Source organism: Acetobacter sp. DsW_059 (genome assembly GCF_002153695.1).
GTDB classification, from domain to species: Bacteria; Pseudomonadota; Alphaproteobacteria; order Acetobacterales; family Acetobacteraceae; genus Acetobacter; species Acetobacter thailandicus.
In genome coordinates this window covers 1-80,985 of record NZ_JOPI01000011.1, presented here as the reverse complement: position 1 = coordinate 80,985, position 80,985 = coordinate 1, and the positions used below count along the sequence as shown (strand labels likewise).

Annotated in this window: 53 protein-coding genes; 28 read left to right on the top strand and 25 right to left on the bottom strand. The window is 47.4% G+C overall.

Annotation, left to right across the window (positions count from 1 at the left end; genetic code table 11):
* Positions 1-283: 283 nt before the first annotated feature.
* Positions 284-2,551, bottom strand: a complete 2,268-nt coding sequence (locus HK25_RS02940; RefSeq protein ID WP_143295955.1) for a Hint domain-containing protein — start codon at positions 2,549-2,551, stop codon at positions 284-286.
* A gap of 625 nt (positions 2,552-3,176) precedes the next feature.
* On the opposite strand from HK25_RS02940, the gene HK25_RS02935 reads away from it, so the two are divergent.
* On the top strand, positions 3,177-4,850 hold the full coding sequence (locus HK25_RS02935; protein WP_086635254.1) for a porin: 1,674 nt from the start codon (positions 3,177-3,179) through the stop codon (positions 4,848-4,850).
* 302 nt (positions 4,851-5,152) lie between these two features.
* Here HK25_RS02935 and HK25_RS02930 read toward each other — a convergent pair whose 3' ends face one another.
* Both HK25_RS02930 and HK25_RS02925 read right to left on the bottom strand, forming a co-directional pair.
* Positions 5,153-7,573: a TonB-dependent receptor gene (locus tag HK25_RS02930; RefSeq protein ID WP_143295954.1), complete on the bottom strand. Its 2,421-nt coding sequence runs from the start codon at positions 7,571-7,573 to the stop codon at positions 5,153-5,155.
* Positions 7,574-7,651: 78 nt separating this feature from the next.
* Positions 7,652-8,512, bottom strand: coding sequence for a MurR/RpiR family transcriptional regulator (locus tag HK25_RS02925; protein WP_158092912.1), 861 nt, complete (start codon positions 8,510-8,512; stop codon positions 7,652-7,654).
* A 140-nt stretch (positions 8,513-8,652) separates the two neighbouring features.
* Here HK25_RS02925 and HK25_RS02920 point away from each other — a divergent pair, with 140 nt between their 5' ends.
* From HK25_RS02920 to HK25_RS02880, 9 genes are all read left to right on the top strand, one after another.
* On the top strand, positions 8,653-9,855 hold the full coding sequence (locus HK25_RS02920) for a diaminopropionate ammonia-lyase (protein WP_086635243.1): 1,203 nt from the start codon (positions 8,653-8,655) through the stop codon (positions 9,853-9,855).
* Entirely contained in the window at positions 9,848-11,068 is a 1,221-nt protein-coding gene (locus tag HK25_RS02915) for a Zn-dependent hydrolase (RefSeq protein ID WP_086635242.1), read from the top strand. Before HK25_RS02920 ends, HK25_RS02915 begins: the two co-directional genes overlap by 8 nt.
* Before the next feature lie 30 nt (positions 11,069-11,098).
* Positions 11,099-12,016, top strand: a complete 918-nt coding sequence (locus HK25_RS02910; RefSeq protein ID WP_086635241.1) for an N-carbamoyl-D-amino-acid hydrolase — start codon at positions 11,099-11,101, stop codon at positions 12,014-12,016.
* 35 nt (positions 12,017-12,051) lie between these two features.
* Positions 12,052-13,374 carry an MFS transporter gene (locus tag HK25_RS02905; protein ID WP_086635240.1) on the top strand — a complete coding sequence of 441 codons (1,323 nt, stop codon included), beginning with the start codon at positions 12,052-12,054 and terminating at the stop codon, positions 13,372-13,374.
* Between the two features lie 287 nt (positions 13,375-13,661).
* Entirely contained in the window at positions 13,662-14,798 is a 1,137-nt protein-coding gene (locus HK25_RS02900) for a TolC family protein (RefSeq protein ID WP_233127630.1), read from the top strand.
* Positions 14,795-15,982 (top strand): efflux RND transporter periplasmic adaptor subunit, encoded by a 1,188-nt coding sequence (locus tag HK25_RS02895; protein ID WP_233127627.1) that lies wholly within the window; start codon positions 14,795-14,797, stop codon positions 15,980-15,982. Before HK25_RS02900 ends, HK25_RS02895 begins: the two co-directional genes overlap by 4 nt.
* A 7-nt stretch (positions 15,983-15,989) precedes the next feature.
* On the top strand, positions 15,990-19,067 hold the full coding sequence (locus tag HK25_RS02890) for an efflux RND transporter permease subunit (protein ID WP_086635238.1): 3,078 nt from the start codon (positions 15,990-15,992) through the stop codon (positions 19,065-19,067).
* Complete coding sequence (locus tag HK25_RS02885) at positions 19,064-19,729, top strand: response regulator transcription factor (protein WP_086635237.1); 666 nt, start codon at positions 19,064-19,066, stop codon at positions 19,727-19,729. The genes HK25_RS02890 and HK25_RS02885 overlap by 4 nt, the downstream gene beginning before the upstream one ends.
* A complete protein-coding gene (locus tag HK25_RS02880; protein WP_086635236.1) occupies positions 19,726-21,066 on the top strand; it encodes a HAMP domain-containing sensor histidine kinase in 1,341 nt (446 codons plus the stop codon). The genes HK25_RS02885 and HK25_RS02880 overlap by 4 nt, the downstream gene beginning before the upstream one ends.
* Before the next feature lie 21 nt (positions 21,067-21,087).
* Here HK25_RS02880 and HK25_RS02875 read toward each other — a convergent pair whose 3' ends face one another.
* From HK25_RS02875 to hisC, 4 genes are read right to left on the bottom strand one after another with little or no spacing between them, the layout of a single operon-like run.
* Positions 21,088-22,050, bottom strand: a complete 963-nt coding sequence (locus tag HK25_RS02875) for an isopenicillin N synthase family oxygenase (RefSeq protein WP_086635235.1) — start codon at positions 22,048-22,050, stop codon at positions 21,088-21,090.
* A gap of 29 nt (positions 22,051-22,079) precedes the next feature.
* Positions 22,080-22,670: a HutD family protein gene (locus HK25_RS02870; RefSeq protein WP_086635234.1), complete on the bottom strand. Its 591-nt coding sequence runs from the start codon at positions 22,668-22,670 to the stop codon at positions 22,080-22,082.
* Complete coding sequence (locus tag HK25_RS02865) at positions 22,670-24,055, bottom strand: FAD-binding oxidoreductase (protein ID WP_086635233.1); 1,386 nt, start codon at positions 24,053-24,055, stop codon at positions 22,670-22,672. The genes HK25_RS02870 and HK25_RS02865 overlap by 1 nt, the downstream gene beginning before the upstream one ends.
* 40 nt (positions 24,056-24,095) lie before the next feature.
* A complete protein-coding gene (gene hisC / locus HK25_RS02860; RefSeq protein WP_086635232.1) occupies positions 24,096-25,229 on the bottom strand; it encodes a histidinol-phosphate transaminase in 1,134 nt (377 codons plus the stop codon).
* A gap of 309 nt (positions 25,230-25,538) precedes the next feature.
* On the opposite strand from hisC, the gene HK25_RS02855 reads away from it, so the two are divergent.
* The 6 genes from HK25_RS02855 (at position 25,539) to HK25_RS02830 (ending at position 33,051) form a co-directional block, all read left to right on the top strand.
* The gene (locus HK25_RS02855) at positions 25,539-26,357 is read left to right on the top strand and encodes a phytanoyl-CoA dioxygenase family protein (protein WP_086554863.1); all 819 of its coding nucleotides are present in this window, start codon (positions 25,539-25,541) and stop codon (positions 26,355-26,357) included.
* Positions 26,358-26,379: 22 nt separating this feature from the next.
* On the top strand, positions 26,380-27,273 hold the full coding sequence (locus tag HK25_RS02850; protein ID WP_086635231.1) for an ABC transporter substrate-binding protein: 894 nt from the start codon (positions 26,380-26,382) through the stop codon (positions 27,271-27,273).
* A 4-nt stretch (positions 27,274-27,277) separates the two neighbouring features.
* Positions 27,278-27,991, top strand: a complete 714-nt coding sequence (locus tag HK25_RS02845) for an amino acid ABC transporter permease (RefSeq protein WP_086635230.1) — start codon at positions 27,278-27,280, stop codon at positions 27,989-27,991.
* Complete coding sequence (locus HK25_RS02840; RefSeq protein WP_198945937.1) at positions 27,988-28,767, top strand: amino acid ABC transporter ATP-binding protein; 780 nt, start codon at positions 27,988-27,990, stop codon at positions 28,765-28,767. The genes HK25_RS02845 and HK25_RS02840 overlap by 4 nt, the downstream gene beginning before the upstream one ends.
* 27 nt (positions 28,768-28,794) lie before the next feature.
* A complete protein-coding gene (locus HK25_RS02835) occupies positions 28,795-30,261 on the top strand; it encodes a cytosine permease (protein ID WP_233127626.1) in 1,467 nt (488 codons plus the stop codon).
* 327 nt (positions 30,262-30,588) lie between these two features.
* On the top strand, positions 30,589-33,051 hold the full coding sequence (locus tag HK25_RS02830) for a TonB-dependent receptor domain-containing protein (RefSeq protein WP_086635229.1): 2,463 nt from the start codon (positions 30,589-30,591) through the stop codon (positions 33,049-33,051).
* A gap of 67 nt (positions 33,052-33,118) precedes the next feature.
* Here HK25_RS02830 and HK25_RS02825 read toward each other — a convergent pair whose 3' ends face one another.
* From HK25_RS02825 to HK25_RS02805, 5 genes are all read right to left on the bottom strand, one after another.
* Positions 33,119-34,267 (bottom strand): alpha-hydroxy acid oxidase, encoded by a 1,149-nt coding sequence (locus HK25_RS02825; protein ID WP_233127624.1) that lies wholly within the window; start codon positions 34,265-34,267, stop codon positions 33,119-33,121.
* Positions 34,268-34,325: 58 nt separating this feature from the next.
* Complete coding sequence (gene hutH / locus HK25_RS02820) at positions 34,326-35,879, bottom strand: histidine ammonia-lyase (protein ID WP_086635250.1); 1,554 nt, start codon at positions 35,877-35,879, stop codon at positions 34,326-34,328.
* Between the two features lie 4 nt (positions 35,880-35,883).
* Complete coding sequence (gene hutU, locus HK25_RS02815; RefSeq protein ID WP_086635227.1) at positions 35,884-37,581, bottom strand: urocanate hydratase; 1,698 nt, start codon at positions 37,579-37,581, stop codon at positions 35,884-35,886.
* A 98-nt stretch (positions 37,582-37,679) separates the two neighbouring features.
* Entirely contained in the window at positions 37,680-38,474 is a 795-nt protein-coding gene (gene hutG / locus HK25_RS02810) for an N-formylglutamate deformylase (RefSeq protein ID WP_086635226.1), read from the bottom strand.
* Positions 38,475-38,513: 39 nt separating this feature from the next.
* Positions 38,514-39,881, bottom strand: a complete 1,368-nt coding sequence (locus HK25_RS02805; RefSeq protein ID WP_086635225.1) for a formimidoylglutamate deiminase — start codon at positions 39,879-39,881, stop codon at positions 38,514-38,516.
* A 150-nt stretch (positions 39,882-40,031) separates the two neighbouring features.
* On the opposite strand from HK25_RS02805, the gene hutI reads away from it, so the two are divergent.
* The 5 genes from hutI (at position 40,032) to HK25_RS02780 (ending at position 46,929) form a co-directional block, all read left to right on the top strand.
* Positions 40,032-41,264: an imidazolonepropionase gene (gene hutI / locus HK25_RS02800; protein WP_086635224.1), complete on the top strand. Its 1,233-nt coding sequence runs from the start codon at positions 40,032-40,034 to the stop codon at positions 41,262-41,264.
* A 76-nt stretch (positions 41,265-41,340) separates the two neighbouring features.
* The gene (gene hutC / locus HK25_RS02795) at positions 41,341-42,087 is read left to right on the top strand and encodes a histidine utilization repressor (protein ID WP_086554871.1); all 747 of its coding nucleotides are present in this window, start codon (positions 41,341-41,343) and stop codon (positions 42,085-42,087) included.
* A 297-nt stretch (positions 42,088-42,384) separates the two neighbouring features.
* A complete protein-coding gene (locus tag HK25_RS02790) occupies positions 42,385-43,614 on the top strand; it encodes an SMP-30/gluconolactonase/LRE family protein (RefSeq protein WP_086635223.1) in 1,230 nt (409 codons plus the stop codon).
* Between the two features lie 442 nt (positions 43,615-44,056).
* A complete protein-coding gene (locus HK25_RS02785; protein WP_086635222.1) occupies positions 44,057-45,562 on the top strand; it encodes an aldehyde dehydrogenase family protein in 1,506 nt (501 codons plus the stop codon).
* 83 nt (positions 45,563-45,645) lie between these two features.
* A complete protein-coding gene (locus HK25_RS02780) occupies positions 45,646-46,929 on the top strand; it encodes an NAD(P)/FAD-dependent oxidoreductase (RefSeq protein WP_086554874.1) in 1,284 nt (427 codons plus the stop codon).
* Between the two features lie 21 nt (positions 46,930-46,950).
* Here HK25_RS02780 and HK25_RS02775 read toward each other — a convergent pair whose 3' ends face one another.
* The gene (locus HK25_RS02775; RefSeq protein ID WP_233127623.1) at positions 46,951-47,577 is read right to left on the bottom strand and encodes a TetR/AcrR family transcriptional regulator; all 627 of its coding nucleotides are present in this window, start codon (positions 47,575-47,577) and stop codon (positions 46,951-46,953) included.
* 744 nt (positions 47,578-48,321) lie between these two features.
* On the opposite strand from HK25_RS02775, the gene HK25_RS02770 reads away from it, so the two are divergent.
* Positions 48,322-51,009: a Hint domain-containing protein gene (locus HK25_RS02770; protein ID WP_086635221.1), complete on the top strand. Its 2,688-nt coding sequence runs from the start codon at positions 48,322-48,324 to the stop codon at positions 51,007-51,009.
* Between the two features lie 156 nt (positions 51,010-51,165).
* On the opposite strand, the gene HK25_RS02765 is transcribed toward HK25_RS02770, so the two are convergent.
* Genes HK25_RS02765 through HK25_RS02740 form a run of 6 tightly spaced genes read right to left on the bottom strand, consistent with a single transcriptional unit; the run spans position 51,166 to position 62,418 of the window.
* On the bottom strand, positions 51,166-52,131 hold the full coding sequence (locus HK25_RS02765; protein ID WP_086635220.1) for an ABC transporter substrate-binding protein: 966 nt from the start codon (positions 52,129-52,131) through the stop codon (positions 51,166-51,168).
* The gene (locus HK25_RS02760) at positions 52,128-52,709 is read right to left on the bottom strand and encodes an ANTAR domain-containing response regulator (RefSeq protein ID WP_086635219.1); all 582 of its coding nucleotides are present in this window, start codon (positions 52,707-52,709) and stop codon (positions 52,128-52,130) included. Before HK25_RS02760 ends, HK25_RS02765 begins: the two co-directional genes overlap by 4 nt.
* 18 nt (positions 52,710-52,727) lie before the next feature.
* Complete coding sequence (locus HK25_RS02755; RefSeq protein WP_086635218.1) at positions 52,728-56,666, bottom strand: bifunctional nitrate reductase/sulfite reductase flavoprotein subunit alpha; 3,939 nt, start codon at positions 56,664-56,666, stop codon at positions 52,728-52,730.
* 6 nt (positions 56,667-56,672) lie between these two features.
* Positions 56,673-59,576 carry a nitrite reductase large subunit NirB gene (gene nirB, locus HK25_RS02750; RefSeq protein WP_086635217.1) on the bottom strand — a complete coding sequence of 968 codons (2,904 nt, stop codon included), beginning with the start codon at positions 59,574-59,576 and terminating at the stop codon, positions 56,673-56,675.
* Between the two features lie 17 nt (positions 59,577-59,593).
* A complete protein-coding gene (locus tag HK25_RS02745) occupies positions 59,594-61,234 on the bottom strand; it encodes an alginate export family protein (RefSeq protein WP_198945936.1) in 1,641 nt (546 codons plus the stop codon).
* Positions 61,234-62,418 (bottom strand): NarK/NasA family nitrate transporter, encoded by a 1,185-nt coding sequence (locus HK25_RS02740; RefSeq protein ID WP_086635216.1) that lies wholly within the window; start codon positions 62,416-62,418, stop codon positions 61,234-61,236. Before HK25_RS02740 ends, HK25_RS02745 begins: the two co-directional genes overlap by 1 nt.
* A gap of 645 nt (positions 62,419-63,063) precedes the next feature.
* On the opposite strand from HK25_RS02740, the gene HK25_RS02735 reads away from it, so the two are divergent.
* The 3 genes from HK25_RS02735 to HK25_RS02725 are packed head-to-tail and all read left to right on the top strand — an operon-like array spanning position 63,064 to position 67,850.
* The gene (locus HK25_RS02735; RefSeq protein ID WP_086635215.1) at positions 63,064-65,685 is read left to right on the top strand and encodes a plasma-membrane proton-efflux P-type ATPase; all 2,622 of its coding nucleotides are present in this window, start codon (positions 63,064-63,066) and stop codon (positions 65,683-65,685) included.
* 26 nt (positions 65,686-65,711) lie between these two features.
* Complete coding sequence (locus HK25_RS02730; RefSeq protein WP_086635214.1) at positions 65,712-66,548, top strand: polyphosphate kinase 2 family protein; 837 nt, start codon at positions 65,712-65,714, stop codon at positions 66,546-66,548.
* A gap of 60 nt (positions 66,549-66,608) precedes the next feature.
* Positions 66,609-67,850, top strand: a complete 1,242-nt coding sequence (locus HK25_RS02725) for an SLC13 family permease (RefSeq protein ID WP_086554673.1) — start codon at positions 66,609-66,611, stop codon at positions 67,848-67,850.
* A gap of 280 nt (positions 67,851-68,130) precedes the next feature.
* Here the strand turns inward: HK25_RS02725 and HK25_RS13230 are convergent, their stop codons facing one another.
* Entirely contained in the window at positions 68,131-68,343 is a 213-nt protein-coding gene (locus HK25_RS13230) for a hypothetical protein (protein WP_173560040.1), read from the bottom strand.
* On the opposite strand from HK25_RS13230, the gene HK25_RS02720 reads away from it, so the two are divergent.
* Positions 68,243-69,877: an alkaline phosphatase family protein gene (locus tag HK25_RS02720; protein ID WP_086635248.1), complete on the top strand. Its 1,635-nt coding sequence runs from the start codon at positions 68,243-68,245 to the stop codon at positions 69,875-69,877. The genes HK25_RS13230 and HK25_RS02720 overlap by 101 nt on opposite strands.
* Before the next feature lie 117 nt (positions 69,878-69,994).
* On the opposite strand, the gene HK25_RS02715 is transcribed toward HK25_RS02720, so the two are convergent.
* Together HK25_RS02715 and HK25_RS02710 are read right to left on the bottom strand one after the other, a co-directional pair.
* The gene (locus HK25_RS02715) at positions 69,995-71,377 is read right to left on the bottom strand and encodes a cytochrome-c peroxidase (protein WP_233127619.1); all 1,383 of its coding nucleotides are present in this window, start codon (positions 71,375-71,377) and stop codon (positions 69,995-69,997) included.
* Positions 71,378-71,521: 144 nt separating this feature from the next.
* Complete coding sequence (locus tag HK25_RS02710) at positions 71,522-73,873, bottom strand: TonB-dependent receptor (protein WP_233127618.1); 2,352 nt, start codon at positions 73,871-73,873, stop codon at positions 71,522-71,524.
* Between the two features lie 229 nt (positions 73,874-74,102).
* On the opposite strand from HK25_RS02710, the gene mntR reads away from it, so the two are divergent.
* Positions 74,103-74,591 (top strand): manganese-binding transcriptional regulator MntR, encoded by a 489-nt coding sequence (gene mntR / locus HK25_RS02705; RefSeq protein WP_086635246.1) that lies wholly within the window; start codon positions 74,103-74,105, stop codon positions 74,589-74,591.
* An 84-nt stretch (positions 74,592-74,675) separates the two neighbouring features.
* Here the strand turns inward: mntR and HK25_RS02700 are convergent, their stop codons facing one another.
* The gene (locus tag HK25_RS02700; protein WP_086635213.1) at positions 74,676-76,841 is read right to left on the bottom strand and encodes a Hint domain-containing protein; all 2,166 of its coding nucleotides are present in this window, start codon (positions 76,839-76,841) and stop codon (positions 74,676-74,678) included.
* A 458-nt stretch (positions 76,842-77,299) separates the two neighbouring features.
* Between HK25_RS02700 and rfaD the strand changes: the two genes are divergently transcribed.
* Positions 77,300-78,304: an ADP-glyceromanno-heptose 6-epimerase gene (gene rfaD / locus HK25_RS02690; protein ID WP_086635211.1), complete on the top strand. Its 1,005-nt coding sequence runs from the start codon at positions 77,300-77,302 to the stop codon at positions 78,302-78,304.
* A gap of 192 nt (positions 78,305-78,496) precedes the next feature.
* On the opposite strand, the gene HK25_RS02685 is transcribed toward rfaD, so the two are convergent.
* Both HK25_RS02685 and kch read right to left on the bottom strand, forming a co-directional pair.
* Complete coding sequence (locus tag HK25_RS02685) at positions 78,497-79,489, bottom strand: glycosyltransferase family 2 protein (protein WP_086635210.1); 993 nt, start codon at positions 79,487-79,489, stop codon at positions 78,497-78,499.
* Between the two features lie 29 nt (positions 79,490-79,518).
* Positions 79,519-80,691 carry a voltage-gated potassium channel protein gene (gene kch, locus HK25_RS02680; protein ID WP_086554649.1) on the bottom strand — a complete coding sequence of 391 codons (1,173 nt, stop codon included), beginning with the start codon at positions 80,689-80,691 and terminating at the stop codon, positions 79,519-79,521.
* Positions 80,692-80,985 lie beyond the last annotated feature (294 nt).

Below are 80,985 nucleotides of genomic sequence, written 5' to 3'. Positions count from 1 at the left end.
ACGTTCCTCGCAGCCGTGCAGTTTGCCTCAGTCATCATCCTCCTTAACTGACGACACGCCGTAGGCGGGCCATTTTTATTATGCTTCTCAGAATTTAAAAATGATCAAATTTTCTGCATATGAAATAAGGGATAAATTTCTCTATCCCTTAACCTGACCTCAGCAACAACACACTAAAGCAAATAAAAAATATTACATATGCCGCGCCACAGCTGTATAACTCGTCTGCATTATCATAGATAATTAACGGATAACATGCCCTGGTACTAATGCCTTCTCCTGATCAGCATGAAAGAGACAAACACTCAGATCTGTCACCTGACAGGAGATAAGGACCGCCCGCGTGAATCCGTATAGCCATAAGCGTGATAGCAAGCCCCGGGCGTGGTGGCAGAGGCAACAACGCATTGCCAGACGTCCAGCGCACATTGCCATCTTCAACATTACTCCAGCCTGTCAGAGCAGTTTCTTTCAGGTGAGAGGTGAGTGTTGTCGTTTTCTCTCCCTCAATAAATATGACCTCGCCGATCAGAACGCCAAGCGTTCTGCGGTCATCAATGAAAGGACCAGCAACATCACACGGACGGCTGGCGTTTGAGACAATCCGGACCTCTTTAATATCAGAAGGAATCATAAACATGACATAACCATTATGCTCCCGAACCTGATATATTGCGCGCCCCGCGTCCGTAACCAGATGAAGATTACGTTCGTATGTCAGATACCCGACCTTCTTTGTCTGCAACGGAGAAGCATTTCTGATGGCACGTGCCTCAATCAAACGAAAAATCGGCTCGACTTCGTCACGTGAAACCGCTAACGGAGCCGCAGCGTCAGTTTCCCAGGCCAGATTATGAGAACCCCGGATAGAGACCACACTCTCCTGCCGGTTAAAAAAGTAACGGTTTCCGGTATCCAGGTAGCTTTCAGTCAGCACCCCATCAGCCATAATAACTGAATGATCCGCAGTTTCGATATGATAATAGTCATAGGATGTAATCGACATATCGTAGAAAACTGAACGATTATTCACCAGCATACGGGCAGGAATAAATCTGCCATTAAAAAACAGACAGTGCTCGGCTGTGATGAGCATATCTTTAAACGGTACGTTATCAGAAATTGCATTTTTGAGAATACGAACAGGATAACCTGCCTGATCGGGCAGAAGATGACGACGAATATTACACTGTGAGCGACCAGCCCAGGTCACATGACGTATTGTTTCAACACCGTCAACATAAGTAATAATTTCATCACCAATACGAAGATCTTCAACCTCTGCAAGACCATCCGGAGTTTTAATTAAACTACCGGCCAGAAAACAGGAATCACTGCCGTCAGATACTCCACCCACGACATAATAATTTGCACCGGCAACAATGGTAGATGAAATAGCTTGTCCACCTGATAAAATATTTAACGTATTACCAGACCCAACATAAGCGCTGACAAGTGTGCCACCGCCACTTACAGTGAAAGTATCAACTCCTCCATCACCTGATATTCCTGCGATAATAGAATCATGAACGGAAGTTCCCCCTGAGGATACGACACCACGGTCAGAGACAAGAATATTATCAGAAGAAAGCCCGCCACTACTAACAAAGGTATAACCATTGACGTTGATGGATTTTTCAAAAGTGCCACCGGATTGTATATAAACCCTGGGAACACTACCTGAAAGATAAGCTCCGGAAGCAACTGCTCCACTATCTACAGTTAAATTGCCGCCTGATATAATAATAGGACCGGTATATTTAATTGCTCCTGCCAGCGGAGTAGCATTACTTCCACCCCCTGTAGCTGATTCATAATATGTAGAACCATCAGCATCTTTTATAGCAACCCAGTTGCCACCCCTTACCACACTGGCACTATCTGGTGCTGCATATGTACTTGCTCCGGATCCTGTACCAATAGTCGTGAGAGGCGAAATCGCACTCAGAGTGCCTCCACTCTGAACATCGACCGGAGAATTTATAACTGAACCCTTCTGTGCTCTTAGTATTCCTCCCGAATCAACAAGTGTATTTCCGGCAATATATCCTCCCTGACTGACCAGAAGGATCATATTTGTCCCCGAAATTGTAGCTCCATCGACAGATCCGCCACTATTTACCCTGAAAGTATCTCCCCCTCCATCACCTGATAATCCTGAAATAATGAGATCATTAACTGAAGTTCCTCCGGAAGATACGACACCATTATCAGAGACAAGAATATTATCAGAAGAAAGACCACCATTACTTATATAAGTATAACCATTAACATTAGTGGAATTTTCTAAAATTCCTCCGGATAATATATAGATACTCTTGATTCCAGAAACATAAACTCCGGAAGCAACTGCTCCGCTATCAATCGTCAGATTGCCAGCAGATATAATAATAGGACCGGTATATTTACTTGCTCCTGCTATCGGAGTGGCATTACTTCCTGTTCCGTTTGCTGATTCATAATATGTAGAACCATCAGCATCTTTTATAGCAACCCAGTTACCGCCATTTACAATGCTGGCACCAGCCGGAGGAGAGTATTGTATTGCCATCGAATATATCCGCTTATATGTTTTTTAAAAACAAACAATATGATGCTGAATAAATATATTTATTTTTTATTAATATTATTCAATATTTGACGAGCGATGATCATATAAGCGAAACAGGTGATTCAAAAAATATCCTGATTTTTCATTAAAATAATGTAATTATGTTGTCACCTCTCATTCTGAAGCCATAACAAATGCGTGATTTTTCCCGACATCCTCTAAAGATTTTGCATTATACAAACAGCATTTTTCGACGTTTTTTGGATAGATAGCTCTTCTGCAGGCATAGCTATTTCCCACCAGAACTAAGTGGAAAAAACATCTTTCACTGACTTTATTCCGGTTTTCAACCATTTTTTGTTTCGGAAAAAACTTATATAACCAACTGATAAATAAAAATAATTATTAAAAAATCATAAAACCCCGATGAGGCAGAACCATATCAATATTCTCCATAAGTCTCAAAGCTTCACTTCTTCGCAGTCCCGCGAATACGTCCTCACACTCCACTTCCCTCAGATAAATTCTGCCCCGGCAACACACCAGAATATCATCGGGTGCAGGGATTGACGGAAAGAACAGCAACCTTTCAGAGATGATAAACGACGTGAGGGAGCAGACTTTTATGGCCTTGAAAAAACGGGCACTTCTTTTACCTGTTATTGCAACATCGGTTGCCTGTACGCCATTTATAACTGCACCCTGTGCTCTGGCCGATGACTACAGCGATCTGCTGGATATCCTTCAGCTTAAAGGTAGTCTGACTAAGCACGAACATGACACGCTTCTGGCTAAACATCTCAGCCGTACAGCCTCTGCTTCACATGCTGCTCCTGCACGTGCTGTGCAACGGCCTGTGCGTATTGCCAGTGCTACAACCGCCGAACGGCACTCCGTGCATACCGCACGCACTGTAAACTCAGGCTACGAAGCTGGAATTCGCTTTGACCCGGGCACGCCCGATGAAGCATCTGAGCGGGCAGAAATGGCCGCCAGCAGAGCAGAAACCAGCGCCCGCTCTGCGCAGGAGGCTATGCTCTCAACGAAAGATGCTCTGAACAGCAACAGTATTGTCCGTGTTGATAAATATGTTCCGGGAAAAGGTCTGACCTTCAAGGCTGGTCCAATCGATATTAATTTTTCCGGATTTGTAAACGGATTTTACACATATAACAGCCCGGCAGGGGGCAAACCGGTTGCTGGCGGGGTATCAACCGGCTCCAGTGGTTTTGATTCCTCTTCAGTGCGCAACGGCCTGCTCCCGGCAGGCTTTATCCTCAAACTCAGCACTACACAGTCTGGCATTGATATGTCTGCTGTTCTCGGTATGTATCCGGGTGTGGACAATGCTAAAAACGGGGCATTCAACGCCAATACAGGCGGCAGCCCGGTCGGTCTGGGCACTGCAGGCATTGATATGCGTCAGGTTTACGTGACCGTCGGAACAAAAGAGATCGGAACGTTTAAGTTCGGGCGCGATCTTGCTCTTTTCGGCAGTGACGCCATTCTGAACGATGCCACTCTGCTCAGCGTTGGCTCCACAGGCAGCAATTCCGCACCGGGCAACACATCCCTGGGGCGCATTGGCGTGGGCTACGTCTATGCAGACTGGATCCCGCAAATTTCTTATACCTCGCCAAAATATCATGGTCTGCAGGGATCACTCGGTGTCTTCCAGCCACTGGATGAATTCAATTATGCCGGAGATGATGCCTCTGGTCGCGCCCTCTCCGCCTCGTCTACTCAGCATTCCTCACCGATGGTACAGGGTAAAGGCACATATGATTTCACCATTGGCGGGGTCCAGACAAGAATCTGGGCCAGCTTCCTGCTTCAGCGCCAGCAGGCGCTCACCAGCCCGGACCTGGAGGCAGGCAGTCACCGCAGCGCTATGGTTGAAGCCGGAGAAATTGGCACCAAAATCACGTATAAAGGTTTTCAGGGTGTCGCTTACTACTATCGTGGCAGCGGACTGGGCACCACGGCCCTGTTCTTTGATGGCATCGCTGATAATGGCCGCAAGCGTGCCTCAGAGGGCTATTATGTACAGGCGATGTATAACTTTACCAAAAAATTTAAGCTCGTAGGCAGTTATGGCGTAAGTAACCTCTATCAGGCACCGGGTGAAAACAGCCCGCTTCTTGTCCGTCGCAATCAGTCTGAAGTTGGCGCTGCCTTCTATAGTCTGACTGACTGGCTGAACCTTGTGGCAGAATATACCCATACAGAGTCAGCAGCGCATGGCCCGAACAAAGAAAGTGACAACTCCGCATCCGGTGGTGTCATCCTGCTATTCTGAGAAAATTTATTCTATTGCGTTGCGTCAAGGCTTACGCAGCGCATCTCTTCCCTGCTCTTACGCTTCATCGCAAAATGATAAGTGTTTACTAAAAGCCAGATTTGCACATAAAAAACTGAATTAAAACCGGCATTACCAAATCACTTTATATAATAAGACACAGTGATAAACAGTTACCTTCCGCTCTGCTTCAGAAACAGAACGGAAGTAATGAACCACAACAAAAATTATCCAGCTGTTACTTTATAGTTATCTAATAAAATTTTGATCCGGATAGCTTCAGTTTTTTCACGTTCAAACTGTTAAAAATCAAAACCAAATCTGCCCCCCACAAAACGCGGATCCCCCGAAACAGCCGTAAGAGAAGTAGTCGCAATTGTGGAAACAACGGTAAGGTAGCGCCTTCCTGTCAGATTCGAAGCATAGGCTGTAACAAACCAGCGATTATTCAGTGGCCTGAACGTAACACTTGCCCCAAGCAGGAAATAGGAAGGAACAACATACAGGCCTGAACCACGAGGCTGCAGACTGTTTTGCTGAGTACGGTAGCTATAATTTACCTCAAAGTTCAGCTTATAATGCCGCCATAAAGGTAATGTATCGTACGATGCAGAACCGCTCAGAGTCAGTTTGGGCATTCCCATATCAGACCCGTTAAAGCTGGTAACATAAGAGGCATAACGTCCGGTTGAAGCATAGTGTGCCGCAACAGCCTGCTGGTCTACCTGCTGATAATCAGTATAAGTGCCACGCAGATACCCTATATTCTGAGAGAACGATAACCCCCGGATCGGATGTGCTGCAATATTGATTTCTGTCCCCCATGTTTTTGAATGAGGGACGTTCACATACATGCTGTACATCCCTGGAATACCCTCCTGCGTTGCCGCAGTTGGCACACCAGGAATAACAATACTGCCAAGCATCTGCTTGTCATGATACTGGTTATAAAACAATGTGCCATTAATACGAAGTTTGTGGTCAAAAAATTCAGTTTTTGCACCGGCTTCGTATGTCATAACCCATTCAGGCTTAAAAGGTTCAACCTGCACTTCAGAAACTGTCGTATTAGTAGCAAAGCCACCGGGTTTAACACCACGGGCCACAGACGCATAAACCAGAATATTACGGTTAAACTGATACGAAAGGCTCACCTTACCTGAAAACTGATTCGTTAAAGAACCATGCCTGGCATAAGAACGTGATGTTGTGCAGTTAACATACCCGCCACACTGTTTCAGCTGAGCAGCAGTGTTCTGAAAATAGTACTGATTAATAGTATCCCCGACAAGCTGACGGTCATCTGACTGGTGCTCCAGTGAGAACTGAAGATTAAGTTTTTTTGTAATGTCATAAGCCAGCGTTGCAAACTGACTAAAGTTCTGCTGTGGCTGATTATGCGATGTTTCTCTGAAATAACCGGTATAATCTGTCATATCAAACCAGTTAGCACCAAATGAACGTACACGGTTATAATACAGGCCAGCCAGCCAGTGAAAACGTCCTTTCAGCAGCGGCTTACCTTCAAGAATAACCTGTTGTGCAAATACGTTAGTATTACCTGCAAAATACGTATCACCTGACCTGTATTCGAGGGCATCACGGTCTACATATTCATGGCGCTGTTGCTGGCTAAAAGACGATAAAGTTTTAAGGTGTGCAAAACCGAAATCTCTGTTTCCTTTAAGAGCAATATTCCATGTTACATTATTAAATGATGGGATACTCTTTGGAGAAATTCCTACCAGGTTTGCAAATTTAGGATTCAGGCTCCATGACGTTGCATAAATATTACTGTCGCGCCCGGCATGAGCCGGGTTACTGAGATCCTCCAGCAGTGTCGAAGCCGTAGCATCCGACCGGTCCATGCTCCATGAACCAATCAGATCAATATTTGTTTTTGCATCAGGCTGCCATGCCAGACGACCGCGCAAAGCACCGACATTCGCGTTGCCTATTTTTTGCCCTGTATCACGGTTAAAACGAAATGCCCCGCCCTGTAATGTCTGCCCGGCAATGCGGTACTGCAGGTTAGATGTTATAGGACCTGAGATATAAGCCGTTGTTTTACTACGATAATACGACGCCAGATCCTCATTTACACCATAGTGAAATGTTTTTGTCGGTGCATTACTCTCAATTCTGACCTCCCCTCCCGTATCAGCCAGACCATGAGTAAAGCCAACCGGCCCTGCCTGAACCGCAACACTGCTGACATCAAACATCATGCCAGAACTCATAGAAGCAACAGGATACGCAACACCGTCAAAATATGTCATGACAGATGGCATATTATTTTGCGTATAATCCTGCATCCCGATACCGCGCAGATAAAAAGAAGGCGCACTTGAGCCCCCTTCTGACTGAATTGTCAGGTTAGGAACAAGCTGCTGCAAATCGAGAACATTGGTAACATGACGCTCCTGAAGCGTCTGTGCACTCAAAAACGTAGTCGACCCGGGCTCATGCTGCTCCCTGTTAAACTCAAATGTACGGGTATGAGCATGAACACTTACCTCCTCCTGCCCCGAAGCCCTGATTGTCCGTGGCCTGGCAGGTGCTGATGCTATACGCACAGAAGAACCTGACCTCGTACCGGGCCTTCCTGCTCCGGGGTAGTGATGAGCGTGACTGCTATGATGAGACAACGTGGCAGAAAGTGCCGCACTGCTGACCGATGGAGAAAAAACAGCAATTGCCGTCATAATATTTCGAAACGACAAGATCGGGGTGACCTTTCATAGTAACGGACCAGGCGGTTATCCGTGCGATGTTATGAGGGCCACGAAACGCTCCTTCAGTTACAGAAGGCTGCCAGTTCCGTAGATTTCATTTCGTATGCTTTCAACCTCCGAAAATCTTTTCTCGACATGAGAGCTGTAAGATTTCTGGAGCAAAGATAACAAATAGTTAAGGACGCACATCGGTGTGGCATAACTGTCAAAAACACCGGGGCTTTCAGTAATGCAGCGTAGCGTAACAACACGCTCTTCCTGCCATGAGGAAGCCGAGGGGTCTGTCAGCATGACAATTTTTCCACCATTTTTATGAAAATGGCTGATTATTTTACTGAGTGTGACCGTTCGACGACGAAGACCAACAACTAAAAGAACATCATCTGGTTGCTGATCAGTCAGATCAGTTGCCACATCTTCCCCAGGCGCTGGAATAAGACGTATATTCTGACGAAGTATAGCAAGCTGATTACGCAAATATAACGCAATAGCGTATGAGTTTCTAAAACCAATAATATAAACTTTTCCGGAATTTTTTATAATATCAGAAGATTTTTTAAGCATCTCTTCGGATATTTCCGTATAGGTCAGTGTCAGATTTTTCTTTTCCTGCTCTATATATGCCAGAAAGTCGGAGCTATGACCCTCTTTTCTGTTTTTTTCCCTGTAAACATCAAGCGGTGATCCTTTTACTGCACTATCACGTGCTTCGGTTCGTGCCTCCTGATAACTGACATAACCAAGCCGCCTGAAAAAGCGTGCGGCGGTTGAAGGGGAAACACCTGCCATCTCAGACAACTCTCCCCCGGTAAAGCCAGATATATTACCCTCCAGTTCAACAATCACTGCTGCCAGACGACGTTCGCCGGCACTCAGTTCATGCTGAACGCGGATAATGCGGTTTTCCAGGTCTGTTTGTTTTGTCATGCGATTCACTCCGACTCCCTTATGAAACACAAATGCCGTTTCGATTTCAATATGAAAAATATATTTCATATTTTTATTGACGCGGCTTTCTCCTTTGGTATCAGATAAAGCCAGTTAACGGTCATTGGGAATGCTGTAGCATGATTGCAGATTATTATATTTCTTCCCCCGGCAGGGCAGACCACACAGATATTGCGCCCCTGTTTCCGGCAGGGACTCAGGCTGTGGCCGAGAGCCTGAACATTATATCTGCGTGGCCAGGCTATAAATTTACCTCATTGCTTAACCTCAGCGGTGCAGCAAAACACATTGGCGTAGCTGAAGTTTATTACAAACAGGAAGCAGAACGATTCGGCCTGAACAGCTTTAAAGCTCTGGGGGGCGCTTATGCCGTATGCCGTGTGCTCATGCAGGCTATTGCCAGCAAAACAGGGACTTTCCCCCCGGTCAGTGACATTCTGGAAGGAAAATATAAAAATATTACAGAGCAGATCGTTGTTTGCTGTGCCACAGATGGCAACCATGGCCGATCTGTTGCCTGGGGGGCACAAAAACTTGGCTGCCGCAGCGTTATTTATATTCATGAAACAGTTTCTGAAAACCGGGGCAAAGCTATTGCGGCCTTCGGCGCTGAAGTTATTCGTACAAAAGGTAATTATGATGACGCCGTACGTTATGCCGGGCAACAGGCAGAACAAAACGGCTGGACGGTTGTTTCTGATACCTCATATGAGGGATACACCGAAATTCCCGGCTGGATTATGCAGGGTTATGGCGTCATAGCAGCAGAAACCATTGAACAGCTTAACGGCATACGTCCCACTCATGTGTTTTTGCAGGCCGGTGTAGGCGGTTTTGCCGCAGCCATACTCAGCTATCTGGCTGACTATTACGGGGCAGAGGCACCGCATGTCATTATCACAGAACCCTCAGAAGCAGCCTGTATTCTTAAAAGTGCAAGGGCCGGGCACTACGAAAGCGTAACCGGAGAGCTGGACACAATTATGGCTGGTCTCGCCTGTGGTGAGCCCTCTGGCATTGCGCTACCAGAACTTCTCGCCGGTTCATCTGCCTTTGTTGCTATTACAGATGAAAGCGTAAAAGAAGCCATGCGCGGCCTTGTCCGCGGCTATAACGGTGATGCTCTGGTAACAGCCGGTGAAAGTGGCGTTGCAGGCTTTGCCACTCTTCTTACCATTATGGCGGAACAGAGCGAGGCGGCTGAAAAACTGCGACAGGCGCTGACTCTGGGCCCGGATTCACGCGTTTTACTGATCGGCACCGAAGGCGATACCGACCCTGACTTATACCGTCATATTATCTCCGGTGCAGATCATGGATAAAAAAATACAGATAAACCATAGAAGATTCCTGTTAGACATCAGCTCATTCGGGCAGATTGGCGCACTGCCGGGCGGTGGTGTTGCACGTCTGGCCCTGACAGACAGCGACAGGCTCGGCCGCGACGAGCTGGTAAGCCGGATGAAAGCTCTTGGTCTGAGTGTAAGCATTGATAACGTTGGTAATATCTTCGGCACGCGCGCCGGGCGTTTATCCTCAACAGTAATGACCGGGTCACACATTGATACAGTTCTGACGGGTGGGCTGTATGATGGCACTTACGGCGTGCTTGCCGGCCTTGAGGTTATTGCCGCATTAAACGATGCCTGTATAAAAACAGAACACAGCATAACTGTTGCCTCTTTTACTAATGAAGAAGGGGCTCGTTTTCAGCCAGACATGCTGGGCAGCCTCGTGTTCGCGGGAGGAATGTCTGTAGAAACCGCCCGGGCAACAGCAGATAAATCCGGTATAACACTGGGTGATGAACTTGATCGGACAGGCTATACCGGTGCGGGTCGTGGCCCTGACCATATTATCAGTTACTATGAGCTCCATATTGAGCAGGGCCCTGTTCTCGAAAATGAGAATACTGATATCGGGGTTGTAACCGGGGTTCAGGGTATTTCATGGAGCCGCCTCACCTTCCGTGGTCGTTCATCACATGCGGGCACCACCCCCATGCACAGCCGGGCCGATTCAGGCCTCGCGGCTATGTCTCTTATTACCCGTCTGCACACTGCCTTAAAGGATATACCCGAACAACTTATCACCTGCGGGTCTTTTCAGGTACTGCCTGACCTTATCAATGTTGTTCCTCACATCACTACTCTGACTATTGACCTCAGAAACCCCGATGAACAAGCCCTTAAAACTGCTGAAAAAATACTTACAGAGCTGATCAGCGACACTGAAAAAGCTTTTAATATTTCAGTTGAAAAGGAAACTCTGGCACGCTTTGATCCCGTTTCGTTTAACGGAAAACTCATTAGCCAGATTGAAAAAATTGCCCACAATAACGGCTTTACAGCAAGGCGCCTGTGTTCAGGTGCAGGGCATGATGCACAAATGATAGCCCGCATCGCCCCTGCAGCCATGATCTTCGTACCAAGTGTAAACGGCTTAAGCCACAACATAGCAGAGCTGACATACCCCGACGACCTGTGCCGTGGCACACAGGTTTTAGCTGAAGCCATTCTTTCCGATGCGTTATAATATTGTCGCGATAAGGAGCCATAAATAATTATGAGCAGAGAAATTGTTATTGCTGCTGCCCAGATGGGGCCAAACCAGCGCGCAGACAGCCGCCGGAAAATAGTACAGCGTATGATCGCACTTATGGAGAAAGCTGCCCGATGTGGTGCTCAGCTGGTTGTCTATCCGGAACTGGCTCTGACTACATTTTTCCCACGCTGGTATATCAAAGATACTTCAGAAATAGATTCTTTTTTTGAAACAGAAATGCCCGGAGCCGATACGGCCCCTCTATTCACCCGTGCACGTGAACTTGGCATAGCTTTCTCTTTTGGTTTTGCCGAAAAAACAGAACAGGCTGGTGGAATTCATCACTTCAACACATCAGTACTGGTTGATAAAAATAGTAACATCATTCTGCGTTACAGAAAAATTCATATTCCAGGTCATAGTCAGTATGAAAGCTGGAGACCTTTCCAGCATCTGGAGAAATTCTATTTCAAACCAGGTACAGAGCCCTTTTCTACGGCAAGACTTTTTGACGCGGAGTTCTCGCTGGCCATCTGTAATGACCGCCGCTGGCCGGAAACCTACCGTGAAATGGCGCTGCGTGGTGCAGAAATTGCTCTTATTGGCTATAATACACCTATGCATTATGCCCCTATGCCTTCACATGACCACCTTCAGTCTTTTCATAACCATTTATGTATGCAGGCTGGTGCATACCAAAATGGTCTGTGGGTTATCGGAGTTGCCAAAGCGGGCCTGGAAGAAGGCTGCCAGCTTCTTGGGCAAACCTGTATTATTGCTCCTACAGGAGAAATTGCAGCTCAGGCCAGCTCAACTGATGACGAAGTCATTCTGGCACTATGCGATATTGATCGTGTCAAAGAAATTCGTGAAAATGTTTTTAATTTCAAACATCACAGAAGACCAGAAATGTATCCTCTTCTTTCCCGGACAAGCTGAACTGTTAAAAACACCCTGTATGGAGCTTCAGGACCGTGAATACCTCACCCTCTTTTGAGCGTTCCACACCGCAGACACTTTTATCTGAACATGAAGCTACAGGGCTGTATCGCCGGGTGGGGTTACGCGTGCTGCTGCTTATGGCTCTGACATATCTGATGGACAGCCTGGACAGGCTGAATATTGGCTATGCACAACACCAGATTTCAGAGCGAATTCACCTCTCTTTGCAGGATTATGGATTTATCGCCGGCATTTTTTTTGCAGGGTATGTGTTATTTGAAATCCCCGCCATATGGTTAATGGAACGTACAGGGGCGAGAAGAACCTTTGCCCGTATTACGTTTTTATGGGGGCTGACCTCAGCCAGTATGTGTTTTGTACATACTGCTTTTGAGTTTTCCGTTTTACGGTTTCTCCTGGGTGTATTTGAAGCTGGCTTTGCACCAGCCTGCCTGTTTTACTTTTCTTTATGGTACCCTGAAAAACGTATGGCCAGAGTTGTCTCCCTTGAGCAGAGTATGGGGCCGTTCGCAGGTATTATTGCCGGCCCTCTCTCAGGTTTTATTCTGGACAAAATGGACTACGCCGGCGGCATTGATGGCTGGAGATGGATGTTCTTCCTTGAAGGCCTTCCTTCCATTGCCCTGGCTGTAATTATTTACATGACACTGCCAGAAAGCCCACAGGAGGCAAAGTGGCTCACCAATAATGAAAAACAATACCTCACCCGGCATGCATCAGGTAACCATTATATCAGTCATAATGGCTTTAAGGATGTTCTGACTGACCGTCGTGTCTGGTTCCTCGGCCTATCTTTTTTATCTGTCATTTCAGGCATATACACAATCGGCTTCTGGCTACCTCATATTATCAGGCAAACAGGTGTTTCTGCTAACCTCACTATCGGCCTTCTTTCGGCTATCCCTTATATTTTTGCAGTACCGTTTATGTTGTTCTGGTCTGCCAGAGCAGATAAATGCAGGCGGAGAATACCCTGTGTTTTATACCCGTTAACCCTCTCCTCTCTTACTTTTCTGGCCTTCGGGTTTGCGGGCAGTACCAACACGATCTTTGCTATCAGTCTGATTACTCTTTCAACTATTACACTTTATGCTGCCTATACTGTTTTTCTCGCTATTCCCTCCGATATTCTAAAAGGAAAAGGCGCTGCCACAGGCTATGCCATCATCAATATGATGGGGCTTATGGGTGGTTTTCTCAGCCCTTATCTTATCTCACTGACAGAACATCTGACCGGGAGCATCTATTATGGTCTTATGCAGACAGGCGCTCTGATGTGCCTTGGGGCCCTGCTTCTTTATGCAGGCAACATAGAGAATACAAAAAACACCTGAAGAGCCCGACATACGGTATGATCACACGGCCCTGACAGACAGCCTCATCGATATCCCTATATCTGACACTCGTTCAGGAAACTGTCAGCTTTCACTGATATAACCACCGAAAGGTTACATAATTCAGCGAAAATTGATCACGGTTTAAACTCATGCCTGGTTGTTATCGGAAAGCAGCGAAAAAAAGGACGGGACAGTTACCTCGTGTTATACTCACCCTTCTCCTGCTTCCTGTCATATTTTCAGTGGCCCGGGCACAGGAGATAACATTTCCCCAGGCTGTTCAGATGGCCTGGCAAAGTGATCCCGATCATAATGAATTAAATACTAATTATCATTCTGCTACAGCGCGTGCTCATGCTGCAGGTTCGTGGTTTTCTGGCGGACCAACCATATCAGGTCAGTATTTTGACGATCATGCTATAGGCAGCAATGAAGGATATACCACCTATCAGGGTGGCATATCTGTGCCCTTATGGCTGCCAGGCCAGGGTACGGCTACAGTTAAAACTGCAAATGCAGAAGCTTTAACTGTAAAAGAACGGCTAAAAGTCGCACGTATGGCTGTCGCTATTAAAGTACTCGATAGTACTGCTGCTGTAATCAGCGCAAAACGACACTTCGCTATTGCCAGAACATTACAGTCTTCTCTTGAAAAGCTTCAGCTCTCAGTCAGCCGTGGTGTGCAGGCAGGCGAAATGACCAGCTCAGACCAGCAGGCCGTCATAGCTGAAGTTGCCAATGCCCAAAGCGAATGCTCTCTGGCCACCGAGCAGGTCGAAAATGCGACATCAGCTCTGGAGATTATACTCGGGCGCCCTGGTGTTCCAGACCTTCTTTCTTACGATGAAATATCAGTCGCTCATGCGCGGGCACTCCCCCTGAGCCTTCTGGAAAAAATGGACCCCCGGGTAAAAACAGCTGAACAAAATGTAAGAACCGCCAATGCCGGCATGCGCCTGGCACGTGCCTCGTTTATGCCTAACCCCGAAGTCGGCATAGGTGCTATTCACGAAAAACAATACGGCAGCCCATGGGATAACCGGGTAGGTGTAACTCTCTCCATCCCCTTACCCAGCACAGTCAGAAATATACCGATCGAAACTGAAGCCAGGAATAAAGTCGCCACTGCAATTAATCAGGAAGAGCAGATACACCGTCGCGTCAGACAGGAGCTGACACAGGTTTTCTCACATCTGAGGTCAACCGAAAACACATTTAAAAATACATTACTGGCTTCTGAGAACATGAATAAACGGGCTAATGACATGACCCGTGCCTGGCAGGCTGGCGAAGTTTCCCTCATTGAGCTCTTACGGGCAAAGACTGCCGCATACTCCGCACTACAAATGCGCAACCAGGCGGAAGTTTCCTGGCATGCCGCAATCATCAGAGCCATAATTGCAGCCGGAGAATTTGAATGAAAGCTCAGCACAGGCACATGAACCGGATGAAGCGCTTTCTTCTGTTGCTTATTGCTCTGAATACAGGCCTCTGTTCAGCATATGCAGCGGCTTCAGATACCGTAATTACCATGAGTGCCGCGGCACAGCGCAACGCAGACCTGGTCATTTCTGCTGTAAAAACCGGTACTCTGAACAATACGCTTGAAGCCATGGGCACCGTCACGGCAGAAGCAGGTCGTGTTGTGCGCATTCATCCTGCCGGCTCAGGCAAAGTACTCGACGTTCTGGTTGTTCCGGGTCAGCATGTAAAGAAAGGAGAGGTTCTGCTAACATATCAGGACCATTCTCTGCATTTACTCCATCTTGAAATCATCAAGGCTCAAGCTGCCCTGACAACAGCTCAGGCAGCGTATCAGAATGCCGCTGCTGCCTATAGCAGAGGTAAAAAGCTTGAAGGCGCTACGGTCACTGTGGGGGAAACAACACGACGTTTTGCCACGCTTAAAGCCGCAAAAGACGACGTAACAGCCAGACAGGCTGATGTAGAAGCTCTCAATCATCAGCTTGAAGAAGACTATAATTCAGTCACAGAGACGAACAAACCAAAAGAACCGGAAATTTCGCAGATTATTTCACCCGCTGCGGCAGAAGTACAGTCCGTTGCTGTCGGAGCGGCTGATGATATTTCTCCTGCAACAATGCTGGTCACTCTGGCCGACATGTCCTCAGTCTGGATCGTCTCAGACATCCTCCCGCATGATGCCGCAAGAGTGTCTGAAAATGGCATACAAACAACCGAGCTGCCATCAGAAACAGGAACAACTTTCCTGCCTTCAAAAATAACCTCAGCAGGTGACATAGCAGACCCGGCCACAGGTCTTGTCAGGGTTATCAGTCGTATACCAAACCCTGACGGACATCTGCGCCCGGGCATGTTTCTCAACACATATTTACCGCTCAGAAAAACAACAACCGGGGTCATTGTGCCCGAAAATGCTGTGCAGGATATTAACGGGGCCAGCGTCGTCTTTATACCAGCCGGTGCTGATCATTTCAGCCCGCGGGCGGTTCAGGTCGGCGCATCAGGTAACGGTCAGAAAGTCATTGTCTCCGGCCTTTCTGACGGAGAGAAAATAGTCACTCACGGCGCGTTTGCTCTTAAAGCAGTCATGCTGATGTCTGATACAGGCGACGGAGAGTAATAGCTTCATGATGGCTTTTTTATCCGCTCTCTACGGACGACGCTGGCTTGTGGCTACCTTTTTACTGCTGATTTTTATCGCAGGCTGCCTCATGGTGCGTGACCTGCCGGTCGAGGCTGTGCCGGATATCTCCCCTCAGCAGGTTCTTGTCACAGTTGTTGCGCCAGGTCTCGCCACCGAAGAAATTGAACAGCTTATTACCTTTCCGGTTGAGGCCAGCATGGCCGGTATTCCTGACATCACAGATCTTCGTTCGGTTTCCCGCTCTGGCGTATCAGTCGTCTATGTACAGTTTGCAGATAATACAGACATCAACCTCGACCGCACCCGTGTGGAAGAGCGTATTCAGCAGGCAAAAGAGCTTATCTCCGTTCCTGGCATCAGCATTAATATCGGTCCGCTGACAACTGGCCTTGGCGAGATTATGCAGTTGCAGATTAAGGGCGAAGGATATTCGCTTATGGACCTGAACCGCCTGATGACATGGACTGTTGCCCCTCAGCTTAAACTGGTGCCGGGCGTTGTCGATGTGAATATAAGCGGTGGCGCAGAACAGACTTTTCAGGTCACACTTAACCAGGCCCGCCTGCTGGCACTTGGCGTGTCCGCCGGAGATGTTTTTCGTGCAGTGGATGGCAATAATGCTGCCTCTGGCGGAGGCTGGATTGAACATGGAGCAGAACAGCAGATTATTGCAGGACGCGGCCTGATCAGCTCTCTTGATGATTTTGCGTCAGTTCCGGTCCGGACAAATGCTGATGGTTCAGCTATTTTTCTGCGTGATATCGGGCAGGTTTCTATGGGACCAAGAACACGCCTTGGCGCTATGACACGTGATGGCCAGGGAGAGATTGTTACCGGTGTGGTGATGATGCAAAAGGGAGCAGGCTCAAACGCAACGCTTGCTGCTATTCATGCTGCCTTACCTGCTATTCGTCAGTCTCTCCCTCATGGTGTGACGCTCGAACCTTATTATGTGCGCTCTGCTCTGACTTCTGACACCATCAGCACCGTGAAAGAAAATCTTATAACCGGTGCTCTTCTGGTTGTGGGTGTCCTGATTGCTGTGACGGGTGAATGGCGTGCTTCGCTGGTTATTGCCTCCGTTATTCCGTTTGCGCTCGTCTGTGCCATGACAGGCATGCGCTGGTTTGGCATTTCTGCTAACCTTTTAAGTCTGGGTGCCATTGATTTTGGTATGATCGTGGACAGCTCTCTGGTTGTTGTTGAAAATCTGATGACACACCGCGCGCGTGATCAGAAAAACGGTCAGAAAACACCATTATCTGCCATGGCGCTATCCTCTGCGGCAGAGGTGCTGAGACCTGTCAGTTTTGGTATTTTAATTATCATTATTGTTTACCTGCCCATCCTGACGTTACAGGGGATCGAGGGTAAAATGTTTCGTCCTATGGCACAGACGGTCATTCTCGCTCTCCTGGCATCATTATTTTACTGCATCGTTGGGATACCCGTTATTGCCGCGATGACCATGAAAGCTGAAGGCGCACATCGTGACACACTCCTGGTCAGCCAGATGCGTCGCATTTACCTGCCTCTCCTCAACTGGTGTGAAAATCGCTCCGGGCTACTCTTTTCTCTTACGGCAGTCATTTTCTCCTGCTCAGTCTGGGTTGCCCTTCACCTTGGTGGCGAGTTTATTCCCTCTCTCGACGAGGGCATGCTCACTGTTTCAGCAACACGTCTGCCGAGTATTTCATTGCCTGAAGTACTGAAAGAAGTCAGTATCGAAGAACGTATTCTGCGCCGTTTTCCCGAGGTGACCAGTGTCGTGAGCTCTACAGGCACATCAGCTATCCCGACTGACCCCATGGGTCTTAATGAAACAGATAGCTTTATTTTTCTGAAACCTCCTTCGCAGTGGACAACAGCACACACGCAGGAGGGACTGGTCACAGCGATGAATAAAGCACTCAACAATGAACTGCCCGGCATGGAACTTTCATGGAGTCAGCCTGTGCAAATGCGTATGGATGACCTCCTCTCAGGTGTGCGTACCCAGATTGCTGTTTCAATATACGGAGATAACCTCGATACACTGGCTCATCTCGGCGACAGGACTGTCAGCATTTTAAAAGCTATTCCGGGAGCAGCTGACGTTGCTGCACAGGGAGAAGGCACTGTGCCTTTTATTCATATAGACATTGATCGCCGTCAGGCAGCCCGCCTTAATGTCTCTCAGCCGGAAATACTCAATGTGGTGGAGGCCATTGGCGGCCATATCGGACGGCCTGTTACAATTAATAACGCTCTGATCAGCACACAGGTACGATATGACCCTGCCCAGGCAGGAACGCGTGAACAGATCGGTCACCTGAGAGTGCGCCGCTCTGATGGAAAAGGGGCTGTTTTTCTGTCTGAGGTTGCCAAAATTACTGTGCAGAATGGTCCGCCTCGTATCAGCAGAGACGGAATACGCCGTCGTTTAATTGTACAGGCTAATGTACGCGGCCGCGACCTGAGTTCTTTTGTAAAAGAGGCACAAAAAGAAATCGGACAGAAGATAAAATTACCGGCAGGCTATCGTATTACCTGGGCAGGTCAGTTTCAGAACTTACGTTCAGCCATGGCACGACTGGAAATTGTTGTTCCCATAGCTCTTATTCTCATTTTCGTGCTCCTGACTGTCGCTCTTAATTCTGCCCGGCTTGCTGGCCTTGTTTTTATTAACCTTCCCGTTGCGGCAACTGGTGGAATTTTTGCTCTGGCCATGCGCGGACTACCGTTTAGTGTATCAGCAGGCATTGGTTTTATCGCCTTATCAGGTGTTGCTGTGCTCAATGGCGTTGTGCTTATGACTGCCATCAATACGCTGCGTCGTTCTGGTTATGCTGCTGCTCAGGCCGCATTTGAAGCCGCTAAAGACCGTTTTCGTCCGGTTATGGCAACAGCACTGGTCGCCAGCCTTGGGTTTATTCCTATGGCCATTTCAACAAGTGCCGGGGCAGAGGTCGAACGGCCATTAGCCACTGTTGTCATTGGCGGGCTGATCTCCTCAACTCTGCTGACACTGCTTGTGCTACCCTCCTTATATGCCCGGACGATGAAAAGCCGTGAACGATGAAAATTCTGATTATTGAAGATGAAAAAGCTCTCGGCTCTGCTGTCAGAGATCGCGTGCGCCAGGCAGGACATACCGTAGACTGGTTTACGAACCTGAGTGATGCCCGGGCTGCACTAAAAGTCTCTTCATATGATTTTTTATTGCTTGATCTGGGGTTACCCGATGGGAACGGACTTGAACTGGTGCGCGAAATACGCCGGCAACGATCTTTACTGGCCATTCTGATTACGACAGCGAGAGACCAGATCAGTGATCGTATTTCAGGCCTTTCAGAAGGTGCTGACGATTATATTGTCAAACCTTATGACCTTGATGAACTGGTCGCCCGTATTGATGCTGTCTCAAGACGTTATACTGCTTTACCGGATAATATTGTAACCTGTGGTAATATCATCATCGATTTATCACGACGCCAGCTTATACAAAACAAAAATACAATAGACCTCTCAGCGCGCGAATGGGCTGTTATTGAACTCCTGGCACGCAGACCTGGTGCACTGTGCAGCCGCGAACAGATTGAAGATGCTCTTTACAGCCTGAGCGATGATGTTGAGAGCAACGCGATTGAAGTTTTCATCAGCAGAATACGAAAAAAAACCAGTCCTGATCTTATTACAACCGTACGCGGCAGAGGATACAGGCTGGCAGGAATCAGCTTATGAAACAATGGAGCCTGGCATCACGCATTGTATCCGGGACACTCATGGTCGTGCTGGGCGCCCTGGTTGTTCTGAGTATTCTTATTGCAGCTTTCACCCGTTTTGAAGTGACGGAGCGCCTTGACAACTCTTTGCAGGAAGTTGCCGAACGCCTTGAGTTTGTTGTCGGTAAACTTGATGAAAGCGGAAAAAATACTTCCATACCAGGCGGACGCATTGCCTATCTGTCAGGTGTCAACAGACGCACACTGGCATATCAGATTGCCGGAACAGACGGACATCTGGAAGTCAGGTCACAAAATGCACCACCAAAGCTATTTATACCTGATCTCAAAACTGGTTTTTACAATGCTCCCTCATTTCGGGTCTATGTTGTGCCCTCAGCCTCAGGGCACCATTATATTCTCGTAGGAGAGCCTGACTTTCACAGAAACGAAGCTGTAAGACGGGCTGTTCTTATTTCAATTTTACCAATGATTATCTTTTTTCCGGCAATATGGATTTTGGTACGGTGGCACGTGCGACATGCAATGCGCCCTCTGACATGCTTACAGCAGGAAATAAGAAGTCGCGGAGGCTCTAATCTGGAACCGGTGCCGCCGCTTGATTTACCAGAAGAACTTGTGACTATTCATACAGCTGTTAATCTTTTACTCGAACGCCTTAAAATGGCTCTGTCCACCGAAAGAGCTTTCGCTGCCAATGCAGCTCATGAGCTAAGGAATCCTGTCGCAGCGTTGCTGGCACAGGTTCAGCTGCTAAAAGCAAAGCTCGCTGCATCAGACCATGAAGAACAAGCCAGAACAATTATGCAGCAGACCCGGCGTATCGGAAGAACAATGGAGAAACTGCTTCAGCTTTCAAGGGCAACATCAGGTATTGCTCTGAGTGGGGAGAGTTTTGATCTGATTCCAGTTATTCAGTTTTTAGCAGAAGAGCTTGAGCGTGAGAATCACTGTATTATAAAAATTTCAGGTGTTAACAGCTTACTCCTTACAGGAGATATGGATATTGCTGGCATTTTGTTTCGTAACCTTCTTGAAAATGCTGTTCTTCATGGATCATCCGGACAAGCTGTCAAAGTAAAAATTACTGAGGACCAGTGTGTTATGATTACCAATGACTGTGTTTCACTCTCTCCTGAGAATCTGAAAGATCTGGAAAAACCATTTATCAGAGGTCAGACAAATGCAGACGGGAGCGGCCTGGGACTTGCCATTGCACGGCAAATAACTGAGCAGCTTGGAGCTGAGATGAGTGTCACCTCACCGATCCCTGAGCAAACAAGAGGTGTTATGGTTAGTATAAAATTTCAGTCATCTAAAAAAAATAAAAAATGATAAAAGTTTTTACATACCTCATCATTTCTTAGATTTGTTTTTTTGTTGAGAATCTCGGATACGCCCCATAATATACGCACCGGCTGTCACAGGCTCATAGCAGGATGCCTGCCCCTCAGGCAAACCAAGATCCCGGGGATTAATAACCGCATCAAAGTCAGGATCATAAAAAGTCGCAATAGAAAAGCGTTCTTTACCTGATTTATTTAAAACACGGTGCATATTAGAACGGTAACGATTATTAGACCACCGGCATAATAAATCACCAATGTTAATCACAAGAGTGCCGGGTACAGGTGCTGCAGGAACCCATTCATTCTGAAGATTCTGCACCTCGAGGCCGCCAGTATCATCCTGCCATAATAAGGTAATACAACCATAATCTGTATGAGGGGCAACACCGTAGGTAATGCTTGTTGTGTCAGCGGGCATTTGAGCCGGCGGGTACCATATGGTCTGTGTTCTCTGCAACGGATAATGATATTTTTTTTCAAAAAAATTACTGTCAAGATTGAGAGAGTTTGCAACAGCCTTTAGCAGTAACTGCCCACACTGAGCCGCAGCCTGATAATAATTTAAAAAAGCCTGCCTGAATGCCGGCCGTCCTTCAGGCCATACATTAGGCCCCTGTAAATCGTTCTGCGGCGGGCTTTCCATTCCATCCGGCGGAAATTCAGGACCGATCTGAAAAAATTCTTTATAGTCAGGACGTTCGGCACCATACATAATTGTACGGTTAAGCGCATTAAACCCACGCACTGCCTGTTTTGGGCGATACTGATCTTTTTCTGAAAGAGGAAGATGAAAAAAATCAAGAGATTCCCGGCGCAAATTTTCAATATATGCATCAGGAATACCATGATTTTTTACATAACAGAAACCAGAGGTAATAAAAGCATGATGAATTTGCTTCCCCGCAAGAGCAATGTCACCTGCACGAGCAGGAGCAAGATCAATAACGGGTATAAAACTATTTTCAGTCATTACGTTATTCCCTCCTCTTTGTGAAAAAATTATAAAATTATCCTGAATAAGCTACTTTCTTTCTCTTCTGGTATCAGGATATTTTCAGAATCATCTGATACAACACAGCTCCAGACTTCACCCGGAAGAAGTCTCATATCTGATGAATCATTACGTGACAAAACCCATCGCCCGCCGGATGGAAAAATAAATACTCTCTGCGTTCCTTTCTTTTTTCCTGAAAAAGAAAATTGTTTGTCAAAGAAAGAAAAATCTATTTTTTTTACATTATTTTTCTCATCTTTAATCATCAGGTTTAAAGCCTGGACACCTCCGGCTGAGCATGCAGACAAAACATCTTCATCTCCGGAAAATTCAATTGGACTATTCTTATTTTTTATCAGATGACACCATGATTTATCTTTTGCAGACAAAGCAACCTCACCCTGGCTCAGTATAGCAAAATAACGCCACCAGCCCCGGAAACGGGAAAAAGGTGCATCATTCAAAATATCAGCCACACTCAAACGCCACTGCAATCCGGCACCAGAGGTTGTCTCCTCTGCAATAAGGCGCGTGACACCCTGACCATTACGCCAGGGCTGCGCTCTGATTTCAGATAAACACTGGCGCTGCCACATCAGCCGACAACTTCAGGAAGCATTTTACCTGGGTTTAAAATATTATTGGGGTCAAAAGATTTTTTCATCATACGCATAACATCCAGGGCAACTGAACCATGCTCGCGTTCCATAAATTCCTTTTTACCGAAGCCGATCCCGTGCTCGCCGCTACATGCCCCGCCAAGAGAAAGCGCACGTCCGACAATTTTACGATCAAGCTCAAGCGCACGCTCCAATCCGTCAGGCTCAGGCGGCACAAGAATAACCGTATGGAAATTACCATCACCCACATGCCCGACAATAGGGGCGAGCAGGCCTGACTCCTCAATATCGCGCTTACTGCCAGTAATCAGCTCAGTCAAAGCCGAGACCGGCACAACGGCATCAGTCGCCAGCCCCCGATGATTAGGGCGGTAAGCAAGACAGGCCCAGAAAGCATTATGCCGGGCTTTCCATAATTCATTACGATTTTCGGGGTTATTACTCCACAAAAAGCCTTTACCATTATGGTCATCGACAACACTCTCCATTGTCTCAACCTGCTCTTTCACAGCAGCAGGCGCACCATGGAACTCGAAAAACATCGTCGGGAGGACATCATATCCCTCCATTTTAGAGTAACGAATGCATGCATCCATCTGCACTTCATCCATTAATTCCATACGACCAACAGGCAGGCCGAGCTGCATGGTTGTTACAGCAACATTGACAGCATCTTCCAGTTTTTCAAACTGGCACACGGCTGTCGCTACAGCCTCTGGCTGACCATGTAAGCGCAGCTGCACCTCAGTAATAATGCCTAATGTCCCCTCCGAACCTACAAAAAGACGTGTCAAATCATATCCGGTGGCAGATTTACGCACCCTGCCACCTGTACGCATCACACGACCATCTGCCAGAACAACGGTCAGACCAAGGGTATTTTCACGCATTGTGCCATAACGCACAGCTGCTGTGCCTGAGGCACGGGTGGCACACATCCCCCCCAGCGTAGATTCTCCACCCGGATCAACCGGAAAAAACAACCCGCTGTCACGCAGATAAGCATTAAGAGCATGACGCGTAACCCCTGCCTCAACACGGCAGTCCATATCCTCAGCATTCACTTCAAGGATACGGGTCATACGGGAAAGATCGAGACTAATACCCGTCTCTGAAGGGGTAACATGCCCTTCAAGTGAAGTGCCCCCGCCAAAAGCCACAACCGGCACAGAATGCTCGTTGCAGGCTTTAAGAACAGCTGAGACTTCTTCAGTACTTTCGGCAAAAATAACCGCACCAGGCAGACATCCCTCCTGCCAGCCCTCGCCATGAGCATGATGCTCACGCACAGCTTCTCCGCGAGAAATACGATCACCGAAAATTTCAGCTAATTCTGTCAGAACATGTTCAAGGGCAGACATAATAAACTTTCCACAACAAAGCGATGGCGAATCTGCTGTCTTACAAACTCAGATCAGCGAGAGCGTGAAGAACTGTATCATTTTCCTCGGGCAGGCCAATACTGATACGCACCCAGTTTTCAAAACCAGGCTCTTTCCACGGCTTAATAATAATGCCTCGTTCAAGTAACGCATCTGCAAGCTGAGCTGCACCCTGCGTCGTGCGGACAAATACAAAATTGGTCCAGGCAGGAGCAACAAAAAAACCAAGCTCTCTGAGGGCCTTCACCATGCGTTCTCTTTCGGCAATCCCTTTTCGGATACAGTCTTTCATATATGCGACATCTGCAAGCGCCGCACTGGCCGCAATCTGGGCCGGCATATTTGTGTTAAACGGATCGCGCACAGTATCAAGCACTGAAGCAACCTCCTCTGACGAGGTCAGGGCATAGCCAATACGTAAGGCTGCCAGCCCATACGCTTTAGAAAAAGTACGCAGGATAATCCAGGGGCGCCCCTGCTTCTCGAGTAATGCACGCGCATCAGGATAGTTCGGGTCTTCCTCTGCATATTCCCGATAAGCTTCGTCAACGACAATGAGGGCATCCTGCGGACAGGCCTCGATCAGCTCAGAGAGATCTGCTCCGGTCATCATACAGCCTACCGGATTAGAGGGGTTTGAAAACATTAAAATTTTCAAAGGTTTCTTTACCGCAGCCAGTAAGGCAGCCTGATCAAAAGTCGCTTCTGCAGTGACCGGAACAGCATCGACCTCAGCCCCCATCATACGGGGATAAATTTCATGCAGACCAAAAGCTGGCCTGACCGTTACCACACGATCACCTGACGAAAGATATGCCTCAGCAATCAGGCGGATAATCTGCTCTGAGCCATTCCCGACCAGAACACGCTCCACCTCTGTCATATGCGCCCGCGCAATATCATGACGCAGCAAAGCGGCACCCGCATCAGGATAACGCCCCAGCCGGTCTGCCAGACCTGCCCACCCGGCTTTAACCTGCGGTGAAGGGCCATAAGGATTCTCATTACTTCCCAGCTTAACAATCGTTGTAAGATTATAACGCCTGCGGACCTCATCTTCTGAAAGACCAGCATTATAACGGGGCAACATCGAGACTTCAGCCCGGCACAATGCCTTATGACCTGAAAATGAGAGTGCTACAGAATCCGACATCCCGAAGAAACCTCCTGCCTTAAGCGGTATTCGTCATTAATGTATAGACATTTAAAACCTGTAAAGAGAGAAATGTATAAGATTTGTTCCCTGCACATATTTTACACTCATCGGGACAGGAGAAGCCTGAAGGAAAAGCCCGGAAACACTGTGTTTTTCTTAATAAATTTGAAAATATGTTAATATTTAATAATATTTTCACTCATTTCATCTCAGGGCATACAAAAATTCTACGCCTGTTTTTTCTTCTTGACCGATCGTGTACATACAACATATTGTTTTGATATCGGAACATGAGGAAAACCGCTTATGGCCCTTCCTGCTCATCAGATCATGTTGGACGACGCAACCATTTCAGCATTTCAGACTGAAGGCGTAGCCGTTGTTCGCGGCGCCTTCTCAGACTGGACAGAACTTCTGCGCGATGGCATGGCAGCCACCATGGCAGCTCCCAGCCCGCTCGAACGCTCTTACCAGCCTGAAGGCTCTGCTCCGTTTTTTCAGGATCTGTGCAACTGGCAGCGTATCCCACAATTCAGAAAATTCATCGAAAACTCACCCGTTGCAGGTATAGCCGCCCAGCTGATGCAGGCGCGTGAGGTACGCTTTTTTCATGACCACGAACTGGTCAAAGAACCTGGCACAACATTAGTAACCCCATGGCACCAGGATAGTCCGTATTACTGCGTGACGGGAGAGAAAACACTCAGTTTGTGGATACCTCTTGATCCTGTCTCAAAGGATCAGTGCCTGGAGTGTGTGGCTGGCTCACATAAGGAGGGTATAATTCACCGCCCCCGGCGTTTTGACGGATCGAAACTGTATAAAGACGATTCTCTGCCAGAAATGCCCGACATTAATGCAAACCGTGATGCATATACTATCCGCAGCTGGGACCTTGCCCCGGGGGATGCCATCGCTTTTGATTTTCGTATAATCCACGGTGCGCCGGCCACAACCGGCACAACGCAAAGACGGCGTGTGTTTTCTGCCCGCTGGGTAGGAGAAAATGCCCGTTTTGCTGACAGGGGCGGCAAAGGCTCCCCCCCCTTCCCGCACCTTACACTCAAAGACGGAGACCCGCTGGAAGGACCCGACTTCCCCCTGCTGTATAAAGCAACAGCCTGAACAGAAATGTGGAGAAGGTGGCATGACAAAATATGATCATTCCTGGCACCTTCTTTTCTTCTGTCTCACTATCAGCTGTTTTCTTACCCCAATATTCTGCTTGCCGGCTTATGCAGAGTGCCTTGATGATATTCGTCAGGCAGGCATGCTAACGGCTGGCAATGCGCTTCTTGGCGCACACCCCTCCCTCTGGCAGGATAAAGAGGGCGTCTATCATGGTATTGACGCAGACCTTTTACAGGAACTGACTAAAAGGCTGGGTATACCGCACTCACAATTTATCATCACGGAATGGAGCACACTGGTCCCGGGCCTGAAAGTCGGCCGGTGGGATATTATCCTGTCTGATCTGACAATTACTGAAGAGCGCATTGCCTATGCGCATATTGCCTACTCACGCCCTTATTTTATGTTGTATGACCGTATTATCGTACCAGAAAACTCCCCTCTTCATACTCTGGATGATCTGAAAACAGCTAACCTGGGGTCTGTGCTGGGCACAACAGATTCAATGACGGCTCATATGCTGGTCGATAAAAATATTGCTGCAAAAGTAAGCGATTTTAATACCTTTGGTGACCCGTTTGTTGCCCTGAGAAACAAACAGGTTGATGCTGTCGTTGTCGACCAGGGCACTCTGCAGGCTCAGAAAGAGCACTTTGCAGGACTGCGCACTATCGGACCTCCACTTTTTTATGAACCCAAACCTGCCTGGAAAGATGCCCAGGCAAAGGCCAGCTACCGTCTGGGCGATGAGGGTATTGTCGTGCGTAACACCTGCCCTCTGCTGCTTAAAGCTATTAATAAAGCAATGGATGATATGAAACAGGATGGCACGCTTCGCACCATCCTCAGGCGCTACCATGTCTGGGAAGAGTTGCAGGACCACCTGAACCAGAACGAACAGACGGAGTAACACAATGAGCGTTTTCTGGTCTGAAGTGCATGAATATCTGCCTTTTCTCCTTAGTGGCGCAGAAGTAACTCTTCAGCTCTCCTTCATCAGCATGGCCGGAGGCATGATACTGGGTTTTCTCACAGCTACAGGGCGGCTGTCCGGCAGTCGCCTCATACGGTGGCCGCTTGAGGCCTATGTCGAAATCTGGCGTGATACACCCCTTATTGTGCAATTACTGCTTATCTATTTCTCTCTCCCTGAGCTGGGTATTATTCTCCCTGCGTTCTGGGCTGGTGCACTGGGCCTGACCCTGAACCTGTCAGCCTATCTGTCTGAAGTCTACCGTGCAGCCATTCAAGCTGTTGATGAAGGACAGAAATCTGCGGCCATTTCGCTGGGCATGTCACCTCTTCAGATTTACCGGCGCCTTATTATTCCTCAGGCTTTTGTTGCTTCTCTCCCCACCCAGGGCGGCTATTTTATTGCTTTGCTAAAAGACTGTTCTCTGGTTTCTTTTATCTCTGTCAACGAACTTTTACGACATGCAACAATCGTCATCTCGAACACGTTTGACAGTATGAACACGTATCTGATGGTCGCACTGATCTATTTCATCATGAGTTTTACCAGCGCACGCTGTGTCAGCTGGCTTGAACGTAAACTCACCCCTTCACGCCACACCAAAGGTGGCGTTGCCAATGTCATGCCAGAAGCTGTGGAAGGGATTACACCATGACAACAGCAGTTCCGGTGCTAACGCTACAGCAGGTTTATAAATCATATGGCAGTCACGCTGTTCTGCGCGGTGTTGACCTGACTGTTTTACAGGGAGAGGCTCTTTTTATCATCGGCCCCAGCGGAGGAGGTAAATCTACTTTACTGCGCTGCATTAACTTTCTCGAACGTCCCGAAGCTGGCAGCATCACCTTTCTGAACCAGAAACTCTGCCAGCACTATCGCTCACACTTTGAAATTGCCCCTGAAAAACAACTGCGGCAGGCAAGAGCTCGCATGCCTATGGTTTTTCAGCAGTTCAACCTCTTTTCACACCAGACCACCCTGGAAAATGTGATGGAAGCACTGTTAACCGTAAAAAAACTCCACAAAGATCAGGCCGTCATACTGGCACGCCACGCGCTGGACAGAGTCCAGATGCTGCAAAAACAAAACCACTACCCCCACCAGCTTTCAGGCGGCCAAAAACAACGTGTCGCCATAGCCCGGGCACTGGCGATGGAACCTCCTGTTATTTTGTTTGATGAGCCAACAAGTGCACTTGACCCTGAGCTGGTCAGCGGCGTGCAAAGTATTATTCGTGACCTGTCAGCACAGGGGCTGACGCTGCTGACTGTCACACACGACCAGGCCTTTGTACAGTCAACCGCACACAAAGTCTGTTTTTATGCTGACGGCCATATCGTGGAAAGCGGCCCGCCAGAGCAGATTTACAACACACCCCGCACTGAACGGGTGCGTCAGTTTGTTCATTCTGTCAGTGCCCGCCATCACTGATTTTTATTACGATAAAGAAATATACTAATGACATATAATACTGCACAGGAAAATACTATTATGCCCACAGATATCGCTGGCACGCAGGATCACGGCATGACACTTCCATCCACTGAGCAACCCACTACCGGTACAGCCGCAACAATTGAACACAGAACCATCTACCCCATTCCTCACTCTGAAAGAATGGGACACCCGCGCGACCTGTTCTCCGTCTGGTTTGGCACGAACACTACTATTCTGACAGTTATTACCGGTGCACTGGCGTCAGTAGTTTTTCACCTCCCCCTCATGACAGGCTGCCTGGCTCTTTTAGCCGGCAACCTGATTGGCGGTGTCTTTATGGCACTGCATGCGGCACAGGGACCACGACTGGGGGTGCCGCAAATGGTACAGACATGTGGGCAGTTTGGCTCCATGGGAGCTGTGCCTATGATTGCCCTGGTAGTCTTTATTTATGTTGGTTTCTCAGCTTCTAACCTGGTTGTCGGGGGTGAAGGCTTTCAGTTATCTGTGCCATGGCTTGGCTACACAGGCGGCGTTTTGGCTGTCACGGTGCTGTCAGCTTTCCCTGCCTTCTGGGGGTATCGCACTATTCATGCCATGACAAAAATCATCTCTGTGGCATGCGGAGCCGCCATTATATGGGCACTGGTCGTCGTTATGAGCAACAGTGACGCCATGGCAACCCTCCATCATTTCGGGCACACCACATTATCAGGCTTTATGGGTGCCGTCTCTGTTGCTGCTTTATGGCAGCTGGCTTACGCGCCTTATGTATCAGACTACTCACGCTATCTGCCAGACAGCAAACAGGGAGCACAGCACGCTTTTCATGCTACCTACTGGGGCTCTGCTCTGGGCACAATCCTTCCTATGTTTCTTGGTGCAACACTGGGGGCAGTCACACCCCATGGCTCAGATATTCTGCCAACGCTCATGCATTATCTGGGCAGCGGCGGCCCGATTGTCATGGTTACTCTGATTATCGGCATTACTGTCGCCAATGGTATGAGCATATACTGCGGTAGCCTGTCTTCCCTCATGCTACTGCAAATGGCCTGCCCCAAACGTCATTTTGGCATGAAAACACGTATGTTGATTACAGCAGGAATCATGCTTTTTGTGCTCGCACTCACTATGCTCATGACGCACAATTTTATGGAGACATATACAGAATTTCTTAATTTTCTGATGATCATTATGATCCCATGGACTGCGATCAACCTGATTGATTACTACCTTGTGCAACATGGCACTTATGATGTTGCTTCGTTTTTTAAAGCGGACGGAGGCCTGTACGGGCGTTATAATACGCCTGCCCTTATATGCTACGTAATTGGCATTGCTGTGCAAATTCCTTTTATATCAAATACGTTTTATACCGGCCCTTTTGCCAGCATGATGGATCATACCGATATTTCGTGGGCTGCCGGCCTTATTCTGACATCACTGTTTTATATACTTTCTATCAAACGCCGTAAGGTTTCGTAAAAATCATAACCTGAACGAGTTTATCTGACACAACCAGGCGCGCAGACACTCTGCGCGCTTTTTGCTAATCATGCCTCCAACTCAGGTGCATACTTTATCGCGCAACGTATCATCTTGTTGTTGCTTTAATTTTTCATAAAAACCACATTAAAAAAAATATTTCGCAATCGTTTCGAATCCTATTGACCTAACTCGTATGGACAACTTAGGGTTCTTATCGAAATTGGTGCATCAAAATCAAAAATTGCTGAACCAATAGAACAAAAACATATTGTCTATATCTTTTCTTCTCCTGCCCCCATAACTGCACCGGTGGAGTTCAGACGCATGAGACCCAGCACCGTTTCACTGACCAGACTATTACTATTGTCCTCCGCGTTTATTCCGATAGGCAGCGGTTATGCGCGAGCGGCAACCCCGGTTCATAAAACACCGCACATCACTGCACGAAAACATATTCCACCGGCCAGAAATGCAAAAATTGTATCTAAAGCCAGTGTAAAACAAAAAACAGCCACACCACAGGAACCTGCAACTTATCTCAGTTCCACATCTGAACAGTTTGAAGTACGCTCACATAATGTGCCACATGGTGCTGTGGTCACTATTGGCCAGAAACTTCTGTCTCAGGCTCCGGCAGGTACAAACCCTCTGAAAACTCTGGCACAGCTTCCTGGCATCATGTTTCAGACAGCACAGCCACAGGGTATTGATGTCTGGTCTAACCAGGTATTTATGCACGGCTTTCAGCAGCAGGAAATCGGGATGACTCTCGATGGTATGCCTCTGGGCGAACAGACTGTTCGTAACTATAACGGTCTCAATACTATTCAGGCTATTTCGTCAGAAAACGTTGCCCGCATTGTTGTGTCTGAATCAGCCGGAGCCGAATCTGTTGCCGCGACAAACAACCTTGGCGGTTCGTTTTCCTACATCTCACGCGACCCCGCTCATAAATTTGGCGGCACCGTCACACAGGGTTTTGGCAGCTACGCAAACTTCCATACCTTTGCCCGTGTTGACAGTGGCGACCTCAACAGCACCGGCACACGTTTTTATGCCTCTTACATGCGACAGGACGGACAAATCTGGAAAGGCACCGGGGATCAGTTCATGCAGCAGGTCAACGCCAAATTTGTGCAGCCGGTTGGTGAAAGCAGCAGTATATCAGCCTTTTTTGACTGGGCAGACCTTCACCAGTTTTCGACTCCTGATGTCTCTCCCGAAATGCTCAGTAATGTCGGCTATAAAACAACTAATTATTATAACGGTAAGCAAAGCGGCCTTCAGGCAGCTATTAACGCCGCAAACGGTATATTTCCTCCTGGTTTTAATAAGCTCAAAGACCCGGAAGATTCTGCCTATTATGATGCCGTGCTGAATACTGATGATACATTTGGCGGCATTAAATCTCATATGCAGCTGACTGATAAACTCACCTGGGACACAACAGCCTACGGGCACGGAGAAACAAACCAGACAACCTGGACCACACCTTATTATTCATCACCTAACGGCTCACCATTGTCTGAGCTGGTCAAAGAACCCTCTATTCGTCGATTTGGTATTCTTTCTCAGCTACATTACAATATTGCACATAACGATATCAGCGGTGGCGTGTGGTATGAAAATAACCATTACCAGTCAAATATGTTCGCATATGAAATGCCAAATATCGTTGATGGCCAGCTGACATCTGCCATTCCTAACCCCCTTGGGCACTGGTCAAACCCGTTCGCAAAAATTTATAACCAGACATATAATACCAATACATTCACAGCCTTTGTTCAGGACACCTATCGTATCCTGCCCAATCTGGCCCTGCATTTTGGTTTCAAATCAGTGCTGGCAACAACGCGCGTAGGCAATGGTTTTATTAATGACGATTATTATGGCGCAGGCTCTAATATTGCCAGTGGCGTTGGGCTGACCACATCAAAACCATTCCTGCCACACATCAGTGCTGACTGGCACTTCCTGAAACATCATGAACTCTATTTTGATATTTCAGAAAACGTGCATACCTATGCACAATCTGGCTACAAACTCTCCAACTCCCCTTTTGCCATCTCCCAAACTGCGTTTGATGCTGGTCGCAACTCATTTAAACCAGAAACTGACTGGACCTATGCGCTGGGCTACCGGTACAATAGCCGCTTTGTCGGGGCGTCGGTTTATGCCTACCGCACAAACTTTAATAACCGACTGCAGCAAATCACTTCCGGTTCAGCCGTTAATCCTGTCTCTACAGTGTCTAACGTTGGTGGCGTAACCATGAATGGTGTAGATGCAGCCATTACAATCATGCCGATCAGGAACCTCTCTTTTACAAACAGCATCAGCTATGACCACGCCACTTACGATAATAACCTGACTGAAGCCGGCACATCTTATGGTACAAAAGGCAAGCAAATCGTTAACTATCCACGATTTATGTATAAAACACGTCTTTCATACGAATGGCGGGGTGTAACGGCTTATGTCGATGCCAACTATATCGGCAAGCGTAACTACAGCTATACCGGTGATGTCAAAATTCCTGGTTACTGGCTCAGTAATCTTGGCGTTCAGTATAATTTTGGCAAGCTTGAAGCCTTCCGCAACTCTGTTTCAGCGGTAAAAGACCTTACACTCAGCTTTAGCATCACAAACCTGCAAAATAACCGCTACATTTCAACGATGGGCGAAAACGGCAACCCTCTCAGCACAGGCCAGGGCGCGCTGGCTTACCAGTCTATGCTGGTTGGCGCACCGCGTATGTTCTTTGGCTCACTGAGTGCTAATTTCTGATATGTGACTAAACAAAACCCCTGTTATCATAAGCTGACAACAGGGGTATGCAGAGCAAAAAACAAAATCATTTTTGCCGTTTTAATACATCCACACCAGCTAAACGCAAACTTTTAACACTGTTGTGCCCTGAGAGGGCAAGTACATCATATATCTCCCGGCGCAGCAGGGAGATCATCTCCCGGACCCCGGACTCTCCTCCTGCAGCAACTGCCCAGGCCCATGGCCTGCCTGATGCTGTAAGTGAAGCCCCCTGCGCAAGAGATGTTACAACATCACCACCACGGCGAATACCACTATCGATCACCACAGAACAATGCTGTCCGGCTGATTGTACAATCTCAGGCAAAACAGCAAGGGTTGCAGGTGCGGGGTCAAGCTGCCGGCCGCCATGGTTAGAAACTATAACGGCATCAGCCCCGGCAACCACACAACGTGCGGCATCATCAGCATGCATAATACCTTTAACAAGCAGCTGACCGCTCCACTGTGCTCTGAACCATTCAAGGTCACGCCATGTCAGACCAGGGTCAATTTGCGATGCAGCATTCTTTGCCTGCTCAAGCAAAGAATGCCCCATGCCATAAGCACTTAAATTACGCAGCTGAGGCATACCATGACACGCCATGCCAGCACCCCAGCGCCAGGCTGCCGCAAAAGAGGCCAGCTGAGCCAGAGATGACTTACTGAGCCGCCTGAAACCATTACGCTCATCACGTGGCCGCAGTGGGGTAACAGGCGTATCTACTGTGAGAATAAGCGTACGCACACCACATTTACGCGCACGCTCCATCATATCACGGGTTATATCACGGTCACGAAAAACATAAATCTGAGCCAGAACATCCGCACCCGGCACCTGACATATTTCTTCAAGTGAAGCGATTGAAAATGTTGATACACAAAAAGGAATTTTTTCTTTCGCCGCAGCTCGTGCAGCCATCAGATCACCACCCTGACGCATCATTCCCGCAAAACCAACCGGTGCCAGCATAAAAGGAGCGGAGCAGTCATAACCAAGCCACTGCGTTGTTGTTGATACAGATGACACATCACGAAGACAGCGTGGTATGATCGTCCATTTTCTGAACTCATCCCGATTAGCGCGGAGTGTTCTTTCCTCATGGGCACCACCTGCCACATAGTCACGAAATAACCGCGGGAGGAATTTTTCTGCTTTTTTCTGTAACTCTGCACTATCAACACAGGCCATCATAACCTCTCAATACAAAAAACCCCCGGACAATGCCGGGGGCAGGAGCAGAACTATAGGCTCAGACAGCACTACACTCCGGCAATGGCACAAACTCCTTCACTCTGTCAGCTATCACTCCACCAGCTATCAGCTCACGCATTGCTTCAATATCCGGGGTAAAAAGCCTGTCCTGTGCAAAAAAGGCAATTTTCTCACGCACAGCATCCTTTGCCACAGAAAGCGGGCGCGATGTGAGCAACGGCGCAAGAAAATCAAGCCCCTGCACTGCTGCCAGCCCTTCAATAGCAATAATCGTACAAACATTATCCACTATATCTTCCAGGCGTCTGGCTGCAAAAGTTGCCATACTGACATGGTCTTCCTGGTTAGCAGAGGTTGGCAGGCTATCAACACTGGCCGGGTGCGCCAGCGTTTTATTCTCTGACGCCAGAGCTGCAGCTGTAACCTGTGCAATCATAAAACCAGAATTCAGGCCACTCTCTTTAACCAGGAAGGGTGGCAGACCACTCATCTGTGCATCCATCAGCATAGCAAGACGACGCTCAGAAATTGCACCCACCTCAGAAACAGCTATTGCGATTGTATCTGCTGCAATAGCCACTGGTTCAGCATGGAAATTGCCACCTGAAATCATTTCATCTGTTTCTGCAAAATGAATGGGGTTGTCAGAGACCGCATTGGCTTCAATAACCAGCGTTCTGGCCGCATTACGCAACGTATCAAGACATGCACCCATAACCTGAGGCTGACACCGCAGGCAGTACGGATCCTGAACGCGCTCATCTTCCTCCCTGTGTGAATCACGAATGGAGGAATTCTCAAGCAGACTACGATATACAGCCGCCGTTTCTATCTGCCCGCGCTGCCCGCGCAGCACGTGCAGGCGCGGGTCAAAAGGAGCATCTGTGCCCCGTGCGGCATCAAGCGTCAGACCACCGGCAATAAGAGCTGCCTGGAACACACGCTCAGCCTTAAACAGACCAGACAATGCCAGCGCCGTTGAGGCCTGCGTGCCATTAAGCAACGCCAGTCCTTCCTTCGGGCCAAGCTCAACCGGCGTCAGACCGGCAGCCTGCAGTGCCTCTGCTCCGGTCATTTTCTGACCTTTATAGAAGGCATGTCCTTCGCCAATAACAACTGCACTCATATGTGCCAGAGGAGCAAGGTCACCTGATGCACCCACTGACCCTTTTTCAGGGATAACCGGTATAACCCCACGATTCAGCATCGCCAGCAGCAGGGTAACAACCTCTTTGCGCACGCCGGAGAACCCTCTTGCCAGACCATTAGCCTTAAGCAGCAAAATCAGTCTGACCACAGCCTCGTTCATTGGCGCGCCAATACCAGCAGCATGACTCAGCACAAGATTACGCTGCAGCTCTTTCAGCTTATCATCCGGGATACGGGTTTTTGCCAGCTTACCAAAGCCTGTATTCACACCGTAAACCGGCTCACCTCGTGCAACAATACGCTCAACCGACAAAGCAGCAACGTCAAGCACCTTACCTGCCTCGGCAGATAACTCTATCTGCATGGAAGGCAAGAAAAAGAAAGAGCGCATATCTGCATAAGTCAGCTGACCAGGGTGCAGTATAAAAGATGATGCAGTCATGCCCTCAGGCTCCACGTTTAATCATTGGCAGGTTCAGAGATTTTTCATGCGCGCATTCTACAGCTATGTCGTAGCCGGCATCTGCATGGCGCATAACACCGGTTGCAGGGTCGTTCCACAACACGCGCTCAAGGCGGCGGGCAGCCTCGGCTGTGCCATCAGCCACAATGACCATGCCCGAATGCTGTGAGAAACCCATACCCACACCACCACCATGATGCAGCGACACCCAAGTAGCCCCGGATGCTGTATTAAGCAGTGCATTCAGTAAGGGCCAGTCAGACACAGTATCACTGCCATCACGCATGGCTTCAGTCTCACGGTTAGGACTGGCAACTGAACCACTGTCAAGGTGGTCACGGCCGATCACAATCGGGCCTTTCAGCTCACCTTTTGCAACCATTTCGTTAAAGGCCAGCCCCAGGCGATGACGGTCACCCAGCCCTACCCAGCAGATACGAGATGGCAGCCCCTGAAAATGAATTTTCTCCCGTGCCATATCCATCCAGTTATGCAGATGAACGTCATCAGGCAGCAACTCTTTCACTTTCTGATCGGTTTTATAAATATCTTCCGGGTCACCTGAGAGAGCAGCCCAGCGGAACGGCCCGATACCACGGCAGAACAGAGGCCGGATATAGGCAGGCACGAACCCGGGGAACGCAAATGCATCCTCAAGACCTTCTTCAAAAGCCATCTGACGGATATTATTACCATAATCAAAAGTAGGAATACCCATACGGTGAAAAGCCACCATAGCCTCGACATGCTCACGCATAGACTGACGGGCTGCTTTCTCTACTGCAGCAGGGTCAGTCAGACGTTTCTGCTCTGCTTCTTCCAGTGTCCAGCCTTTGGGCAGGTAACCATTCCGCGGGTCATGTGCAGAGGTCTGATCTGTTACGGCATCGGGGCGCACACCACGGCGTACCAGCTCCGGGAAGATTTCTGCCGTATTACCTAAAAGGCCAACCGAAATCGCCTTACCCTCTGCACAGGCTGCGGTAATCAGCTCAAGCGCTTCATCAAGCGTATCCACCCGGCAATCAAGATAGCCTGTATCAAGACGTTTCTGAATACGGCCAGGTTCACACTCAACAGCCAGCATAGAGGCTCCGGCCATCACGGCAGCCAGCGGCTGCGCACCACTCATACCGCCCAGACCGCCGGTCAGAATCCATCGGCCTTTCAGGCTGCCACCGTAATATTGCCGCCCCATCTCGACAAAAGTTTCATAAGTGCCCTGAACAATACCCTGCGAACCAATATAGATCCACGAACCAGCGGTCATCTGGCCGTACATCATCAGCCCCATGCGGTCGAGCTCGTTAAATTTATCCCAGTTTGCCCAGTGCGGCACGATATTAGAATTTGCAATCAGCACACGTGGGGCATCTGCATGTGTGCGAAAAACACCAACCGGTTTACCTGACTGCACCAGTAAGGTCTGGTCATCCTCCAGCTCACGCAGGCTGGCAACAATCTGGTCATAACATGCCCAGTTTCGTGCAGCTCTACCTATACCACCATAGACAACCAGCTCTGAGGGACGCTCAGCCACCTCAGGATCCAGGTTATTCATCAGCATGCGCAAGGCAGCTTCAGTTTGCCAGCTTTTAGCTGTTTTCTCCGTCCCTGTCGGAGAGCGGATAATGCGGTCATTAGCAAGGCGGTTATTTGAAACTGCAGATGCGTCACTCATTTTCCAACCCTTGTTCATACTTGTATATACTTTTAGTTAAGCGTCATACAATTTCGTTGTCAATCTGGAATAAATTAAAAAAAACACTTCTGACGTTTTCAGGGCTTAAACGCCAGAGCACAGCGCAGAAGCTGAAGCAGGGTTTGCTTAAGCTGTGCAGCTTTCTGCACACTTAAAGGCCAGGGAGATTTTTCAGTTTCCAGGTAGGTTGTTTGCGCAAGTTCAAGCTGTACAGCATGTATATTCTGATCTGGCTGCCCGTAATGACGAGTCGTATACCCCCCCTTAAAACGCCCGTCGAGAACATGGGTATAGTGCGAAGCCTGTGCTGCCTGAGCCACCAAAGCCTGAGCAAGTGCCGGCGCACAGGCCTGCCCCATATTGGTGCCAAAATTAAGGTCGGGTAAAACCCCTTCAAACAAACGAGGAATAGTGGAAGCAATAGAATGACCATCCCACAAAACAGCATGCCCCCATTTTTCTTTTAAACGGCCAAGCTCCTGCTCTATCTGATCATGGTAAGGACGCCAGAACAGCCTGGTTCTCAGCACAGTTTCCTGCGCATCAGGCTCCTCTCCTTCACGGTAAACTGGCAGACCGGAAAAGGTGAAGTGTGGCACAAGCCCGGTGCTGGGGCGCCCGGGATACAGCACGCCGTCATCTGGCCCTCGGTTCAGGTCAACGACATAGCGTGAGTAATTTGCACGCAGTACGCCAACACCAAGAGCCTGCGCAAAATCGTAAAGCGTCTCCATATACCAGTCTGTGTCAGGCAAGGTGCTGCCATGCTCTGTCATACGCAGGGCCAGCCCTTCTGGCAGGCTCTGGCCAGCATGAGGCAAAGTAATCAGCACTGGCATATCACCTGGTGTAAAAGAATAAACCGGAAGCATCGTCTCTGACCTCTTTCTCTGCTCTTTTATTTTTAAAAATCAGGAAAAAATTTCACGCATAATGGCTCTGAAGTGCTGTGTAAGGCGCTCCTGCTGAGGGTGATGCCCATCACGCACCCGCCACTCACCAGCTGACATCACATGCCTGACAGGCAATGCCGGAAGAGTGAATAACGCAGCATCTAAAACAGCATCACCTTCAAGGCCAGGATGAATAAACTGCGTCTCATCAGGCACACATAAATCAGCACGGGCACCTGGCGTTAGCCCCCACTGTGCAAGACCACAGGCCTGAGCCCCGCCTGCCAGAGCCTGGCGGTATAGCCACCCGCCGGTTGAACCCAGCTCACCCTGGGGCAAAGCAAGGCAGCGACTTTGTGCAGATAAACGCATGCCATATTCAAGCAGCCTCAGCTCTTCAGCCGGGCTGATCAGAATATTACTGTCTGACCCGATACCAAAGCGGCCGTTCTTTGCAACATATTCAACAAACGGAAAAAAGCCGTCTCCGAGGTTGGCCTCTGTCACCGGGCACAAACCTGCCACAGCCTGACTTTTTGCAATCCTCGTGACCTCAGGCGACGTAAGATGAGTCGCATGTATAAGACACCAGCGGGCATCAACAGGCACATGCTCGAACAGCCAGGCGACGGGCCTCTGCCCTGTCGCGGCAAGGCACTGTTCTACCTCCCCGATTTGCTCCGCAATATGAATATGTACGGGTGATGACTGAGCGACAGCCGAAACAAGCGCATTAATATCTTCTGTCCCGACCGCACGCAGAGAATGCAGACCCAGCCCGACAGAAACAAGGGAACTCCCCTGCCATTGCTTTCGGAGATCACTGATAATTTCAGCTATAAAACCCGGTGTCGAGGCAAAACGTTGCTGCTCATCCTGCAAAGGTCTCTGTCCAAACCCTGCATACATATAGAGCGTCGGCAAAACCGTAACACCCAACCCTGCGGTTTGTGCACCTGCGGCAATTCTCATCGCCATTTCGGCAGGCTGATTGTAAGCACTGCCATTTTTATCACGATGCAGATAATGAAACTCAGCAACCTGCGTATAGCCTGCGCGTAACATTTCCATATACAAAAAAGCGGCAATCCCCTCCATCTGATCGGGAGAGATATGACCGGCAAGCTGATACATCAGCGTGCGCCATGTCCAGAAAGTGTCAGATGGCGTTTGCCGGCGCTCAGCAAACCCGGCCATACCACGCTGAAAAGCGTGAGAATGCAGGCTGATCTGAGGTGGCAGAGCAATCTCATACTGTTCCATCCCTCTGGAGGGCTGACTGTCGGCTGTGACAGAAGAAAATCTGCCATCCGGCCCGATAACTAAGGAGACATTTTTTCTCCACCCCTCAGGGAGAAGAGCCTGCTTCACAAAAATTCCGGTCATGCAGTCATACCCATTTTACTCAGCTTCCACCCACATCATTAAAGCTGTTCCAGGCGGAATCTGACCGTTGTCGTTTTGAAACCATAACGGATTTGACTTATTTGTATATACCTTTGTATGGTATCTCACAGACTAAGAAAGCAGGATGCCATGTGGGATACACTCTGGAAGAACGTTCACTTAGCCACGATGGCACCATCGCGCATCAGCTCATCTGACCCTTATGGCTGCATTAAAAATGCCGCCATTGCAGCGAAAAATGGTAAAATTACGTGGATTGGCGCTGAAGCTGATCTTCCTGACGCCCCCGAAAAACTTGCACGATCTGTTATCTCTATGCAGCAGAAATGGGCTACCCCGGGGCTGATAGATGCCCATACCCATCTTGTCTATGCAGGTGATCGAAGTAACGAATTCAGCCAGCGCCTTAATGGAGTCAGCTATCAGCAGATTGCACACGAAGGCGGCGGTATTAATGCTACTGTAGCAGCCACACGTGCAATGTCTGAAGAGCAGCTGCTTGAACTGGCTATAACCCGTGCCAAGCGTATGATTGCAGGCGGCACCACGACTATCGAGGTGAAATCAGGCTATGGTCTGACCCTGGAAGATGAACTCAAGCTGCTGCGTGTAGGCCGTGCCCTTGAACAGCACCTTCCCATACGTGTGCATACAACCTTCCTGGGTGCACATGCTCTGCCACCTGAATATGCCGGCCGTCAGACTGACTATGTCAGCACCATCATCAATGATATGTTACCTCGCATAACAGAAGAAAAACTCGCTGACAGTGTCGATGTCTTTTGTGAAACTATAGCATTCTCACGATCCGAAACCGAACAAATCTTTCAGGCCGCGGCACAACTTGGCCTGCCGGTTCGCATTCATGCTGACCAGATGTCAGACAGCGACAGCTGTGCTCTCGCAGCCCGCTTTAAGGCCCTGTCAGCTGATCATGTCGAATATGCTAACGAAAATGGTGTTCAAGCTATGGCGACAGCAGGCACTGTCGCTATGCTCCTGCCCGGAGCCTTTTATTTCATTCGCGAAACGCGACTGCCGCCGGTAGATCTTTTCAGAAAGCACAAAGTGCCCATGGGGCTTGCCACAGACTGCAACCCTGGAACCTCCCCGTTGCTCGACCTGACAACCACCATGAATATGGCCTGCACCCTGATGCGCCTGACACCGGCTGAAGCCCTGCATGGCGTTACAACAATTGCCGCCAGGGCGCTTAACTTACAAAACATCACGGGTATTTTGCAGGAAAATTATGCTGCCGATATAGCTTTCTGGCCCATATCAGGCCCACATGAGCTCTCTTACTGGATTGGTGGCGTCAGGCCCTCGGCACGGGTCTTTGGTGGCAAAACAGACAACTAAAAAACATAATCTCTATACAGGTGATACAAACGTCCATATTTTACCAAAACACCCCGCGCTACCAAAGGATCAGTTCATGACACCATCTTCTCCTGCTCCCCGCCCGCAGCTTCGCTATGAGCAGGTAAAGAAATATATTACTGATCACATCACCCGTGGAGAATGGGATGTCGGGGAGAGGCTCCCTTCAGAGAGCGAGCTGGTCGAGACTCTTGGAGTTTCACGTATGACCGTGCACAGAGCTTTGCGGGAGCTTATGACAGAGGGGCTTGTAACCCGTGCGCAGGGCGTTGGTACTTTTGTTGCAGAACTGATGCCCCGCGCCCCGCTGCTTGAACTACGCGATATTGCAGATGATATTATCTCTGCGGGCCACACTCACACACAAAGGCTGGTAACCCTTGAAGCTGTCAGAGCCGATGTGGATCTGGCCATGGCCTTTGATCAGCGCCCGGGTGCCAAGCTGTTCCATTCTGTTATTGTGCATATGGAAGATAACATCCCCCTGCAGGTTGAAGAACGCTATGTTTCACCACATTTTGCACCGGACTACCTGGAGCAGGATTTCACTTCTTTGCATCCGCACCGTTTGCTAACACACATAGCTCGCCCGGATGAAATGGAACACGTTATTTTTGCCGTGACACCAGAGGAAAAAATACAGCAGCTTCTGGAGCTGGATGAGCCTGCAACGGCGTGCCTTCAGCTCGTGCGCCGCACATGGGTACAGGGCAAAACGGTAATGAAGGGAATTTTCACTTACCCCGGTAATCGTTACAGCCTTGGCGGACGTTACCAGGTGGATAGTCTCAAAAATCACTGAATAATACTTACGATATCTGATTATATATCAGGCAGTTAAGCTGAATAAGGCTTAACTGCTTATTTGCGCTCTGACGACAGTAAAAGCCTGAACCATTAGCAGCGTCACAAATCTGAAAATAAGCCTGCCTCGTTAATAAGATAACACCAAAAAAATAAAATGTTACTATGCATAGCTGCCTGCTTCTCTCTGCCTCAGCACTACATAAATTTGCACATTGATAAAATAACTACCACTATTTAAAACAACCATTAAGTAATTTAGTATTTTCTCATATTGCGTGACAGGTCTGATAAAATGCCTCATTTGAATGACAAGCAACATTTACCGGCATGCACAACTCGTCGTAAAGTTCTGGCTGCCGGCATCGCAGGTCTTGCCGGCACTACACTGATAAAACAGCACGACGCCTTAGCTGCGAACAGTGAAAATGTATCTCCGCCAAGTGTCATAAGCACCCCAGCCAGAGTCTGGGGGCCTCAGGCACCCGTGCCTTTCACACCTGACCCCGATGTTATATCCTACGATCCGTCTTTCAATAAAGTCATTTCCTGGAACGCACCGTTAGAACAGGCCTGGCGAGGGAATGTCTCGTGGCTTGAAGGGCCTGCATGGTCAGTTGAAGGGCGCTTTCTGCTCGTAAGTGACGTAACAGGAAGCAGTCAGTATCGCTACGCTGAAGATACGCATGCGATGTCCGTATTCCGTAAGGAAAGCTATCATTCAAATGGAAACACCTTTGACAATGAAGGACGGCTGCTAACGTGTGAGCATGGCCTGCGTCGGGTTATTCGCTGGGAACATAACGGAACCTGCACTGTTCTGGCCGATAAATATCAAGGCAAACGTCTGAACTCTCCCAATGATATTGTCGTTGATAAGAATGGAGGAATCTGGTTCACAGATCCGGATTATGGAGACCGTTTGTGGGAGGGGCACCCAAACGAACCGGGTGTCAACGCACCGACACCAGACAACCTGACCTGGAACCTGGGAACGGAGCTAAGCACTGAACTGGGCGGCGCTTATGGACAGCAGGCTCATGTTTTTTATATTAACCCCGAAACACGTGAACTCACTGCCGTTCTGACAGAAAATCAGCTCGCCGGCCCCAATGGACTCTGTTTTTCGCCTGATTATAAAACCCTTTATATCGCCTCCAGCGCAGATAAAGCCGCACACCCAGGCGGAGGTGGATTTCGTAATATTTATGCCTTTGATGTCACGGGTAATAAACTAACTAATCAACGCACTTTCGCATCCATGACTCTTAACGGCGAAAAATTAATGCCTGACGGTATTAAAGCCGATGTTATGGGCAATATATGGGTTGGCGCCAGTGGCTCCCTGGGTCTGTGTGGCGTAATTATTTATAATCCCGCGGGTAAAATGATCGGCCGGCTCCGTATGCCACGCACCATTTCAAACCTGACATTTGGCGGACCTGAACGTAATCGCCTCTTCATGACAGCTCGGGATTCCATTTTTACTCTTGATGTCGCGACACAGGGTGCCGGGTTATCCTAAAAGCCACATATTATGGGCCGGGCGGCTGGTTTTACTGTTTCTCATGAACGGATGAAATTTATTTTCACAATATACAGCGCCCGACCTCAGTAAGTCTCCCTTCCATCAAGACACCACCCCAAAAAAATAAAACATTGCCAAATAAAATATATCATTTTATTATTACATCCATTAATTTTAGAAAAAAATAAAAATATTTAACATCATATTGATTTATATAATATTTTTATAATGAATTTATTTTTTAATAATACTTTATTAATAGCATCTCTACCAAAAGTGGCACTGAGTGTCATTTTTCACGATGATGTGACACTCCACCGTATTGCAGACTCTATCCTGTCTATATATCAAAGAATATAGTAATCAGGATAAGCAGAGTCCTGATTAAAAATCAGTCAGCATTTTATGCAGGCAATGAACAGGACAAATGGAGTATCCCATGTCAGTCATTCAGGCCCCTCCTTTTAAATCACGCTATGAAAATTATATTAACGGTGAATGGAAAGCCCCGGTAAAAGGGCAGTATATGAAAAATATCTCGCCTGTTGATGCGCGCATATTATGCGAAGTGCCACAGTCTACAGCCGAAGATATAGAACTTGCACTCGATGCCGCCCATAACGCATTTAAAAGCTGGGGACGGACCTCCATCGGCGAGCGCTCTAACATTCTTCTCAAAGCAGCCGATCGCATGGAGGCCAACCTCGACCTTCTCGCACGCGCTGAAACGTGGGATAATGGCAAGCCTATCCGTGAAACACTGGGCTCTGACATCCCCCTGGCAATCGATCATTTTCGCTATTTTGCCGGCTGTATCCGCGCTCAGGAAGGCGGTATTACTGATATCGATCAGGATACAGTGGCCTATCACTTTCATGAACCTCTTGGTGTTGTAGGGCAGATTATTCCGTGGAATTTCCCCCTGCTGATGGGTGCATGGAAACTGGCCCCGGCTCTGGCTGCAGGCAACTGCGTGGTGATGAAGCCCGCTGAAACAACACCAGCCAGCATGCTGGTACTGATGGAAATCATTGGTGATCTCTTTCCTGCCGGCACAATCAATATCGTGAACGGTCTGGGGCGAGATGCAGGGTCAGCACTTTCCAACAGCAGCCGCATTGCGAAAATTGCCTTCACAGGCTCTACACCAACAGGCAAAATGATCGCGCATGCTGCTGCAGAAAACCTGATTCCGGCAACACTGGAGCTGGGCGGTAAATCTCCCAACATATTCTTTGCAGACATCATGGATCATGATGATGACTATCTCGACAAAGCCCTGGAAGGCTTTACCCTGTTTGCACTTAATCAGGGGCAAATCTGTTCATGCCCAAGCCGTGCTCTGGTTCATGAGTCTATCTATGATAAGTTTATTGAACGTGTGCTTCCACGGGTAAAAGCTATCAGACAAGGGAACCCTCTTGACCCTGAAACCATGATGGGTGCGCAAAACTCACTCATGCAGCAGAACAAAATTCTTGAATATATCAATATTGGACGCGATGAAGATAAAGCCGAAATACTGACCGGCGGTGCAAAGCCAGAACTTGGCAATGACCTCAGCAATGGTTTTTATGTTCAGCCGACAATCTTCCGCGGTGATAATACGATGCGTATTTTCCGCGAAGAGATTTTTGGCCCTGTTCTGACCGTCACTACATTTAAGGACGAAGCCGAGGCACTGGCAATTGCCAATGACACCGAGTTTGGCCTTGGGTCAGGCGTGTGGTCTCGTAATGGCAATATCTGCCACCGGGTCGCAAAAGGCCTGCAGGCAGGGCGTGTATGGGTAAACTGCTATCATATCTACCCTGCCGGCGCGGCATTTGGCGGGTATAAAAAATCTGGCATTGGTCGTGAAACACATAAAATGGTTCTCGAACATTACCAGCAAACTAAAAATATTCTCACCAGCTACTCTGAAAAGAAACTTGGTCTCTTTTGAGTCAAAAAAAGGGGAGCATAGTTGCATGCTCCCCTTTAACCGTTATTTTACAATGATCTAAAGAACAACGACGGGTAGAGACTATGAGCCGGAAATTTGAAATCCTGATCGTTGGCGGCGGTGTTGCAGGTCTTGCACTTGCAACACGCCTTGGCAACACAATGGGCAGGCAGGGCAAAGCACGTATCACCCTGATCGACAAAAGTTTTTCTCATGTCTGGAAACCAATGCTGCACTGCTTTGCAGCCGGCACTGCCCAGAATGAAAATGACCGCATCAGTTTTATGGCACAGGCCAGACGTCATCATTTTGAATTCTGGCCCGGTGAGGTAATCAGCCTGGACCGTGAAAAAAAGGAAACAGTCCTTGGCCCGCTTTATGGTGCAGACGGAAGCCTGGTGCTGGAAGGGCGAACGGTTAAATATGATGCACTGATCTTATCAATTGGCAGCTGTGCAAATGATTTTGGCACACCGGGGGTCTCTGAGCATTGCCTCTTTATTGACAACCTTGTTGAGGCCAATGGTTTCAACGAAAAGTTCCGCATGGAACTTCTTCGTTCCTATGCTGGCGATGGCGCCCTTGATATTGCTATTGTAGGGGGCGGCGCGACTGGCACTCAGCTCGCGGCAGAGCTGCACAAAGCACTTGAGCTGGCTGGCCTTCATAGTTTTTCACAAACGCCACCCGTACTAAATATTACGCTGCTTGAAGCTGGCCCGCGTATTCTGCCTGCTTTCCCCGAAGAAGTCTCACAGGCTGCCAGGCAGGAACTTGAGCGCATTGGCGTCAGAGTGCTTACATCTGCTATGGTTTCAGGAGCAGACAGTCATGGCTTCACCCTCAAAGACGGCAGCCACATACCAGCCACCCTGCGCGTATGGGCTGCAGGCGTCAAAGCACCTGAAGTTACCAAAGGTTTTGGCGACCTCTCCCTGAGTCGTTCAGGGCAAATTCTGGTAAAACCAACCCTTCAGTCTGTTGATGACCCTGCCATATTTGCTATGGGCGACTGCAGCTACATTGCCGACGACCCTTTGCCGCCAACAGCTCAGGTAGCAAGGCAACAGGCCCATCACCTCGCACGGCAGTTACCGGCATGGCTATACGATAAACGTGAAATATCGCCTTGTGTGTTCAACAACAAGGGAGCGATTGTCGCATTAGGGAATTATAATGGATGGGGAACTCTGCCTGGAGGCACAGTCTTTGGAGGCGGAGTATTTAAAGGGCTGTCAGCTCGTCTGGGGCACCTGGCTTTGTATCGCCAGCACCAGGTTGAACTTTATGGTGTATCACGCGGCCTGATATCCTGCTTTTCTGACTGGGTAAGCTCTCTGGTTAATCCTTCGATCCGACTTCACTGACCGAGCAATAAAAATGCCTGCTCAAATCTCTCTGAAGCAGGCAATCTGCAGCATAATAACACGCTGAATCAGAACGACCAGGTCAGTACGCCCCTTTACACTAATCCACTCATCTACAGCGGTTCTGAAAGCGGCAATTCCTGACCGGGCGGCAACTCTGGCTGCCAGAGCCCTGTCACCGCTTTCAGACATGCGTTGTTCCAGCGCTGCAGCCAGACTATCCTCCCAGCAGGCATATTTATTTAAGCTCACCGAGCGTAATTCCGGCGTACGTTCAATCAGACGCACAAAAGCAAGCGCTTCTTCTTTCGTTTTTGCCATGTAAGGAACAACAGCCTCGAGCGCAACCTGAATGACTGCCTGAGGCAGCATATCTGCCGGACAGGCATTTACTCTCCTGGTCAGAACATCTGTCATCTGCTGCGTCCAGGCCGTAACGAGATCTGCCTTAGCAGGAAAGTGACGAAACAAAGTCCGGCGTGAAATACCCGCCGCTGCCGCAATTTCATCTGTGGTTGTTTTATTAAACCCTTTTTCAGACAAAAGCCTCATGGCGGCATCGATCAGAGCATCCTGGGTTTGCCGCCTGCGTTCTTCCCGCCGCGAGAAATTGCGCGCCACATCAGATGCTACAACCCAATCAGACAAAACATAACCTTCAAAAAATTCATTCTCATACTCAATCTGATTGATCACATTAAAAACGGATCAAAAAAACCGAACGCAGTGCCGATGGTATGCCACTATTCTCAAAGTGTTACCACTCCTCATATGCCTCACTGAATGTTTTAGAACCTATCGGTTTCCAAACCGAATCTTCCTTAATATCTCCACGTGAGCCACGTCAGTCGTTCGATACACAGAACCCGCTCTGGCTCACCACCATACCCCCCTAGGGAATACCTTAAAAGAAATTAAGTTTAAAAAATAATAACAATAATACCCCTGAGTTTTAATTGAACAAAAAAAACAATAAACTTCACGTAATAAAAAATAAAATATGAAATATAAATAACTTTTTTATTTAATTTTATTTTTGACATATATCAAAAAAAATATCTTTTAATGTAATTAATCATAATTAAATATTAATTGTTTATTTTTTTATTTTTTACATTTTATGATTTATTTATCATTAATAAATTTTTAATTATTAATATATAATTTATTTGATGGTATGTGCAGATATACCTTATTTATCACGCAGGATTGTTTTTTCTTAACGAAACAGCATGAAAGATCATAGTTATTTATAAACAAACTCGCAGATGAGTTGCATTATAAATCACAACCTGATCATCCCCAGCTGCCTTCAGCATAATGTTTGCTCTGAGAACTCGTTGAAATAATTCAATTGATTACGTTTTAAATAGTTATGAAGGTAAACAGAGAATGAGTCATGTTACATCCAACGTCCTGTATGTTGATGATGGTCTGAATGGATGGACAAACCCAGGTGGATTTTACGGCGCCGGATTTACATCTGTAACCGTTGAATCCGGCGGAACGTTTGCCGGCGCAACGCTTACCTCCGGAGGCAGCTTAACAATCCAAAGCGGGGGCACTGTACTCAACAACACATTCGAAGGCGGTACGCTGACTGTTGAAAACGGTGGGGCTCTCAGCAATATAACTATCAGTAGCGCTGCAACCGCTATATTTTTAGCAGGCACCAACGAATATTATTACAATGTAAATTTAGACGGTGGCACAATAAGTGCCTTTAACTCTACACCTTACTTTAACTGGGGAAGTAATGGCGGCACACTCATTCTCGAAAGTGGGTCAGTCGATACAGAAGGTGAGAACCCTTCATCTGGAAATGCCAATATCATAGTAAATTCAGGGGCCGTACTATCCGGCACTGCGCTGGCCTCTGGCAATACACTCACTGTAAACAGTGGCGGCAGCGTCACCGGTGCAATTATCAATTCTGGCGCAACAGCGGTATTTTCCGCAGGCGCCAATGAAAATGCCACTCTCAATGGCGGCGTAATCAGCGCTTATAACTCTCCTCCTTATTTTACGTGGGGCAGTAGTGGTGGCACACTCATCTTAGAAAGTGGTGCCATTGACACGAACGAATCACCATTTTCTGGAAATGCCAGTATCATAGTAAATTCAGGGGCTCAGCTATCCAGCGCTACGCTGTCCTCTGGCAATACACTCACTGTGAACAGTGGTGGCAGCCTCGCCAGTACAACCATCAATTCTGGCGCAACAGCGGTATTTTCCGCAGGCGCCAATGAGGTAACTTCTGTCCATCTCAATGGTGGCGTAATCAGCGCTTATAACTCTCCTCCTTATCTGGGATGGACCACTAGTGGTGGCACTCTTATCTTAGAAAGTGGTGCCGTTGATACGTACGAAACTCCACCTGCCGGCAACGCCAATATTTACGTTAATTCAGGGGCGACCCTGCAAAGTACGACTATATCTTCCGGCAATACACTTATTGTAAGCAGCGGGGGCGTAGTCTCCACCCTTACTGTTACCAGCAGCGGTGGTGCTGGTATACGAGGCCTTTCGTCCTCTGCTGTTGTCTCTGGCGGAGGTGTTCTGGAGGCTGCTGCCGGCGGAATAATTGCAAATAATACTGTTGAAAGCGGTGGCTCCTTATATGCACGCGACGAAGGCGTAATAGGCACAACAACAGTTTCAAGCGGTGGTTCTCTTTATGCATTTTCGGGCGGTGTCATCTCAGGCAACGTCACAGCAGAAAGAGGTGCGCAGGTTACCATTCCATCAACCGCAGGGGGCACAGTAACCCTCACGGGTGATGGTAATTCTGACCTAGTTATTACTGGCAATACAAGCCCGACAACTGTTATCTCAGGTTTCACTCAGAATGTCGGAACAGGTGCTGTTGACAGCATCACACTCGAAAGTGTGAAAGCTAATGACGTTAAAGACGTCACATACCCTGACGCCGATCACGTCACATTCACACTTCAGGATAATTCATCCATTACGCTCAACATCATTGGTGTTGAAGAAATTGGCTATACTCTGAGTGAAAATTCTGATGGTGACCTGGTTTATGAGGTCTGCTTCCTGGCAGATACACTCATTGCCACACCCGATGGTACAATGGCCGTGCAGGACCTGAAACCAGGTGATGTTATCGTTTCTTATCAGGACGGAAAAGCATGCCATACCACTGTGACATGGGCAGGCAAGGCACATTGCACTGTAAAATCAGAAAAATCTGACGATGAAGCCGGCTACCCTGTTCGTATTCTCCAGGATGCCATTGCACCAGGTGTTCCTTTTAAAGACCTGCTGGTAACAGCTGAACACTGCCTGTTTTTCGACAATGCATTTATTCCTGCACGTATGCTGGTTAACGGCCGCTCAGTCTTTTATGACCGCTCAGTTCCGTCTTATGACTACTACCATATTGAAACCGAGGACCATTCAGTCATTATGGCTGATGGTATGCTGACTGAAAGCTATCTCGATACAGGCAACCGTAATGCCTTCAGGCAGCAGGGGAATGTGTTCATCTTTAACCCACAGACAAAAAGCTGGGAAAATGATGCCGCTGCTCCGCTGGATGTGTCACGCGAACGGGTAGAACCCATTTACCGCCAGATTGCACAACGTGCAGAAAAGCGCAGACTGCCACTTCAGACACTGCCGCCTGCACTCACAACTGAGACAAACCTGCATTTACGTTCAGCTAACGGACATATCATTCAGCCACTCCGTACAGTTGATAAATGCGTCATGTTCATGATCCCTGACGGTCTTGATACTGTGCAGATCGTCTCAAACAGCAGTAAACCCTCTGACACCCGGGGGCCATTTGTTGATGACCGACGCAATTTGGGTGTACTTATCGGCGAAGTGCTCTTTTTTGAAGGCAACAAAAAAAGAGAGATTATCCATCACCTCACCGATGACGCACTGAACGGCTGGTATGGTATCGCCCACCCTTCAGCACGCTGGACAAACGGCAATGCCTCTCTGCCACTGGGGCCTCGTAAACCAGGCAGCATCGGCCTGCTTTCACTCAGCATCGAAGCTGCCGGTCCTTACTGTGTAACGCAGGATGAGGAAGGCAAAAAAACAGCCTGAAGAAACACGAAGACCTGATAACATAAAAAATATCAGGTCTTCCTTTGAGTTAATCAGCTCTGCTCAGTCAGGTTAAAACTGAAAATACCGGAAGCTGCTATAATATTTTACTATGCAGCTTCCTTTACTCAGGAAGTATATTCAGGAGCTGAACAACTAACACCAGCCCAGAGCAGATAACTTGGTCAGATCATCCGGTGTTAACCAGCCTTCACGCAACATATCCCGGATCATCCACCCGAACGAAAGCTCTGGTGTTTGGATATGCGTATTAAAAGACATTGTTTCTGTAATATTTTTTCCATCAGACAAAACAGAACGCACAGCTTTTTCGGGCAAATTTAAACCATTATTCTCCTGCTTAGCACTCAGTAATGCTGCCACTGAAGCTGAATTCTCTGACTGATTGCATAAGATTGCCGCTTCGGAAAGTGCTGAATAAAGACGTTTTGTTTCATCCGGATATCTCATTTTCCATTGATCTGTTAAAATGAGCATCTTCTCCAGATGATCTGACACAGTAGCTGCTGAGCCTGATACAGCAAAGGCAAGGTGACGGAGCTGGGCATCTGCGCCCCAGGGTGGGCCGGCACAAAACCCGTCAATTTCTCCTCCCAGAAGAGCCTCAATCATACGAGCGGGAGGCATAACCACAATGTCTGTTTCCGTATTACGGCAGACAGAAATTTTTTTGAGAAATCGTGTCAGAATAAGGTAATGTGTCGAATAAAGGTGGACAACAGCAAGACGCGGCTTACGATTAAGAGAACCCTGCCAGGTATGAAACGCTTTCTTTTTGTCTGGTTCTGAAATCCACGCACTCTGTGCCGCAGCCTGCCCACGCAGAACAATACTATTCCCTCCTCTGCTGACAGGCAGACCAGGGCGTAAACCAATAGCCCTCCCCCGCTGCCCAAGCGCTGTCATTATAGCCAGAGGCGGAAACATAAGTGCCCCATCAAGGCCATTCCAGACAAGACCATCAGCAACGTTAGCCCATGAGGGCATAACAACAGGCTGAATATTCAGACCATAACGGGAAAAAATATCGCGTGCGTGCGCCACCAGCACGGGGGCGCTATCAGCCAGTTGTAAAACGCCAATACGGCATAATGAGCTCATACTGGTGTACTCCTGTCATATCGGGCAAGATAATCTTTAGCGATATCAGCTATTTTCCGTGATTTTTCCATAGCCTGCTTACGAAACCAGCGGTAAGCTTCATCTTCTTTACAGCATTCATTTTTCATAAAAAGCAGCTTTGCCCGATCTGTCGCTTCACGGTCAGACAATGTTTTTCTGGCGGCCTGTAGTTCTGCACTGGTTTGCCGAAAGCGGCGGTACAGTGCAATTGCAGAACGCAGCAAAGGTTTTACATCTTTTACCGGTGTATTCAGTACATTGTATGAGCAGACGCCAGCCGCAAACGCATCTTCCATCAGACTCTCGTCATCCTCATCAATAAACAGGGCAACAGGCCGCTCAAGGCCAGAGGCAGAAAGTGCTCTTACACTATCAAGTGCATCACGATCAGAGCGGCTTATATCTACCAGAACAATATCAGGTATATGTATGCGTACAGCATCAATAAGGCTGGTGCCCGGGTGAAGCATAACAACATCCAGAGTGTTGTCGGCTGCGAGCAGGCTTGCCAGGGCCCCTGCTCTGTGGGAATTTTCATCTGCCAGAAGGACCTTCATCACCCGTTGTCTTTCTGTTTAGTATACATCACGCAGATAGCGGCCGCTGCGTGCCAGCTCTGCCAGAAACTCCCCGGCCTGTTCAATGCTCATTGCACCATGATGGCTGACAATCTGTTTCAGAGTATCATCAACGTCACGTGCCATTCTTGCAGCATCACCACAGACATAAAGGCAGGCACCCTGATTAATCCACTCCCACATGGCAAAACTGTGTTCGTTCATACGGTCCTGCACATAAATACGTTCATCCTGATCACGAGAGAAAGCTGTATCAAGACGGGTCAGATACCCCTGAGCCATAAAATCCTCCAGCTCTGAGCGATAATAAAACCCATTTTTTTCATGACGTTCACCAAAAAAGAGCCAGGCAGGCCCTGTTGCCTGCCGGGCAGCACGCTCCTGTAAAAACGCGCGGAATGGTGCAATCCCGGTTCCTGGTCCAATCATAATTACCGGCAGACTATCATCCTCCGGCAGGCGAAAATGCGAGGATGGCTGTATAAAAACTGAAACTCCCTCACCACTTTTAAGGCGGGTCAGCCATGTGGAGGAGACACCAGGAAACGGCGTATAATTTACACCAACCGTCAGGTGAACCCGCTCCGGATGCAGACGCGATGATGAAGACACCGAGTAAAGGCGTGGTTGCATGCGCCTGAAAAGCCCTGGTATCTCCTGCTCTGAGGGTGGCACCGTCAAAGTGCTTATCAGGTCAGGCAAATATCCGCTTTCCGTTAACCCCAGCTTTTTCAGCAACGCCGGTGTCGGACGAGAAAGATCAAAGCACCGGCGCAGGGCGTCACCCAGAGACACGACCCCTTTATGACGCAGTGTGAGCATAGTGTTTTCAGCAAGCTGAAGGGCTTTAAGCACTTTCTGCACAATGGCTTCATTATTCAGTGGCCAGACCCCAAGTGCATCACCTGTAGTATAGTTTAAACCAGTGCCGGATATATCCAGCTCAACATGGCATGTTTCTTTCCCGCCCTCTTCACCGCTCAGATGTGTAACTTTAACCAGACGTGCAGTTACGGGTGTATCGCGGGTTATCCCCTCAGATACACATAGCGGCTGTTTCATTAACGGCTTTGTGTCGGTGCCCTTACCCTCATCCCCCAGTGCTTTGAGTAACTGAGGCTGCCAGGTCTCTACCACATCGTCATAATCAGGCTCACACTCTGCACGCTCAAGCAAACTAAATGCGCCAAGAGAGCTAAGCTGCTTGTCCAGTAAACGCCCGAAACCACAAAAACTGGCATAAGCAGAATCCCCCAATGCCAGGACTGCATAACGTAGTGTCGTCAGTGGGGTGTTATGCTGCTGCAGCATGTTCCAGAAAGGAACTGCACTGTCAGGCGCCTCGCCGTCACCAAAGGTAGAGACTACAAAAAGAGCTGTCCCTGTCAGATCGTCGGGAGAACACCCCTCCAGACCAGCAAGCCTCACGTCATATCCACTTTCACTCAGCCAGGAGCTGAGCTGTGTCGCCAGCATTTCAGCTCTCCCTGTCTGAGAAGCCCACCAGAGTGTAAGCGCCGGTCGTGAAGAGGCAGGCTGACTATCATTACGCGGAGCCACAGCTGGCAAACGTGAATAAAGTGAGGTCAGCAACCCGTTAAGGTAAGACACCTGCTCAGACGATAACGGAGCAGAAGGTGGAATAACCGGCACTGTATTCTCTGGCGGCGTCAGCCGTAACCCCTCCAGAAAGCCGTTTATCCAGCCGACACTCCCGCCCGAAAATTCTGGTTTTTTAAATGCTGTCAGGTTCAGATGCTGAGCAAGAAAATCGGCTGGCATAGTGTCAGTTCTCTCCTGTGTCACAGAGGAAGCAGTTCCGATTAAAGTAAGCGATACGGCACAGTGTTTAATGCCTGGCTGCAACGAAAGCGGATCAACCGCATCAGAAGTGACCTCATTGATGCAGAGCTGTTCACCAAACCGGTCATTCCAGTGGAAAGGTGCAAAACAGGTCCCTGGCGCCACGCGTGATGAAATATGCGCAGGCAATAAGGCTCTTCCCCGCACGGAGCGTATCTCTACAAGATCCTTGTCTGAAATACCTGTGTGTTTTGCATCGTCAGGAGAAATTTCAATAAACGGACCAGAATTAAGTTTATTGAGCTGCATGACCCGACCCGTTTTGGTCAGGGTATGCCACTGATGTTGCAGACGGCCGGTATTCAGCAAAAAAGGATAATGTTCATCAGGCTGTTCTTCCTGCGCCATCCATGGGCGTGGCAAAAACACAGCTTTACCATCAGAATGTGCAAAAACAGGAGGGGCCTGCATATCAGGACGATAACGAACAGGATGCCTTGTGGAGAGATCACCCTCTGCCGCAGGCCATTGAACAGGGCCTGTTTGCAGACGGGAATGACTTACTCCCGAAATATCGTAACCTGTCAGTGAGTTTGTAAACTGACCAGCTTCGGCAAATATCTCAGCCGAAGACGCAAATGAGAAACCCTCGCTAAACCCCATGGCACATGCAACTCTGGCAATAATCTGCCAGTCCGGCAGGGCCTCTCCGGGTGGCGCCACAGCCTGACGAGCCAGTGTCATGGTACGGTCAGAGCTGACCTGCACGCCATCGCCCTCCGCCCATAAAGCACCGGGAAGCAGGATGTCAGCATAACGGCCGGTTTCGGCATCTGCATAAGCATCCTGCACTATAACCAGCTCTGCAGCTTCAAGAGCGTCTCTTACTTTACCGCGGCGGGGAACAGTAGCAACCGGGTTCGTGCAGATGATCCAGCAGGCTTTAATTGCCCCCTCTGCCATATCTCTGAACATCGCAATGGCGCCATCACTTCCGCTGCTACGGATCGTGCCCGGTGGCAGTTTCCACTGCTCCTCACAGAAAGATCTGTCTGTTTCTGTGAGAGCTGTGCGCTGCCCAGGCAACCCCGGCCCCATATACCCCATTTCACGCCCGCCCATCGCATTTGGCTGGCCGGTAAGCGAAAACGGGCCGCTGCCGGGCCTGCAGATTGCACCCGTGGCCAGATGCAGGTTGCATAATGCGTTAGTGTGCCACGCCCCCGATACACTTTGGTTTAAACCCATAGTCCACAAAGACATCCAGTCTTTCGCTTCAGCAATCCAGCGTGCAGCTGTCCGTATATCGTTTTCCGAGAGACCTGTCAGAGCAGAGACACGATCAGGTGTATAATCAGCGAGGAATGCAGACATATCCCCCCAGCCGCGGGTTGAAGCCTCTATAAATTTTTCATCAATAGCGTTCAGCTCAATCAGCAGCAGAAGCAGACAATTGAGCAATGCCAGATCTGTGCCCGGGCGTATCTGTAAAAACAGATCTGCTTTATCAGCCGTCGCCGTACGACGTGGGTCCACAACAATAAGTTTCGCACCTGATGCACGTTTACGGTCCATAAGACGCAGAAACAGGATCGGATGACAGTCTGCCATATTCGCACCAATGACGAAAAACAGATTACTGCAGTCAAAATCTTCATACGATCCAGGCGGTGCATCAGCACCAAGAGACAATTTATAGCCTGTACCAGCAGCTGCCATGCACAGACGTGAGTTTGATTCGATATGGCGTGTGCGCAAATAACCTTTGACCAGTTTATTCGCCAGATACTGCGCCTCAAGCGACATCTGACCCGAAACATAAAGAGCAATGGCATCAGGCCCATGCGTTTCAAGAACAGAACGTAAACGCTTAGCCGTTGTCTCAATAGCCGCATCAAGTGATACGGGCACGGGCGACGCTGCCCGCTCTGAGCGAATAAGTGCTGTATCGAGGCGCGCTGAAGATGTCACCGGCTCATGACATGTACTACCTTTAGTGCACAGACGTCCTTTATTAACCGGGTGAGAAGCATCACCTTTCACCCGGACAATTTTCTGATCTTTAACCTCCATCACGATGCCGCATCCGACACCGCAATAAGGACAAACAGAACGGACTTCGCGGCACGTCATACAGAATTACGCCATCAACGTTTCTGTCGGGACAGCACCCGCCATACTAAGTGCACGAATTTCTACACGGCCATGGTGGATCCGCGCATCCCACGCCCGGATAGATTTTGTAACATCTTCAAGACATGCCCCGTCTGTCAGACGGAAATGCTGTTTATAAAGAGGGGAAGCCACAACGGGTTCTCCGTTCAGGTCTCCCATCAGTCCACGCCCCAGCACATTAGCATGGGAAAACGGATCATGATTATCAACAGCAAATACCTGCCCTTCCCCATAGGCATCGGGCAGATAGAACAAAGCAACCTGTATATCGTTATATAAGGCAACCACCCCGGAACGTGCGACCAGGTCCTCCCGAGCGCAAAGGTCTGTCCACTCCGCCGGGCCTGCTGTGAATGACTGCTCAGGCTGATTGTCAGCAGGTTTAACCTGATCGCGCTCAGGCACAGTACGAATGTTGGGGTCCGGGCGACTATCATTTACAAATGTACGGAAGCGTTTCAGTTTTTCCTGATCTGTAAGCGCATCTTTCCATTCACAGTGATATGTGTCCACGACATGCTGCATTTGCTGTTCAAGCTCTTCACAGATACCGAGACTATCGTGAATGATAACATCTTTCAGATATTCCAGACCGCCTTCCAGCCCTTCACGCCAGACAGATGTCCGCTGCAGTTTATCTGCTGTGCGTATATAAAACATCAGGAAACGATCAATATATTTGACCAGCGTTTCTGAATCGAGATCTGTCGCGAAAAGCTCTGCATGGCGTGGCCGCATGCCACCATTACCACACACAAAAAGGTTCCAGCCATTTTCCGTGGCGATAATACCAACGTCTTTACTCTGGGCCTCTGCACACTCGCGCGTACAACCAGAGACTGCAAATTTCAGTTTATGTGGCGAGCGCAGACCTTTATAGCGATTTTCCAAATCGAGCGCTTTACCAACACTATCCTGAACACCATAACGACACCATGTGCTGCCTACGCATGACTTAACAGTGCGGGTTGATTTTCCGTATGCGTGGCCGGTTTCAAAGCCTGCGTCAAGAAGCTCTGCCCATATTGCGGGAAGCTGGTGTAATTGTGCACCAAACAGATCTACACGCTGACCACCTGTTATTTTAGTATACAGATTATATTTTTTAGCCACCTGTCCCAGAATAATCAGCTTATCAGGTGTAATTTCTCCGCCTGCAATACGAGGCACCACAGAGTAGGTCCCGTTTTTTTGCATATTCCCCATAAAAGTATCGTTCGTATCCTGAAGGGGGATATATAACGGGTCGGTAATAGGTTTATTCCAGGCTGAAGCCAGAACAGAACCGACTACTGGCTTGCAGATATCACAACCAAGCCCTCCGTTACCGTACTGCGCCATAAGCTCTTCAAAACTACGGATGCCATGCACCCTGACAAGAGAATAAAGCTCCTGCCGGGTGTACGAAAAATGCTCACACAAACTCCGGTCAACCGTAATCCCACGTGCACTCAGTTCAGTCTCAAACACGTTTTTCAGCAAGGCGGCACAACCGCCACAACCTGTCCCGGCTTTTGTCTCATTTTTCAGCGCTGAAAGATCTGTACAGCCCTGCCCGACAGCAGCGCTGATGGCCCCCTTTGTCACATTGTGACAAGAGCAGATTGTTGCCGTTTCAGGCAGGGCATCAGCGCCCAGTAAGGCTGCCCCCTCCCCCCGCGGCAGTATAAGGGTCGCCGGGTCAGCCGGTGGTGCAATCCTGTTCTGCACATACTGAAAAATCGTATCATAATACGAGTTGTCACCGACCAGCACGGCACCGGTGATGCGCTTACCATCAGCTGAAAGCACAAGGCGACGATATGAGCCATCGGCCTCACCAATAAAACGATAGCTGGTGGAACCAGGCTCAAGGCCATGTGCATCACCTACAGAACCGACATCAACGCCTTGTAGCTTAAGCTTCGTTGACATGTCAGCACCGGTAAAAGCAGCCTCGGTATCACCAGCAAGTAATGCACTGACCACACGCGCCATGGTATAGCCTGGAGCGACCAGACCAAAAATCTTTCCCTCCCACAGCGCACACTCACCAATAGCAAAAATATCAGGATCTGACGTGCGACAGTGATTATCGATAACAATGCCACCACGCTGCCCGATAGCAAGCCCGCAGGTACGGGCAAGATTATCCTGTGGTTTGATACCAGCTGAAAAAACGACAAGGTCAGTTTCCAGTGACGTGTTATCTGCAAAAATAAGTTTGTGCCGATGCGTTGTACCCGCAACAATTTCCTGCGTCTGGTGCTGAACACGCACATCTATGCCCAGGGCCTCAATACGATGCTTTAAAGCACGTCCGCCCTCTTCATCAAGCTGAGCAGGCATCAGGTGAGAGGCCAGCTGAATAACACTGACATTAAGCCCTAACACTTTAAGGGCATTCGCAGCCTCAAGCCCTAACAGCCCTCCGCCAATGACAGTGCCATGCTGAACATTACTGGCAGAATCACGGATAAGATCCAGATCTTCCAGTGTGCGGTATACAAGACCAGCCGTGCCGGTATTACCCGGAACAGGCGGTACAAAAGGCAGCGCACCTGTGGCAAGAATAAGTGTGCTGTAAGGGAGCTGCATGCTCTCTGTAACAATAATTTTCTCATCACGGTTGATATGAGTCACCCTGTCATTCAGGTGAAGCGTGATGCCATGTGCATCGTGAAAATCCTCCTGATGCAACCTCAGCGCCAGAGCATCCTGCCCTGTCATATACTCTGTCAGGTGAACACGATCATAAGCCTGATGACGTTCTTCACCAAAAATATGAACATCATACTGCTCGTGCAGGCCATGCATAACAAGCTGTTCTGCACAATAGTGGCCCACCATGCCATTACCAACAATAATAAGGTTTTTTTTCTGGGTCATGGGCGTGCCTCCCGCCATTAAAATTTAAATTCGAGGGTTTGCATATAAAGTACTCCCTCTCTGGCACCGGCATCCCGCATCCCGTGTGAGAGAAGTATCCCTTCAATATCATGAGTCCATGCCCAGTGAGGGGCAAAATTCCAGGAAAACTGTGTGTAGGGCATAACACCGGTAAACCCTCCATGCAGGTTATTTCGCCAGCTGTAGATTTTACCATTGCCGCCATAAACAGCATCCTGCGTGTTAGCACGCCAGAAAACCGGAACATGAAATTTTATTTGCATATCAGGTCTTATCGCAAGATTAGCAACCGGACCAACACCAATAAGATTTTGCGATGTCAGAGAGAGAGAAAGGTCATTATAATAGGGCAAAGGCACATATGGTGTCGCAAAAGTGCCGACAGAACCGCTCTGTTTACTGTCTGACCCACCTGAAAAAATATCGGCCTGTATACCAAAACCTGGCTTACCAACCCAGTCTGGCCGGTTATATGTAATTGTAGCGTTAACCGCATAAGCACGAACCGAACGGGTATGCAGGCTGTTCTGTGCAGGACGAAACTGCCCCCCCTGGAAGACGCCTGTCAGACTGGTGCTGAACGGGCCGGCATTCCCCCACAGACGCATACCAATATTATCCCGACGTGATGAACCTTTTTGCAAACCACCAGGTGAAGCTGTCGGAATAGATGCTGCTGCACCGCTATATAAATAGCCAAGGAAAAATACATCAGCAAACATCTGGCTTTTTTGCCCCATAAACTCAAATGAAGGCAGTGCTGTTGATGTATAGGCACCATACAGACGGGCATTGTAATTTGTGCCATCAGCAAACACTTTTTGCGGCAGTTTATTGGTTTGCAAAAAGTCAAAAACATCTAATCTGAAACGTTTCCATATTGCATAGCCACGAAAGCCATCCCATGTCTCCTGCACATTTGTCAGGTCACGGGGTGACTGCATAGAGACAGGTGCATCAAGAAACAGCTGCCGCCCGCCTATAACCCCCATACGGGCACCAAGCAGGCGCCCTTTAACTTCAAGAATACCCTGCTGAAGATCAAGGCTCTCCCGCTCGGTGCCAAGCTGATAGCCATAGGTATTTGACCCGCCGGCAACACCATAAATAAACTCAGCATAAGCACGCACATGCTCACCAAGATGCAGGTCTGCGCCATACTGGTTACGTAAGAGCACCCTGCTGGCATTAGTTTTGCCGGCATAACCCATCTGAGGCTGATTTTCGAAAATATAGCGCAAACGGTTTTCACCACTCAGGCTGAGCCAGATACTCCCGTTATTATTCAGCCGAATATATTTAAGACGATTAAACCAGTCTTTCTGACGAACGGCGGGCGAAGTCCGGGCCAGAGCGCTCCAGTCCTCAGCCCAGCGGGCCTGGCCATAACCACCGGTAACACCAAAACCTGAAGCCGCATTATTGCCTGTATTAAATACACCCCAGTCAGGATGATAAAGCGCCCCGCTTATAATAGCTTTTTTATTGGGTAACGGCAGAACAGGAACAGGCACAACTGGCTGTGGAGGAATTTTTACCGCTCTCGGCGCATTTGCCAGAGCACATGCGTTATTAAGCATAAGGGAAGCAATGAGACCGCAGCTTCCCTGACGTGCAAAGCGTGTGAGAGAGTGCATTATACAATCCCTCCGGTCCATTTACGATGACAGAACGTAACGCAAATACAGGCGACAAAGCACAAAAGTGAAAAAACAAAAAAGCCTGGCCCATATGAACCGGCAAACTGACGAGCTGCCCCCAGTGAGGAAGCAAGGTAAAACCCGCCAACACCACCGGCCATACCAACAAGACCGGTCAAAATACCAACCTGGGCAGGAAAACGCACAGGGACAAGCTGAAAGACAGCACCATTGCCCAGACCAAGAGCAAGCATACCTGCAAAAAATGCAGCAAAAGCCAGATAAACCGAAGGCAGGCCCGCAGCAATGCTGGCAAAAATAAAGCCTGCAACAGCGTAAAGTAACATAAGCGCTTTTGTGCCACCCATGCGATCTGCCATTGCACCGCCAACCGGCCGGATAAATGACCCGCTAAACACGACAAAAGCCGTACAGGCTCCGGCAATGGCAGGAGGAAGATGATACTGATCATTAAAATAAATAGTGAGAAACGATGCCAGCCCCACAAAACCACCGAATGTGACGCTATAGAAAAACATCAGGAGCCAGCAACTGCGAGATTTTAATGTGTTTCCCCATGATGCAAGAGAGGGGCCCGATGGCCGTCTTGCAGGCTCGCGTGCCAGGCACACAAACAAAATCAGTACAATAATAAGGGGAAGTGTTGCCAGCCCCAGAACATTAAGCCACCCCATCACAGCGGCAAGACCTGGAGCAAATAAGGAAGCGAGTGCTGTACCTGAGTTACCTGCACCGGCAATACCCAAAGCAGTACCCTGATAACGAGGGGGATACCACGCAGACGCTAACGGCAGAGCTATAGCAAAAGATGCCCCGGCAACACCCAGAACAAGCGCAACCCAAAACATACCACCATAACTGTGAGGAGCAAGAAACCAGGTCAGGGCAAGACCAAAAATAACACAAAGCTGCGCACCAATAGCGACACGACGCGGCCCGAAAACATCGACCAGCGCCCCGGCAAGAACACGTAAAGCCGCCCCGGCAAGAACAGGGGTCGCAACCAGGAATCCCTTCTCTCCGGCATTGAGATGCAGGTCATGCGCTATCGAGATACCCAGCGGGCCCAGCAAAACCCAGACCATAAATGAAACATCGAAATACAGAAATGCTGCGATAAGAGTCGGCGCATGGCCGGCTTTCAGGAACCCTTTGTCCACAGAACGTCTCTCTGATGACTTACACATTCATGCAAAAGCCATCGCCCTTAAGGGCCAGCGAACCGCCGTTGATCCGCTCTGTGTCGCACTTCAGCCCCGAAAGGCACAGGTCATTTTCGCCCGCACTGACGAAAAGGTTTAATCTGAGAACATTATACAATCATAATAATTCGAAATCAAAATGATTTTAATGTAATCAAACCACTCCGCTCTGGTCGCGCTACCTAACAAAATCCCATAAAAGCGGGAACCCACCGAAGTGTTTTGCCTCGTGATTTTCTGGTATGATATTTTAACATGAGTGAAAGGACGTCTTATAAAAACAGATACGTCACAGCAACTCTGCCACGATCGCTGGCCTCACCAGGAAAACGATGCCGCAACAAACAAGGCAGGGTCATGAATATTTTCCTTCGGGATGCGTACACCATATTTTTTGCGCAAAATATCAATATTATTCTATAATTTATTTTATTAGTATTTATAAAAATAAAAAATTACTCAATATAAGTTATTATTCATGCATGATAATAAAAAGTATAAATATTTTGTTTAATTTATATTGACATAATCAGGCCTCTCACTCCTAATATTTATCCCCTTGCAAGAGCAGACTGTTTTTGCACCTACAGAACGGAGCTAGTGATGTCTTCCCCTTCTGCCGCTACAGCTTCTGATACCCCTCCCATTTCACCTTCCTCACAAACAACAACGAACGGAAAAGCTACTACCGGAAAGGCCATGCCTCTCGATGCTGCCGGTATCACACAAAAAATCATTGAAATGAAAAGTACACCGCAGGGACTAACTGCGGATGAAGCAAAACAACGCCTTGCGACAGACGGCCCTAACGTCATTCAGGCACATGAAGAAAGCCGCTGGAAAAAGCTGCTAAGCTACTTCTGGGGGCCTATCCCGTGGATGATTGAAATTGCAGTTGTGATTTCTTTTTTCCGCCATGACTGGCCTGATTTTTTTGTTATTGCCGGTTTGCTGATCTACAATGCGTCAGTTGGTTTCTGGCAGGATAACAAAGCCGCCAACGCTCTTGCTGCTCTGAAAAAAGGGCTTGCTCTTAAAGCATCAGTCTGCCGGGGCGGAGAATGGATTACAGTTGACGCGGCTGATCTTGTCCCTGGAGATCTGGTAAAAGTCAACGCAGGAGAAATTATTCCGGCTGATCTGCTGCTCACTAACGGCGCTTATCTGTCAGTTGATCAGGCTGCTCTGACCGGTGAGTCTCTCCCTGTTTCCAAGAAAGAAGGCGACAGCGCTTATTCGGGCTCAATTGCTCGTCAGGGCAGCATGAGTGGTATTATTACAGCAACAGGCAATAACACTTTTTTTGGTCGTACAGCCCGTCTGGTTGCTTCAGCAGGCAGCAAATCGCATGCAGAGCAAGCTGTTCTGCGCATTGGCGATTTTCTTATTCTGCTTGCAGCGGCACTTGCTCTTATTCTGGTCGGTGCCCGACTATGCCACGATCTGGCCAGTGGTACTGGCTGGCACTGGAGCGAAGCAGGAGCCATTGCTCAGTTCGTACTGGTACTACTGGTAGCTTCAGTGCCAGTCGCCATGCCCGCGGTTATGTCTGTCACCATGGCTCTGGGAGCACTGGCACTTTCGCGGCAAAAAGCCATTGTTTCACGTCTTTCTGCCATTGAAGAACTCGCTGGGGTTGATGTCCTGTGCTCCGACAAAACGGGCACTCTGACTCAAAACAAACTGACACTTCAGGCACCTATTCCCTTTGGTTCTGCTCAGCCAGATTCTTTGATCATCGCAGCTGCTCTGGCCACACAGAGCAACAGCACAGATGCTATTGACCAGGCTATTCTGAAAGCTCTGCCTTCAGCCGATGCATTAAACGGCTACAAACAAACTGACTTTGTGCCTTTCGACCCGGTTAATAAAAAAACGGTCGGTATTGTTCTGGGGCCTGATGGTCAGACAATACACTACGCCAAGGGTGCGCCTCAGGTTATTGCCAGGCTGTGCGGGATTAGTGAAGATGCAACAGACGAACAGGATACGGCCTATTTTGGAAAAGTTGCGGAGCTGGCAAGCCATGGTACCCGTGCACTGGGTGTAGCCACATCAAAAGATGCCGGAAAAACATGGCAGCTGTCAGGGCTGCTGCCAATGCTTGACCCACCCCGTCCTGATGCAGCCCAGACCATAGCTGAGTCAAAACAGCTTGGCCTGTCAGTTAAAATGGTAACAGGTGATGATGTTGCCATTGGTGCTGAAATCTCACATCAGCTCGGCCTTGGTGAACATTTGATAAAAGCAACAGACATTTTTGCAAAAGGCACTGATCCTGATAAAATTCCATTAGATGTTGCGCATGCTGTTGAAAACGCAGATGGTTTTGGTCGGGTCTTCCCTGAACATAAATTTGAAATTGTCAAAGCACTGCAGGAGCTGGGGCACATTGTTGCTATGACAGGTGACGGTGTAAACGATGCCCCGGCTCTCAAACAGGCTGACTGTGGCGTTGCTGTTAGTGGCGCAACTGATGCCGCCCGCTCTGCTGCGGCTCTGGTGTTAACCGCTCCTGGGCTGTCAACTATTGTTAATGCCATTGTCGAGGCACGCGCTATTTTCGAGCGTATTACATCTTATGTTTACTACCGTATAGCAATGACAATCGACATTATGTTCCTGGTCGTTATTGCCTACCTTGCATTTGGTTTTCAGCCTCTTACAGCCATTATGATCGTGGTGCTGGCTCTCCTTGATGATATCCCGATTATGACAATCGCTTACGATCACGTTAAAGCCAGCCCGTTACCGGTACGATGGAATATGCACCGGATTATCTCCTTTTCATCCGTCATGGGTATTGCCGCTCTGGCTCAGAGTTTTGGTTTACTTCTTATCGGCATATGGTGGATGCATACGCCTGCTCTGATGTCGTTTATCCCGCTTAATCCTCTGCTGCTGCAGACAATGATCTTCCTTCAGCTGGCCGCTGGCGGACATCTCCTCCTGTTTGTCGTGCGCACCAAGGGTACGCTTTTTCGTCCTCCCTACCCAAGTCTGCCGCTTTTATTAGCTGTTACCGGCACACAGATTGTTGCCGTTTTACTCTGCCTTTTTGGCATTCTTGTTCCTGCCCTTCCATGGCAGATGGTTGTACTTGTCTGGATTTATGTTCTGATCTGGATGGTCATCCTTGACGGCATTAAACTGCTTACAAACGCTATTTATGCACGTCGTGAAAAGAAAAGTGCTGAACTCACCACGCATATTCTCCATCGCTAAACCACTGTTTATGAAAGTAGCCCGTTATGGATCTTCGTAAAAAACTGATTGTAAAACCAGGGTCTTCACTAAAACTAAAAGATATTGATGCATCTTTTCATGGTAATTATAAATCCAAGGAAGATGCGATTAAAGACCTTGAGAAAAATCGCAATAGTATGGGAGAACTTCAGCAAAAACTTTATGGAGAAAAAAAGCACGCTTTACTTATTGTTTTACAGGGCATTGACGCTGCAGGCAAAGACGGTGTTTGCTGGCATGTCATGCAGTCAATGAATCCACAGGGAACATTTGTAAAAGGATTTAAACAACCAACTGAAATCGAAAAACGACATGATTTTCTCTGGCGTATTCATCCTTTTACACCAGGGCTTGGTCAGATCATTGTTTTTAACCGTTCTCACTATGAAGATGTACTTGTCGTGCGTGTACACGACCTTGTGCCCAAAGAGGTCTGGTCAAAACGCTATGAATTAATCAATGATTTTGAAAAAATGCTTTCAGCGAACAACGTCACAATTCTGAAATTCTTTCTTTATATCACCCCTGAAGAGCAGCTTAAACGTTTTCGCAAGCGCCTGGATGACCCTTCCCGCCAGTGGAAAATCAGTGATGCTGATTATAAAGAACGTGCTTTCTGGGATGAATATACAGCAGCCTATGAGGACATGCTTAACAAATGTTCAACTGAACAGGCTCCCTGGTATGTTATCCCCTCTAACCACAAATGGTTTCGCAATGTCGCAATTTCACAAATCATTGCAGACACCCTGACAGATATGCATCTGCAGCTTCCTGCCCCGACCGTCGATATTGAAGAGATAAGAAAGCTTTACCATAAAGCCAAACAAGATAAAGAATAACTCTCTTATGTTTGCGTGCTCACCTGAGCACGCAATGCTACAATCAGGGCGCCTGTATTAATGGATACTACCTTATTTTTCTTTCTGATGGTTTACGTTGCTATGGGCCTGGGAAAGCTGCCCGGCTTTAATGTAGACCGTACAGGGGCCGCACTGATTGGCGCCATGGCTATGATGGCTACCGGCTGCATCAGCCCTGAAGAGGCCTGGATTGCTGTTGATTATCGTACCATTGGCATGCTGTTCGGCCTTATGGTTGTATCTGGCGCTTTCACGGAATCCGGCTTTTATGCATGGACTGCTCAAAAAGTAGCGACTTTATCGGTTGGCCCTGCTGCTCTGCTCGCTGTGTTTGTTGCTGTAGGAGGCGGTCTCTCTGCCGTGTTAACAAATGATGTTGTCGTTGTTGCCATGACCCCGCTACTGGTTTCTGTTACGTTAACCCGCGGCCTGAACCCGGTACCTTTTTTGCTTGGTTTTTGTTTTGCCGCAAACACAGGGTCTGCAGGCACATTAATCGGCAGCCCGCAAAATATGATTGCAGCCCAGGAACTGAATATATCCTTTACTGGTTTTCTGTCCGTCGCCGGGTTACCTGCTTTGGTGTCTTTACCCATTGTGTGGGGTATCCTGGCGTGGCTCTACCGGGGTAAATGGACGCTACCCGCCTCTGAAACACAACTGCTGCTACCTGCGCAATCAGAAACGGCTGTTGTGCTTAATGTTCCTGAAACCTGCAAAGCAGCCTTTATCACTATTGCCGTTATTACCGCCTTTGTACTGGGCGTATGGTCAAAAGAACTGGTTGCCCTGACAGCAGCAGCTATTTTGCTTCTTAACCGCAAAATTTCCTCAAAAGATGTCCTTAAACAGGTTGATGCTAATCTGCTTTTGCTTATTTCTGGCTTATTCATTGTAAACGCAGGCCTGAGCAAAACACATCTGCCGCAGCACCTGCTTCATGAACTCAATAACTGGGGTATCGACCTGAGCAACCCTCTGGCCTTATTCGCTACCAGTGCCGGGCTGAGCAATATAATCGGCAATAACCCAACAGTAATGCTGCTCGTGCCCTTTTTACAATCTGCTCATAATGCCAATGCGATAGGAGCAGCCCTGGCTCTCGGCACAGGGTTTTTCAGCAACCTGATTATTTTTGGTAGCCTGGCAGGTATTATCGTTGTTGAGCAGGCTGCCCGCTTTGGTGTTAAAATATCATTCGGCACATTTATGCGGGCAGGTACTCCGGTCTCACTCGCCTGTATGGCAATGGCTGCACTCTGGATTGTTTTTCTTCAGTAGTACAATGCACGAACAATGACACGTGGAAAAACTGTATCCAAAAGTATATTTGTCGTTCCCGCACCTGCAATGACAAGGCGTATTTATTAATTTTTTCGATTGATTTTTTATGATTGAACAAAAAAACCGTTTCTCTTGTCATGTGTTCTTCACAAAACAGTCACACAACTCCTGGTAAACACAAGCTAAAGAACAACCGGTTTATATAATGCTCTGTCAGTCAGAGCATAGCATACATTAAAGGTGTGGCCATTGCCTGATATTCAGGGGACGGTATTTTTTATAGTGCTGCAACACCCGAAGCCGGAAAGCAAAACACGAAAGGTGACGTAACAGTGTTCGCCAGGTCTACGAAAGTCGCATTCTCGGCTTTTTTGTCTTTTTTTGTCTGTATGCCTGCGATGAGTAGCGCAGCAGGAATCGCTGCTTCAGGAGCCGGGCACATGCCGGCCTCGCGTTTTGCAACAAAAACACCAATCAAACATCTGGTCATTATTTACCAGGAAAACGTGTCGTTCGACCATTATTTTGCAACATATCCTAAGGCAACAAACCCATCGGGAGAGCCATCTTTTACAGCTGCATCCGGTACACCTCAGGTAAATAACCTGCAAACAGCACATCTGCTCGATACGAACCCGAACACGAATACAGCCAATGGCTCGGGGGCCGGTCTCCCATTCCGTCTCGACCGCACGCAGGCTGCAACCGCTGACCAGAATCACGCTTATACAGCCGAGCAGAATGCCACGCATAATGGCGCTATGGATCTGTTCCCTAAATATACAGGTAATGGCACATCAGGTGGTGTTGGCGCATTTGGTACAGAAGGTCAGGTGCTGGGATATTTTGATGGTAATACCGTTACTGCTTACTGGAATTACGCTCAGAACTTTGCGATGAGTGACAACAGCTATACAGACACGTATGGTCCGTCAACGCCAGGTGCACTTGAGATTGTCAGTGGTCAGACAAACGGCATTAACACTATTGCAGGTGCGAAGACATCATCAGCCATCATTAATGACGGTCAGGGTGGCTACACCATGATCAATGACGTTGACCCGGCTTATGACGTCTGCTCCTCTCACACATACACTGTGATGATGGAAAATTCCAAAAATATTGGTGATCTGCTCAATACAAAAAACATCCCATGGGGTGGTTTTATGGGCGGTTTTGATCTGTCAAAGGTCAATGCTGACGGCACGACAGGCTGTCAGCGTCAGACATATTCTGATGTTGTTTCACAAGATGCAGCTGATTACATCCCTCATCATAACTGGTTTCAGTATTTTGCCAGCACATCTAACCCGCAACATACCCGTCCGTCTTCAATTAAGGCCGTAGGTTACAGCACTATGCTGAATTCGACAGCTGCTGAACCCGCCAATCATGAGTATGACCTGAACGACTTTTACAGTGCTTTGAATGCCGGTAACTTCCCTGCTGTGTCATATATTAAGATGCCAGCCTATCAGGATGGTCATGCAGGATATTCCGATCCTCTTGATGAGCAAGAAGGTGTTGTAAAACTGGTTAACTTTGTTCAGCAGCAGCCTGAATGGAACAGCACCGCTATTATTATCGCATATGATGATTCAGACGGCTGGTACGACCACCAGTATACAAAACCACAGCATGGTTCATTTGATGCAACAGCTGACCAGCTCAATGGTAGCGGTGTATGTGGTACAACTGACAACCAGCCTGTGGGTGTTAGCGGCAAACCAGTTAATGGCCGTTGTGGTCCTGGCACGCGTACACCTTTTATCGTTATTTCACCTTTTACGAAACAGAACACAGTGAGTCATACTCTTGTGACCCAGGCCTCAGTAGTGCGCTTTATTGAAGATAACTGGCTCGATGGTGCTCGTCTGGGTGGTGGCTCTTTTGATAAAAATGCTGCCAGTATTGATGATCTGTTTGATTTTACACATGCGCGCTCGGGCCAGCTTCAGCTTGATCCGAAAACTGGTTCGGTTGTTACCAATACAGTAAGCAAAACAAAATATCGAAAAATATAACGGAGCGCCGCCTTAAATTTCTGTAAATTTTTGTGACGTTATAACTGTTCTGCATGAAGCAATTTGTAACTCATGAACAAAAAAGGTCTGATGGTTTCAGTCAGGCCTTTTTAAACTTTATTTTTTATAATTATCATTTTCATCAGACCATCCATCCGTTAATGTTTTTAAAAATGCAATAATCGCTTTACGTTCAGAGCGACTTAAAGCAGGTACATCGCCAGGTTTGCGGTTAAATGGCGCATCTGTTCTATCAACATTGCTCTTATAGACCTGTGGCAAATCATTATATAACTGCGCTTTTCCGCGGGTATCTTCAGGGTAAAAACGCTGAGGTTCAATATCTCTGAGGACATAAAAATCAAGAACATCCTCAAGCGAGTGAAAAATACCATTATGAAAAAATGTTTGTCGTGTTGAAGTATTTCTTAGAGTTGGCGTCGCAAACATTCCACAGTAAGGAGCAAGATTTTTGCGTCCGTCAGGCTTCTGATCACAAACACCCAGGTCATAATATGACGGATTTTTATTACGTTGCAGTGCCATATTGCGGGGGGCTGCCAGCGCTTCATACTGATGATCAGTAAAAAGTGGCGGTAAACCATCCCTTCTTACTGTATCCACATGACATGCTGCGCAATTCCCTTTAGCTGGATCATTAAATAAAACATATCCTTTACTTTCTTCAGGGGTCAAATGTGCTTTACCCTGAAGCCAGAAATCAAACTTACTTGAGTAAGGGTGGAATGCCTGATTTTCAATCTGATACCGCGCAAGTGCAAACAGCCCTTCAGCAAGCAGAAAATCAGGAGATTTCTGACCACGCACCCCGGCAAGTTCACGTAAAGGCGCCGCATAATCTGCTGTCTGAAGACGCTTAATAACCTGATCTTTATTCGCGGCCATTTCATCAGGATCAAACATTGGTCCGCGCGCCTGTTGCAGCAATGTATCGACCCGCCCGTCGAGAAAAAGCCCTCCCTGCGGGACAAGATTAGCCGCTGACGAGGCTGTGTTAACTGCACTTTTGGCTGCATGTGCTGTACCTGTAGCTGGCACAGCAACAGCAGGCACGACATCATCAGCCACAGCATCATCCGGCCCGATACTAAAAGGAGGCTGACGTTCAAGATAAGTCAGACCAGGTATCTCACGTCGTCCCTGCCGGTCTGCATTTCTGCCACCAAGAAAAACCGGCGCTGTACCAGCTGGCCCATAATGAAGGGAAGGCTCATGGCAGGATGCACAGGAGAAATATCCTGATCCTGACAAAGCCTGATCAAAAAACATTGCCCTCCCTACCCGTGCCATCGCCGACAAAGAAGACGCTGTATGCAGGCGAATATGGCGAGGACAAGGGTTACTGCCATCAGATGCAGGGTTGCAGACTGCCGCAACTGATACCGTCTGAGCCCGGCCAGATGGAACGCCACTTAAGGTAAAAGCCAGAGCCGGAACCGTTATACGAAAAGAGGCTTTAAAAAAATCAATACACCACACACGTTAAGCCTTAATGAGAGACACCGGCCTCATATCACCTTTTATACTACCGTTTTATTATTTTTTTATGAAAACGACACGACTGCCCTGAAAAAATATTTTAAGAGCTAATAACATGTTTTATATACGCCAGAAACAGCCCGCTCAGAACTCGCAGATAACTGAAAAAAATGTTCCACGCCGCTGCCCATATTGTGCCTGATAAATACCAACACCACTGCCATTTCTAAGCTGATAGCGCTTATCAAAAAGATTTATGATATCGGCACGTATTTTAATATCATGCCTGGCAGCTATCTGTGTAAAAGTATGCTGATAACCTATATTAAACACGTCATACTGAGGCTCTTTTTCAAGATTAGCAAATCCACTCCGCAAACCATAACCATACACGAAATCAATATATGCCATATCGTACCTGGTTATCCATGATGCACCTGCCGTTGCGGTGAACTCTCCCTGATGATCAAGCTGAATAGAATGTGATTTTATGTAAGCAAGTTCAGCCATATCGAACTGATACTGAGCTGAATTAATGTCACGTGCTGACGTTTTAACAAAAGAGAAATTACCAAATAATGACCATGGTCCATGCCGCCACGAGCTGCCAAACTCTGCACCATAAACACGCCCTCTTCTGTAACTGAAAGGTGCAAGAATAACGGCACGCCCAAATTGTCCGAGATCAGTCAGATCATGTGCCCATTTAGCATAAGCATCAATCGTAACCTGAAACTCTGGTGTAATACGCTGAAGAATACCAGCATCGACATAATTTGATTTTTCCACCTTTGTTGCATCATTTATCATATTTGCGGCGGCATTGGTTGTACCTGCATATTTTAAAAGTGTTGAAGGATAGATATATTGTGGTGAGGGTGGTGCAAAATAGCGCGAATAACCAATATGCAACGCTGTTGTATGCCCTGGTTTCCAGACAATATTAGCCCTTGGGCTTATCTGCCCTTCATTATCAAACGATGATGCAAACCGGTCATAACGAACACCATAATTGAATGTCAGAGCAGGGGTAATTTTATATTCGTCCTGAATATAAGCACCAGCTTCAACCGACCAGTTCCCTGTATTATCAATCAGACGAACAGGAACATCAGAACTCTGACGGCCCTCTGCATTAACCGGAAACGCAAGCGTATTTGTATCCAGTCTTTCAGATGTATATTGCCCCAGAAAACCAGCCCGCATTGTATGGCGATGTGCAATTTTGTAAGAAAGATCGAACTGCATGCCACCTGTAGTAAAATCGTTGACCTCATGCTGAGAAACACCCTGATAAAGCAGATCCCGATCGGGGTCAGGTTTGTAATCAATCCGGCCATAACGAAAATAGGGCGAGGCCTGAAAATTTAATTTTCCTGCTGTACGCTGATAGGAGAGCACAGCATAATAATTCTGTTCTGTCTGAGCGTCATTCAGCTTTGACCAGTGCATTGATGGAGCATGCGGGTTTAAACCCGCTACATTATAAATCGTCGTATAATCAGGGCTTTTAACATCAAATGTTTTAAAAGAATCAGGTATCTGAAAATCAGCATACGATGCGCTGGCAAGCAGGGTCAGACGACTGACCTCATCAGGGTGATAAGAGAGATATGAGAAAGCTTTCTCCTGCCCTGTTCTGTCATGCACAGCACGAAAACTGTTACTCGGGTTTTCAATACCAATGTCATTGCGCGTATATGATAACGTGGTGAAATAATCGAGTTTACCATGCGTTCCGCCAAGCTGAAGAGACGGAACAAATGTGTTGTAACTGCCACCATAAAGCGAGATCTGATTATGTTTCAGAGTATTGCCTGTTTTTGTAGTGACATCCACGACCCCGGCAGTGCGAAACCCAAACTGAGCTGGCAAAGTACCCGTAAGCAAATCCACTGACTGAATAATACGTGTATCAAGTTCCTGACCAAACCCGTTTAACCCCTCAGGCAGGAGCACGCCGTTGACACGGTAAGACAGGCCACCATGTTCACCACGCACATGGACTTCTCCATAGCTATCCAGCACAACACCCGGCACACGAAGCAGAATCTGGCTAAAGGCAGCATTCTGTCCACCTGGGGTTGTGGTTATCTGACGCTGATCAATATGGTAATCAACCGCTCCCAGCCCGGGAAAAATACGGGCACGAGCACGGTTAAGATGACCAACAACATTGATATGCTCTGAAGATGCAGAGCTATCCTGTAATTTTTCATCTGAAACCGAAGATTTTTTCGCGGCTTTTACCTCACGATGAAGCAGGTCCCCGCCACTATGTCCGGCCGAAAAATGCGGCAACATATCAGCGGACCGGGAAGAGCTTAGCCTTTCTGCACGGGCAACATCTAAGCTTAACCAGCCCAGACCAAAGACAGCACAGGAATAAAATACACCACGCAAACCAGCCTGGCCAAGATCAACTCCGGCGTTAAAGGGAGTGATATTATGCCTTAGCTTATAAAAATAGCATTTGCTATATTTAGAGATACACATAGGTGCCAAACTTCTTCTGCCAGAAATATCTTAGAAAAAAGTGAACATAACACGCCCACTTAAGCGTATCTGCCAGATATATGCAATATGCTATATTAATTAGCACATAGATACTCATAAAATTCGCGAATGGTCATTCAGTCATAAGCATGATATTATGATGGTTATAAAATATGCATTTCAGAATAATCTTCACCTTATCAAAGCCGGGATAACCGCAACCAGATATATGAAAAAATACATGGAAAGACCTGCCCCACTCCCGGATACAGAAACCCACTCTGAAGGTTTTCGTGCAAACCGCGCAGCAAGACAAACTGTTCTTCATGAAGATTATGTCGAACTTATCGCAGATTTACTTGATGAAGGTCAGGAGGCACGTCAGGTCGACCTGGCTGAACGTCTCGGAGTATCACAACCAACTGTTGCAAAAATGCTGGTGCGCCTGGGACAGGAAGGGCTGGTCGCCCGAAAACCCTATCGCGGTATCTTTTTAACACCCGCCGGAAGGGAAATGGCTGACAAAGTTAAAGCACGCCATCGGGTTGTTGAGACATTTCTTCTGGCTCTTGGCGTTAGTCCGGATAATGCGCGAATTGATGCCGAGGGGCTGGAGCATTACGTAGGAACGGAAACACTTGAGGCATTCCGGATTGCTATGCGTGCAGATATTTCAAATTTCATGAAAAAAGCACGAAACAATGACAGCCCGGCTTAATGTTTAAACCGTAAATTTTCTCTTATACCTGCAGGCCTGTTATTTCAAACAGACCTGCAAATCATAAAGATTTATATTATATAACTAGTTACAAGACATCATATATTTTCTTTTTGATATTTCAGAACTCAGATATGGACCAGCCGCAACAACCTCGACTGACAGCATCGCTAAACTCTCAACGTCTGATCGATTTAAATAAAGAACGGCGTCCCCTTGTGTCCAGCGATATAACTGACTTTCTATAACATCCCAGCCCGTCAGCTTTTCTGCCATCAGATGATCGTTAATAGAACGATCTTTCCCTGCATCAAGCAATATAATTTTACCGACAAGGACACCCAGCTGGCGACGATCATCGACATAAGGCCCTTCTGTATCACAGGGCCTTGATGTGCGGGAGATTATCCTGACTTTTGAAATTCCCGGTGGAACCATGAAACTTACAAAATTTCCCTGCTTTCTGGCGGGTCTCAGGATTTTTCCTGTTTCTGACAGTAAATGAAGATCTGCATCATGAACAAGATCTACTGTATGTTCCTTAATAATACCCATATCATCTGCGCGTTTTTCAAGCGCACGATATACTGGTTCAACAAAAGACCGGCTAACCATAAGAGGCGCGGCAGCGTGATCAATCCAGTTATGAGGTTTTTCTTTAAACCTCATAATACCTTCTGACACACGAAAATTACGCCTGCTACCAGTATTAAGATAACTTTCAGTTTTTACGCCGTTAACCATGATAATAGCATGATTACTGACTTCAATATGATAATATGCGTAAGTCGTTACTGTTTTATCATAGAAAATCGTACGGCCATTAACCAGCATCCGCACAGGGATAAAAGAATTTTCAAAAAACAGGCAGTGCTCTGACGTAATCAGAAGATCCTCAGACGGAATACCCTGCGCAAGTGCACCGCGCAAAATGCGGACAGGATACCCAGCTTCGTCATCAGACAAATAAGGGTTCACAACGCAGCGGGCTTCCCCCGTCCAGATCAGAGGAGATGTTATTTCAGCTCCGTCTACATAAGTAACAATCTCATCACCCGCACGCAAGTCTTCAACCAGAACTAAGCCTGATGGTGTATGAACCCTTGCGCCGGCAAGGAAGCAGGAATCATCTGATGTAGCAGTATAAACAGCACCCTGATTAACAGTTAACTGCTGATTAACGACCTGAGGCGTAGTTAATGTACCCCCCGAAGAAACAAGAAGGCTGACGCGGCCGTCTCCTGCAGTGAAAGCTGAACCATTAAGAGTGCCTGAGGTATTATTTCCACTCAGATGTGACTCTGTATAAATATCATTTATTGACGTACCGCCATTTTTTATAACAGTAATTTCTGATTCATAAATATTATTAACTGACGATCCACCTGATGAAATATTAAGATACCCATTGGCTGTATAGGAATCTTCAATTAATCCACCACTACTAACATTTATAGTAGGACCAACACCGTTATATGTATGAACTGCTGTAATTCCAGTCACAACAGCGCCACTCAAAATGTTTAATGTTGTAACATTCCAGAGATCGACTATACCACTATAAGAAGTCTGACTACTTGTATAAATTGTAACACCATCTGAATTCAGAGAGGCTGTCCACACACCTCCACTAATAACCTGTGCTGCATTTACAAGATCAGGAGGTGAGTAAGGCGTTGAGATTCCATTATAAACACCACCACTCAGCAATAATAATTTTTGATTTGTAATATCAGCATCAGATATAGAAGCACCTGATGAAACTGTAATAACACGATTAGCAGTACCGACCCCAAAAGCAGAACCATTCAGAGTACCTGTTGCAAGCGAACCTGCACTAAAGGTTTCCTTTAAAAACGTATCATCTGAAGAGGAGCCTCCACTCCTGATAAATACTGTTTCCGCTTCATATGTATTGGCTATAGATTTCCCACCTGATGAAACCGTAAGACGACCATTTGCAGTATATGAGCTTTCCAGTACACCTCCACTGCTTACAAATATTCTGGGGCCACTTCCCCCTGGATAAGAGTGAACCGCAGTAAGCCCACTAACAACTGCTCCACTTTGGATGTAGAGATTAGCCGCATTCCATAGATTCACAGGGCCACTTATGACTGCTGTACCACTGGAATAAACTGTAACACCATCTGAGTTTAAAAGGGCTGTCCATGTACCACCGCTAATATTTGTATAATTATTTTCTATATCAGCTGAATAATCCTGGGATGCAGATGATGTGCCAGCCATTTTGTTTTCCCTGATATTTATTACAAATAAAAAATGTTAGTAATTTACTAAATATATTTATTTGTAATAAGGGTCAATTTTTTTATCTGGTATAAATCAGAAGTGATAAAAAAATTATCTAAAATTATATGAATTGATTCCCTATAATAAATAATTATACGAATTAAATTACTAAAAATAAATTTTATTGAAAAAGTTTTAAAATGAATCATCCAGGTCGTATCGTCAGTTAAGCTCTGCGCGTTTAACGTCAGGATTTTATGCTCTGGCCGATAAGACATTTGATGCAGACTGGCTATAGACAACATTCCCCGTCGCCATACAGCTAACTTTGTTCATTATTCTGCTTAACTGACGACACACCTTAGCCAAACAGTATATATGTATAACAAGATGTGATAATCATTATATGAGAAAGATAGAATTTAACCTTTTGACGGCATAAAGTATTATATACCATGACAAAACGTATTATTGTTACAGGTGCAGCAGGGTTCATCGGCAGTAATATCATCCGTGGCCTTAACGTGCGTGGTATTACAGATATCATTGCCGTTGATAACCTGACTCATGGCGATAAAGCGTTAAATCTGGCTGATCTTTCAATTGCAGATTATATCGATAAGCACGATTTTTATGATGCATTACTTAGCGGTCACTATGGTCAGATCGAGGCTATTTTCCATGAAGGTGCCTGCTCTTCTACTACAGAGCAGGATGGCCGCTATATGATGGCCAATAATTTTGAAACCAGCAAAAAAGTTCTGGCCTACAGTCAAAAAACCGGGGCACGTTTGCTTTATGCTTCAAGTGCCGCAACTTACGGGGCGTCTTCAACATTCAGAGAAGAACCAGCTTATGAAAAACCTCTTAATGTTTATGGCTACTCAAAATTATTGTTCGATCAGGTTGTCAGGCGGAATTTACCCGACCTGAAAACACAGGTTACAGGTTTTCGTTATTTTAACGTCTACGGCTGTCGTGAGCAGCATAAAGGCAGCATGGCTTCAGTTGCTTTTCACAATTTCAATCAGTTCATGACCAATGGTTCAGTAAAACTTTTTGGAGAATATGGAGATTGCGCCGCCGGAGAGCAGAAGCGTGACTTTATTTTTGTCAATGACCTGATCAATGTCAAACTCTGGTTTTTTGACCATCCGGAGCATAGCGGTGTGTTTAACCTGGGCACCGGCAAAGCTCAGCCATTTAATGACATTGCTTCAACCGTTGTGAATACAGTTCGCGAAATTAAAGGATTACCCTCCCTCTCCCTCGAACAAATGCTAAACGAAAACTTTATAGAATACATCACATTCCCCGAAAAATTACGCGGAAAATATCAGTGCTTTACTGAAGCTGATATGAGCCAGCTACGTCATACCGGGTGTGATATTGTGTTTAGTGATGTTACACATGGTGTTAACCAGTATGTAAATGAACTTTATACGCGTTATCAGAGCTGACTATTTTACTGGCTGTAAAGAAGCGAAACATATAACCGGGCTATAGAGTGTACGACGATCAGTGAGAAAGGATAAAAGACCTTCTCACTAATCATGAAAGTTGTGTCAGATACAAATCACAACAATAAATTCATGATGCTCAACAACACCATTATCCTAACGAACAAGCATACCCCCTTAACTCAGGCGGTATCATAAAATATCACAAGACCTATGCGAAAGTGATGCTACTGCCAGATATGCAAGACGCTTTACCTCTCGTCGACCCAGTGCAACACTATCTAAAATTAGCCCACAACCCACGGAAAAGAAACCAAGTATCATCAGACCAGTAGACAGTACAGCTGTGGGTAGTTTTTTAACCAACCCTGTATGAAAAAAGTCTATGATAACAGGGGTTCCCAAAAAAATGCTCAGAAATATTATACAGATACCGATAGCACTAAAGAAAAATAAAGGACGTTCCTGCTTAACAAGCTTAAAAATCATTCGAACAATACGAAAACCGTCTCTGTAAGTTTTCAGCTTGGAAACCGACCCTGGTGGTCTTTCAATGTATCGAACAGGCATCTCGCCCACCGGCATGCTTAATTCAAGAGCATGAACAGTCAGCTCTGTTTCTATTTCAAAGCCAGATGAAAGAGCCGGAAAAGATTTAACAAACCGACGCGAAAACACCCTGTAGCCAGAAAGCATATCAGAAAGCCTGCGTCCGAATATACTTGCGACAATACCTGTCAGAAGCTTATTACCAAAAATATGCCCCCGACGGTACGCCTCATTACAATCTGCAACACGCGCACCGTTAACCATGTCCAGGCCATCGCTCAATGCCATTCTAATCATCTCAGGGGCAGCAGCAACATCATACGTTGCGTCGCCATCAATCAGAATATAAAGATCAGCATCAATGTCGGAAAACATGCGACGAACAACATGCCCTTTCCCTTGTAAGGCCTCAGTCCGAACAATTGCACCAGCCTTACGGGCACGATCTACCGTTTGGTCTGTTGAGTTATTATCATAAATATAAACTGGCACACCCGGCAATATTTTATGAAATTTCTCTACTACCGAAACAATGGTAACCTCTTCGTTATAGCACGGTATTATAACAGAAATTTTTAAATTTTTTAATATTAGAAAGTAATCTTTTTCATTTAGTGATTTTATTTTATTTTCCATTTTTATTAATTCATCACCAATTAAATAAACTATTTTTTCACGGGATTGACGAAGAAAATATCAATAACATGATCATCAATCTTTTCCCCTTTTAAAGCTCTTACGAGAATCTCACTTCCCAGCTGCTGAAGGGAAAGTACACCATCAGGATGTACATGTTTGATTTTATTCATATTCTGGCTTTCATTGACCAGAGAAATAGTTTTAGTTTTTTCACCTGATATTTCCTTAGATGTGAGAATAACAAAAGCATTATCCGCATCATTATCCATCAGCGATATAATATATTTTGCTTTGTCAGCCCCTGCCTGTTTAAGGGTATCTATCGCTGAAGGGTCACCTTCCACCACATCCATATAATCCGGAAATAATTTTTTATGATCCGGGTAGCAGACCACTGTTACGACAGCTCCACCATCAGCAAGATTTTTACTCACACTTTGAGCCAGAGAAGAAGACCCTGCGATAATGTAATGATTATTACGAACCACGTAAGAAAAACCCCCTGTAAGAATACGATGTACATTATGCCGAATTAACGTTCCAGCAATTGAAGCAACCGACGCTGTAAAAATAGTAATACCAAATATAATAAGGGTAACTGTAAAAAGTCTCGACGTGGGCGTACACGGTACGATATCACCAAATCCAACCGTAGACATACAAACAATGACAAAATAAAATGCGGAGTATAAATCCTCAATTTTAGGATTAAACTGACTACCAAGATAAAGAACACCAAGGGTTCCATAGACAATTAATGAAAGTATACTAAAAGAAGAAAGTATGCTTATTCCTCCTATACTGTATCTATAAAACTGCCGCCAGAATGTCGCCAGAAATAAAATTGATATTACTTCATATATATTATTTAATTCATTTCCATTTTTCATTATTAAGTTAAACAATACCATAAAAAATAACAAAGATATAGAAATAAACCATGCTATACGGTTTCTTATGGTCAACATAAAAGACATAAAAAACAGCGAGAATCCGACTATAAATTCAGGAATATCTATAATTTCTAAAAAACTTAACGCATCACTCCATGAATGGAAATCATATATCGTATTAGGTATTATTTTTAAGATTTTTTGCACAACAGGATAAATAATAAGATATCCGTTATGGGCCACCATAATGGATATAAGATAAACATAAATTATAGGCTTTTTAAAAACTTTTAATACACCTATCATACCAAACCCCGTGCCTGCCCACTTTAGAAATACAACTAAGTATCAGTATATTCCAAAACATTTCTGCCCTAACATAACAAAAATATCAGCAAACCTGGCAGATGAACAGCACCACATATAAGGTGATATTATAAAATAACAATTAAAGTAAATATTAAATACATCTGTCTATTTTTATTATAAAAAATGGCTTTCCTAAATAAAAAATATCAGGAAAGCCATTTGACCTTTTTACTTTCTGATACGGTGTAGGTCAGCGATATTGAGGCCTGGGTTAAGCTCGAACGTGAAGGT

Bases quoted from the DNA above. Each gene is read 5' to 3' on its own strand.
- HK25_RS02940 (WP_143295955.1), bottom strand. From the start codon at position 2,551: ATGGCAATACAATACTCTCCTCCGGCTGGTGCCAGCATTGTAAATGGC.
- HK25_RS02935 (WP_086635254.1), top strand. From the start codon at position 3,177: ATGGCCTTGAAAAAACGGGCACTTCTTTTACCTGTTATTGCAACATCG.
- HK25_RS02925 (WP_158092912.1), bottom strand. From the start codon at position 8,512: ATGACAAAACAAACAGACCTGGAAAACCGCATTATCCGCGTTCAGCAT.
- HK25_RS02920 (WP_086635243.1), top strand. From the start codon at position 8,653: ATGATTGCAGATTATTATATTTCTTCCCCCGGCAGGGCAGACCACACA.
- HK25_RS02915 (WP_086635242.1), top strand. From the start codon at position 9,848: ATGGATAAAAAAATACAGATAAACCATAGAAGATTCCTGTTAGACATC.
- HK25_RS02910 (WP_086635241.1), top strand. From the start codon at position 11,099: ATGAGCAGAGAAATTGTTATTGCTGCTGCCCAGATGGGGCCAAACCAG.
- HK25_RS02900 (WP_233127630.1), top strand. From the start codon at position 13,662: ATGGCCTGGCAAAGTGATCCCGATCATAATGAATTAAATACTAATTAT.
- HK25_RS02895 (WP_233127627.1), top strand. From the start codon at position 14,795: ATGAAAGCTCAGCACAGGCACATGAACCGGATGAAGCGCTTTCTTCTG.
- HK25_RS02890 (WP_086635238.1), top strand. From the start codon at position 15,990: ATGATGGCTTTTTTATCCGCTCTCTACGGACGACGCTGGCTTGTGGCT.
- HK25_RS02885 (WP_086635237.1), top strand. From the start codon at position 19,064: ATGAAAATTCTGATTATTGAAGATGAAAAAGCTCTCGGCTCTGCTGTC.
- HK25_RS02880 (WP_086635236.1), top strand. From the start codon at position 19,726: ATGAAACAATGGAGCCTGGCATCACGCATTGTATCCGGGACACTCATG.
- HK25_RS02875 (WP_086635235.1), bottom strand. From the start codon at position 22,050: ATGACTGAAAATAGTTTTATACCCGTTATTGATCTTGCTCCTGCTCGT.
- HK25_RS02870 (WP_086635234.1), bottom strand. From the start codon at position 22,670: ATGTGGCAGCGCCAGTGTTTATCTGAAATCAGAGCGCAGCCCTGGCGT.
- HK25_RS02865 (WP_086635233.1), bottom strand. From the start codon at position 24,055: ATGTCTGCCCTTGAACATGTTCTGACAGAATTAGCTGAAATTTTCGGT.
- hisC (WP_086635232.1), bottom strand. From the start codon at position 25,229: ATGTCGGATTCTGTAGCACTCTCATTTTCAGGTCATAAGGCATTGTGC.
- HK25_RS02855 (WP_086554863.1), top strand. From the start codon at position 25,539: ATGGCCCTTCCTGCTCATCAGATCATGTTGGACGACGCAACCATTTCA.
- HK25_RS02850 (WP_086635231.1), top strand. From the start codon at position 26,380: ATGACAAAATATGATCATTCCTGGCACCTTCTTTTCTTCTGTCTCACT.
- HK25_RS02845 (WP_086635230.1), top strand. From the start codon at position 27,278: ATGAGCGTTTTCTGGTCTGAAGTGCATGAATATCTGCCTTTTCTCCTT.
- HK25_RS02840 (WP_198945937.1), top strand. From the start codon at position 27,988: ATGACAACAGCAGTTCCGGTGCTAACGCTACAGCAGGTTTATAAATCA.
- HK25_RS02835 (WP_233127626.1), top strand. From the start codon at position 28,795: ATGACATATAATACTGCACAGGAAAATACTATTATGCCCACAGATATC.
- HK25_RS02830 (WP_086635229.1), top strand. From the start codon at position 30,589: ATGAGACCCAGCACCGTTTCACTGACCAGACTATTACTATTGTCCTCC.
- HK25_RS02825 (WP_233127624.1), bottom strand. From the start codon at position 34,267: ATGATGGCCTGTGTTGATAGTGCAGAGTTACAGAAAAAAGCAGAAAAA.
- hutH (WP_086635250.1), bottom strand. From the start codon at position 35,879: ATGACTGCATCATCTTTTATACTGCACCCTGGTCAGCTGACTTATGCA.
- hutU (WP_086635227.1), bottom strand. From the start codon at position 37,581: ATGAGTGACGCATCTGCAGTTTCAAATAACCGCCTTGCTAATGACCGC.
- hutG (WP_086635226.1), bottom strand. From the start codon at position 38,474: ATGCTTCCGGTTTATTCTTTTACACCAGGTGATATGCCAGTGCTGATT.
- HK25_RS02805 (WP_086635225.1), bottom strand. From the start codon at position 39,881: ATGACCGGAATTTTTGTGAAGCAGGCTCTTCTCCCTGAGGGGTGGAGA.
- hutI (WP_086635224.1), top strand. From the start codon at position 40,032: ATGTGGGATACACTCTGGAAGAACGTTCACTTAGCCACGATGGCACCA.
- hutC (WP_086554871.1), top strand. From the start codon at position 41,341: ATGACACCATCTTCTCCTGCTCCCCGCCCGCAGCTTCGCTATGAGCAG.
- HK25_RS02790 (WP_086635223.1), top strand. From the start codon at position 42,385: ATGCCTCATTTGAATGACAAGCAACATTTACCGGCATGCACAACTCGT.
- HK25_RS02785 (WP_086635222.1), top strand. From the start codon at position 44,057: ATGTCAGTCATTCAGGCCCCTCCTTTTAAATCACGCTATGAAAATTAT.
- HK25_RS02780 (WP_086554874.1), top strand. From the start codon at position 45,646: ATGAGCCGGAAATTTGAAATCCTGATCGTTGGCGGCGGTGTTGCAGGT.
- HK25_RS02770 (WP_086635221.1), top strand. From the start codon at position 48,322: ATGAGTCATGTTACATCCAACGTCCTGTATGTTGATGATGGTCTGAAT.
- HK25_RS02765 (WP_086635220.1), bottom strand. From the start codon at position 52,131: ATGAGCTCATTATGCCGTATTGGCGTTTTACAACTGGCTGATAGCGCC.
- HK25_RS02760 (WP_086635219.1), bottom strand. From the start codon at position 52,709: ATGAAGGTCCTTCTGGCAGATGAAAATTCCCACAGAGCAGGGGCCCTG.
- HK25_RS02755 (WP_086635218.1), bottom strand. From the start codon at position 56,666: ATGACGTGCCGCGAAGTCCGTTCTGTTTGTCCTTATTGCGGTGTCGGA.
- nirB (WP_086635217.1), bottom strand. From the start codon at position 59,576: ATGACCCAGAAAAAAAACCTTATTATTGTTGGTAATGGCATGGTGGGC.
- HK25_RS02745 (WP_198945936.1), bottom strand. From the start codon at position 61,234: ATGCACTCTCTCACACGCTTTGCACGTCAGGGAAGCTGCGGTCTCATT.
- HK25_RS02735 (WP_086635215.1), top strand. From the start codon at position 63,064: ATGTCTTCCCCTTCTGCCGCTACAGCTTCTGATACCCCTCCCATTTCA.
- HK25_RS02730 (WP_086635214.1), top strand. From the start codon at position 65,712: ATGGATCTTCGTAAAAAACTGATTGTAAAACCAGGGTCTTCACTAAAA.
- HK25_RS02725 (WP_086554673.1), top strand. From the start codon at position 66,609: ATGGATACTACCTTATTTTTCTTTCTGATGGTTTACGTTGCTATGGGC.
- HK25_RS02720 (WP_086635248.1), top strand. From the start codon at position 68,243: ATGCCTGCGATGAGTAGCGCAGCAGGAATCGCTGCTTCAGGAGCCGGG.
- HK25_RS13230 (WP_173560040.1), bottom strand. From the start codon at position 68,343: ATGACCAGATGTTTGATTGGTGTTTTTGTTGCAAAACGCGAGGCCGGC.
- HK25_RS02710 (WP_233127618.1), bottom strand. From the start codon at position 73,873: ATGTGTATCTCTAAATATAGCAAATGCTATTTTTATAAGCTAAGGCAT.
- mntR (WP_086635246.1), top strand. From the start codon at position 74,103: ATGAAAAAATACATGGAAAGACCTGCCCCACTCCCGGATACAGAAACC.
- HK25_RS02700 (WP_086635213.1), bottom strand. From the start codon at position 76,841: ATGGCTGGCACATCATCTGCATCCCAGGATTATTCAGCTGATATAGAA.
- rfaD (WP_086635211.1), top strand. From the start codon at position 77,300: ATGACAAAACGTATTATTGTTACAGGTGCAGCAGGGTTCATCGGCAGT.
- HK25_RS02685 (WP_086635210.1), bottom strand. From the start codon at position 79,489: ATGGAAAATAAAATAAAATCACTAAATGAAAAAGATTACTTTCTAATA.
- kch (WP_086554649.1), bottom strand. From the start codon at position 80,691: ATGATAGGTGTATTAAAAGTTTTTAAAAAGCCTATAATTTATGTTTAT.